The sequence below is a fragment of the Duganella sp. HH101 genome, from assembly GCF_001758795.1.
GTDB lineage: Bacteria > Pseudomonadota > Gammaproteobacteria > Burkholderiales > Burkholderiaceae_D > Rugamonas > Rugamonas rivuli.
In genome coordinates this window covers 1-99,865 of record NZ_LRON01000023.1, presented here as the reverse complement: position 1 = coordinate 99,865, position 99,865 = coordinate 1, and the positions used below count along the sequence as shown (strand labels likewise).

Here is a 99,865-nt window from a genome sequence, read left to right as displayed (position 1 = left end):
GCAGGGGCTGAGGCGACGGCACGACTGCTTCGGCCATGCGCGCGCCTTTCAGCGCCAGGTCCGCCACCTCGATCACGCCGTCGTTGGCGAAGGCCAGCGCCCGCTCCAGGATGTTTTCCAGCTCGCGCACATTGCCGGGGAAGGAGTAGCCGCGCAGCGCATCGAGCACGCCCTCGCCCAAGCGCACCTTGTGTTCGAAAGTGCCCAGCCGTTCCAGGATGGCGCCGGTCAGCACGGCCAGGTCGTCCAGCCGCTCGCGCAGCGGCGGCAGGCTCAATTCGATCACGTTCAGGCGGTAGAACAGGTCCTGCCGGAAGCTGCCCTGCTCCACGCACTGCGCCAGGTTCTTGTGGGTCGCACTGATAATACGCACATCGACCGGCTCTTCGGCGGTGGCGCCGATCTTGCGCACGCGCCGCTCCTGGATCGCCCGCAACAGCTTGACCTGCATCGCCAGCGGCAGGTCCGCCACTTCATCGAGCATCAGCGTACCGCCGTTGGCCGCCTGGAAGAAGCCGTCCCGCTCATCGGCCGCGCCGGTGAAAGCGCCCTTGCGGTAGCCGAAGAACTCCGCCTCCATCAGCGCCTCGGGGATCGCGCCGCAGTTGACCGCGATGAAAGGCTTGCCCGCGCGGGAACTGAGCGCGTGGATCTCGCGCGCCGCCAGCTCCTTGCCGCTGCCCGATTCGCCGTTGATGGCGATCGGCGCCATCGAGCGCGCCAGCCGTTCGATCTGCGCGCGCAGCGCCTGGATCACGGCCGACTCGCCCTTCAAACGGCTGGCCGCCTGCGCGGCGTCGGGCGCCTCGCCGGCCGGCGGCTCGGCGTTCAGCCGCAGCGCCGACTGCACCATCACCCGCAGCTGGTCCAGCGCCACCGGCTTGGAAATGTAGTCGAAAGCGCCGGCCTTGAGCGCGATGACGGCGTTGTCGGCGCTGCCGAACGCCGTCACCACCGCGATCGGCGTGTTCTTGTAGGCGGCGCTGACTTCGCGCACCAGCTCCAGCCCCAGGCCGTCCGGCAGGCGCATATCGGTCAGCACCAGCTGGTATTCGCGCTCCGCTTGCGCCAGCAGGCCGCGCGCCTGCGCCAGCGTGGCGGCGCTGTCGACGTCCAGGCCCATCTTCAGCAGGGTCAGTTCCAGCAGTTCGCGCAGGTCGGCTTCATCGTCGACGACCAGCACGCGAGGGGCGCGTTGGGAACCTCTAGCACTCATCAAGCAGCCTCTCTACTTTTGCGCCGGATGGGCGAAGGTGATTACAAACCGCCCGCTGGAGCGCGGCGTCCCATCGGGGCTGTCCTTGATGTCGAAACGGTATTCGTAGTCCAGCCGCGCCTCGTTATTCAAACACAATTCGCGCGCCAGATACAGTCCCAGCCCCGTTCCTTTGCTGGATGTGGTGTAAAACGGCTCAAACAGGTGGGCCCGCACCTCGGGCGAGATGCCGGGGCCGTCGTCCTGCACGTGCAGCTCCATGCGGCGGGCCTTGTCGCTCAGCAGGTCCATGCGGATCGACTCCGGCCCGCCGCTGGCGTAGCGCACCGCGTTGTTGAGCAGGTTGAGCACCACCTCGCGCAGGTGCAGCGCATCGAAGCGCACCAGCGTGCCGGGCGGCGCCGAGGTGCCGATGATGTCCGGCGGCAGGCCGTGGGTTTCGACGAATTCCGCCTTCAGCTCGGCCAGGAAGACCTCCAGCGCCAGCGGCTCGCTGTGCGGCTGCACCTTGCGCGACAGCTGCAAGATATCCTCGACCATGCGGTTGACCCGCGCCACGTTGTCGCCGACGATCTTCAGCAGCCGCAAGTGGACGGTGCTGTCCAGGTCCTCGCCCAGCAGCGCGGTGGCGTGGCCGATGGCCGACAGCGGATTGCGCACCTCGTGCGCGATGCTGGCGGTGAGCCGCCCCATCGACGCCAGCTTCAGCTGCTGCGCCTGGTTTTCGATGCCGGTCACATCCTGCAAAAAGATCACGCTGCGGTCCGTGCCCAGGCCGTCCGTGTTGACCGCCGCGAAGCGCACCTTCAAGTGCGCGGCCAGGTCGCGGCGCGCGCTCCAGGCGGCCGTCACGTCCGCCAGCGCCGCCTCGGCATAGGGCTTGATGGTGACATAGGCGGTGCTGCGCGTGGCATCGTCGCGCCATTCGGCATAGGCTTGGGCCAGCGGCGCCAGCGCGGCGGCGGTCGACAACCGGAACTTCATCTCGGGACCCATCATGCCCAGCATCTGCTGCGCCGCCGGATTGCCGGCGAAGACCTGGCCATCGGCGTCGATCACCAGGATGCCGTCGCCGACGTTGGCCATCACCAGCCGGTTCACCGCCTGCTGCACGGTGATCTCGACGCCGCGCCGTATCGCCAGCTCTTCCTGGCCGATCAACTTGGCGGCCATGCGGTTGACCACGAACACGGCGGCGAAGAAGGCGCCGCCGTACAAGCCGGCCTGCAAATAAGGCTGTTCGCCCTCCATCATGAACACCTGCCAGGTGCTTTCGGCCAGCATGAACAGCGCCACCAGCGAGGCGCAGAACAGCGACAGCATCAGCGGCGCCAGGATGGCCGAACCGGCCAGCGGGAATAAATAGAGGATGGCCAGGCCGCTGCGCAAGCCGCCGCCGGCCAGGTACAGCAGCGAGATCACGGCCAGGTCGCAGGCGATTTGCGACAGCAGTTGCAGCAGGAAGCGGCGCTGCCAGTACACCGCCGTCAGCGCGAAGACGATCGCCAGGCCGAGATAGACCAGGCAAATCTGCAGGTAGAGATATGGCCCGGAGGCGCGCAGGCCGTGGTTGTCGAAGCTCAGGTAGACCAGCAGCACCAGCGCGATCACCACCCGCGTGGCGTTGAGCGTTTGCAGCGACCGCCAGAAGGTTGCGCGCGATTCGGCCGACAAGGCTTGCAGGCGCGCGATCACGCGCTGGACCCTAGGCCGCCGGCAGCGTGGCGTGGGCCGCGCTGCAATAGTCGCGGCCGCGCGCCTGCACGGTCTCCGATGCCGGATAGAAGATGCCGCAATGGGCGCACTGCAACATGGTTTCGGCGTCGGCCACCGATTTGGCGGCGGCGGCGCGCCCTCCCTCCGGCTGCGGCGGCTGGCGGAACTGCTGCTGGTGACGCTTCTGCGCCTCGCGGATCTTGCTGCGGACGGCGAAGATCACCAGGAAAACCAAGGCCAACCAAAAGATAATACGGCTCATGCCCAACCCTTATGCAAAACCACTTCGAACACAAAACGGCTGCCGACATAGGCCAGCAACAAGGTGGCGAAACCGGCCAGCGTGAAGCTCAGCGCGGTCTTGCCGCGCCAGCCACGGAAGCGGCGGCCCGCCAGCAGCGAGGCGAACAGCACCCACGACATCAGGGTGAACACCGATTTGTGGTCCCATTTGAGCGCCTGGCCGAACAGCTGCTCCGAAAACACGATCCCCGACAGCACCGTCAAACTCAGCAGGACGAAGCCGAAGCCTATCATGCGGAACAGCAGCTTCTCCATCGTCAGCAGCGCCGGCAGCCGGTCCAGCGCGCTGGACATGAAGCTCTTGGCGTCGGTGCCGGCGTGCAGGCGCTTTTCCTGCAAGGCCATCAGCACCGCATGGAAGGCGGCCACCGTCAGCGTGCTGTAGGCCAGCGTGGCGATGGCGATATGCCAGCCGAACAGCGGCGACTTGCCCTCCAGCGGGATCACGTTGCCGGGGAAGCCGGCCTGCAGGGCCGCCGCCAGCGCGGCGTTCGGCATGACCAGGCGGCGCATGCCGTCCAGGCTGAAATTCTGGTTTTCTATCCAGTACGCGGCCACCGACACCCACAGCGCCGACGACAGCATGGCGGCGAAACCGATGCGGATGGTGCCGGCGCCGGTACCGGGAAAACCCGCCACCTCGGACCACAGGCCGGCGCCGTGCAGCACCCAGGCGGCCGCCGTCAGGGCGGAAATCAGCCCGGCGCGGCGCGACGGCAGCGCGGCGCATATAAGATACAGCGCGATGGCTGCGAAGAGTAAAGGAGTCTGCATGTCCCTCAGTTTACACCATCGCTCAGTCGACGGCTGCCATGCGCAGCTCGTCGTTGTGATGGCGTTGCTGTTCTTCCATCACCAGTTGGCCCAGTTCGCGCTTCAGGGCGTTGAACTCGGCGGAGGCCGGATCGCGCAGGCGCGGCAATTCCACCATCAGGTCGCGCTTGACGGTGCCGGGGCGGTAGGTCATGACGACGATGCGGTCGGCCATATAAATCGCCTCTTCGATGCTGTGGGTGACGAAGATGATGGTCTTCTTCAGCTCGGCCCAGATGCGCAGCAGCTCGTCCTGCAGGTTGCGGCGGGTCAGCGCGTCCAGCGCGCCGAAGGGCTCGTCCATCAGCATGATCGGCGAGTCCAGCGCCAGCACGCGGGCGATGGCGACCCGCTGGCGCATGCCGCCGGACAGGTCTTTCGGGAAACGGTTGCGGAAGTCGGTCAGCGACAGCATGGCCAGCAGCTTGTCGACGATGGCGTTGATCTCGGCCTTGGCCACGCCCTTGATCTCCAGGCCGAAGGCGACGTTGTCGGCCACCGTCATCCACGGGAACAGCGCGTATTCCTGGAACACCATGCCGCGCTCGGGGCCGGGCGCCGTCACCTCCCTGCCGTCGGCGACGATGCGGCCGGAGCTCGGCGGCGCGAAGCCGGCGACGGCGTTCAGCAGCGTCGACTTGCCGCAGCCCGAAGGCCCGAGCAGGCAGACGAACTGGCCCTGCGGGATCTCCAGGTCGATATCCTTGAGCGCCACCAGCTGGCGCTCGGCGGTCTGGAACACCTTGCTGACGTTGGAAATGACGATGTGGGTCGCGCTCATCAGTTCTCCAGGCCGCGGTGCCAGCGCAGCAGATGGTTGTTCAGTTTATTGACGGCGGTGTCGATGATCAGGCCGATCAGGCCGATGGTGATCATGCCGGCCATGATCTTGTCCGACCAGAAGTACTCGCGCGCCTCCAGGATGCGGAAGCCCAGGCCGTTGTTCACCGCGATCATCTCGGACACGATCACCACGATGAAGGCGGTGCCGATGCCGATCCGCACGCCCGACAGGATGTAGGGCACGGCGGCCGGCAGTATCACCCGCAGGAACATGGTGCTGCCGCTGGCGCCGAGGTTGCGCGCGGCGCGCAGGTAGATGCTGTCGACCTGGCGCACGCCGGCGATGGTGTTCATCAGCACCGGGAAGAAGGCGCCCAGCACGATCAGGAAGATGGCCGGCGGATTGCCCAGGCCGAACCACAGGATGGACAGCGGGATGTAGGCGATGGGCGGAATCGGCCGCAGCAGCTGCATCAGCGGATTGAGCCAGGCGTAGACCAGCGGGCTGGCGCCCATCACCAGGCCCAGCGGCAGCGCCAGCGCGGCGCCGATGGCGAAGCCGACCACCACGCGGTACAGGCTGCCGAGGGCGTCGACGATCAGCTCGCCCGACACGGCCCACAGCAGCCAGCTGCCCTGCTCCGGGCTGTACGGCTGGATCGGCAGCAGATAGGCGATCCAGCGTTCCAGCACCGCCAGCGGCGACGGCAGCATCTGCGGATTGACCCAGCCCTTCATCGACACCATCTGCCAGACGCCGATCACCAGCGCCGGCACGATCAGGCCGACGCCAACCTCCTTCAGCTTGAACTTGACCATTTACTTGACGCCCAGGCTTTTCTTGGCGGCGTCCAGCAGATCGGTCTTGACCCATTCCTTGGCGGCCGGCGGCTTGCTCATGCGGCCGACGCCGGTCTTGAACATGACGTCGGTGGTGATCTGGATGTGCTCGGGCGTGATGTCGTAGGAATACGGCGAATTGCCGATGGCGTCATCGAAATCGTCCTTGGTGATCTGGCCCTTGAAGACGGTCTCGCGCACATATTTCTCGGCCACGGCCGGTTGTTCGATGAAGGTCTTGGTGGCTTCGACGAAGCAGCGCATGAACTTCTCGGCCAGCGGACGCTTCTCCTTGTAGAACTTCTCGGTCATCACCATGGTGCGGATCGGTTCGCCGATCGGGGTGTCGTAGGGCTTGAGGATCTCGTTGCCGTAGCCCTTGTTGATCGATTGCGACGATTGCGGCTCGGAGTTCATCATGGCGTCGATGTTCTTGCCCAGCAGCGCCTGGTTCAAATCGGCGTAGGCCAGGTAGATCAGTTGCACGTCCTTGCCCGGCTGGTCGGAGGCGCTCAGGCCGGCCTGCTGCAGTTCGGCCAGCAGCAGCACTTCCTGGATGCCGCCGCGCGTGACGCCGACTTTCCTGCCCTTCAAATCCTTGACGCTTTTCATCTTCAGTTCGGCGCGGCCGACCAGGCGCGCGCCGCCCTTGGCGAAACCGGCGACGACGAAAATCGGCGCGCCGCTGGCGCGGCCGGAGATCGCCGCCTCCGACGCGGTGGTGCCGACGTCGAGCTCGCCGGCGATGATGCCCTGCATGACGTCCAGCCCTTTGGCGAACACCCGCTCCTCGACCTTGATGCCGCACTTGGGCGCGATCTCCTTGATGTAGGAAACGGCGCCATAGTGGGCGAACTTCAGATTGCCCAGGCGGACCACCTCCTGCGCCTGCGTGGCGCCGGCGGCCAGCATGGCGGCGATGGTCAAGGTCTTGGCGATAGCGTTCAGTTTCATCCGTCTCTCCTGTCGAGTGTGGTACCACTTTTTTCAGTGCAGATCATACCAAGCCGGCGGGCACTTGCCTATCGCTCAATCAAGGGCGTGCGCGCAGCCGGGCCTGCCGTTCGACGCTCGGCGGATGGCTGGAGAAATACGGCGGCAGCTTGCCGCCGTCCAGCTTGTCGAGTTTGGCGAACACCGCCGCCAGGTGGTCGAGCGCGATGCCGTTGTGGCGCAGCATGGCCGCCGCGTAATCGTCGGCTTCCTGCTCGGCGTCGCGCGAGTACTTCATGTCCAGCGCCAGCGCCGGCAGCGTGCTCAGCACGGCGGAGATGTCGCCGAACACCAGCGAGGTGGTGGCCGTCACGGCCGAACTCTGGATGATGCGGCGCGTCATATGGCGCCGCTGCAAATGGCCCAACTCGTGCGCGAGCACGCCCATCACGGCTTCGTCGTCCTGCAGCAGCGCGACCATCTGGTCCGTCATGACGATGTCGCCGGACGGCAGCGCGAAGGCGTTCGGGCCGACGCGGCTGCTGCGGAACACCAGTTGCCAGGCCGGCGCCGGGCCGTCCGACGGTGGCGGCGCCAGCGTGGCAAAGCGGCGCCGCAATTGTTCCTGGCGGGCCGGCGCCAGCGTCGACGGCGCGAACATCTGGTGGTCCAGCGCGGCCAGCACGCCCTGCCCCAGCTGGCGTTCGGCCGACAGCGGCAGCGCGTCGGCGATCCAGCCGGCGGCGGCCGGCAGAAAGTACAGATAGCCCAGCGCCAGCAGCGCCACCGTGGCCAGCGCCGCCGCCAGCACGCCGCGCCAGCTGTGCTGCAACAGCACCACCGGACTGTCGCGGTGGCCGGTTTGCCGCAGCAACTGCTCGAAGCCGGCCAGGTCGTCGATTTCCAGAAAGGCGCCGTCGGCGAACGTCACCTTGCGCGCCGCGTGGCGGCTGCGCTCGGAGACGCGCAGCTCGGCCAGCGGCGCCTCGCGTTCGGCCTCGCCTGCGAGGCGGGCGAGGCCGCCGGCCACCGTCAGCGTGACGCGGTGCAGGCGCGACGTCTGGCCGTCGAAATAGCGCGCGGCCACCGGCGGCGCGGGCTGCTGCGCGGGGCTGTGCGCGTCACTCATAGCGACAGGTCGTAGTCCATGAACTCGGCCATGCCTTCGCCGGTCGCGCCCACTTCGCCGTCCTGCACGGAGGTGATGTCGTCCAGGCTGCCATCGACCAGCAGCGACATCGACTCCAGGCGGTAGCGCATGGCCCGCACGCGCGCGAACGGCAGGAACAGGCCCAGCGTGCAGATCACGGCCAGGTAGTTGGTGAAGGTGATGAAGGCAAGACGGCCCCAGCGCATGTCGGAATGGAAGCGATGCTGCTCCAGGCTGGTGTGGTTCCAGATCAGCTTTTGCAGCATGTTCATGAACAGCGGATAGACCACGAAGGCCCAGCCGTAGAAGGCGATCAGGAACAGGCCGCTTTCGCCGGCCGCCTGGGCGCTGCTGGCCGGTTCCGGCGCGCTGCGGATCAGCAGCTGGAACAGCGCCGCCACGCCGGCGCCGCCGATCAGCAGCAAGCCGCCATACAGTTTATAAAAATCGGCGACGCCGCCGTCGAAGGAGAAGCGCGCCTTGCCATAGCGGCTTTCGTTGTGCTGCCAGGCCTTGGCGCGCTGGTGGATGAAAGGCGTGGCCAGGCCGAAGGTGACGACGTTCAGCAGCGGGCGCACCATGTAGTTGGTGTAGGCGTCGTGCACATCGCCGACGAAACGGAAGCGGATGCCGCGATAGCTGGTGTTATGCAGGCGGAACTGCAAGCTCTTCCAGATGAACCACGGCGAGGCCGCGCCCATGGCCAGCGCCACCACCACCGCCGCCAGCGGCGCCCACGCGGCCGCGGCGATGTAGATGCCGAAGATCACGGCGGCGACGATGCGGCCCTTGAGGATGGCGACCGGGTTGCCGTGGTACTCGAAGCTGCTGCCGGCCAGCTCGGTGCTGGAATAGAAGTACTGGTTGCGGCGCACCTTGGCCCAGGCCGAATAAATCCCCAGCGTGACGATGGTCAGCAGCAGGTTGACGATCCAGATGCGGAAGTACTCGCCGCCGGTGGCGTGAAACCGCACGCGTTGTTCTTGTTCCATGCGCTGCTCCCGATATTAGCAAAGCATCAACGATGCCAATATAAAACAACGTTGTCAACGAGAAACTGATTGTTGGCCATGGCCGGTGACAATGCGCGCATTTTTCCGAGGCATTGAAATGGGATAATAGGTTGGCAATATTATATAAATAATCATCCCGACTTTCGAAAGCCGCGCATGAATTCTGCCTTCCGCACCTCCGCCCATGGCGCCGCCGTCGCGCTGGCTTTGACGCTGACAGCCTGCGGCGGTGGATCCTCCTCGTCGCCGACCGCCGCCGCCTATCCACCACCCAATCCCGCCACGCCAAGCACGCCGGTGACGCCGGGCGCGACCACGCTGACGCTGAGCGCCCCTCCGGCCCAGGTCGCCGCCGGCGTGGCGGTCGCGCTGAGCGCGACGCTCAACGGCGCCGGCACCGTCAGCTGGACGCTGGCGCCAGGCAGCGCTGGCAGCCTGTCCGCCGCCAGCGGCAACAGCGTCGACTACCTGCCGCCGGCGCGCATCAATGCCGCCAGCCAGGTGACGATCACCGCCACTTCCGGCAGCCTGAGCCAGAGTCTGACGCTGAGCCTGGTCCCCGATCCCGCGCTGCCCGGCTTGACGCTCACCGCCGGCACCATCGGCGGCCACTTCATGCTCGACGGCCAGGGCACCGACGCCCGCTTCGACCTGATCGTCGACATGGCGGTCGACCGCGACGGCAATACCTATGTGGCCGACAGCCGCCCCGGCGCGCCCAGCGCGGTGCGCCTGCTGGCCAGGGACGGCAGCGTCAGCACGCTGACGGCGGCGGTCAACGGCCACGCCGACGGCGACCGCAGCCGCGCGCGGGTGGAAAGCGTCAGCGCGCTGGCGGCCTGCGGCAACGGCAAGCTGTACCTGCTCGACCGCGGCGCCCAGGCCAGCTATCTGCGCACGCTGGCCAAGGATGGCGGCATCGCCACCGTCGCCACGCTGCCGACGGCCTATGCCGCCGCGCGCCGCATCTTCTGCGACGACAGCGGCACAGTCTATGTGGCGGCCACCGCCGCGCTGGGCAAGCTGGGCACGGACGGCAGCCTGCAGGACATGGCGGGCCTGACGCTGCCGGCGCCGTCGACGTCGACGGCGTATATGGTGGACCGTCATGCCAACATCTATTACTACGCCACCGATCCCTTTGCCCCGCTGGCGCGCAGCGCCATCTTCCGGCGCACGCCGGCCGGCGTCGTCAGCACGGTGATCGCCATCAATGGCAGGGCCGATGCCGACGGCCCGATCGCCGCCGCCGGCGTCACCGATCCCGCCAGCCTGGTGCTCGATGCCGACGACAATCTGCTGCTGATCGATAGCGACCAACTCGACGGCGGCAACGGCTACCGCGTGCGCAAGATCAGCGGCGGCGCCATCAGCACCCTCTATCACGGCGCCCTGGGCAACTCCCCGTCCCAGAGCAACAAGCTGCCCGGCCAGTTGCGGGTGGCGGCAGACGGCAGCCCGCTGCTGTCCTACCAGAGCGTCGTCAACCGCCTCAGCGGCGGCCAGGCGGTGGCGCTGGCCGGCCTGAACGACGATACCGAGACCCGCCGCATCGACGGCCAGGGCGGCGCGGCGCGCTACTACCTGCCGGGCGGCCTGGCCGCCGACAGCGCCGGCAATGTGTACTCGGTCGACGGCGCGGACGATACGCAACCGTCGTTCTATATGTACCAGCGCATCGTCGTCCGCAAGACCACGCCGTCCGGCGCGGTCAGCACGCTGGCGATCGGCGACAATCCCTTCCCCGCCCGCGCCGGCGGACTGGCGCTGGCGCGCGACGGTACCTTGTATGTCACGCTGCTGGGCCGCAACCTGACGCCGACGGCGCAGGGTGCGGTCTACCGCGTGGCGGACGGCAAGCTGGAGCTGGTGGCCGGCGCCATCGACGATAGCCGCCGGGTTCCGCCGGTCAGCGTCGACGGTGTCGGCGCGGCGGCGCGTTTCGCCTGGCCGCAGCTGAACGGTTTCGACGCCGACGGCAATCTGTATGTGACCGACCGCGACGCGGCCGGCGCGGCGGCGGCCTACCGCACCATCTCGCCGCAGGGCAGGGTCGTCACCATCGAGGGCATCCCGCGCAGCGTGCTGGCGGCGCCGGACGGCTATGTCTACCGCGCCGATCCGGCGCAGGGCGTGATCTGGCGCACGGCGGCCGACGGCAGCCGCAGCGTGGCGGCCGGCGTGGCCGGCCTGCCGGCTCAGGGCACGGTGCTGGGCGCGCTGCCGGCGCGGCTGGACCGTCCGACCAGCATCGTGCCGACCGGCCCGCACAGTTTTGCGGTCACGGCCGGCGGCGCGCTGCTGCGCCTGGTGCTGCCGTAACGCCGCCGCAGGCACCGCGCCGGCGCCTCAGTCCTTGAGGTATTTGTCGTAGATGGCGCGGTAGCGGCCGGTTTTATGCAGATGCGCCAGGCCGGCGTTGAAGTCGTCGCGGATGGCGGCGCTGCGGAACACCGGGCGGTAGTCGCCGCCGTCGGCGCGGATGAAGCTGTGTTCGTCCACCGGCGGCATCTCGAAACCCGGCTGGCGCTTGCGCTGCAGGCGGGTGTAGTACTGGAAGATGCTGCGGTCGCTCAGCGCGATGTCGTAGCGGCCCAGCGCCAGCAGCAGCGGCTGCGCCTCCTGGTGGTTGCTCTCGACATAGCCGGGGCCGCGCGTCAGCGGCTGCAGCCACACCGGGTAGCGCGCCGCCGCGCCGACGAAAGCGATCACCGTATGGCCCTGCAAGTCCTCGGGCCGGCGGATCGCCAGCTTGCTGCGCTTGAGCGTGTAGAACACATTGTCGTAGATGACGGGCGGGGTGCCGTAGTGGCCGCCGTGCGGCGTCATGTCGACACCGACGTCCATCATGATGGCGTCCACCGCGCGCGCCTTGAAGCTGACCGGGATGCGGCCCATCGGCAGATAGCGCGCCTGCAGCACATGGCCGCGGTAGGCCAGCGCCTCGCGCACCAGGTCGACCTCGATGCCGGCGTCCTCCCCCGCTAATATAAAGGGCGGCAGATTGTCGCCGAAGGCCATGGCGACGTTGGCCGCCCCGGCCGGGCCGGCCAGCGCCCACGTGGCCGCCAGGAAGATGCGCACTCTGTTCATGCCCGAAATGATAACAGGCTCTCCGCGCCGGCGGCCTGCCCGATGGGGTAAAATGACGGCCACTGTTCATTCCGGGTTCATCATGCTAGACAATCTTACCCAACGCCTTGCCAAGGTCGTTAAAACCATGCGCGGCGAGGCCCGCCTGACCGAAGCCAACACCGCCGAAATGCTGCGCGAAGTGCGCCTGGCGCTGCTGGAGGCCGACGTCGCCCTGCCCGCCGTGCGCGAATTCATCGCCAAGGTCAAGGAAAAGGCCCTGGGCGAAGAAGTGATTTCCTCGCTGACGCCGGGCCAGGCCCTGGTCGGCGTGGTGCAGCGCGAGCTGGCCGCCCTCATGGGCGCCGACCTCGGCCCAGAAGCGACGCAGCTGAGCTTTGCCCAGCAGCCGCCCGCCATCATCCTGATGGCCGGTCTGCAGGGTGTGGGTAAAACCACCACCGTCGGCAAGCTGGCCAAGTACCTGAAGGAAGAAAAGAAGAAGAAAGTGCTGACCGTGTCGGCTGACGTCTACCGTCCCGCCGCGATCGCCCAGCTGCAATCGGTGACGGCCCAGGTCGGCGCCGACTTCTTCCCGTCCACCGCGCAGGACAAGCCGGTCGACATCGCGCTGGCCGCGCTGGACTGGGCCAGGAAGCACTATCACGACGTGCTGATCATCGACACCGCCGGCCGCCTCGGTATCGACGAAGAGATGATGAAGGAGATCGCCGCCGTGCACGCGGCGGTCAAGCCGATCGAAACCCTGTTCGTGGTCGACGCCATGCTGGGCCAGGATGCGATCAACACCGCCAAGGCCTTCAACGACGCGCTGCCGCTGACCGGCATCGTGCTGACCAAGCTGGACGGCGATTCGCGCGGCGGCGCCGCGCTGTCGGTGCGCCACATCACCGGCAAGCCGATCAAGTTTGCCGGCGTGTCGGAAAAGCTGGACGGCCTGGAAGCGTTCGATCCGCAGCGCATGGCCAATCGCGTGCTGGGCATGGGCGACATCATGGCGCTGGTGGAAGAAGCGCGCAAAGGCGTCGACAGCAAGGCTGCGGCCGAGCTGGCGGCCAAGGTCAAGTCGGGCGGCAAATTCGATATGAACGACTTCAAGGCCCAGCTGGGCCAGATGAAGAAGATGGGCGGCATGGCCAGCCTGGTGGACAAGCTGCCGGCGCAGTTCCAGCAAGCGGCCGGCGGCGCCAACATGGACCAGGCCGACAAGCAGGTGCGGCGCATGGTCGGCATCATCGACTCGATGACGCCGCAGGAACGCGCCAAGCCGGAGCTGATCAAGGCCACCCGCAAGCGCCGCATCGCGGCCGGGGCCGGCGTGCAGGTGCAGGAAGTGAACCGCATGCTGACCCAGTTCGAGCAGATGCAGACCATGATGAAAAAGCTGTCCGGCGGCGGCATGATGAAGATGATGCGCTCGATGAAGGGCATGATGCCGGGCATGCGCTAAGCGGGGGAAAAGCCCGCCGGACACGGGGAAAGCGCGCCTTGACGGTGCGTAGCCCCGGGAAAGCCCGTGTTTACGTGGTGTTTCCGGGAAAAAACGCGAAAAACACTTGCATACTCGGTAAATCACCACCAATATTAGCCGGTGCGATCAATTGCGCAATTTTCCATGTGTTCGTTAAGGAGGCTCGAAGATGGCAACAGCCAAAAAAACCCCAGCAGCAGCACCAGCTAAGAAAGCCGCCGCGAAACCGGCAGCCGCAAAAAAGGCAGCACCCGTAAAAGCAGCAGCCAAGCCAGCAGTGAAAAAAGCAGCCGCACCGGCCGCACCGCGCAAACCGAACGCCGCCTTCATGAAAGCGATGACGCCATCGGCCACCCTGGCCGCCGTAGTTGGCGCGACCCCGCTGCCTCGCACCGAAGTCACCAAAAAAGTCTGGGATTACATCAAGAAGCTCGACCTGCAAGATCCGGCCAACCGCCGCATGATCAATGCCGACGACAAGCTGAAAGCTGTATTCGGCGGCAAAGCCCAAGTATCCATGTTCGAAATGACCAAGCTCATTTCCGACCACCTGAAATAAGCGCAGCGGCCAGTACAGCCGCGCCGGGATGCCGTCCTCGCTCACGCGACGACGGCATTTTTTATGTGGGGTCAAGTCTGACATTCGGACACGGCCTCTGCCGTATCAGCGTATACGGCAGAGGCCGTGTCCAAATGTCAGACTTGACCCCCACTTTTTTTACTGCACCTTCCAGTTGTTCCACGCCGACAGCACGGCGTTCGGATACTCCGGCTTGCCGCGGCTGCCGTTGTAGCGGCCCAGCGCGAGATACAGGTTGCCGGCCTCCATGTCGATGTACATGCGCAGGATGGCGCAGCCGTAGCGCAGATTGGTCTGCATATTGAACAGCGCACTGCGGTTGCGGTCGCCGATCACATTGGTCCAGAACGGCATCACCTGCATATAGCCGCGCGCGCCCACGATCGACACCGCGTACTTGCGGTACGCCGATTCGACCTGGATCAACCCCAGCACCATGCCCGGCTCCAGGCCGGCGCGGCGCGCTTCATACCAGACGGTGGCGAGGAACTCGTTGCGGGTCTGCTCGTCGGGCAGCTTGCGCTTCAGGCGCGACGAGACCTGCGCCAGCCATCCCTGGTAGCGCAAACGTTCGGCGTCGGTGCGGAATGTCGGCTGCGGCGGGGTCGCATCCTTGATGGCGTTGGCCAGCGCCAGCCGAACCGCATCGGCCAGCGCTTCTTCCTTCTGGTTGCCGGCATGGGCCGCGCCGGTGGCGCCGGCCAGCGCCAGCACCACCGCACACCCGGCCAGCATGCGCTTCACGATCACGCCGCCATTTTGCCTTTGATGAAGCTGACGATGTCGGCCACCGGCACGGCGGTCGCTTCGGTGTCGCGGCGGCCCTGGTATTCCAGGTTGCCTTCCTTCAGGCCGCGGTCGCCGATCACCACGCGGTGCGGCACGCCGATCAGCTCCCAGTCGGCGAACATGCCGCCCGGACGCAGGCCGCGGTCGTCGAGGATGACGTCGATGCCGGCCGCCTGCGCGTCGGCATACAGCTGCTCGGTCGCTTGCTTGACCGCCTCGCTGCGGTCCATGCCCATCGGGCACAGCACCAGCTCGAACGGCGCCAGCGCGGTCGGCCAGATGATGCCCTTGTCGTCGAAGTTCTGCTCGATCGCCGCGCCCAGGATGCGGGTCACGCCGATGCCGTAGCAGCCCATCTGCAATGGCGCGGGCTTGCCGTTCTCGTCGAGGAAGGTGGCCTTCATCGATTCCGAGTACGCGGTGCCCAGCTGGAACACATGGCCCACTTCGATGCCGCGCTCGATCGCCAGCACGCCCTTGCCGTCCGGCGAGGCGTCGCCCGCCACCACGTTGCGCAGGTCGGCCACGATGGCCGGCTCGGCCATGTCGCGGCCCCAGTTGGCGCCGGTGTAGTGGAAGCCGGCGTCGTTGGCGCCGCAGACGAAGTCCGCCATGTTGGCGACCGTGCGGTCAGCCACCACGGTGACCGGGGCCTTGGTGCCGACCGGGCCCAGGTAGCCAGGCACGCAGCCGTACACTTCCAGGATCTCGGCTTCGGTCGAGAAGCGGTGCGCGGCCAGGCCGGCGACCTTGCCGACCTTGACTTCGTTGAGCTCATGGTCGCCGCGCAGCAGCAACATGAAATACTGTTTAGCCACTTTGCCGTCGGTCTCGGTTTCCACCGTCAGCGCGATGGTTTTCACGGTCTGCGACAGGTCCAGCTTGAGCAGCTCGGCCACCGCTTCGCACTTGGTGGCGTTCGGGGTCGAGGTCTTGGTCAGCGCCTGCGCGGCGGCCGGACGGCTTGCCGCCAGCGGCAATGCCTCGGCCGCTTCCATATTGGCGGCGTAGTCCGAGGTGTCGCAATACACGATGGCGTCTTCGCCGGTGCTGGCGATGACGTGGAATTCATGCGAACCGGTGCCGCCGATGGCGCCGTTGTCGGCCGCCACGGCGCGGAACTTCAGGCCGAAGCGCGTGAAGATGGCGACATAGGCGTCAAACATGATTTTGTACGAGGCCTGCATGCCGGCCAGGTCGCGGTCGAAGGAGTAAGCGTCCTTCATGGTGAACTCGCGGCCGCGCATCAGGCCGAAACGCGGACGGCGTTCGTCGCGGAACTTGGTCTGAATGTGGTAAAAATTCAACGGAAGCTGCCGGTAGGATTTAATTTCCGAGCGCACCACATCGGTGATCACTTCTTCCGAAGTCGGCTGGATCGCGAAATCGCGGCCATGGCGGTCCTTCACGCGCATCAGCTCCGCGCCCATCTTGTCCCAGCGTCCGGTCTCCTGCCAGAGCTCGGCCGGCTGCACCAAAGGCATCAGCAGCTCAATGGCGGCGGCCTTGTTCATCTCTTCGCGGACGATGGCCTCGACTTTGCGGATGACGCGCAGACCCATCGGCATATAGGTATAAATGCCCGAACCGAGGCGTTTGATCATGCCGGCGCGCATCATCAACTGATGGCTGACGATCTCGGCGTCGGAAGGCGCTTCTTTAAGCGTGGAAATAAAAAATCGTGAGGCGCGCATACGGTGAATTCTTTTTAAAAAGAGAGAGTTATAATCAACCTAATTTTAAAGGATTAGCTGGCTGATGCGTCCATACTTTATACAAATGCGTTCAATTGATGCCTCTCCGGCCGTTTTCGTACCCCGAAAACCCAGCCGGAGCGCGGTTTTGTGGGCAAAAATATAAGCAGGGAGCTAGGTCGCAGAAAGTTTGAGGTGCAACATGCTCGATCGTGAAGGGTTTCGGCCCAACGTCGGCATCATCCTGCTAAACGCCCAGAACGAGGTGTGGTGGGGCAAGCGGGTGCGCGAGCACTCTTGGCAATTTCCGCAAGGCGGCATCAAATACGGAGAAACGCCGGAACAGGCGATGTATCGGGAGCTGGAAGAAGAGATCGGATTACGGGCAGAGCACGTCAAAATCGTCGGCCGCACGCGCGATTGGCTGCGCTACGAGGTGCCCGACCACTTCATCAAGCGCGAAATTCGCGGCCATTACCGTGGCCAGAAGCAGATTTGGTTCCTGCTGCGGATGTGTGCGCGCGACAACGACGTCAACCTGCGCCTGACCGACCATCCGGAATTCGACGCCTGGCGCTGGCATGACTACTGGGTGCCGCTGGATGTGGTGATCGAGTTCAAGCGCGAGGTGTATCAGCGCGCCTTGCAGGAGCTGTCGCGCTTCCTGACCTGGCCGGCCAACGGCCACGACCGCCGGCATCACGGTTCGCGCTATCTGCGCCAGCCGCATCCGCCGCGGCCGAATCCGGAACCGCCGGGCGCGGCCTGCGGCACGGAAGCGCCTGCGGCCCCGGCCGCAGCCGAGGCGCCGCCCGAGCCGCAAAAGAAAAGCGGGTGAGAAACAGCCTCCATCAGCCTGAACGCGCTCAAGAGCGCGCCCGGTGCCGATGGGGGCTTTTTTTTGCCCGCAGCCGTAGCGGTATAATGGCGCCATGTTCAATCCATCTTCCGACGACGTGCGCCGCTTCTTTTGCGAGACCTTCCGCAAGCAGCGCGACCATGAAATCCTGACTCCGCTTGAAGCCATGGCGGCCGACTGGGTGCGCCACCATCCCGAATACCACGACGTGCTCAGCGATGTCGACAGCGCGCTGGCGCGCGACTACTCGGTCGACGGCGCCCAGGCCAATCCCTTCCTGCACCTGTCGATGCACCTGTCGATCGACGAGCAGATCTCGATCGACCAGCCGCGCGGCATCCGCGACGCCGCCACCGCGCTCACGCTCAAGCTCGACGACGCCCACGCGGCGCAGCATGAAATCATGGAATGCCTGGGCGAGATGATCTGGACCGCCCAGCGCAACGGCACGCCGCCGGACGGCGACGCCTATATCGAAGCGATCAAGCGCCGCCTGTAGACGGCGAAAATTAAAAAAGCCACGCGATGCGTGGCTTCTGATTCACTACACCGCGGCTTAGCGGTGCACCGCCAGCGTGCCTGGCAGGCTGTGCAGGTAGGCCGCCAGATCCTTGATGTCCTGGTTGCTCAGCGGCTTGACCTGGCCGGTCATGATCGCGTTGTTGCGGCCGTTGGCGCCGTCGCCGCGCTTGTAGGCGGTCAAGGCGTGCTCCAGGTAATCCTTGTGCTGGCCCGCCAGCTTCGGATAGCTCGGGTCGATCGGGGTGTTGAAATCCTTGCCGTGGCAGGCGAAGCAGCTGTACTTGTCGGCCAGCGCCTTGCCGGCGTCGACATTGCCACCAGCCAGGGCGGCGCTCGATACGGCGGTGAAGCACAACGCGGTCATCAGTTTTTTCATGGAGTCGGTCCTCATTTCGCGGCGGTGGCGGTGACGGTCTGCTGCGCGTAGAACGCGGCGACATCGGCGATATCCTGGTCCGACAGGCTGCCGGCGATGCCCTTCATCGACGGATGCTTGCGATCGCCTTTTTGATACGCCTTCAGCGCACTCTCGATGTACTTGGCAGACTGCCCGCCGATCATCGGCACCTGGAACACTTCCGGGAAGGTGGCTTTATAGCCGGGGATCCCGTGACAACCGATACACATTTCAATCTTGGCTTTGGCGTTCTGGGCATTGCCCACGACGTCCGCCGCCGGGGCGATTTGCGCGATGCCTGCGAGCACGAGGAGTGCGGTGATTTTTTTCATGGCGTTTGCTAGGTAAGTAATCGGATACTACCGCGGATGCAAAACTTGACTTTTGCACTATCAGCCTGCGATTCTAACTCAAGAATATAGCCAAGGCTACACACAATCATTGCCAGAACAACACACTGTCCAGCCCGCCGACCCGAGCACCTCCTCTAGCGTTCTCCCCTATACTGGCGCTTATCCCCATCTTTTCGAGATCGCACCCTATGCACGCCACACCCCGCTTCGAAGGCTCCGACCAGTATGTCGCGACCCATGACCTGAAACTGGCCGTGAATGCGGCTTTGACGCTGCAACGGCCGCTGCTGATCAAGGGCGAGCCGGGCACCGGCAAGACCATGCTGGCCGAGGAAGTGGCCGCCGCGCTCAATATGCCGCTGATGCAGTGGCACATCAAGTCCACCACCAAGGCGCAACAAGGCTTGTACGAATACGATGCAGTGTCGCGTTTGCGCGACTCCCAGCTCGGCGACGAGCGCGTGCGCGACATCCACAACTACATCGTCAAGGGCGTGCTGTGGCAAGCCTTCACCGCGCCGGAGCCGGTGGTGCTGCTGATCGACGAGATCGACAAGGCCGACATCGAGTTCCCCAACGACCTGCTGCGCGAGCTCGACCGCATGGAATTCTATGTCTACGAGACGCGCGAGATGGTGCAGGCCAGGCACCGCCCGCTGGTCATTATCACCTCCAACAACGAGAAGGAGCTGCCGGACGCCTTCCTGCGCCGCTGCTTCTTCCACTACATTAAATTCCCCGACCGCGACACGATGGAACAGATCGTCGCCGTCCACTACCCGAACCTGAAGAAGGAATTGCTGGCGCAGGCGCTGCACACCTTCTACGAGGTGCGCGACGTGCCGGGCCTGAAGAAGAAACCGTCGACCTCGGAATTCCTCGACTGGCTCAAGCTGCTGATGGCCGAGGACTTGCCGCCGGAAGCGCTGCGCAGCAAGGACGCCAAGGCCGTCGTGCCGCCGCTGCACGGCGCGCTGCTCAAGAACGAGCAGGACGTGCACCTGTTCGAGCGCCTGGTGATGATGTCGAGGACCAACCGCTGATGAACCAGCTCGCCCACCCCGCCGCCACTATCGCCCCGGTCACGCTGGAACTGCACGGCGTCCGCCTCGAACCGCTGGGCCCGCAGCACGCCGACGGCTTGCGCGCGGCCGCCGGCGACGGCGAGCTGTGGACGCTGCGCGTGACCTCGGTGCCCGAGCCGGAGCAGGTCGACGCCTACATCGCCACCGCGCTGGAAATGCGCCCCGGCCGGCTGGCCTTCGCCGTGGTCGACGCCGCCAGCGGCGCGGTGCTCGGCACCACCAGCTACCACGACATCGTCCCCACCATCGCCCGGCTGGAGATCGGTTATACCTGGTATGGCAAGCGCCACCAGCGCAGCCACGTCAACACCACCTGCAAGCTGCTGCTGATGACCCACGCCTTCGAGACGCTGGGCGCGGCGCTGCTCGGCCTGCGCACCGACAATTTCAACTTCGCCTCGCAGGCCGCCATCGAGCGCCTGGGCGCGAAGAAGGATGGCGTGCTGCGCCACCACGCACTGCGCCGCGACGGCACCGTGCGCGACACCGTCATGTACAGCATCGCCGCCGGCGAATGGCCGGAGATCAAGGCGCAGCTGCGCTACAAGCTGGCCCTGCACGGGACGCGCTGACATGCTGATCGATTTCTTCTTTACCCTCAAGGACGCCAAGATCCCGGTGACGATCAAGGAGTTCCTGACCCTGCTCGAAGCCATGCAGCGCCAGGTCGGCGCGGCGTCGATGGACGACTTCTATTACCTGTCGCGCCTGACGCTGGTCAAGGACGAGGCCCACTACGACAAGTTCGACCGCGCCTTCGCCCAGTACTTCAAGGGCATCAACGCCGCCTTCGAGGGCAATAGCGCGATCCCGCTGGACTGGCTGGTCAAGCGCATGCAGCGCGAGCTGAGCGACGAGCAGCGCGCCCAGCTGGAAAAATTCGGCTACGACAAGCTGATGGACCGGCTGGCCGAGCTGCTCAAGGAGCAGAAGGAGCGCCACGAAGGCGGCAGCAAGTGGATAGGCACGGGCGGCACCTCGCCGTTCGGCAACGGCGGCACCAATCCCGAGGGCGTGCGCATCGGCGGCAAGGGCGGCAACCGCACCGCGGTCAAGGTGTGGGAGGCGCGCGCCTACAAGGATTACGACGGCGAACGCGAGATCGGCACCCGCAACATCAAGGTGGCGCTGCGCCGCCTGCGCAAGTTCGCGCGCCAGGGCGCCGAGGAGGAATTGGCGCTGGACGCCACCATCCGCGCCACCGCCAACAACGCCGGCTACCTCGACATCAAGATGCAGCCCGAGCGCAAAAACAACATCAAGGTGCTGATGCTGTTCGACGTCGGCGGCACCATGGACGACCATATCGATCGCACCGAGGAGCTGTTCTCGGCGGCCAAGACCGAGTTCAAGAACATGGAGTTCTTCTACTTCCACAACTGCGTGTACGACTATATGTGGAAGAACAACCGCCGCCGCCACTCGGAGCGCTTCCCGACCTGGGACATCCTGCGCAAGTACCCGCCGGACACCAAGCTGATCTTCGTCGGCGACGCCACCATGAGCCCCTACGAGGTGCTGCAGCCGGGCGGCTCGGTCGAGTACAACAACGAGGAAGCCGGCAGCGCGTGGCTGGCGCGCTTCACCAGCGCCTTCCCCAAGTTCGCCTGGCTCAACCCCGAGCCGGAGGGCGTGTGGCAGTACCGGCAGTCGATTTCCATCATCCGCCAGTTGATGAACCACCGCATGTTCCCGCTGACCATGGACGGCCTGGAGCGGGCCATGCGCACGCTCAGCAAATAAAAAACCGGCGGACACAAGTGTTGCCGGAGTAAAACATTGTAAAGATTGTCCATATACAATTTTAAACAAATATTAACTTGTCATCGTATCGTACGACGTATAGCCTGTCTTTTCTTTATCCTGTCGGCCCCGAACCCGCCCACAAAAGAGACCGCACGTACTCATGCCACGCACAAGAAAACTCCAACTCCGCCTGCGCCGCCTGCTGCGCAACGCCAGCGCCCGGCTGATGCTGGCCGGCCTGCTGACGCTCGAAGCGCTGATCTTCCTGCTCGATATCGACACCGGTTCCGGCATTTCCTTCGCCCCCTTCCTGGTGGCGCCGACCGCGCTGGCGGCCTGGTTCCTCGGCCGGCGCGCGGCGCTGCTGTTCGTCGTGCTGTCGAGCGTGGCGCGGGTGGTCGACTACACGCTGATGCGCGCGCGCCACGAAAACCCCTATCTGCTGGCGTATGACCTGCTGCAAAGCGCGGCGCTGTACGGCCTGGTCGCGCTGCTGGTGTTGTATTTGCGCAGCCAGGTCGATGCGCTGCGCCGCCATGCGGCCAAGATCCGCGACACCGCGCGCCGCGAGCGCCACCGGCGCATGCTCGATTCGGCGATCCGGCGCGCGGTGCCCGAGGACGTCGACGCCATCATCCGCCTGACCACCTCGGGCGGCGAGAGCGGCGGCTTCGACCAGTCCGTCACCGACAACGTGCGGCAGGCTACGCTGACCGCCACCTTCACCGCCGGCATCGTCGATGGCGCGGCGCTGCGCGACCTGTGGACCGGTGGCGTAGGCAGGGTGCCGATCGAGTTCTGGGTCTGCGAGATCGACGCCAGGGTGGTCAGCTACATGATGATACTGGGGATCGATGAGCAGAAAGGCATGCAGCGCGAGTTGCATGCGATGGTGGTCGAGGACACCTATCGCGGCCATGGCGTAGGCAGCCAGATGGTCGATTTCTTTTGCACGCACTACAAGCACCGGCGCCTGCTGTCGGCCTGCCGCGACGGCTCGGCGATGATGCAGATGCTGAGCCGGCGCGGCTTCGCGCTGATCGCCCGCAGCGACCAGGGCTACCAGATCCTGGCGCGCGACTGATACCCCGGATTAAGGCAGCTGCAGCCGGTAGCCGACCGCCGTTTCGGTCAGCAGGTAGCGCGGCTGGGTGGGGTCGGCCTCCAGCTTGTGGCGCAGGTGGCCCATGTAGATGCGCAGGTAATGGCCGTTCTCCGATTGCGACGGCCCCCACACGGCGCGCAGCAGCTGCGGGTTGCTCATCACGCGGCCGGCGTTGGCCGCCAATACGGCCAGCAGCCGGTACTCGGTCGGCGTCAGGTGCACATGCTCGCCGGCGCGCGTGACGCGGCGGTTCTGCAAATCGACGGCGACATCGCCGAACCGGATCACCCCCGCGCTGTCGGCGGCCGGCTGGCGCTGGCGCCGCAAGGTGGCGCGTACCCGCGCCAGCAGCTCGCCCACGCCGAACGGCTTGGTCAGGTAGTCGTCGGCGCCGGCGTCCAGCGCGCGTATCTTGTCGGCCTCGTTGACGCGCGCCGACAGCACGATCACCGGCACGCTGGACCACTTGCGCAGATCGGTCATGAAGTCGACGCCGTCGCCGTCCGGCAGGCCGAGGTCGAGCACCACCAGGTCCGGCTTGCGGGTGCCGGCGTCGATCAGGCCGCGCTGCAAGGTGGCCGCCTCGTGCACCTGCCAGCCCTCCTCCTCCAGCGCGCTGCGCACGAAGCGGCGGATCTGCGGTTCGTCTTCCACCAGCAGGGCGGTGGGCGCGCTGGCGGCGCTGTCGGTCGTGGTCATAAGCTTCCTTCGATTTCCGGTTCGGGCATGGCCGGCGGGCTGCCCAGCGGCAGCGTGATGACGAAGGCGGCGCCGCCCAGCGGCGACGCCGCCGCGTGGATGCGGCCGCCGTGCGCCTCGACGATGGCGCGGCAGATCGCCAGCCCCAGTCCCACGCCCGGCTTGGCCGATTCGCGCTCGCCGCGGGTGAATTTTTCAAACACGGCTTCCTCGCGCCCGTGCGGCAGGCCCGGACCGTCATCATAGACGATGACGTCGATCCAGGCGCCGCGCAGTTCGGCGGCGATCTCGATGCGCGAGCCGGGCGGCGTGTACTTGGCGGCGTTTTCCAGCAGGTTGCACAGCACCCGCTCGATCAGCACGGCGTCGTAGCTGAGCAGGGGCAGCCCGGCCGGCAGCCGGGTGCGCACCACGTGTCCTTGCAGCTGCGAGCCGCTGGCGCGCAGCGCGCTGCCGACCACCTCTTCCAGCGCCTGCCATTGCAGGTTGAATTTGACTTCGCCGCTCTGGATGCGCGCCATGTCGAGCAGGTTGGACACCAGGGCGCTCATGCGCAGCGCCTCGTCGTGCAGCAGCGCCGCCGTCTCCAGCTGGGCCGGCGCCAGCGGCGGCTTGGAGCCGGCCAGCGTTTCCGACAGCCCGACCAGCGAGGTCAATGGCGTGCGCAAGTCGTGCGACAGCGCCGCCAGCAGCGAGTTGCGCAGCCGTTCCGATTCCATGTTGACCAGCGCGTTCTGCGCCACCTCGATGTAGTGCACCCGCTCCAGCGCGATGGCGGCCAGCGCGGCGAAGGTGTCGAGCTGCTGGCGCTGTTCCGGGATCAGTATCCAGCGCCGGTGCTGCGGCTCGATCGCCAGCACGCCGCGCGTGCGCATCGGCGCCACCAGCGGCAGGTAGAAGATGCGGCTGGCCGGCAGCGTGCCGGTGCCCAGGCCGGCGCTCTCGGCGCGGTCGAACGCCCATTGGGCGATGCCGGTGTCGAGCACCGACAGGTGGGCGCGGCTAGCGATGTCGGCGGCGCTGAGCGGCGGCAGTTGCAAACGGCCGTCGTCGTCCGGCAGCAGCAGCGTGGCGCGGGCGCGGAAGGCTTGCTGGATGCAGCGCTGGGTGGTGTCGAAAATCTGCCCGGTCTGCAGGGCGCCCGACAGTTCGCGCGCGAACTCGTACAGCGCGCGCGAGCGCTTCTCGCGGTGCGAAGCCACGCGCGCCTGGAAGCGCAGGTCGGACGTCAGGTGGCCGGTGATCAGGCCCACCGCCAGCATGACCACGAAGGTGATCAGGTACTGGAAATCCGACACGGCGAAGGTGAAGCGCGGCGGCACGAAGAAGAAATCGAAGCAGGCCACGCTGACGCAGGTGGCCGCCACCGACGGCCCGCGCCCGAAACGCACGGCCACCAGCACCACCACCAGCAGGAACAGCATGGCGATGTTGGCCAGGTCCAGCCAGGCCAGCAAGGGCGTGGCCAGCAGCGCGGTGGCGACGCTGGCCACGCCGGCCGTCGCGTAGCCGATCACGCGCCGGCGCAGCACTGCCGCGCCCTGCTCGTCGTCAGGGCCGCCGGATGCGGCGCCGTTCGTGGCGCCATTCAAGCCGCCATATGCGCCGCCGTCCCTGCGGCCGTCGGCGTCGCCCGGGCGCGCGGCGGCGGGCGCCTCCCTGCTGGGCACACCGATTTCCACCAGGTCGATGTCGGGCGCGTAGCGCGCCAGCCGCTTGATGTGGGGCTGGCGCCACGGCCAGGTCGGATGGGCGCGGCCCAGCACGATCTTGGACAGGTTGTGGCTGCGCGCGTAGTCCGCCGCCGTCAGCGCGATGTCGTGGCCGGGCAGCACGGCGGTGGCCGCGCCCAGGTCTTCGGCCAGCTTCAATGTCTTGAGGATTTGCTCGCGCTGGGCGGCCGGCAGCCTTTGCAGCGCCGGCGTCTCGATGTAGATCGCGTGCCAGCCGGTGCCCAGCTGGCTGGCCAGCCGCGCCGTGCTGCGCACCGTATGCTCGCCGCCGGCGCGCGGGCCGACGCAGGCCAGCAGCGCGGCGCCGGTCTTCCAGATGTCGGCTATCGACTGCTCGACGCGGTAGGCGCGCACGTCGTCCTCGATGCGGTCGGCGGTGCGGCGCAGCGCCAGCTCGCGCAGCGCGATCAGGTTCCCCTTGCGGAAAAAATTCTTCGAGGCGCGCTCGGCCTGCTGTTCCTGGTACACCTTGCCGCTGCGCAGGCGGGCCAGCAGCTCGTCGGCCGGCACGTCGACCAGCACCACTTCGTCGGCCTGGTCGAACACGGTGTCCGGCACGGTCTCGCCGACGCGGATGCCGGTGATGCCGCCGACCACGTCGTTCAGGCTTTCCAGGTGCTGCACGTTGACGGTGGTGAGCACGTCGATGCCGGCGTCGAGCAGTTCCTCGACATCCTGCCAGCGCTTGGGGTGGCGCGAGCCGGGCGCGTTGGAATGCGCCAGCTCGTCCACCAGGATCAGCGGCGGCCGATGCTCCAGCGCGCCGTCAAGGTCGAACTCGGCGAGGCGCTTGCCGCGGTGCTCGACCGCCCGGGGCGGCAGCACCTCCAGTCCCGCCAGCATGGCCGCGGTCTCGCTGCGGCCGTGGGTTTCGACCACGCCGACCAGCACCGGCTGGCCGTCCGCCTGCAGCTTGCGGGCGGCGGCCAGCATGGCGTAGGTCTTGCCGACGCCGGCCGAGGCGCCGAAGTAGATGCGCAGCTTGCCGCGCGCGGCGCGGCGCTCCTGCGCCTGCACCTGCGCCAGCAGCGCATCCGGATCGGGACGGTCGGGACGCAGGCTATCGTTGGGGAACATGGACATGCGGCGATTCTACTGCTTCGGCGCCGGGCGTGCCTGGTCCAGCGCCAGATTGAGCGCCAGCACGTTGACGCGCGGTTCGCCGAAGAAGCCGAAGTACTGCTTCAGCTGCTGGCCGTCGACCAGCGCCAGCACCTGCTCGGCCGGCATGTGGCGGGCGGCGGCGATGCGGCCGGCCTGGTAGCGCGCGGCGGCCACGCTGATCTCGGGATCGAGGCCGCTGCCGGACGCCGTCACCAGGTCGACCGGCACCGGCGCGGTGTTGGCCGGGTCGGCCGCCCTGAGCGCGTCGATGCGGGCCTTGACGGCGTCGGCCAGCGCCGGATTGTTCGGGCCCAGGTTGGAGCCGCTGGAACCGGCGCCGTTGTTGGGCATCGGCCCGGTCGCCGACGGCCGGCCCCAGAAGTACTGCGGCGACGAGAAGGCCTGGCCGATCAGCGACGAGCCGACCGCCTTGCCGCCGGCTTCGACGATGCTGCCGGCGGCCTGCGCCGGGAAGACGGCGGCGCCGATGCCGCTGACGGCCAGCGGATAGACCACGCCGCAGACCAGCGTCAGGGCGGCGAACAGCACGAGGGCGGGACGCAGGGGGGAGATGGATGAGGTCATGATGCTTCCTTCTTAAACCAGGTTGAGCGCCGACAGCAGCAGGTCGATCGCCTTGATGCCGATGAACGGCAGGATGATGCCGCCGATGCCGTACACCAGCAGGTTGCGGCGCAGCAGAGCGGTGGCGCCGATGGCGCGGTACTGCACGCCCTTCAACGCCAGCGGAATCAGCGCGATGATGATCAGCGCGTTGAAGATCACCGCCGACATGATGGCCGACGACGGGCTGGCCAGGTGCATGATGTCCAGCGCCTTCAGCTGCGGGTAGGTGCCGACGAAGGCCGCCGGGATGATGGCGAAGTACTTGGCGATGTCGTTCGAGATCGAGAACGTGGTCAGCGAGCCGCGCGTCATCAGCATCTGCTTGCCGATTTCGACGATCTCCAGCAGCTTGGTCGGATTCGAATCCAGGTCGACCATATTGCCGGCCTCCTTGGCGGCCTGGGTGCCGGAGTTCATCGCCACGGCGACATCGGCCTGGGCCAGCGCCGGGGCGTCGTTGGTGCCGTCGCCGGTCATGGCCACCAGCCGGCCTTCGGACTGGTAGCTGCGGATCAGTTTGAGCTTGTCCTCCGGCGTGGCTTCGGCCAGGAAGTCGTCCACGCCCGCTTCGGCGGCGATGGCGGCGGCGGTCAGCTTGTTATCGCCGGTGATCATCACGGTCTTGATGCCCATGCGGCGCAACTCGGCGAAGCGCTCCTTGATGCCGCCCTTGACGATGTCCTTCAGCTCCACCACGCCCATCACCCGGCCGGCGTCGACCACCACCAGCGGCGTGCTGCCGCGGCGCGACACGTCGTCGACCGCGCGCGCCACTTCGGCAGGATAGGGCTGGCCCAGGGCCTCGACGTACTGGCGCACGGTGTCGGCCGCGCCCTTGCGTACCGCACGTACCAAACCCGGCTCGCCGATGTCGACGCCGCTCATGCGGGTCTGCGCGGTGAACGGCACGAACACCGCCTGCAGCGAGGCCATCTCGCGCTCGCGGATATTGAACTTCTGCTTGGCCAGCACCACGATGCTGCGGCCTTCCGGCGTTTCGTCGGCCAGCGAGGCCAGTTGCGCCACGTCGGCCAGCTGCTGTTCGCTGACGCCGGGGGCGGCGAAGAAGGCCGAGGCCTGGCGGTTGCCCAGCGTGATGGTGCCGGTTTTATCGAGCAGCAGCACGTCGACGTCGCCGGCGGCTTCCACCGCGCGGCCGGAAGTGGCGATCACATTGGCCTGCATCATGCGGCTCATGCCGGCCACGCCGATGGCCGACAGCAGGCCGCCGATGGTGGTCGGGATCAGGCACACCAGCAGCGCGATCAGCACCGTGATGGTGATCGGCGTGCTGGTGATGCCCGCAGCGCCGGCCGCCGCCACCGAGAACAGCGAGAACGGCAGCAAGGTCACGGTGACGATCAGGAACACGATGGTCAGCGCCACCAGCAGGATGGTCAGCGCGATCTCGTTGGGGGTCTTCTGGCGCTTGGCGCCCTCCACCATCGAGATCATGCGGTCGAGGAAGGTCTCGCCCGGATTGGCCGTCACCTTGACCACCAGCCAGTCCGACAGCACACGCGTGCCGCCGGTGACGGACGAGAAATCGCCGCCGGACTCGCGTATCACCGGCGCAGATTCGCCGGTGATGGCGCTTTCGTCGACCGAGGCCACGCCTTCGATCACCTCGCCGTCGATGGGGATCACGTCACCCGCCTCCACAAGGATGTAGTTACCCTTGCGCAGATCGAGCGCCGGCTGCGGCAGCCAGGTGGTGCCGTGTTTGGGGCTGGCCAGCTTCTTGGCGATGACGCTTTGCTTCAGGCTGCGCAGCGACGCCGCTTGCGCCTTGCTGCGGCCCTCGGCCATCGCCTCGGCGAAATTGGCGAACAACACCGTGAACCACAGCCAGACGGCGGTGGCCAGGATGAAGCCCGGCCGCGCCTCGCCGGCGCCGAACAACGACTGCACGTACAGCCCCGTGGTGATGATGCTGCCGACGTAGACCACGAACATCACCGGGCTGCGCAACTGCGTGCGCGGGCTCAGTTTGCGGAACGAATCGGCGATGGCCGGCATCAGCAGCTCGTTGTCGAACATGGCGAGCTTTTTGGCGGGCGGATTGGTAAACAAGGTCATCTCTTTTTGCGTAGCTTGTGACATGGTGATTCCTTATTGGGCAAACAGCTGCAGGTGTTCGACCACGGGGCCGAGCGCCAGCGCCGGAACATAATTGAGCACACCGACCAGGGCGACCACGCCGACCAGCAGGCCGATGAACATCGGGCCGTGGGTGGGCATGGTGCCGGCATTGGCCTCCAGCCGCTGCTTGCCGGCCAGCGAACCGGCGATCGCCAGGATGGGCACGATCATGGCGAAGCGGCCGAACCACATGGCGATCGCCAGCATGCTGTTGTAGAACGGCGTATTGGCGGACAGGCCGGCGAACGCGCTGCCGTTGTTGTTGGCGGCCGAGCTGAAGGCGTACAGGATTTCCGAGAAACCGTGCGCGCCGGGATTGGCGATGCCCGCCTTGCCGGCCTCGCACATGACGGCGATGGCGGTACCGGCCAGCACCAGCGTCGGCGTGACCAGGATGGCGATGGAGGTCATCTTCATTTCATAGGCCTGGATCTTCTTGCCCAGGTATTCCGGCGTGCGGCCTATCATCAGGCCGGCGATGAACACCGCCATGATGGCGAAGATCAGCATGCCGTACAGGCCGGAGCCGACGCCGCCGAAGATCACTTCGCCGAACTGGATCAGCAGCATCGGGATCATGCCGCCCAGCGGCATGAAGGAATCGTGCATGGCGTTGACCGCGCCGCAGGAGGCGGCGGTGGTGACGGCGGCGAACAGCGTCGAGGCGCTGATGCCGAAACGGGTCTCCTTGCCTTCCATATTGCCGCCCGATTGCAGCGCGCTCATGGCCTGGTCGACGTGCAGCGCCTGCAGCGCCGGGTGGGCCTGCTGCTCGGCGCTCATCACGGCGACGGTGCAGGCCACGAACAGCAGCGTCATCGCGCCCAGCACCGCCCAGCCCTGGCGGCGGTCGCCGACCATGCGGCCGAAGGCGAAGCACAGGCCGGCCGGAATCACGAAGATCGCCAGCATCTCCAGGAAGTTGGACAGCGCGGTCGGGTTCTCGTAAGGGTGGGCCGAGTTGGCGTTGAAGAAGCCGCCGCCGTTCGTGCCCAGCATCTTGATCGCCTCCTGCGACGCCACCGGACCCATGGCGATGGTCTGCGTGGTGGCGGTCAGCGTTTCGGTCAGCGGCTCGCCCTTGGCGTCCTTCAGCGGCTGGCCGTCGGCGCCCATCTTCGGCTGCGTGTAGGTCACGGCGTCGAGCAGCTGCACGTCCTTGTAGGCGGAGAAGTTCTGGATCACGCCCTGGCCGGTCAGCGCCACGGCCAGCACCAGCGACAGCGGCAGCAGCACGTACAGCGTCGAACGGGTGACGTCGGCCCAGAAATTGCCGATCGATTTGACGGAGCGCGACGAGAAGCCGCGTATCAGCGCGTAGGCGACGGCGATGCCGGTGGCGGCCGAGAAGAAGTTCTGGCAGGTCAGCACCAGCATCTGGGTCAGGTAGCTCATGGTCTGCTCGCCGCTGTAACCCTGCCAGTTGGTGTTGGCGACGAAGCTGACGGCGGTGTTGAAGGCCGAGTCGGGACTGACGTTGGCCATCGCCTGCGGGTTAAGCGGCAGGAAGGCCTGCACGCGTTGCAGGCCGTAGGTCGCCAGCGCGCCCAGGCCGTTAAACAGCAGCAGCGCGACAGCGTAGGCCTTCCACGACTGGCCTTGCGGAGCGCCGTCCTTGCCGGCGATGCCGGCGGCGCGGTACAGCAGGGTTTCGAGCTTGCCGAGCCAGCCCAGATACGGTACGGCGCCGCCGTTGCCGACACGCGCGAGCAGCGCGCCCAGCGGCCAGGCCAGCGCCAGCAGCGCGGCCAGGAAGGCCAGCAGCAGTATGGTCGATTGCATGGTCATCACAGATCCTCCGCTTTCAACAGGGCCGCCACCAGATACACCAGCAGGCCGGCCGACGCCACGGCGCCGATCAGGTAGAAGAGGTTCATGGCTGGCCTCCCAGCTTGTCGCAACCGATGGCGAACGCCACGCTCACGGCAAAAAAGACCACCAATGCACCGATAAATACTATGTCCATCACACCCCTCACAGGTCTTGTTTTGATACTGAGAAGGTTAGCGACCGGGGTCTAAAGATGGTGTAAAGACTTGGGCAAGGGGTGTAAACAAAGCGTAAAAATGGCTGGCATTTATGCTTTGTTTACAGGGAGGGGGCGACTATTTAGAACATTTTTACGGGGGCAGGCATACGCTGGTTCTGTCTCAACTACACAAAGAAACCATATGATCGTCGCACTTACAGGCATGGACGGCAACGGCGCCGTCTCCGATCTGGCCGAAGACCTGGCGATGCTGCGCGTGGCGGCAGGCAGCCGCGTGCTGCTGGTCAGCCCCAACCCCGGCGCCTACGATCCCCAGCTCTACGATGACCTGGTGATCGACGCATCCCGCCGCGACGCCGATGCCGGCGGCGCCTCCGACGACGACCCACTGGCGCGGGCCGCCGTCATCGTCGCGCTGGTGCGCCCGGCGGAAATCGAACAAGGCCATTACGCAGCCTTCCTGGCCCGCCTCCGACAAGCGCAGGAAGCCAATCCCTGCGCCCGCGTTCTGGTGACGGTGGCCCACGGCAGCGAGCCGCTGACGCCCCACCAAACGGGATGCCTGCTGGTGTTCGTCGCGCAAATCCCCGGCGCGCGCCTGGCCGATACACTGGAACTCGACCAGCGCGGCACCTACCACTCCCACCACAGCGAACTGGAACAGGGCAGCCGCAAGACAGCCTACGTGCTGTGCGCCCCGGAAGTACGCCATCTCTACAGCGAAGTATTCCGCGGCCGCGCCGTCAGGGCGTACAGCTAAAAAAAGGGGGCGCGCGCCAGGCGCCGCCCCCTTCCTTCACCGGCTCAAACCCGATCAGAACACTTTACTGATGGTCAGCTGCAGCGCGGTCTTGCCGAGGAACTTGCCATTGGCCGGCGACGCGTAAGCCGCCTTGCCTGCATTGGTGCCGATGACGGCCAACGCGCCCGTCACCACGCCGAAGTCCCTGGTCGCGCCGATCTTCCAGTCGCTGTAGCTGGACGCGCCGTTATGCTTGACGTTCTGATGGCCCGCATGCAGGTTGACCGTGAAGCCCTCGCCCGCCTCGATGTTGGCGCCAATGTCCACATAGCCGCTGTTCTTGCTGTCGACAAAACCAAACAGATTGGTCACGGCGTGCGAATACTTGATATAAGCCGGACCATAACCCAGCTGCCCATACACCTCGGTGGTATTGGCGTTGGCGAAGCCGCCGACATGCGCCAGGCCGTTCGAAGGATACACATACGTCAGCACGCCCACGTCGTAGGCCATGTCGGCCGTGACCTGCCCGCGCTTGCCGGCATAGATATCCACCTCGACATCGCCGCTGCCGCCGGCATCCTTGGTCCACTTGATGGTCGACAGCCAGGTGCCCGCATACAGGCCGGTCGGATTGTTCACATAATCGAAGCCGCCCTGCAGCGCCGGTTTCAAGCGCGTTTGCGAAATGCCGCGATAGCGGTAATCGCTGACCAGCGCCGCATTGAAGCTGGTTTCGTGCTCCGGCTTGGCGGCCGGCGCGGCATCCTCGGCACAAGCCTGCGTGCCCGTGAAAGCAGCGACGATAGCTGCGGCGAGTATTATTTTTTTCATGTTACGGTCTTTCTTACAGTGGTTAAGTCAAATCAAGCGGTAAAAACTTCGCGGTACAAGGCGTCCATGTCGGCCGGCGCCTGTCCGTGGACGACGGTGTTGGCCAGCGTGGCCGACATCACCCGCGACACATAGGCGCGCACGGCGGCGCGCTCCTCGGCGGTGGGTTCATCGGTGGACTGCGCGTCGCCGCCGACCAGCACAAACAGCACGCGCAAGCCGGGATTGAACATGCGCGCCGCATTCAGGCGGGCGATCAGCTGGTACTGGGTCGACAGATCGACCTGCAGGGGCGTCACCGGCACCACCACCAGCCGGGCGGCGATCAGCGCGGCGCGGCTCTCGGCTGTATCGCGGCCCTCGGTGTCGATGACGATATCGTTGTAGCGGTAGCGCAGCTGCTCCAGATCCTCCACCAGCGAGCGGCCGGTAATGGCGCGCGTCGCCACGCGGGGCCACACGCCGGCGGCGGCCAGCTCGCTGCACCAGTTGCTGGCGGCGGCCTTGGGATCGGTATCGACCAGCATCACCTTGCGTCCCGCCCGCGCCCGCAGCAGCGCCAGGTTATTGGCGACGATGGTCTTGCCGGCACCGCCGCTCTGGTTGGCGATGGCGACGATCATGCCGCCCCCCGCAGCGCGGTGAAGGCATTGGTATCGACGGTGAGCTGTATCAGGCAGGCGCTCATGCAGGCGCGCGGGCGCGGCGGACGGGCCCTGTGCTGGCTCTGGGCGGACCTGGTGTGGAAGAATGCGTGCATATCGAACCCCTGTAGTGATCGTTGCGATACAAAACAGCTTATCGACGGCGCCGTAAAAGCGGTCTAAAAAGGCAGGCCCGGTCTGTAAACATCGTGTATAAATTGGCCCGCGCCGTTTTTTTGCCGCGATTACGCCCGGTTGAGGATAGAATACGCAAACGTCCGCATAAAACTGTACATAAACCCAGTATCGAAATTACAAGCTTGATCACGTATGGCCACTAAAAAACCAGTTTCCGACTACAGCGAATCATCCATCCGCGTCCTCAAGGGCCTGGAGCCCGTCAAGCAGCGCCCTGGCATGTACACCCGCACCGAGAATCCGCTGCACATCATCCAGGAGGTGATCGACAATGCCTCGGACGAGGCGTTGGGCGGACATTGCAAAAACATTATCGTCACGCAGAACGCCGACGGCAGCATCACCGTCGAAGACGACGGCCGCGGCATCCCGGTCGGCCTGCACCCTGAAGAAGGCGTGCCGACGGTGGAAATCGTCTTCACCCGCCTGCACGCCGGCGGCAAGTTCGACAAGGGTTCGGGCGGCGCCTACGCCTTCTCCGGCGGCTTGCACGGCGTCGGCGTGTCCGTCACCAACGCGCTGTCCAAGCGCCTGGAGATCACCGTCTGGCGCAAGGAGCCCGACGGCACCGGCCTGCACAAGCTGGCCTTCGAGCACGGCGACGTGGTCGAGCCGCTGTCCTCCGTGGTCGCCCCGCGCGACGGCAAGAAGTCCGGCACCCGCGTCACCGCCTGGCCGGACGCCAAATATTTCGACTCCCCCGCCATCTCGCAGACCGAGTTGCAGCGCCTGTTGCGCTCCAAGGCCGTGCTGCTGCCGGGCGTCACCGTCACGCTGGCCAACGCCAAGACCGGCGAATCGCAAACCTGGCAGTACAACGACGGCCTGCGCGGCTATTTGACCGAAGCGCTGGCGCAATCGACCGACGGCGAGACCCTGATCCCGCTGTTCGAAGGCGCGCAGTTCGCCGGCCCGGACGCCGAAGGCTTCGCCGAGGGCGAAGGCGCGGCCTGGGTGGTGGCATGGACCGAACAGGGCGCCATCGTGCGCGAGTCCTACGTCAACCTGATCCCAACGCCCAACGGCGGCACCCACGAATCGGGCCTGCGCGACGGCCTGTATGGCGCGGTGAAGAACTTCGTCGAGATGCACTCGCTGCTGCCGAAAGGCGTCAAGCTGCTGCCGGAAGACGTGTTCGCGCGCGCCTCGTTCGTGCTGTCGGCCAAGGTGCTGGACCCGCAGTTCCAGGGCCAGATCAAGGAACGCCTCAATTCTCGCGACGCCGTGCGCCTGGTCTCGACCTATTCGAAGCCGGCGCTGGAGCTGTGGCTGAACCACCACGTCGACTACGGCAAGAAGCTGGCGGAGCTGGTCATCAAACAGGCGCAATCGCGTCTGCGTTCGCTGCAAAAGGTCGAGAAGAAGAAATCGTCCGGCGTCGCCGTTTTGCCGGGCAAGCTGACCGACTGCGAATCGACCGACGTCACCCGCACCGAATTGTTCCTGGTCGAGGGCGACTCGGCGGGCGGTTCGGCCAAGATGGGCCGCGACAAGGAATTCCAGGCCATCCTGCCGCTGCGCGGCAAGGTGCTCAACTCCTGGGAGACCGACCGTGACCGCCTGTTCGCCAACAACGAGATCCACGACATCTCGGTGGCGATCGGCGTCGACCCGCACAACGCCGACACCATGCCGGACCTCTCCGGTCTGCGTTACGGCAAAATCTGCATCCTCTCCGATGCGGACGTCGACGGCTCGCACATCCAGGTCTTGTTATTGACGCTGTTCTTCAAGCACTTCCCTGGCCTGATCGCCAACGGGAACATCTGCATCGCCCGTCCGCCGCTGTACCGCGTGGACGCGCCGGCGCGCGGCAAGAAGCCGATCCAGAAGCTGTACGCGCTCGACGCCGGCGAACTGGTGGCGATCGAGGACAAGCTGCGCAAGGACGGCCTGAAGGAAGGCGCCTGGTCGATCTCGCGCTTCAAGGGCCTGGGCGAGATGAACGCCGAACAGCTGTGGGAAACCACCATGAACCCCGACACCCGCCGGCTGCTGCCGGTATCGCTGGGCGCCTACGCGCACGGCGAATCGTCGGCGCGCTTCAATATGCTGATGGGCAAAGGCGAAGCGGCCGCCCGCCGCGCCTGGATCGAAGAACACGGCAACGAAGCCGAAGCAGATATCTAATTACTGACCGACTATGACTCATCAAGCAAATCTCTTTGACGAACCGGCGCCGGAAACGGCAGCGGTGGCTCAACCTTCAGCACCTGCGCCCGCGCAAGCGGCCGGCGACGTGGCCGGTGACGTGGCCGCACGCGGCGGCGAAACCGGCAATCCGCTGGACAGCGGCGTTGGTGGCGACAACGGCGGCGGCGACAGCGGCAATGACGGCAACGGCGGCAATGGTGGTGGCAACGGCGGCAACGACGGCCCCCTCGGCGGCGGCGATGACGGCGACGGCGGCGATACGCTGACCCTGTCCACCTTCGCCGAACGCGCCTACCTCGACTACGCGATCTCGGTGGTCAAGGGCCGCGCGCTGCCGGACGTGTGCGACGGCCAGAAGCCGGTACAACGCCGCATCCTGTACGCGATGAACGAAATGGGCCTGAACAGCACCGCCAAGCCGCGCAAGTCCGCGACCGTGGTCGGCGACGTGCTGGGCAAGCTGCACCCGCACGGCGACCAATCGGTGTACGACGCCATGGTCCGCATGGCGCAGGACTTCTCGCTGCGCTACCCGCTGGTCGACGGCCAGGGTAACTTCGGCTCGCGCGACGGCGACGGCGCCGCTGCAATGCGATACACCGAAGCCCGATTAACGCCTATCGCCAAAGTGCTGCTGGACGAGATCAACCTCGGCACCGTGGAATTCCAGGCCAACTACGACGGCTCGACCGAGGAACCGTGCCTGCTGCCAGCGCGCCTGCCTATGGTGCTGCTGAACGGCGCCTCCGGTATCGCGGTCGGCCTGGCGACGGAAATCCCGTCGCACAACCTGGGCGAAGTGGCGCAAGCCGCCGTCGCCATGATCCGCAATCCGAAGATCAGCCACAGCGAATTGATGGCGATGATCCCCGGCCCGGACTTCCCGGGCGGCGGCCAGATCATCACCCCGCCGTCGCAGATCAGCGATATGTACGCGACCGGCCGTGGCAGCATGAAAGTGCGCGCGCGCTGGAAGATCGAAGAGCTGGCGCGCGGCCAGTGGCAGGCGGTCGTCACCGAACTGCCGCCGGGCACCTCCTCGCAGAAGGTGCTCGAAGAGATCGAAGAGCTGACCAATCCGAAGATCAAGATGGGCAAGAAGGCGCTGTCGCCGGAACAGCTGGCGCTCAAGTCGCTGATCCTCAATTCGCTCGACACCATCCGCGACGAATCGGGCCGCGCCGCGCCGGTGCGCCTGGTGTTCGAACCGAAATCGAAGAACCAGGACCAGACCGAATTCATGCTGCTGCTGCTGGCGCATACCTCGCTCGAATCGTCGGCTTCGATCAACCTGGTGATGATAGGCGGCGATGGCCGTCCGCGCCAGAAGGGCCTGACCGACATCCTGCAGGAGTGGATCGAATTCCGCTTCGCCACCGTCACCCGCCGCACGCAGTACAAGCTGGGCAAGGTCGACGCGCGCATCCATATCCTGGAAGGCCGCGAGACCATCCTGCTGAACATAGATGAAGTGATCCACATCATCCGCAACTCGGACGAACCGAAAGCGGCGCTGATGGAGCGCTTCCGCCTGTCGGAAATCCAGGCCGAAGACATCCTGGAAATCCGCCTGCGCCAACTGGCCCGCCTGGAAGCGATCAAGATCCAGCAGGAACTGGCCGAGCTGCGCAAGGAAAAAGGCCTGCTGCAAGACCTGCTCGACAACCCATCGTCGATGAAGCGCGCCATCATCAAGGAAATCGACGCCGACGCCAAGACCTATGGCGACGCCCGCCGTACCCTGATCGAAGAAGCGCAGAAAGCCGTGGTCGAACAGAAGGTGGTGGACGAACCTGTCACCGTCATCATTTCGGAAAAAGGCTGGATACGCGCCCGCACCGGCATCGGCCACGACGCCGCGCAGTTCACCTTCAAGGCCGGCGACACGCTGTACGGCGCTTTCGAATGCCGCACGGTGGACAACCTGCTGGCCTTCGGCAGCAACGGCAAGGTGTATTCGGTGCCGGTGGCTGCGCTGCCTAACGCACGCGGCGACGGCGTGCCGATCACCACGCTGATCGACCTGGCTTCGGGCGCCCGCATCCTCAATTACTTCGCCGGCACGGGCACGACGCAGCTGATGCTGGCCACCAGCGCAGGTTTCGGCTTCGTCGCCAAGGCTGGCGACATGGTCAGCCGCATCAAGGGCGGCAAGGCCTTCGTCACGCTGGAGGAAGGCGACGTACCGCTGCCGCCGGCCGTGGTGCCGGAAAGCGCCAGCGCGGTAGCCGTGCTGTCGTCGGGCGCGCGGGTGCTGGTGTTCGGCATGGACGAGATGAAGGTGCTGACCAACGGCGGCCGCGGCGTGATCCTGATGGAGCTGGCCGACAAGGAGACGCTGGTATCGGCCAAGCCGATCAGCCAGAAAGGCGTGATCGTCTCCGGCATCGGCCGTGGCGGCAAGCCGCAGGAAGAACGCCTGTCGGCATCGGCTCTGGCGGTCCACTTCGGCAAGCGCGCCCGCAAGGGCAAGGAACTGGCGACCAAGATCAAGCCAAATGCGCTGACGCCTATCGTCTAAACCACGCAGGCGCAAAAAAGCCGCCGGCGCCGAACGCGATCTTGATCGCGTTCAGGCCGGCGGCTTTTTTTATGCGCTGCTAATTAGTTCTTGGCGGCGGCGGCTTTGACGTCGGCTGCCGATTTGGCTTTGACGGCATCGGTCTTGTTGGCGGCGATGGCTTTGTCGGCGGTCGCGTCAACGGTTTCCTTGATCGCCTTGGCATCGGCCTTCACGGCTTTTTTGCCGGCTTTTTCTTCAGCCTTGGCGACAGCCTTGTCGCCCTTGGCTTCCGCCTTGGCTTTGTCTTCAGGATCGGCCTTGGCTACTTTTTCGTTGGCTTTGGCTTTTTCCACTTCGACGTGGGCAGCGGCTTCGTCATGGGTCTTGTTGGCTTTGGCGACAGCCTTGTCGGCTTTCTTGTCGGCTTTGACGTCGGCCTTCATTTCCTTCTGCTGCGCCTTGGCCACGTCCTTGTTGGCTTCATTTTCAGCCTTGACGACGGCTGGGGTCTGAACCGGAGCGGTTTGTGCGTAAGCGGCGGTTGCAAACAGGCCGGCGATCAGGGTAGCGATAATCTTGTTCATGGTGTTTCCTCTCAAAGTTTTATTTGGATGCGTTCTTGTTCTTGCCACGTATTCAGAATAGGCCTATGAGCGGAAGCACTCTGTACGGTAGCGTACTTAAACGAAATTACTTGCCAGTCCCCGGGCGCGAGTACAAATCGATGATGGCGCCGATGGCGTCCGCGCAGACGGCGCAGAACTTCTCGCTACGGTCGAACATGATGCACTGCATCTGCGGGCGGTAGTAGCCGCTGGCCTCGTAGTTGGCGCCCTCGAACGCGCCCACCGTGTGAAAGTGCGGATCCTTGGAGAACAGCGCGGCGGTCGAATCGAGATCCTTGCGGAACAAGGCGCTCATCTCCGATTCCGGCCGGTTGGCGGCACGCAGCGCGGCGCGCTCCTTCTGGTAGGCACGCGACGCTGTTTCATAGGTGTCCTTCTGCCACGGCGTCGGCAGCGGCGTGCCGGCCTTGACGAACTTCTTCCATTTCAGGTTGGCCGGATCGCGCAGCGCCGTCGCATTCGGCTCCCACGGCTCCTGGCGCGTGCCGTTCGACTGGTACGCCACCGGCGAGGTGTAGTACTCGTCGGCCAGGCCGGCGAAGTGGTGGCCGAATTCGTGCACGAACAGATAATTGGCCCAATCGTTGTTGGCCGCCGCGGTGCTGAACTGGCCGAAGATGCCGCCGCCGCCGTAGGTCTCGTTGTTCACCAGGATCTCGATGAACTCATATGGCGCGTACTGCGCCAGCTCGCGCAGCGCGCGGTTGTCGGTGGTGAGCACGTAACGCTCGCTGCCGAAGATGTCGTAGCGCGTGCCCAGCGGCGATGCGTGATGCACGCCGGTCGAAGGACGCGACACGCCCGATTCCTCGGTCGGCAGCGCCAGCGCCCAGACGTTGAAGTCCTTGGCGCGCTCCTTGAACGGCGAAGTGTCGAACAGATGGTCGGCCAGCTTGCGCGCGGTCGCTTCGAACTTGGCCATGTCGGCCTTGGTGTAGCCGTCGCCCAGGATCAGCAGGTCGACCTTGTCCGGCGACGGGCCGTTGACGCGGATGGCGATCGGCTTGGGCGCGGCGGCCATCGATGCCGGCGGCGTCTGTTTGCGCACCACGTCCATCGCGTCGGTATCGATGTCGGCGGTCCACGCCACCGAGAAGGCGTTGCGGTCGTCGCGCTTCAGGATGCGCACGCGCACCGGGCGGTCCGGCTTGGGAAAGCGCACCGACTCCTGGAAGCCGCGATTGGCGCGCGTCGCCTCGTCGGTGCTGCGCCACTCGGCGAAGATGGTGGAGAAGCCGCGCGAGTACAGCAGCTCGCCGGTCTTGGCGTCCACCACCTCGACCAGGTTATTGCCGCGATTGGTATTGTCGATGGTGGCGCGCATATCGCCCGGCCACGGCAGCGGCTCGATCACCACGCGCTCCATCGCGTAGCTTTCATTGAGCGCGTTGCCGCTGTGGAGGTAGTCGAGACGGACGGTGGCGGGTTGCGCGGCCAGCGCCGGCAGCGCGGCGACGGCCGTGAAGGCGGCCAATGCAAAGGATAAAAGGCGGCTCATGGTCATCCTGTGGTCAAGTTACGAAGACCGCCATTGTAATCCCGGCAGGACAGGGTGATGGAGATGGGCTGCGCACCCGCCGCACTGAAACCTCCCACTTTTTCCGCTGGATTTTACCTGTTCATCCTGTTTTTACAGCGACAGCCAAAATCAGTCGAAAGCATCAGGATTTTAGTACCCCAAGGGCTTGGGTATTCCAAATCGCAACTTAGTCTAATTCAGTCCAATTGGAGCTGAATGCGGCTAATTCAGTCTACTATTCGCAAGCGCAATCTAAAACAGTCCATGAATCCGAGCGCGAAATCTATTTTGGTCCCGTTTTAAAGGCGAAAAGTCTAAAGCGAACCATAGTCCGTTTCCTGGGTCTAACTTTTAGACTCATTTCAAAGGACTCAATCATGGCGTTCGAAGCGAAGAAACCCATATATTTGCCTGTCACGGACTTCCTGAACTTGGAATTCCATTTGATGGATACCCGTCCAGGCGTCAAACCTGATGCCTTTGTGACGGAACTGGTCCACCGCTGGTTGGCGATTGAAATGGAACGGCTCGCACTGCGCAAGAACGGCCAGGCGACGCGTGGTTTTCAATGGAAGAATGTCTTCCTCCCCGATGGAACCAGTTTACGGACCAGCTATCAACACACATTTGAATTCGCCAAGGTGGTCGGCGATCGCATCCTGTCCGACGATGGAGAGTCCGTGACTCCCTCGCTGCTCGCCAATCGGCACGCGAAAGGACGCAATGCCTGGCGCTTTATCTGGCTACGCTTTCCTGGCGACGACTACTGGGTCCGTGCCGACGGTTGCAGGACGCGCTTTACCGAACAACAGCGAAGGCGCGCAATCAAAGAAGTTGATGCATCTGGATTAGTCTAAACCGTCTTGACGGAGAGTCTAATTCGGTCCCGAGCTTGCTTTGCAGAGTCGATTTCAGTCTAACGAATTGGGCATCCAGTCGATTTCAGTCTAAAGAATTCGCCGCCCCGTCGATTCTAGACGTCATTAGACTGAATTGGCGCGGTTTCGACCGAATTAGACTCTGTGGCTAAAAGGAGTGCCCAACTCCCCGGGCGGCGAACCTAGTTTTTCTGCGTCAGCGACTGGCCGATATCGAGCGGCCGGATATCGAGCCGCATGTTCAGTATCGAATAGCTTTGCGGCGCGGCCGACGCGTAGCCCACACTGTCGCGCGTCTTGGAAAAAGTGAACTGGAAGCCCAGCTCCGGCAGCGCCGTGTTGCGGCCACTGGTGGCGATGCCGATCGCCTCGCTGCGGCGGTTGTTCATCAAATTCTCCATCAGCTCCACCACCGCGTTCTTGCCCAGGATGTCGGCCGAAAACACCGGATCGCGCAGCACCGCCGCATGCGCCTTCAACTTGCCGGACGCCTTGGCCTCCGACGGCGTGAAGGTATGCGTGCCCAGGTCGTACTTGTCGCCCCGGTCCAGATAGCTGATCACCGCATTGGAGACATTGAAGCCGCCGCTGGCCGGATCGGTAGTCGCTCGCGACAAGTCGATCAGCAGCGCCCCCTTGTGGCCGACGATCTCCACCCTGCGCCGGCTATCGACCACCATCGCAGTGTTCTCATCGATGCCCAGCCCGAACTTGTAGCCCTTCTTGAGCATGGCCGGTATCATGCGCGCAAAACGGCCGCGCACCAGCAGGTGCTGGTCGACGAACACGTCGTCGCCGATGAAGCCCAGCCCCGGGGCGATCTCCCTGCCCTCGGTGACGCCGCCGCGCAGGGTGGCGAACACGGTGTTGGGCGCATAGAACATGGTGCTGCTCATGATGGCCGCGCCGGCGCTGCTGCCCGCCACCACGCCGCCGTTACGGTACAAATCCCACACCGCGTCCAACACCGCGCTGCGGCTGCCATCCTCGCGCACCAGCGCCTGCGTGATGCGCGCCTGGTCGCCGCCGACGAAGAACACGCCGCCGGCGCCGCGCACCGCCGCCGCCAGTTCGGGATCGTCGGCCACCTTGCGGAAATCGCTGTCGGCCAGCTTGACGGCCAGCGGCACCAGGAAGGCGTCCGCGCCGTACTGTTTGAGATAGCCGACGATGGCCTCCCCCACCGGCGCCGGATCGGCGGCAGCCGACGGCAGCACCGCCACCCGCGCCCCCGGCCCGCCCGCCAGCAGCACGATGCGCTGCCAGACATCGGCGTTGTCGGCCCGCAGATTGCCACCGATAATGACCAGCGAGCCCTTTGGCGCGGGCGCGGGCGAGGCGCCCGGCGCCGCCAGCGCCCCGCCCAGCGGCACCGCCAGCATCAGCGCCGCCTGCAGGCAGTGCTTCAAGATTGACATCCGCATAATCGCTCCCGCAATGAAAAATGGGATGGCGCCCGAGGCACCATCCCATCCAATATACCCGATTTCGCGCCGCCGCTAGCGGTAGCGGTACAACGGCTGCTGCAGTTGTATCGGGCGGATATCCATGCGCAGCTTGAGCACCGAATAGGCCTCCACCTCGGTCGAGCTGTAGCCGACGCTGTTGATGGTTTTACTGAAGCGGAACTCGAAGCCCAGGTCCGGATAGGCGTCGCGCGGATTGCCGAAGGCGATGCCGATGGCTTCCTGCTGCGCGTTGTCGATCAGGTTGACCATCAAATCCAGCACCGCGTTGTTCCCCAGGATGTCGTTGGTGAACACCGGCTCGCGGGTGTCGGGCTGGTTGGGATCGAGCTTGTTGTCCGCCTTGTCCGCCGACGGCGTGAACTCGCGCGTCACCAGATTGAACTTGTCGCCCCGGTCCAGATAGCTGATGGTGGCGTTGCTGATGTTGAAGCCCTTGATGCCGCGGTCGGTGATCGCCGCCGACAGGTCCAGCAACAGCGCGCCGCTGTAACCGATGATCTCCACATCGCGCTTGGCGTTGACCACCATGGCGCTGTTCTCGTCGATGCCCAGGCCGATCTGGTAGCCCTTCTTCAGCATCACCGGGATCATGCGCGCAAAGCGGCCGCGCACCAGCAGGTGCTGGTCGACGAACACGTCGTCGCCGATGAAGCCCAGGCCCGGGGCGATCTCGTGGCCGTCGTTGACGCCTTGCTTGAGCATGTCCAGCGTCGGCTTGGCGTCGTAGAACATGGTGGTGCTCATGATGGCCGCGCCGGCGCTGCTGCCCGCCACGACGCCGCCGTCGCGGTACACGTCCCACACCGCATCCAGCGCCGCCGTGTGCTTGCCGTCCGGGCGCACCAGCGCCTTGGTGATGCGGGCCTGGTCGCCGCCAGTGAAGTAGATGCCGGTGGCCGAATGGATGGCCGCCACCACCTCCGGATCCTCGGCCGCCTTGCGGTAGTCGCTATTGGGCAGCGTCACGCCCAGCGGAATGAAGAAGGCCTGCGCGCCATACTGATTGAGCTTGTTGACCGTGTTCTGGGCCGATTTCTCGGGATTGATCGAGGCCGAGCCGAACACGCCGATGCGCGCGCCCTTGCCGCCGGCCAGTGTCACGATGCGCTGCCAGACTTCGGCGTTGTCGGCGCGCAGACCGCCGCCGATGATGACCAGGTTGCCCGCCGGCGGCGCCAGCACGGGCTTGGGCGGCGGCACCGCCTTGGCCGGCTTGCTGGACTTGACCAGCACCTGCGGCGTCTTGCCGGCCGGCGTGGAAACCGCCACCTGCGCCGCACACACGCCGCCGCCGACGAATACCAGCAGCCATAGCATGACGAGACGCCGCAGCGTAAAACCTGTTAATTTCATGTTGCCCTTCCGATGAAAACCGGCGCCAGGGCTCTCGCCCGGCGCCGTCGATAATGCAGATGATACCAATCTATTACTGAATACGGCTTAAAGCATCATTACGTTACATTACTTGAAGGCGTAATTGGCGCTGGCGTAGAAACGGCGGCCGCGCGGATCGGTGTAGGTCGGATCATAGCCGGAGATGAAGAACGCGGCCTGGTTCGAGTACGGCGGTGCGGTGTTGAACAGGTTCTGCAGCCCGGCGCGCAGCTTGAACGCCTTGCTGACCTGCCAGGCGCCCGACAGGTCCCACAGCGAATACGCCTTCACGCGGTTGGCCGCCACCACCGTGCCGTCGTCGGTGTTGATCGCCGAGTTCTGGTCTTCATAGCCGGTCGAATAGGTGTTCGACAGGCTGGCCGAGTACGGGCCACGGTCCCAGTCGAAGGTGACGGTGTGGCGCCAGCGCGGCACCACGCCGTCGGTGACGAAGCGTCCCAGGTTGCTGACATAGGGATCGCCCACCGCGTTCTGGATCTTCGAATCGAGCACATAGGTGCCCGACAGGTGGCCGCCGAAGTTGCCAGCCCAGGTCTTGACGCCCTTGAAGTCCAGCGTCAGGTCCAGGCCCGTGGCCTGCTGGGCGCCGCGGTTTTCCTTGTGCAGCTCGATGTAGTCGATCAAGCCGTTGGCCTTGCGGTGCACCAGGTTGCCGTACTTGGCCAGGTTGCCCAGCACGATGTCGTCGCCGATCTCGGCGATCAGGTCCGTGCGCTTGATGTTCCAGTAGTCCAGCGTCATCGAGGCCTGCTTGGTCGGCTCGATCACCATGCCCACCGAGTATTGGCGGCTATGCTCTGGCTTCAGGTTGGCGTTCGAATAGCGGTGGGTTTCCCAGTTGTCGGCACAGTCGGCGTAGTTGTTGTCCACCGTCGCGCAGTAGGCCGGATCGGGCAGCGTGGCGGTACTGTTGACCACCGTCGGTCGGTACATGTCCGACATCGACGGCGCGCGGAAGCCGCGGCCGGCCGAGGCGCGGAACAGCATGGTCTTGGCCGGCATGTAGGTGACGCCCACTTTCGGGCTGGCGGCGCCGCCGATCACCTGGTAGTGATCGTAGCGCGCCGACAGCTGCGCCTCCCACTCCTTGGTGAACGGCAGCAGCAGCTCGCCGTACACCGCCTGCACGGTGCGCTTGTCGCTGGTCGGGCGGCCGCCGTCGGGCGCGGAATCGTTGTTGATGTTATCGCTCAGCAGCAGCGCCGACGGCGTGAAGTCGGTGCGCTCGTGGCGCACCTCGCCGCCCACCGCCAGCGCGGCCTCGCCGCCGGCCAGCGTGCCGACCGCGTGCGATACCTTGAAGTCGATCGAATCCATCACGCCGCGCGCATGGCGCACGTCGTCGTTGACCTGGATCGAATCGAGCAGCGCGCGGCCGGCCGCGTCGGACGGGCCGAAGGGATTGATCACGCCGTCGTAGATGCCCTGCACCAGCTTGTCATACAGCAGATAGCCGTGGGTGTCCTTGTCCTTGATGGTGTTGACGCTGTGGTTCAAGGCGACGTCGTAATCGAAGCCGTTGACGCTGCCGGTCAGGCCCACGACGAAGCGCTGGCTTTCGCTGGTCAATTCGCTGGTGCGGCGGCCGGCGTCGTTGAGGCGGATGCGCAGCTCGACATCGCCGACCACGTCGTCGTCGGCGCTGGCCTCATCGGAGGTCAGGTCGTACTTGGCCAGCGCCGGAATGCGCTTGTAGTTGACCGGCGCGGCCACGCGCGCCGACGACGCCACGTAGGTGGTCTTGGAGCGGCTCAGCGCCACCTCGGCGAACAGCTGGTTGTTGGCGTTCAGCTGCAGCACCCCGCGGCTGAGCAGGTTGACCTTGTCCGACTTCGGATACAGCTCGGTGTCGCCCATGTAGTTGTAGGTGCAGGCATCGACACCGCCGATACCGGCCGGCAGGTACAGATTTGCCGGCGCCGAGCAGCCCGGAATTGACGGGTTGATGGTGCGGTTGGTGATCGGCTTGCCGTTGATGGTGAAGCCCTGCTCCTGCAGGTAGTCGCGCTGGGCGCCGGTCAGGCGGATATTGGCCGGCGACGTATAGCCCGACAGCAGGTGCGGCAGGCGCTCGGGGATCTGCAGGTTGCCGATGAACTTGCGCTGCGAGGTGCTCAGCGCGTCGGTGCGCTGCACGTCCACCACCGCGAACACGTTGTAGCCATCCTTGGCGACGTCGCCGGTGCCTGCGGTGAGGGTGGCGGTGCGCTTGCCGGCGCCGCCCTCCTTGGTCTTGCTGCCGTAGGCGTTCAGCTCCACGCCCTGGAAGTCCTTGCGCGTGATGAAGTTGATCACGCCGCCGATGGCGTCGGTGCCGTACAGCGCCGAGGCGCCGTCCAGCAGCACCTCGACGCGCTGGATGGCGGCGGCCGGGATGTTGTTCAAGTCGACGCCGGTGTCGTCGCCGGGCGAGGCGAAGTTGGCCATGCGGCGGCCGTTGAGCAGCACCAGCGTGGACGAGGTGCCGATGCCGCGCAGGTTGGCGCTGTTGAAGCCGCGCTGATCATGGCCGTCGGTGATGCTGGCGCCGTCGGTCAGGCCGCCGACGTTGGCCGACACGCGCGCCATCAGCTCCGAGGCGGTGGTGACGCCGGCCTTCTCGATCTCTTCGCGGGTGATGACCTGTACCGGCAATGCGGTTTCCGATTCGATGCGGCGGATCGCCGAGCCGGTGATCTCCACCTTGGGAATCGGCGCGGCGCTGGTGGTGGCCGGCGCGTCCTGCGCCACTGCCGGCTGGATCAGCGCCAGCAAACCCGTCACCGCGCCCGCGCTCAAGGCCAGTCGCACCGACTGTGTCATCGTCGTTACCCGCATGCTGTGTACTACACCCATAATTTTCTCTCTGGCGGTTATGTAAACAATTCTAAATAATTCTATTAAACTAACTGTACGCACATCGCCGCCAAAACTCAAGAAACCGGCCCCCCTTTCGCCGCCCAGCGATTTACTTTGTGAAAATAGTGCTACATACTCAATCTTTGTCGAAAAAGTCCGCCCCGCCATGCAAGTACACAAACATCCCCTCTCCGGCCCGCACAGCAACGCCGCCTTCGAACTGACCAGCCTCCACTTCGGCGCCCCGGGCGCCGGCAAGAAGGTCTACATCCAGGCCTCGCTGCACGCCGACGAAGTGCCCGGCATGCTGGTGGCGCAGTATCTGCGCAAGACGCTGACGGCGCTGGAAGCGGCCGGCCGCATCGCCGGCGAAGTGATACTGGTGCCGGCCGCGAACCCGATCGGCCTGGCGCAGGCCATCCACGGCGCCGCCTTCGGCCGCTTCGACCTCACCACCGGCATCAACTTCAACCGCTCGTACAAGCACGTGGCGGACGACCTGAAAAAATCGCTGGCCGGCCTGCTGGGGCAGGATGCCGACGCCAACGTGCGCCTGATCCGCGAACACGCGCGCGCCTCGATCGCCGCCTGGCAGCCGTCCACCGACGCCGACACGCTGAAGAAAACCTTGATGACGCTGGCGGTCGACGCCGACATCGTGCTCGATCTGCACTGCGACAACGAGGCCGTGCTGCACATCTACGCCGGCACGCCGCTGGCCGAAGGCATCGCGCCGCTGTCGGCCATCATGGGCGCACACGCGCTGCTGCTGGCCTACCAGGCCGGCGGCGAACCGTTCGACGAAGCCTGCAGCCGCCTGTGGTGGGACCTGGACCAGCACTTCGAAGGCCGCTATCCGATCCCCGCCGCCTGCCTGTCGACCACCATCGAGCTGCGCGGCGAAATGGAAGTGAGCTACGCGCTGGCCGAGCGCGACGCCGCGGGCCTGATCCAGTTCCTGACGCTGAACGGCGTGCTGCAGGCGGAAGACGCCGCGGCCGCGGCGGCGGCCGCCGTGCTGCCCGCGCCGCTGTGCGCGGCCACGCCGCTGGAAGGCGTCGAGCCGCTGTACGCGCCGCACGCCGGCATCCTGGTCTACACCCGCGAGCTGGGCGCGCACGTGGCGCCGGGCGACGCCGTGGCCGACCTGATCGATCCGGTCAGCGGCGAGACCACGACGATACGCGCCGGCGTGGCCGGCGTGTTCTTCGCCCGCAGCGCGCACCGCCACGTCATCCGTGGCATGAACGTCGGCAAAGTCGCCGGCGCCCAGGCCTACCGCGCCGGCGATCTGCTGAGCCAATGACATCGACTCCCATGACCACTAAAAAATTCAAGCTGCCGCACACCTTCGTCCTGCTGTTCATCATCCTGGCATTGATCGCGGCGGCCACCTGGCTGGTCCCCGGCGGCAAATACGACACCCATCTGGTCAACGGCAAGCAGCTGATCGATCCGTCCAGCTTCCACTACATCGCCAGCGCGCCGCAGGGCGTGACGGCGCTGATGAAGGCGCCGATCAAGGGCTTCGTCGACGCCGCGCTGATCATCGGCTTCGTGCTGATCGTCGGCGGCGCCTTCTCCGTGCTGCAGAAGACCGAAGCGGTGGACGCGATGATCAAGTCGCTGGCGCGCGCGCACGAGAGCTCGGTGTTCATCCAGAAGGCGCTGATACCGGTGTTCGTCACCATGTTCTCGATCGGCGGCGCCACCTTCGGCATGAATGAGGAAGCCATACCGTTTATATTGATTTTCGTGCCGCTGGCGCTGGCCCTGGGCTACGACACCGTCACCGGCGTATCGATCCCCTTCCTGGGTTCGCAGGTTGGTTTTTCGGCCGCGTTCCTGAACCCCTTCAACGTCGGCATCGCCCAGGGCATCGCCGGCGTTCCGGTGTTTTCCGGCTGGGCCTACCGGCTGATCGTGTGGTTCATCGCCACCGCCATCACCATCGCGTTCCTGATGTGGTACGCCGCGCGCGTGAAGAAGACGCCGGAGCTGAGCCCGACCTACGCGCTGGACCTGGAAAAGCGCCGCGAGCAGCCGCACGGCCTGGGCGAGTTCCACGGCATGACGAACAACCACAAGCTGGTGCTGGCGATCTTCGTCGGTTCGCTGGCGATCATGGTGGGCGGCGTGGTCGGCTACGACTGGTACATCGACGAAATCGCCGCGTTGTTCCTGACCATGGGCATCGTCATCGGCCTGGTGGGCAAGCTCGATTCGACGCAGATCGTCGAAGCCTTCATCCAGGGCGCGCGCGACCTGGTGGGCACGGCGCTGGTGATCGCGCTGGCGCGCGGCACCATGATCCTGGCGCGCGACGCCCACATCATCGACACCATGCTGCACGCGCTGATGCCGTTGGTGCAGTCGTCGAGCCCCGTGTTCGCGGCGTGGAAGATGTTCGGCATCCAGACCGTGATCAACTTTTTCATCCACTCCGGCAGCGGCCAGGCGGCGCTGACCATGCCGATCATGGCGCCGCTGGCGGACCTGGTGGGCGTGACGCGCCAGACCGCGATCCTGGCCTTCCAGTTCGGCGAGTTCACCACGCCGATGATCCCAACGTCGGGCATCACCGTCGGCGTGCTCGCGCTGGCGCGCATCCCGTGGATCACCTGGGCCAAGTGGATGGTGCCGCTGCAGCTGATCTACGCGGTGCTGGCGCTGGCCCTGCTGGTGCCGCCCTGCCTGATGAACTGGCAATAAAACATTGGGGTCAAGTCTGACATTTGGACACGAACTCGACTGTAGCCCGCATTACAGTTGAGCCTGTGTCCAAATGTCAGACTTGACCCCAGCCTGCAAATGTCAGACTTGACCCCAGCCTGTGACCCCAGCCTGGACACCAGCCTAGTTGCTGTAGATGTTGGGGAAGTAGCGCTCCATCAGCGTCGCCGGCCGCGACGGCGGCGTGAAGCCGAATTTCTCGTACAGGCCGTGGGCGTCGCCGGTCGCCAGCGTGAAGCGGCGCAGGCCTTGCAAATCCGGGTGGCCCAGCACCGCCTCCATCAGCTGCTTGCTGAAGCCCCGGCCGCGAAACTCCGGCAGCACGAACACGTCGAGCAGGTTGGCGAAGGTGGCGCAGTCCGTCACCACGCGCGCAAAACCGATCTGCCGCCCCTCCAGATACGCGCCGAAACACAGCGAATGCTCGATCGCCCGCTCCAGCACCGCCAGCGGCATGCCGATCGCCCATGTCGACTGCTCGCTGATAAATTGATGAATCAGCGGCACGTCCAGATCCGCCTTGTTGGTGCCGATGTGCAGAGTCGTCATGATTTCGATAATCAAAAAGCCAATGTTGACATATTTTTGAGCAGCTTGCGGTTTATAATCGTTGTCGACATCAATCACACGCACAAGCCTTCCCCACTATGACTGCACAACTTTCCAAAAAAAGCGAAGCCTGGTCGGCCCGTTTTAACGAACCCGTCTCGGACCTGGTCAAACGCTACACCGCCTCCGTCTTCTTCGACAAGCGCCTGGCCAAGGCCGACATCCAGGGCTCGCTGGCCCACGCCGAAATGCTGGCCGCGCAGGGCATCATCAGCGCCGCCGACCGCGCCGAGATCGAACGCGGCATGGCGCAGATCTCGTCCGAGATCGAAGCCGGCCAGTTCGAATGGCTGCTGGACCTGGAAGACGTGCACCTGAATATCGAAAAACGCCTGACCGAACTGGTGGGCGACGCCGGCAAGCGCCTGCACACCGGCCGCTCCCGCAACGACCAGGTGGCCACCGACATCCGCCTCTACGTGCGCGCCGCCATCGACGACGTGGTCGAGCTGCTGGGCGCCCTGCGCGGCGCCCTGACCGACCTGGCCGAGAAGAACGCCGACACCATCATGCCCGGCTTCACCCACATGCAGGTGGCGCAGCCGATCACCTTCGGCCACCACATGCTGGCCTACGTCGAAATGTTCGGCCGCGACGCCGAGCGCATGGCCGACTGCCGCAAGCGCGTCAACCGCCTGCCGCTGGGCGCCGCCGCGCTGGCCGGCACCACCTTCCCGATCGACCGCGAACGCGTCGCCAGGACGCTGGACTTCGACGACGTTTGCCACAACTCGCTGGACGCCGTGTCCGACCGCGACTTCGCCATCGAGTTCACCGCCGCCGCCTCGCTGATCATGACCCACGTCTCGCGCATGTCGGAAGAACTGGTGATCTGGATGAGCCCACGCGTGGGCTTCATCGACATCGCCGACCGCTTCTGCACCGGCTCGTCGATCATGCCGCAAAAGAAAAACCCGGACGTGCCGGAACTGGCGCGCGGCAAGACCGGCCGCGTGTACGGCCACCTGATGGGCCTGCTGACCCTGATGAAAGGCCAGCCGCTGGCCTACAACAAGGACAACCAGGAAGACAAGGAACCGCTGTTCGACACCGTCGACACCGTGGTCGACACGCTGCGCATCTTCGCCGACATGGCCGGCGGCATCAGCGTCAAGCCGGAAGCGATGCGCGCCGCCGCGCTGCAGGGCTACGCCACCGCCACCGACCTGGCCGACTACCTGGTCAAGAAAGGCCTGCCGTTCCGCGACGCCCACGAAGCCGTGGCCCACGCCGTGCGCGCCTGCGACGACCTGAAGATCGACCTGGCCGAGATGTCGCTGGACCAGCTGCGCGCCTACTCGACGCTGATCGAGCAGGACGTGTTCGCCGTGCTGACGCTGGAAGGCTCGGTCGCCGCGCGCGACCACGTCGGCGGCACCGCGCCCAACCAGGTGCGCAAGGCCATCGCCCGCGTGCGCGGGCAACTCGCCAAGTAAGCATGGCGCGCCCCACGCTCACCTATCGCAAACCGCAGCTGGGGCGCGATTACTGGGTCATGGACAACATCCTGCCGAACGCGGAGGAAGTGGCCAAACGCTGCTTCGCCCGCGAGGACTGGGAGCTCGGCGCGCCGCACCGCCCGGAACCATGGCCCGGCATGCGCAGCAAGGGCGCGCTGCTGCCGGACGAACTGGCGCAGGTGGAAGCCTGGGTCAAGAAAGTCACCGGCGCGAAGAAGCTGTGGCAGGAAGCCACGCCGACGGGCAGCACGCTCAATCACAACTACGTGCAGCTGGTGGGCGGCATCGAGTCCGGCCCGCGTCCGCATACCGATTCGCTCAAGCTGTGCCGCTACGCGGCGGTGATCTACCTGTCGCCCGAGCCGCTGCCGGAAGCCGGCACCTCGTTCTACCGCCTGCGCTATCCGGACGGCACGCTGGGCGGCAACTACTGCAGCCCGCCGCACGCCAACCTGCGCGAGGCGCTGGGCGTCACCAGCCTGCCGCCCCAGGCCTGGCACGAAGAACACCACGTCGACAACCGCTTCAACCGCATGCTGCTGTACCGCGCCAACATGGTGCACTCGGCCAGCGGCTACTTCGGCTGCGACCGTGACGACAAGCGCATGACCGCCGTCTTCTTCTGGATGGCCTGAGCCCTTACTGCGTCACGATCTTCGAAAGAACCGTGAACGCCGCGCCGGTCTGGTTCTGCTCCAGCAGGATGGTCAGCTCGGTGTAGGTGCAGATCATGTTGACCAGGTTGATCTTGTCCCACGCCAGCTGCTTGAGGATTGCATGATAGATGCCGGGCGTGCGGCTGGTGTCCGGATTCAGGTGCAGCGTCACCGCGTTCAGGTTGTCCTGCCGCGCCAGCAGCCGCTCGTTGGCGAACACCTCCTCCACCATCCCCGTCAGCACCCGGCTGCAGATCACCATCACCTCATTGACGCCGCGCGTGACGGTGACGAAGGCGCCGCGCATCGGCTCGGCCTTGGACAGCAGCTGGCGGTGGCATTCGTTGATGCTGTCCGAATAGCGGTAGGTGTACTCGGTCAGTTCGGTGCGCGTGGTCAGCTCGCCGGTCTTCTGCGCCAGCGCCATCTCGTGGCGGCTCGCCTCCGGCAGGCGCTCGGCCACGCGGCGCAGCGCCATCACCACCGCCGCCTGCCCGACCGGCTTCCACATATCGCTTTCAAGCTGCGGCTGCAGCTGGCGCGCCAGTTCCGACAGGTTGATCAGATTGCGCCGCAACCCTTCGGTGAGAAAGGACGACTCCATGACGATGCGTTCTACTTTGGTAGCAATCGACAGCATACAAGCTCCCCTGTCCGCGCGCCGGCGGACAAAAACAAAACAGATAGCAGGCGCTGGGCCGGACTGCACACCGTGGTCGGCGGCGGCGCGGCGACGCAATCCCCGGCCGTCGTCCCGGATGGGGTGCGGCGGCAGACAGGACGCGGCAAGCGATGTTAAATGGAGGCTAGGCTAAAGCGGGGGCGGCGCCGTGGTGTGAGCGGCGCGCAGTGCGCGGGCGGAACTGACGTTGTGCGTTGGGTATGCGGTCATTTTCTTCTTCCTGTGGTTCCCGTTGCGCTTGTTACCAAGGGTCGTGCCCTGCGCTTTTTATATGCCAGTCACGAACGTTATTTGTGCTGGCGTCAACTAGTTTAATTCGCAATATTAGAACTCTGCAACCACGATTTGCTGAATTTTTGGGCATAGTGTTGTGAAGCCACCGAAAATAGAGCTCAGCATCTACTTCGTTGTTGATATAAGACAAACCCCGTCTATCGTGCGCGTTGTAGCCGCGCGCATCTGGTATGCACGGCGGTTTTTGCTCCCCTTCCGCATCGTTCGGTGCCTCGTGGAATTGTCTAATTTCGGACATTTTTTTATTCTGTGACTAATTTTCCAAGTTTTTTGACTTCGTGATCTCGACAGGAATAGTGTCGCCCCTACTCGCCGTTTTGCCTCAAAAAAAACGCTGTCCGGCCACCGCCGGCACGGCGCTGGGAACGCCGGGTTGGCCACTATCCCGGCCAAGGCTGCACCAAGCGAAAACACACACAGACCCCATGGAGAAGAGATGACTTTACGTAAGACCCTACTTGCTGCTTCCATCGTCGCCGCACTGCCGATGATGGCGTCCAACGCAGCCCAAGCGGCGGCACAGCTCATGTCCGCACCGGTGGCCCAGGCCTCTCCACAAGAGAGCGCCGGGCTGGTGGCCAAACTCGCCGCACTGGACAACCAGCGCGGCCTGAGCGCAGACCACAGCTTCCGCATCGCCAGCCAGCACCCTGGCGTGGTCGGCGAGAAGATCACCCGCGCCAACCACACGTTCAAAGGCTTGCGCGTGTTCGGTTCGGAATCGGTGGTCGTCACCAACGACGCCGGCGACATCATCAGCGAATCGGTGTCGGACCGCCGCGCCAAGCTCGATGCCGGCGCCGCCGCATCGGGCGGCGGCCGCTCCGCCACCGTCGCCCCGGCCGACTGGACCCCTACGCTGAGCACCACCGACGCCATCGCGCAGGTGGTCAAGACCGTGGCGCCGAACGGCACCCACCGCTGGGAACCGAAAGCCGAGCTGCTGATCTATCCGGTGATGAAATCGGTGCGCGTGGCCTCGGCCCTGAAGAAGTCCGAATCGGCGCTCAACGCCCTGGACCTGGAGGAAGTGGTCGACCACTACGAGCTGGCCTACTTCGTGCAAACCCGCATGGCCGACAATGGCAAGCTGGTCTACTTCGACACCATGGTCAACGCCAAGACCGGCGCCGTGATCGCCCAGTGGAAAGCGCTGCAGACCGTGGTCGGCACCGGCAACAGCCAGTACAACGGCGCCGTGCCTATCCAGACCTCGCAGTCGGGCAGCACCTACAAAATGCTGGACTCCACGCGCGGCACCGGCGGCACCTACGGCGGCATGGCGATCACCAACGCCAACCACAGCTCGGCCAACAACCCGAACGCCGGCAGCATCTACACCAACAGCACCAACACCTGGGGCGACGGCAAGCAGTACATCAACGGCGGCAGCACCACCAACGCCAACGGCCAGACCGCCGCGGTGAACGCGCTGTGGGGCTTGATGAACACCTACGACGCGCTGAAAAACGTGTTGGGCTGGCAGTCGCTGGACGGTAACAACACCGCCACCTACATCGCCGCCCACGTCGACACCCAGTACGACAACGCCTTCTTCGAACCTGGCTGCAAGTGCATGTACATCGGCGACGGCTCCAGCTTCTACAGCCTCGGTTCGATCGACGTGATCGGCCACGAGATGTCGCACGGCGTCACCGACGCCACCTCCAACCTGACCTACTCCGGCGAATCGGGCGGCTTGAACGAATCGAACTCGGACATCGGCGGCGAGATGGTCGAAGCCTACGCCCGCAACGGCGGCACCGGCAACGTGATCCCGGCATCGGGCAACGACTGGATGATGGGCAAGGAGATCAGCAAATCCGGCCAGCCGCTGCGCTGGATGTACAAGCCTAGCAAGGACGGCGGCAGCCCGGACGCCTGGAGCAGCACGATCAAGAACCTCGACGTGCACTACTCCAGCGGCCCTAACAACCGCATGTTCTACTTCCTGTCGCAAGGTTCGAACGCCAGCTCGTCGAGCGACTACTACTCGAAATACCTGGTCAAGAGCCCTGCCGCCATGACCGGCATCGGCAACGACAAGGCGTTCCGCATCTGGTTCAAGGCGCTGACCACCAAGTTCACCTCCTCGACCAACTACGCCGACGCCCGCAGCAAGGTGCTGGCCTCGGCGACGGAACTGTATGGCGCAGGCTCGAAAGAAGTCATCGCCGTCACCCGCGCCTACGCTGCGATCAACGTCGGCGCCGACGTCGACGAATCGCCGGCGCCGGGCGGCGTGTCGATCACGACCCAGCCGAACAGCGTGACCGTGGCGGCCGGCGCGACCGCGTCGTTCACCGTCGGCGCCACCGGCGGCACCGCACCGTACAGCTACAAGTGGTACCGTAACGGCGCCGCCATCTCCGGCGCCACCTCGGCCACCTACTCGCTGACGGCGCAAACCGCCGACAACGGCGCGGTGTTCAACGCCGTGGTCAGCGACTCGTCGTCGCCGGTCAAAACCGCTACCTCGGGCAACGCCACGCTGACCGTCGGCTCCACCGGCGGCGGCACCGAGCGCGTCACCAACGGCGGCTTCGAATCGGGCGCCACCGGCTGGAGCGGCACCACCGGCGTGATCGGCAACTACAGCGGCCAGACCGCCTACGAAGGCAGCAAGTTCGCCTGGTTGGGCGGCAATGGCACCACGGCCAGCGAAACCATCACCCAGGCCGTGACCATCCCGTCGACCGCCAGCTCGGCCACGCTGACCTTCGCGCTGCACATCGACACCGCTGAAACCGACCCTACCGTCTACGACAAGCTGGTGGTCACGGTGAAGAACAGCTCCGGTGCGGTGCTGAGCACCCTGGCTACGTACAGCAACGTGAACGCCGCCAGCGGCTATCAGGTGCGTACCTTCAACCTGAGCGCGTACAAAGGCCAGACCGTCACCCTGTCGTTCGCGATGACGGAAGACTCCAGCCTGCAAACCTCGTTCGTGGTGGACAAGGTCAGCCTGATCACCCAGTAAGTGAGGTGACGCAGCCCCGCCTGACCCGACGGGGCTGATTTTTACGGGGGCGGCAGCCCAGTTGCCGCCTCGTTTTTTTTGGCTGATCGAATGTTTAAGGCAGTACGCATGCAATGCAGTTCCATCTCCAAGTGCAGGGCGGGCCGTCCGGCCCGCAAACCATAGCGATCGACGCCGCCAGCGAGGCCGAAGCGATCCGCCAGGCGGCGCGCAACGGCTGGCGCGTGCTGGCCATCGGCAGTACCGAATCCACCGGTGCGGGGGCGGGCGCGCCCACGCGCCTGAGCAAGCAGCCCTTCCCGCTGCTGCAATTCAGCCAGGAGTTGCTGGCCCTGCTCGAGGCGGGCCTGAACCTGAGCGAAGCCACCGCCACCTTGCTGAACAAGGAAACCCGCAGCGGCGCGCGCGCCACGCTGGCCGCCATCCAGCGCTCGCTGCAACAGGGGAAAAGCTTCTCCGACACGCTGGCCGACTTCCCCGCCGTTTTCCCCGACCTGTATGTCGCCACCGTGCACGCGGCCGAGCGCTCGGGCAATCTGCCGGAGGCGCTGGCGCGCTTCGTCGGCTACCAGCTGCAGTTCGACGCCATCCGCAAGAAGCTGGTCTCGGCCGCCATCTATCCCACCATGCTGCTGGTGGTGGGGACGCTGGTCACGCTGTTTTTGATGGGCTATGTGGTGCCCAAGTTCAGCGTGGTGTACGAAAGCTCGGGGCGCGAGATTCCGTGGGCCTCGCAGATGCTGCTGTCGTTCGGCCAGACGCTGGCCGCGCATCCGTGGCTGTGCGCCGGCGCGCTGGGCGCGGCGGTGCTGGGCGTGGTGCTCGGCCTGGGCAACGCCGCCATGCGCCAGCGGCTGGTGCTGGCCATCCTGCGCCTGCCGGTGCTGTCGGCCAAGGCCGCCGAGTTCCGCCTTGCGCGCTTCTACCGTGCGCTGTCGCTGCTGCTGCATGCCGGCATACCGCTGTCGAAGGCGCTGGCGATGACCAACGCCATGCTGCTGCCCGAGCAGCAGGTGCAGCTGGTGCAGACGCGCCGCGCGGTGGAACAGGGCCTGCCGTTTTCCACCGCGCTGGAACAGAACGCGCTGGCCACGCCGGTGGCGCAATCGCTGCTCAAGGTCGGCGAGAACACCGGCCGCCTGGGCGACATGCTGGAGCGCTCGGCCAAGTTCCACGACGAAGAATTCGCCCGCTGGGTGGACTGGGCCTCGCGCCTGCTCGAACCTGTGTTGATGACGCTGATCGGCGTAGTGATCGGCGGCGTTGTCGTATTGATGTACATGCCGATCTTCGAATTGGCGGGGAGCCTGTCATGAACGCACGCGAACCGGCTGTGCTCAGCCCCGGGATGCTGCACGACGCGCGCAGCGCCGCGCTGGCGCAGAACCGTCCGACGATGGCGGTGCTGCAGGAGGCCAGCGGCCTGACGCCGGAAGAGCTGACGCGCCAGCTGGCCAGCCTGTTCTGCTATCCGGCCTGGCCGATGAGCAAACTGCAGGCGGCGCTGCCGGCCTTCGACCTGCTCTCCTACACCGACTGCGCGCAGCGCGACTGCGTGCTGCTGCGCGAGGTCGACGGCGACGGCGCCGGCGCCGGCACGGCGGTGCTGGTCATCGGCAATCCCTTCGCCGAGGATACGCTGCAATGGGCCGGCTACGCGATCGGCTGCGCCTACACGGTGGCGCTGGCGCATCCCGACGACCTGACCGCCTACCTGGTGCAGCAGGAGAGCGTGCAGCAAGCCATGCAGGACATGATGGAGGACGGCAGCCACGGCGAGCTGGCGGACCTGGACCAGACCATCGAGGACATCTCGCTGATACGCATCAGCGAAGACAGCAGCCCTGTGGTCAAGCTGGTCAACTCGACCATCTACGACGCGCTGAAGTTCCAGGCCAGCGACATCCACCTGGAATGCGACGCCGCCAGCCTGGTCATCAAGTACCGCGTGGACGGCGTGCTGGTGCAGGCCGGCACCGTGCAGGGCCTGCAGATGGCGGAGCAGATCATCTCGCGCATCAAGGTGCTGGCGGAGCTGGACATCGCCGAGCGCCGCGTGCCGCAGGACGGCCGCTTCAAGGTGCGCGTCAAGGGCAGCGAGATCGACTTCCGCGTCTCGATCATGCCCAACATCTTCGGCGAGGACGCGGTGCTGCGCCTGCTGGACCGGCGCGCGCTGACCGAGGCCGCAGCCGCGCTGCGCCTGGAAAGCCTGGGCCTGAACGACGACGCCATCGTGCAGATACGCCGGCTGGCCGCCAAGCCGCACGGCATGCTGCTCGTCACCGGCCCCACCGGCTCCGGCAAGACCACCACGCTGTACGCGGCCATCACCGAGATCAACACGGGCCGCGACAAGATCGTCACCATCGAAGACCCTGTGGAGTACCGGCTGCCGCGCGTGCTGCAGATACCCGTCAACGAAAAGAAGGGCCTGACCTTCGCGCGCGGGCTGCGCTCCATCCTGCGCCACGATCCGGACAAGATCATGATCGGCGAGATCCGCGACGACGAGACCGCGCAGATCGCGGTGCAGGCTTCGCTGACGGGCCACCTGGTATTCACCACCGTCCACGCCAACAATGTGTTCGACGTAGTGGGCCGCTTCCTGCACATGGGCGTGGACCCGTACAGCTTTGCGGCGGCGCTGAACGGCATCGTGGCCCAGCGCCTGCTGCGCCTCAACTGCGAGCACTGCGCGGTGGAGATCGCGCCCGATCCGCAAGACCTGGCCGACAGCGGCCTGACCGCCGACGCCGTGCGCGACTGGCGCTTCAAGGCAGGCAGCGGCTGCGGCCACTGCCGGGGCACAGGCTACAAGGGCCGCAAGGCCGTGGCCGAGGTGCTGATGCTGAACGACGCGATGCGCGAAATGATCTGCACCCGCGCGCCGGTGAGCCGCATGAAGGAGGAAGCCGCCACCATGGGCTTCCGGCTGGCGCGCAGCGCCGGGCTGGATCTGGTGCGGCAGGGAGAAACGACTTTACTGGAGCTTAATCGTGTCACTTACTGAACGTCTTGCCGCATTGGCCGCACTGGCGCCGCTGACTCAGCGCCGCCTGCGCGTGCTGCTGTCGCCGCAGCAGCTGCTGTGCGTGGTGCGCCACGGCCAGCGGCTGGTCGAAGGCAGCGCGCAGCAGATCGCCGTTGCCGGCGCGGGCGCGGGCGGCCATTGGCAGGCCAGCATCGATGCGTTGCGCGCGCTGTTGCAGCAGCCGGCCATCACGGCCGCCAGGCTGCCGCTGGACATCAGCCTGTCGGGCCGCTGGAGCCAGCTGGCGCTGGCGCCGTGGAGCGACGCCCTGCTGTCCGAGCCATCGGCCGCCCGCTTCCTGCAAACGCAGCTGGCGGCCCTGTACGGCGACAACGCGCGCGGCTGGAGCGTGGTGGGCGACGACGCGCCCTACGGCCACACGCGCCTCGTCTGCGGCGTCGACAGCACGCTGCTGCAGGCGCTGACGGATGCCGCCGCCGAACGCGGCCATGCGTGCCGCGTGATCGAACCACTGCTGGCCACCGCACTGCGCACGATGGAGACGCAGCGGCAGCACGGGTGGCGGCGGGCGCGCAAGGACGGCAAGGACGCGGATGCGCCTTCCGGCGCGCTGGCGCTGGTCGAGCCGGGCCGCATCACCATGGCGGCGCTGCGCGACAACCGCATCGTCGCAATCCAGTCGCAGCCCGCCAGCGAAGCATGGCGTCTCGAACTGACGCAAGCCTGGCAGCGCTGGACCTTGCGCGCACCGGAACTGGCAGGCATAGCGACGGTCGCCGTGACGGACCTGAGCGCGCCGCCGGCCCTGGCGCCAGCAGCGCACGCCGCGCTGCATCTGGTGCCGGAGGCGCTGCCATCGCGCTTCGTGCTGAACCCCAATCCGTTCGGCGAGCGCGCCACCGTCGCCGGACAGGTAGCGCAGCACCCCATGGCGGCAGCCGCGCCGGAGGTGGCCGCATGACGCGCCTGAACTTCCTGCCGCGCGCCGCGCAGCCCACCGGCTGGCGCCTGGCCGTGCTGGCCATCGGCGTGCTGATGCTGCTGCCGGCTGCAGGCAACTGGATCTCGCAACTGCAAACCGTACGCCGGCTGGAAGCGCGGCTGGACGCCCAGTCGGCCGCCGACCAACCAACGCGCCTGACACGGCCCGCGCTGGCGCCGGCACAACAGCACGAGCAGGACTTGCAGGTAAAGGCCGTCGCCGAAGCCGTCCGCCAGCTCAACCTGCCCGTGGCGCGGCTGATCAAATCCATCGTCGCGCCGGCCGACGTGCGCATCGCCTTGCTGGCCTTGGACCTCAACGGCCAGCCGCCGCAGGAAAGCGCCGAAACCACCGTCCCCTCCGGCGCGCTGAAAATCGCGGCCGAAGCGGAAACCGCGCAAGACATGATCAACTACCTGGCCTTCCTCAACCAGCAGCCGATGTTCCGCTCCGTGTACCTGGTCAAGCACGAGATGACGGCGGGCGCCGGCGAGCGGCCCTACCACTTTCAGCTGGAGGCCCAATGGCGGCAATGAAATCCGGCGCGCTGCCCAAGCTGAAGCTCGCGCCCAACCTCGTCCCCCGGCTGGCGTGGCAAACGCGCCGCCTGTTGCGCCAGACCGGCCCCGGCGCGGTGGCCGGCATCGCCTGCGCGCTGCTGGCCGTGCTGGCGCAATGGCACGCGACGCAGCTCGACCAGCGCCAGGCGACGCTGACGCGCCAGCTCAACGCCGCCGCGCGCGCGGCGGCCCTGCCGCATCCGGTGGCGCCAACCGCCGCCAGCGGCGTGGCGGCCTTCTACGCCTACCTGCCCGCGCACGACATGATTCCCGACCAGCTCAAGGAACTGGTGCGGGTAGCGCAGCAAAGCGGCATCGCGCTGAACAAGGCCGAGTACAAGCCTGAGATGGACGGCAAGGCAGGCTTCCTGCGCTATCGGATCGCGCTGCCCGTCAAATCCGACTATGCGAGCGTGCAGGGCTTCATCATCGGCGCTCTGCAGGCGCTGCCGACGCTGACGCTCGACTCGGTCGCCTTCAAGCGCGACCAGATCGAGTCCGGCGACATCGAAGCCCGCATCCAGTTCGTGCTGCTGGTGCGGCAGGAGACGCGCCGATGAGAAAAATCGTCATCGGCGCCGCCGCCGTCGCCACGCTGATCGCCGCGTGGTTCGCGCCCGACCAGGACGGCGGCGTGGTCGGCCCCGCAGCCGCCACCACGCGCGAAGCCGATCCTGCGCCAGCAACGCCCGCGGCACCGGTGGCCGCTCCCGTCGCCATTGCCGCAACCTCCGTCTCAACGGCCGGCGCAGACGGCATCGACCTGCAAATCCATCCCCGCGTCGCCGACGACGAAATGGGCAACGTCTTCGCCAAACAAAGCTGGGCGCCGGAAGCGCCGAAGAAAGTCATGCAGGAACAGGCGCAGCAAGTGGCGCAACAGGCCAGCGCGCCATCCGGGCCGCCAGCCCTGCCCTTCCAGTTCCTTGGCCGCTTCACGGACGAAGGCAAGACCGCCTACTTCCTGCAAATCGATGGCCAGAACGTCGTCGCCCGTCCCGGCGAAAAGGTCAACGACAGCTACCTGCTCGATAGCGTCAGCGGCAATACGATGAACTTCGTCTACCTGCCGCTCAATCAGAAACAAACCTTAGTCGTAGGGGACACCAATTGAAATCCACCGCACACCGCCTGCACATCCTGGCCGTCACGCTGCTGCTGACCGCCTGCGCCGGCAACCAGACCTTCAAGGAAGGCAATGCCCTGCTGGATGCAGGCCAGGTCGACCTGGGGTTGGCCAAGCTGGAACAGGCATCGCGTGAAGATCCGCACAACGCCGAGTACCGCATCGTACTGCTGAACCGCAAACTCAAACTGGTCAACGCCATGAACAGCCGCGCCGACGCGCTGCGCCTCAAAGGCATGGCCGCCGAAGCCGGCGCGCAGTACGAGCAGGCGCTGGCCATCGATCCGGCCAACCAGGTGGCGCGCCAGGGCCTGGCGGCGCTGGCGCAGGAGCAACGCCACCAGAAGGTCATGGGCGAGGCCGACGCGCTGCTCCAGCGCGGCGGCGAAGCGAACCTGGCGCAGGCGCAGGAGCTGCTGCGCCCACTGCTGGTGGAGCGCCCGAATCAACGCGAACTGCTGCGGCTCAAAACCCAGATCAGCGACGCCCAGACCCGCCTGCGTCCCGCCGCCGGACGCCTGGCGGCGGCCTACCGCAAGCCGGTAACGCTGGAGTTCCGCGACGCGCCCATGCGCGCCGTGTTCGATTTCATCAGCAAGGTATCGGGCCTGAACTTCGTCTTCGACCGCGACGTCGATCCCAACCTGCGCGCCACCATCTCGGTGCGCGACACCAGCATCGAAGAAGCCATTGGCATGCTGTTGAGCGCCAACCAGCTGGAGCAAAGCATCACCGGCGACCGCTCCATCACCATCTACCCGAACAACCCGCAGAAGCAGAAGGACTACCAGCAGCTGCTGGTGCGCAGCTTCTTCCTGGCGAACTCCGACGTGAAGACGGTGGCGTTCTCGCTCAAGACGCTGCTGAAGGCGCGCGACATCGTCACCGATGAACGCATCGGCACCATCATCATGCGCGACACGCCGGAGATGATACGCATGGCTGAACGCATCATCGCCGTGCAGGACGTGGCCGACCCCGAGGTGATGCTGGAGGTGGAGGTGCTGGAAGTGAAGCGCTCGCGCATCCAGGAGCTGGGCGTCAGCTGGCCGGACAGCGTCGGCCTGACCCTGCTGGGCAGCGGCGCGTACGGCACACTGAACGTGGGCGACCTGCGCAAGATCAACGGCGCCAATATCGGCCTGGGTCTAGGCAAAGTCACCATCAACGCCAACAAGAACGACACCGACAGCAATATCCTCGCCAATCCGCGCATCCGCGTGCGCAACAAGGACAAGGCCAAGGTGCTGATCGGAGACCGTGTGCCGGTGATCACCGTCACCACCAACAACGGCGTCAGCTCGGACAGCGTGAACTACGTGGACGTGGGCCTGAAGCTGGACGTGGAGCCCAACGTCTACCTGGACGACGAAGTGGCGATCAAGATCAACCTGGAGGTCAGCAGCGTAGTCAAGGAAATCGAAAGCAAATCCGGCACCAAGGCTTACCAGATCGGCACGCGCAGCGCGGCCACCGTGCTGCGGCTGAAGGACGGAGAGACCCAGGTTCTGGCGGGCCTGATCAGCGACGAGGACCGCACCACCGCCAACAAGATACCCGGCGTGGGCGACCTGCCGATGCTGAACCGCCTGTTCGGCAACCAGAAGGACGATTCGACCCGCAGCGAGATCGTGCTGTCGATCACGCCGCGCGTGCTGCGTTCGATCCGCAGGCCGGAACTGTCGGCGGCGGAGTTCAACTCCGGCACCGAGACCGACATCGGCGGCCGCAGCCAGATCGGCACGACGCTGGCGGCGGTGCCCGACACGGCGGCCGACATGGCGCCCACGCCACGCGACACCGCGCCGGCCCTGGCGCCCGCGGCGCCGGCGATGGATGGCAGCTCGGGGATGACCGGCGGCTCGGGCATGACCGGCGGCGGCACGCCGTCCGCGCCACCTGCCAAGCCTGAACCGATCAACCCACAGCCTTACACGCCACCGAAGAAAGGCCAGTAACCATGCTGCGCAAGGCCCAAGGCGGCTTCACCTTCATCGAGTTGATGATCACGCTATCCATCCTCGCCACGCTGGCGATGGTGGCGGCGCCGATGGCGCAGGTGGCGCTGCAGCGCGAAAAAGAGCACCAGCTGCGCACCGCGCTGATCGAAATCCGCGAAGCCATCGACGCCTACAAGCGCGCCGCCGACAACGGTCACATCAAACTGTCGATGGGCGATTCCGGTTATCCGAAAAAACTGGAAGACCTCGTCGCCGGCGTGCCGGACCAGCGCAGCGCGCGCAAGCAGAATATGTACTTCCTGCGCCGCATTCCACGCGACCCGTTCGCGCCAAACGATGGTGGCGGCAGCAGCAACGGCTTCGCCAGCAGCGCCGCCGGCGGTGGCTGGGCCGTGCGCTCCTATGCCTCGCCGCCGGACAATCCATCCGAGGGCGAAGACGTATTCGATGTCAGCTCCCGCTCCGGAATACTGGGGTTGAACGGCATCCCCCTCAAACAATGGTGACGCCATGAAGCACAACAAGGGATTCACGCTGGTCGAACTGCTGGTGGTGCTGGCGATTATCTCGCTGCTGCTCACCATCGCTCTGCCGCGCTATTTCAGCTCGGTCGACAAATCGAAGGAAGTCGCGCTGCGGGAGAACCTGCAAGTGCTCCGCAGCGGCATCGACAAATACTACGCCGACAAGGGCGAGTACCCGGCGGCGCTGGCGGACCTGGTGGCACAGCGCTACTTCCGCAAGGTGCCACTGGACCCGGTGACGGAATCGGCGACCACCTGGCAGCTGCTGCCCTCCGCCGACGCCGAGAAGCCCGGCGTGGCCGACATCCGCAGCGGCGCCAAAGGAAAGACCCGCGATGGCATCCCGTTCGAACAGCTCTAGGCGGCAGCGCGGCTTCGCCTACCTGTGGACGCTGATGCTGGTGGCCTTCATGGGCGTCGGCCTGACCATCGCCGCCGGCTTGTACGCCACCGCCGTGCGGCGCGACAAGGAGCGCGAGCTGCTGTTCATCGGCCACGAGTTCCGCCAGGCGCTGGAAAGCTACACCAAGGCCAATGGCGCCGGCCAGTATCCGCTGACGCTGGACGAACTGCTGAGAGACCCGCGCTTCCCCGCCGCCAAGCGCCATCTGCGCCGCCTGTACAACGACCCCGTCACCGGCAAGCCGGATTGGGTGCTGGTGCGGCAGCAGGGCCGCATTGTCGGCATCCGCTCGGCCTCCACGCAGCGCCCCGTCAAACAGGACCGCTTCGACGACGACGACGCCGGCCTGGCAAAGAAGACCCGCTACGCCGACTGGGTGTTCACCTACCCGTACGACCTGTTCACGGTGCAGCTGACCGCCGAAGCGAAACGCTGACTTGTTGCTAACTTGTTGATATAAGACAGAACCTCCCGCCCTTCCCCGCTCTAGCGTGATTCATCCGCCACGCGGAATCGGCGACATCATTCGATGCCAGCTGGAATGATCGAAATTGGGAGGACGAAATGATCCTGCGTACACGCCTGCTAACCGCCACCACCGCCGTCGCCGCAGCGACATCGATGATGGCCGCCACCGCGACGCTCGCGGCAGAAAAACTGATGGCCCCACCGGTCAATACGCTCTCGCCGCAACAGAGCTCCGGGCTGGTGGCCACGCTGACGGCGATGGATGCCGCGCGCGGCCTGGCGCCGGACCTGAGCTTCCGCCTCAGCAGCCTGCATCCGGGCGTGGTGGGACAGAAGATCTTCCGCGCCCAGCATACCTACAAGGGTTTGCGCGTATTCGGTTCGGAGTCGGTTATCGTCACCAACGCCGCCGGCAGCATCGTCAGCGTCTCGGCATCCGAGCGGCGCAACAAGCTGGGGACCGGCCTTGCGCCCTCCGCCGTCTCCGACCTGGTGCCGACGCTGAGCGCCGGCGACGCAATCACCGTGGCGGTCAATTCCATCGCGCCGCGCGGCACGCACCGCTGGGAGCCCAGCGCGGAACTGCTGCTCTATCCCATCGTGAAAACGGAGCGGGTGGCGTCGGCCACCGGCAAGCCGGAATCCGAACTCAATGCGCTGGACCTGCAGGAGGTGGTGGAGCGCTACGAGCTGGCCTACTACGTCAAGCTGCGCCTGGCGCTGGACGGCAAGCCGCTCTACTACGACACCGTCGTCAACGCCAAGAACGGCAATATCATCGCGCAGTGGCAAGCGCTGAAGACGGTGGTCGGCACCGGCAACAGCCAATACAACGGCGTGGTGCCGATCAATACCTCGCAGTCCGGCGGCGTCTATCAGATGCTGGACGACTCGCGCGGCATCGGCGGCAAGTACGGCGGCATGGCGATCACCAACGCCAACCACAGCTCGGCCAACAATCCCGACCCGGGCAACATCTACACCAACAGCACCAACACCTGGGGCGACGGCCAGCAATACATCAACGGCGGCAGCACCACCAACGCCAACGGCCAGACCGCCGCGGTCAATGCGCTATGGGGCTTGATGAACACCTACGACACCAACAAGAACGCGCTGGGCTGGCATTCGCTGGACGGGAACAACACCGCCACCTACATCGCGGCCCACGTCGACACCCAGTACGACAACGCCTTCTACGACGACAGCTGCAAGTGCATGTACATCGGCGACGGCGACAGCTTCTACAGCCTGGGCTCCATCGACGTGATCGGCCACGAGATGTCGCACGGCGTCACAGCGTCGACGGCGGACCTGGTCTACTCCGGAGAATCCGGCGGCTTGAACGAATCGAACTCCGACATCGGCGGCGAGATGGTGGAAGCCTATGCGCGCGCGGGCGGCACCGGCAGCACGATCCCGGCCGGCGGCAACGACTGGATGATGGGTAAGGAGATCAGCAAGTCCGGCCAGCCGCTGCGCTGGCTGTACAAGCCGAGCAAGGACGGCCGCAGTCCCGATGCCTGGAGCAGTTCCATCAAATACCTGGACGTGCACTATTCCAGCGGGCCGAATAACCGCATGTTCTACTTCCTGTCGCAGGGTTCCAGCAGCGATCCGGGCTCCGACTACTACAGCAAATACCTAGTGAGGAATCCCGCCGCGATGACGGGCATAGGCAGCGACAAGGCTTACCGCATCTGGTTCAAATCGCTGACCACCAAGTTCACCTCGTCGACCAACTACGCCGATGCGCGCTCCAAGGTGCTGGCGTCGGCGCAGGAGCTGTATGGCGCCGGTTCGAAAGAAGTCATCGCCGTCACGCGCGCGTATGCGGCGATCAACGTCGGCGCGGATGTCGATGAATCCACCACCGATGGCGGCGATGTGACGATCACCACGCAACCGGCCAACGTCACCGTCGCGCCGGGTGTCACCGCATCGTTCAGCGTCGGCGCCAGCGGCGGCACGCAGCCCTACAGCTACAAGTGGTTCCGCGACGGATCGGAAATCGCCGGTGCCAACGCGCCAGCCTACTCGTTGACGGCGCAGGCCTCCGACAACGGCGCGACGTTCAATGCCGTCGTCAGCGACGCATCGTCGCCGGCGAAGAGCGCCACCTCGGCCAAGGCGATGCTGACCGTCAGAAGCGGCGGCGGCACCGACCTTGTCACCAACGGCGGCTTTGAGAATGGCGCCACCGGCTGGCGCGGCACCACCGGCGTGATCGGCGACTTCGAAGGCCAGTCCCCTTACGAGGGCACGCGCTACGCCTGGTTGGGCGGCAATGGGCGGTACGCGATCGAGACCTTGACCCAGTCCGTGACCATCCCTGCGGGCGCCTCGTCGGCAACGCTGACCTATGCGCTGCATATCGACACCGACGAAGTCAAGCCCTTCCCCTACGACAAACTGACGGTATCAGTGAGAAGCAGCACCGGCTCGGTGCTGCGCACACTGGCGACGTACACCAACCTGGACGCCGCCGACGGCTACCAGATCCGCACCTTCGACCTGTCGGCCTACAAGGGACGGACGGTGACGCTGTCGTTCATCATGCGGGAGGACCGCAGCAAGCAGACCTCCTTCACGCTCGACAATGTCAGCCTGATCGCGCAGTAGACGGTGGCGGTCAGCGCAGGCTGACGAACACCGGGTTCGAATAGAACCACAGGCTGCGGTAGTTGCGGTCGTTGATGTCGTTGAAGCGCGCCGTGTTGTCGGCGGTGCCGGTGCGCTGGTCGGCCAGCGGTTCGCCGTCCTGGGTCAGGCCGGCGACATCGGTGCCCAGGTTGGTGCCGCGCAGGCGGTAGTACTGGTTCTTGCTGGCGGTGGTTTCGTAGCTGATGCTGAAGTAGCCGTCCGCATCGACCTTCCAGTCCGCGCTGGTGAAGCGCTTCACCACGCGCGTGCTGGCGTTGGTGGCGACGCTGTAGGCGGCGCTGCCCGGCGTGGCCCTGGCGGCGACGTCGCCGACGATCAGGTCGACGTGGTCGACCACCGGCTTGACGTTGGCGGCGGTGCCGCTGTCCACCGGCTTCTCGTAGTTGTTCCTGGCCGGCGATTTGAAGCGGATCGTGATCGTCACCTTGTCGCCGCTGACGACCTTCAGTTCCCCGCCCATCTCCTTGCGGTCATCCTTGCTGGCCAGGTTGAAGTCCAGCGCGTTGATCAGATCCCCGTAGACCGAGAACATCTTCCCGGAGCGCAGACCTTGCAGCAGATCCTTCGCAGCGGGCTTGCCCTGTGCGCCGTTGAAGACATAGTTCTTCGCGTACTCGCCAGGGAAGTAGCCGCTGCTGCTGTTGCCGACGATTTTGAAGTGGGTATCCGAATCGGTCAGGTTCCAGATGCGGCGGCCTTCGCCGAGCAGCGCGTCCCACACGCCGCCGACCTTGGCGACGACGTAGTCGACGCCGCCGTAGGCGCGCAGCGGCGCGTTCTCCGGCGTGTACTCGGCCGTGTAGCCGCCGCGATCCGGTTCCATCTGGTTGCCGACCATGCCTTCAATGGCGAACACGATGTTCGGTGCGATGTCGTTGAAGCGGCGGAAGTCGTCCACGCTGTAGCTGCCCTTGTTGCGCGACGGGTGGTTGACCACGGCGTAACTGGTGTCCGGGTAGTTGTCCTTCAGCCAGCTGATCGCCTTCAGCGCGTCGTCGGCCGTGGCGTTGTAGCGGGTGGTTCCGTACTTGGCCTTCCATGCGGCGACGTCGGCGGCGTCGAACAGCGCCGGGTCGCGGGTGGTGAACAGGTACTCGAACTCCTTCATGCCCTTGGTGCTGGAGGCCAGCTTGTCGCTGCCCTCGAACAGGCCAATGCCGATATGGTCGTGGGTCGGCATATCCCATTCGAAGCCGGAGAAAATCAGTTTGTCGGCGTAGGTGCCGGCCGCCTGCAAGGCCTGCACGCGCGGGATCTCATAGCGCTCCACGCCGGTCGACAGCGGAATCGCCGCCGGCAGCGCCGCGCCCTTCTCATCGCGCGACGACAGGCGCAGGTGGTTGCTGACGGCCATCCAGTCCAGGCCATAGGTGGTGAAGGCCTTGGTCAGCACCTTGTCCAGCGTCTGCGTGACGTCCGTGTCCGGCGACTGGGTGGTGTGGGTGTGCAGGTCGCCGGCGATCCAGCGGCCGCTCGGCACAGGCGGCACGACGACGGCTGCGGGCTGGTCGCCGCCGCAGGCGACAGCGGTCAGCATGATGGCAATGGCGGTTGGGATCAGCAATTGGCGAGGGCGGAAAATAGGGGCAAGCGGCATGATAAACGAGTCCTGAAAGTGGATGCGGAATTCGGCACACTAGCATTGGCGTATTACCTGTCTGTGACTTGGCTGCGCGGTCAAAACTGTTATGATCGTCGGCTAGCGCAGACACCAGATCCGCGCGGCCACGCAAATCAATCCAGGGATATAAAAATGACTATTGGCGGAAAAACCATAGAAGAGGCATTGGCCTCCTTGTCCAACATGACCGCAGGCGCGGTCCCTATCGGCAAGGACGAACATCTCCAGCGCGTCGCGCGCGCGCAGGCCTACATGCGCGACCAGGGCATCGCCGCCATCTACGTCAACGCCGGTTCCAACATGACCTACTTCACCGGCACCAAGTGGCACGCCAGCGAACGCATGGTCGGCGCCATCCTGCCGGCCAGCGGCGCGGTGGAGTACATCGCCCCTGCTTTCGAAGAGAGCACGCTGAAGGACTTCATGGTGGTCGAGGGCAGCGTCAGTACCTGGCATGAGCACGAAAGCCCGTACCAGCTGTTCATCGATACGCTCAAGCGCATGGGCATCGCGCCTGCGGCGGCGGGTGGCGCGGCGCCGCGCATCGGCATCTGCGAAAGCGCGGCCTTCTTCATCTACGACGGCATCCGTCCGCTGGCCGATGGCTATGCGCTGGAGAACGCGCGCCAGGTCACGGCGCACTGCCGCACCCGCAAGTCCGCCAACGAAATCGCGCTGATGCAGCGCGCCAAGGACATGACGCTGGCCGTGCACGTGGCTACCGCCAGCATGCTGCGCGAAGGGATCACCACGGTCGAAGTGGAAGAGTTCATCAACCGCGCGCACCGCAAGGTCGGCGCGTCGGGTTCGTACTTCGTGATCGTGCTGTTCGGCGAGGCGACCGCCTATCCGCATGGTGTGAGCTATGTGCAAACGTTGCAAGCTGGCGACACCGTGCTGATCGATACAGGCTGCAAACTGCACAACTACATTTCCGACATCACGCGCACCTATGTGTACGGCGAAATCAGCGAGCGTCAGCGCTCGGTGTGGAACAGCGAGAAGGCGGCGCAGCTGGCGGCCTTCAATGCGGCGCAACTGGGCGTGCCGTGCGAGCAGGTGGACATGGCCGCGCGCCGTTCGCTGGAAGCGGACGGTTTCGGCCCAGGCTACAAGCTGCCAGGCCTGCCGCACCGCACCGGCCACGGCATCGGCCTGGACATCCACGAGTGGCCGTACCTGGTCGGCGGCGACAAGACGCCGCTGGACGTGGGCATGTGCTTCTCGAACGAGCCGATGATCTGCATCCCCGGCGAATTCGGCGTGCGCCACGAGGACCATTTCTACATGACGGAGAACGGCCCGAAATGGTTCACCGAACCGGCGCACAGCATCGACGACCCGTTCGGCTTGCGCAAGTAAGTAAGCGTTATGCCTGCACGCGCTTGAGCCGCCGGTAGAAGTACAGCGGCGCGGTGACGTGCAGGATGCCGTCGACGGAGCGGATCACGATGCGGTTGGAGTCCCAGCGCAGCCAGCGTGGTCCCTTGTGGTTAAAGATGCGCCCTTCGTCGGTTTCACCGGAAGGGATGAAGCCGAACTGCTGCACGCGGCCCATGAAGGCTGTCTCGCCCGCCGCGTTCACGGTGCCGCGCACCGGAAGGCACGTCAGCAGCGACGGCAGTTGCCCAATGACGCTGCCGATGAGTATATCCCGCACCATCTCGTTCGGCATCCATCGGTTCAACAGCAGGCCGGCCGCCAGGCATCCGGCCAATATGCAGCCCCATACAGTCCAGTCACGCGTGCTCAGTAAGGGATTGAAGCCAATCGACTGCTTGTGAAACGTCTGCGCCATGTTTGCTGCCTGTCGTGAGGAAGTAGTCCGCATTTTGCGCCGACGTGCCGGGAAAATCCAGTCCCCGGCGCCATTGTGCGTCAGGCGAACTCCATCACTTCCTGCAGCGGCTTGCGCGCCTTCTGCGGCCAGTTGCCGGCGGCGGCATATCCGATCGACAGCAGCATGACCGGAACGTCGGCCGCGCCCAGCTTGAATTCGCGTTTCACCCCGGCGACGCTGAATCCGCTCATGGCGCTGCTGGCCAAGCCCATGCCCTCGGCGGCCAGCATCATCGTCATCGCCGCCAGCGATCCGGAACGTAGCGCTTCGTCCCGCTGCAACTGCGGATTGCCGGGATGCGTGTGCCGCGCCATGCCCACCCACACATCGGCAACCGTTTGCGGCATGATCCCGGCGTCCACCGACGGCTGCAATGCCTGCGGCAGGCCTACGTGCGCTTCCAGGGTGCCGACGACGATGAAGGTGACGGGTGCATCCGCCACCTTCTGCTGGCCGAAGGCGACCTCCTTCAGGCGCTCCTTCGCTTGCGGCGTGCGCACCGCAATGAATTTCCAGTTCTGGAAGTTGTAGGCCGATGGCGCCAGCGTTGCCAGGCGCACCAACTCAGAAATGTCGGCATCGCTCAGCGCACGGCTGGTGTCGAAGCGGTTGACGGAAACGCGCGATTCGATCAGGTGTTTGATGTTCATGTGATTCTCTCTGCGATAGGTTGAAAAGCGCGTATCAGCGGGACTGCGCGGAAGCCCGTTGCACCGCCAGGATGCTGGCCAGTACCGTGACCAGGCCAGCCAGCGACAGGCCGCTCATCGCCTGTCCCAGCAGGGCCCAACCCAGCACCACCGCGACCAATGGGCTCAACAGGCCCAATGACGACACCGCCACCGGCGACAAGCGGGCGATCCCTCGGAACCACAAGGCATAGGCCAGCAGCGCGCCGGCCAGGGACAGGTAGGCATAGCCCAGCACCTGCACCGCGCCGAGCGCGGGCAGCGGCGGGTCGACCAGCACGGCCAGTGGCGCAAGCATCAAGCCACCAAGCAACAGCTGCCAGCCAGTCAACGCCAGCACCGGCAGCTCGCTGCGCCAGCGGCGCGTCAGATAAGTGCCGGCCGCCATGCAGGCCGCGCCGGCCAGCGCCGCAGCGATGCCGGCCGCGTCCCAGGCCGCACCGGGCGAGAGCAGCAGCACCGCCATCCCCAGCACGCCCAGCACGCCGGCGCCCACTGCCAGCCGCGCCGGCGGGCGCCGATCCAGCAGCCACGCCAGGCCCATGACCAGCAACGGCTGGATCGCGCCGACCACCGCCGCCAAGCCGCCCGGCAGGCGATAGGCCGCGATGAACAACAGCGCCTGGAAAAAGCCGATATTCAGCGCCGACAGCACCGCCAGCCGGCCCCACTCGGCGCGCGGCGGCAGGCGTCCCACGAACATCAGCAGCAGTAAACCGGCCGGCAGGGTGCGCAGCAGCGCGGCGATGAAGGGCCGGTCGGGCGGCAGCAGCTGGGTGGTGACGATGTAGGTCGATCCCCAGATGGCCGGCGCCAGCGCGGTGGTCAGCGTGGTGATCAGGGATGATGTCGCAGTTTTCTCGCTCATGGCATTTGTCTCGACTTCAAGATAAAATGGAAGTCTGATCAAAAACAATCTTGATGTCAAGATAAATTGGAGTGTGCGATGCCGAATGAAAGACCGATGGACGCCGTGGACGCCATCGTGGCGCAGTGGCGCCGCGAGCGCCCCGAGCTGGACGTGGCGCCGATGGCGACGATAGGACGGCTGAAGCGCTGCGCCGCGCTGCTGCAGCGCAGGCTGGACGCGACGTTTGCCGAATTTGGAATGGGTGCGTGGGAATTCGATGTGCTGGCGACGCTCAGGCGTTCCGGTACGCCCTACTGCCTGGCGCCGACCGCGCTGTTCTCGGCGATGATGATCACCTCCGGCACCATGACGCACCGGCTGCAGCGGCTGGAAGCGAGCGCGCTGGTCGAGCGCGTGCCCAACCCGACGGATGCCCGCAGCCTGCTGGTACGGCTAACCCCGGCCGGGCTGGAACTGATCGACCGCGCGGTGGCCGCGCACGTCGACAACGAACACAAGATCCTGTCGCCCCTGAGCCCGGCGGAACTGGCGCTGCTGGACACGGGGCTGATCAAACTGCTGGCGGTGCTGGAACCGGCGGAGTAAAGGCCGCCGGCCGCCGCGTTCAAGCGCGCTTCATCACCAGCGTCAGGATGTCGTAGCTGGCCACCAGTTCGTCGTTCTGGTTGGTCACTTGCACATCCCACGCGACCACGCCCTGGCCGACGCCCTTGTCGTCGGTGCGGTTGCGGTCCACTTTGCGCTTGCAGGTCAGGCGCGCGCGGATGGTGTCGCCGATGGCGACCGGCGTGATGAAGCGCAGGTTGTCCAGGCCGTAGTTGGCCAGCACCGGACCAGGCGCCGGCGACACGAACAGGCCCGCCGCCGCCGACAGCACGAAGTAGCCGTGCGCGATGCGCTTGCCGAACTGCGTGTCCCTGGCGGCGATGTCGTCGAAGTGCATGTAGAAGTAGTCGCCGGAGACGCCGCCGAAGTTGACGATGTCCGCTTCGGTCACGGTACGGCGATGCGTCAGCAGCGAGTCGCCCATCTTCAGGTCTTCGAAGTAGCGGCGGAACGGATGGACTTCGCTCTCCTGCACCTTGGCGCCGCGCACATACTCGCCGGTGACGGCGGCCAGCATCGTCGGCGAGCCTTGCACCGCCGCGCGTTGCAGGAAGTGGCGCACCGCGCGGATGCCGCCCAGTTCCTCGCCGCCGCCTGCGCGGCCAGGGCCGCCGTGCTTCAGCTGCGGCAGCGGCGAACCGTGGCCGGTGGAGTCGACCGATGCTTCGCGTTCCAGGATCAGCACGCGGCCATGCGAGGCGGCCGCCATCGGCACCGCGTAGGCGGCGGTGGCAGGATCCTTCGTCACCAGCGTGGAGACCAGCGAGCCCTTGCCGCGCGCGGCCAGTGCCAGCGCTTCGTCGATGCCGTTGTAGCTGATGATGGTGCTGACCGGGCCGAAGGCTTCGATGTCGTGCACGGCGTCGTTGCGCATGCCGTCGCGGCACAGCAGCAGCGTCGGCGAGAAGAAGGAGCCGTTGGCGACGCCGTCGCCGACCAGTTTGAAGCCGTCGCGCTCACTGAACAGCACCTCGTTGCCGCGCGCGAGCAGCTCGACGCGCTCCGCCACATCGCGCTGCTGGTCCTTGGAGGCCAGCGCGCCCATGCGCACGCCCTCCACCGACGGATCGCCGACGCTGACCTTGGCCAGGCGCTCGCGCAGGCGGGTGCCAACGGCGTCCACCATATTTTCGGGCACGATGATGCGGCGGATGGCGGTACATTTCTGGCCGGCCTTGCCGGTCATCTCGCGCGCCACTTCCTTGACGAACAGGTCGAATTCGACATCGTCCGGCGTGACGTCCGGCGCCAGGATGGCGCAGTTGAGCGAATCCGCCTCGGCGGTGAACGGCACCGAGTTGGCGATCAGGTTGCGGTTGGTGCGCAGCTTGGCGGCGGTGTCGGCGGAACCGGTGAAGGTGACGACATCGGCGCCGCCCAGGCGGTCCAGCAGGTCGCCGGTGCTGCCAATGACCAGTTGCAGCGCACCTTCCGGCAGCAGGCCGGAATCGTGCATCATGCGCACCACGGCTTCGGTCAGGTAGCTGGTGGCGGATGCCGGCTTGCCGATGCACGGCATGGCGGCCAGGAAGCTGGGAGCGAATTTCTCCAGCAGGCCCCAGATCGGGAAGTTGAAGGCGTTGATGTGCACCGCCAGGCCGCCGCGCGGCACCAGGATGTGGGTGCCGGAGAAGCCGCCGTTCTTACCCAGCGCCATGGCCGGGCCTTCGTGCAGCACGTTCGACGACGGCAGCTCGCGGCTGCCCATGCTGGCGTAGGCGAACAGCGTGCCGGTGCCGCCTTCGATGTCGACCCAGCTGTCGGCGCGGGTGGCGCCGGTCAGGTGCGAGATCGCGTACAGCTCTTCCTTGCGGCTGGCCAGGTACAGCGCCAGCGCCTTCAGGCGCGCGGCGCGCTGCTGGAAGTCCAGCTTCATCAGCGCCGGCACGCCGGTCTTGCGGGCGTAGGTGACGGCTTCGTCGAAGTCCAGCTTCTCGGCGTGGGTGTGGTAGATCACCGAGTTGTTCAAGGCGCTGTGCAGCGGCGCCGCAGCTTCGGCGCCTATCCATCGGCCGCCGATCCAGCTTTGCAGGGTTGATGCCATCTTTATCTCCGTTCGATTCGTTATGCTTGGGCGTTTTTATGCAGGTGCAGCGGCAGCGAGCTTTCCCACTCGACGCGCTTGCGGTCCGGTTCCACTGCGGTCAGCGCTTCCACTTCGCGCATGGTGTTCATGGAGCGCACCGCCAGTTCCTGGTACTGGCCGGTGCCCTCGGTCTTCCATTTGATCTCGTCGTCGCGCAGTTCGCGCACCACCTTGGCCGGCGTGCCGACCACCAGGCTGCGCGGCGGCACTTCCATGCCGGCGCGGACGAAGCTCATGGCGGCGACGATGCTGTCGGCGCCGATGACGGCGTTGTCCATCACCACGCTGTTCATGCCGACCAGCGCGTTGCGGCCGATGCGGCAGCCGTGCAGCACGGCGCCGTGGCCGATATGGCCGTCGCGTTCGACCACCGTGTCGGCGCCGGGGAAGCCGTGCATGACGCAGGTGTCCTGCAGGTTGGCGCCCTCCTCCAGGATCAGGCGGCCGAAGTCGCCGCGCAGCGCGGCCAGCGGGCCGACATAGCAGCGCGGGCCGACGATGACGTCGCCGATCAGCACCGCGCTGGGATGCACGTAGGCGGTCGGATGGACCACCGGGGTGACGCCGTTGATTTCGTAGACCTTGACCATGACGGCGCCCGCTTACACGCGTTCGATGACGAGGGCGATGCCCTGGCCGACGCCGATGCACATGGTGCACAGCGCGTAGCGGCCGCCGGTGCGTTCCAGCTGATTCAGCGCCGCCAGCACCAGCCGCGCGCCGGACGCACCCAGAGGATGGCCGATGGCGATGGCGCCACCGTTCGGATTGACATGCGGCGCATCGTCGGCCAGGCCGAGATCGCGCGTGACAGCCAGGCCCTGCGCCGCAAAGGCTTCGTTCAATTCGATGACGTCCATCTGCTCGATGGTCAGGCCAACCTGCGCCAGCACCTTCTTCGACGCCGGCGATGGACCGAAGCCCATGATGCGCGGCGCCAGGCCGGCGGTCGCCATGCCCAGCACGCGGGCGCGCTTGCGCAGGCCGTACTGCTCGGCGGCGGCGGCCGACGCCAGCAGGATCGCACACGCGCCGTCGTTGACGCCCGATGCGTTACCGGCAGTGACGCTGCCATCCGGCTTGACCACGCCTTTCAGCTTCGCCAGCATCTCGACCGTCGTATCCGGACGCGGATGCTCGTCGGTGTCGACGACCTTCGGATCGCCTTTTTTCTGCGCCAGCGTGACCGGCACGATTTCATCCTTGAACACGCCGGCCGCATGGGCTGCGGCCCAGCGCTGCTGGCTGCGTACCGCGAACGCATCCTGGTCGGCGCGGCTGATGCCGAATTCCTGGGCGACGTTTTCGGCCGTCTCCGGCATGCTGTCGATGCCGTACTTGGCCTTCATCAGCGGGTTGACGAAGCGCCAGCCGATGGTGGTGTCCTCGATCTTGGCCGCGCGCGAGAACGCGCTGTCGGCCTTGCCCATGACGAAGGGAGCGCGGGTCATGCTTTCGACGCCGCCGGCGATCACCAGCTGCGCTTCGCCGGCCTTGATGGAGCGCGCGGCGATGCCGACCGCGTCCAGGCTGGAGCCGCACAGGCGGTTGATGGTGTTGGCGGGGACATCGACCGGCAGGCCGGCCAGCAGCGCCGCCATGCGGCCGACGTTGCGGTTGTCTTCACCGGCGCCGTTGGCGCAGCCGTAGTAGACGTCATCGACCTTGGCCCAGTCCACGCCGGGATTGCGGGCGATCAGCGCGGCGATGGGCAGCGCGGCCAGGTCGTCGGCGCGCACGCCGCCGAGGGCGCCGCCGTAGCGGCCGAAGGGGGTGCGGATGGCGTCACAGATGAAAGCGTCGTTCACGAAATCTCCTTAAGTTTTAGGGCGCTGGTCCACCACACGGCGGGCCTTGCCCGTCAATGTGCGTTCGATGCCGTTGGGGGCCAGCAGGCGCACCTTGGTGGTAACGCCGACATAGGTTTTGATATGGTGTTCCAGTTCGCGCGCCAGCGCCTCCGTTTCGCTGGCCGGCGTCTCGGGCCGCAGCTCGGCCAGCACGTCCAGCTTGTCGAGATGGCCGTCGCGCGAGATGACCAGCTGGTATTGCGGCGCCAGCTTCGGCATCTTGCAAATCAGTTCTTCGATCTGGGTCGGGAAGACGTTCACGCCGCGGATGATCAGCATGTCGTCCGAGCGGCCGGTGATCTTGCCGATGCGGCGCATGGAGCGCGACGTGGCGGGCAGCAGCCGCGTGAGGTCGCGCGTGCGGTAGCGGATGATGGGCAGCGCTTCCTTGCTCAGCGAGGTGAATACCAGCTCGCCCTCTTCGCCGTCCGGCAGCACTTCGCCGGTGTCGGGATCGATGATCTCGGGGTAGAAATGGTCCTCCCAGATGACCGGGCCGTCCTTGCTCTCGATGCACTCGCTGGCGACGCCCGGCCCCATCACTTCGGACAGGCCGTAGATGTCGACCGCGTCGATGCCGGCGCGCTGTTCGATCTCCTTGCGCATGGCGTCTGTCCACGGTTCGGCGCCGAAGATGCCAACCTTGAGCGAGCTGGCGGCAGGGTCCAGGCCCTGGCGCTGGAACTCCTCGATGATGTTCAGCATGTACGACGGCGTGACCATGATGATGGACGGCTTGAAGTCCTGGATCAGCTGCACCTGCTTCTCGGTCTGGCCGCCGGACATCGGGATCACCGTGCAGCCCAAACGCTCGGCGCCATAGTGCGCACCCAGGCCGCCGGTGAACAGGCCGTAGCCGTAGGAGATGTGGACCATGTCGCCACGGCGTCCGCCTGCTGCGCGGATCGAGCGCGCCACCACGTTAGCCCAGGTGTCGATATCGTTCTGCGTGTAGCCGACCACGGTCGGCTTGCCGGTGGTGCCGCTGGAGGCGTGCACGCGCACCACGCGGTCCTGCGGCACGGCGAACATGCCGAAGGGGTAGTTGTCGCGCAGTTCCTTCTTGCCGGTGAAGGGGAACTTGGCCAGGTCGGCCAGCGTGCGCAGGTCGTCGGGATGGACACCGGCGGCATCGAAGGCGGCACGGTAGTGCGGCACGTTGTCGTAGGCGTGCTTGAGCGACCATTTCATGCGCTGCAGTTGCAGTGCTTGCAGTTCGTCCTTGCTGGCGCGTTCGATCGGTTCCAGATCGGTCGGCTCCGGAATGCGTTGGACCATCGGTGTCTCCTCTTTACCCTGCTTGCGGCGCTACGATATGGCCGCTGACGCGGTGCGACTTGCCTCGAAACAGGGCGACCACCCGGCCGTCCTGGTTGCTGACCTTGACGTCGTAGACGCCGCTCTTGCCGGCCAGCGCCTGTTCCTGCGCAACGGCGGTCAGCACGTCGTGCAGGCTGCCGGGCGCGAGATAGTCGATGGTGCAGCCCGCGCCCACGGTGGTCATATTGTGGCTGTTGCAGGCGAAGGCGAAAGCGCTGTCGGCCAGCGCGAAGATGAAGCCGCCGTGGCAGCTGCCATGGCCGTTCAGCATGTCGGCGCGCACCGGCATCGACATGCTGGCGTAGCCGGGCGCGATGGCGTCGATCTTGATGCCCAGGCCTTGCGAGGCAGGGTCGTTCGCGTACATGGCCGCGCCGACGGCCTGCGCCAGCGCCAACGCGTCAACCTTACTCATGGAAGCGCCCTCCCGCTGCCAGCTTGCGGCGCAGCAGCGGCGACACGCGATAGCGGTCCTCGCCATAACCGGCGGCCAGGTTGGACAGCACGGCGACGATCTGGCCGATGCCGACCGCGTCGGCCCACGCCAGCGGTCCACGCGGATAGTTGACGCCCTTCTGCATGGCGAGGTCCGCACCGGCCGCGCTGCAAACGCCCTGGTTGACGGCATCCGCCGCCTCGTTGGCCAGCATGGCGACAGTACGCATGACGGCCATGCCAGGCACGTCGTCCAGCCGCGTGACGGTGAAGCCGGCCGACTGGAACAGGCCGACCACGGAGTTGTAGGCCTCTGCCGAGCATTGGTCCGAGCGGCTCACGGCAATCCGTTTGGCGGTGGCGTAGTCCAGCGCCAGGTCGAACAGCACCGTGTCTGGATGATGGCTGTCCAGCGCACGCTGGGTGGCGCTGCGGCCGTCGGTCAGGTAGACGGCCGCGCCGTTGCAGTGGAAGGCCGGCGCGTCGTCGTTGCCGGGGGCATGGCTGCGGGCTTCCGGTGTTTTGCGGTGCGAGACGTTGATGCCGGACGCGCGCAGGCGTGCCGCCAACGCATCGCTGACGGCGCCGCCGATGGCGTGCGACGGCCCGACCGCAGCACCCGGTTCAATGGTGTAGCTGACGAACTCCGGCGCCGGCCGCGCGGCTTCGGCTTGCGGCTGCGGTGCGGCGGATGCTGCATCGTCGTAGCGATAGAAACCACGGCCCGATTTACGGCCGAGGAAACCGGCGTTGACCATCTCCTGTTGCAGCACCGACGGCGTGAAGCGCGGATCATTGAAGTACGCACCAAATACCGATTGCGTGACCGAGAAATTGACATCGTGGCCGATCAGGTCCATCAACTCGAATGGTCCCATGCGGAAGCCGCCGCAATCGCGCATGACGGCGTCGATGGTGGCGGCGTCGGCGGCCTGCTCGTTCAGCAGGCGCCAGCCTTCAGCGTAGAACGGCCGCGCCACGCGGTTGACGATGAAGCCCGGCGTGGACTTGGCGTGCACCGGCTGCTTGCCCCAAGCGGCGGCGGTGTCGTACACGGTCTGCGCAACGGCGGCATCGGTGGCCAGGCCGCTGATCACTTCCACCAGCGCCATCAAGGGCACCGGATTGAAGAAGTGCATGCCGACCAGCCGCGCCGGCACGCGCAGCTTGGCGGCGATGGCGGTGACGGAGATCGACGAGGTATTCGTGGCGAGGATGCAGTCGTCGGCGACGATGGCTTCCAGGTCGGCGAACAGGTCGCGCTTGACGTCGAGTTTTTCGACGATGGCTTCGACCACCAGCGCCGCATCGGCGACGTCGCGCAGCGTGACGGCCGCCTTCAAGCGGGCGATGGAGGCGGCGCAATCGACGGCGCTCATGCGCTCCTTGGCCACCAGCTTGTTCAGCGCGGCGGCGATGTCGGAGATGGCCTTGGCCACGGCTTCTGGGCGAGAGTCATACAGCTTGACGGTGTAGCCGGCGACGGCCGCCACCTGCGCGATGCCGGCGCCCATGGCGCCGCTGCCGATGACGGCGACCACGCGGTCGGTGTGGAGTGCGGCCATCTTATTTCCCCTTGAACTGGGGTGCGCGTTTTTCCATGAAGGCGGCCACGCCTTCGCGGTAGTCGTCGCTGCGACCCAGTTCACTCATCATTTCGCACTCCAGCGCCAGCTGCTGTTGCAGCGAATTGTGCGGGCTGCAATGCAAGGCTTGCTTGGTGAAGGCCAGGCCCTTGGTCGGCGCGGTGGCGAAGTGGCGGGCCATGGCCTGCGTTTCGGCGGCCAGTTCCTCGTCCGGCACGGCTTTCCAGATCAGGCCCCAGGATTCGGCCTTCTCCGCGCTGAGCTTATCGCCCAGCATGGCCAGGCCCATGGCGCGGGCGCTGCCGACCAGGCGTGGCAGGAAATAGGTGCCGCCGGTGTCGGGGATCAGCCCCAGTTTGCAGAACACTTCGACAAAGGATGCTGATTTGGCGGCCAGCACGATGTCGCAGGCCAGCGCGATGTTGGCGCCCGCGCCGGCGGCCACGCCGTTGACGGCGCAGATCACCGGCATCGGCAAGGCACGCAGCGCCAGCACCAGCGGGGCGTAGTTCTTTTCCACCGAGTCGCCCAGGTCGACCGGACGGGCGCCCGGCTCCACCGCGCGGTCCGACAGATCCTGGCCGGCGCAGAAGCCGCGCCCTGCGCCGGTCAGCACCATCACGCGCACGCTCTTGTCGTGGCTGATCTTGTGCATGGCGTGGCGCACTTCGTCGTGCATGGCCTGGGTGAAGCTGTTGAGTTTATCGGGGCGGTTCAGCGTCAGCGTGGCGACGCCGTCGGTGATGTCGAAGAGGATGTTCTCGTAGTTCATGGCGTCTCCGGTGGGATGTTTTTTATTCGGCCTGGTCGAAGTCGATGACGACCTTGTCGGTGATGGGGAAGCTCTGGCAGCTCAGCACATAGCCGCGTGCGATCTCGTAGTCTTCCAGCGCGTAGTTGACGTCCATGTCGACCTGGCCTTCGAGCAGCTTGCAGCGGCAGGTCGAGCACACGCCGCCCTTGCAGGAGTAGCGCATGTCGATGCCGGCTTTGAGGCCGGCGTCGAGCAGCGATTCCTTGTCTTGGTCCATGGTGAAGCTGGTGGCGTTGCCGTCCATGATGACGGTGACTTCGGTTTCGTGGCGGCCCGCCTGCGGATCGATGGCGCGCGGCTTGTGCTGGTGCTTGGGGATGCTGGCGGCGAACAGCTCGATCTTGATCTGCGCTTTCGCCACGCCGGCTTCCTGCAACGCTTCAGACACGCCAAGCATCATGTCTTCCGGGCCGCAAATGAAGGCGACGTCGATGTCTTCGGGGCGCACCCAGTACTTGAGGAACTGCGCGGCCTTCTCTTTCGTGATGCGGCCGTTGAACAATTCGATGTCCTGCTGCTCGCGGCTCATCACGTAGGCCAGCTTGAGACGCTCCATGTAGGTGTCCTTCAGGTCGGACAGTTCGTCCTTGAAGATCACCGACGACGAGGCGCGGTTGCCATAGAAAAGCGTGAAGCGGCTGTGCGGCTCGGCCGCCAACGTGGTCTTGATGATGGACAGGATGGGCGTAATGCCGCTGCCGGCGGCGAAGGCCAGGTAGTGCTTGCGGTTGGCGGCGTCCAGCGGCACGTTGAAGTGGCCCATCGGCGGCATCACTTCCAGCGTGACGCCAGGCTTGATGGTGTCGTTGGCCCAGCTGGAGAACAGGCCGCCCTGCGTGCGCTTGATGGCCACGCGCAGCGCGCCCTCCTGCACGGCGGAGCAGATCGAATACGAGCGGCGCACGTCTTCGTCGGCGATCTGGGCGCGCAGCGTCAGGTGCTGGCCTTGCTGGAACTTGAAGCTGTCTTGCAGCTCGGGCGGCACGGCGAAAGTGACGGCGATGGTGTCGCGCGTTTCGTTGCGCACTTGCGAGACGGTCAGCGGGTGGAATTTGCTCATGATCTTTTTAGTGGCACTTGAAGTAGTCGAAGGGCTCGCGGCAGTCCAGGCATTTGTACAAGGCCTTGCAGGGAGTGGAGCCGAACTGGCTGGTGATTTCGGTGTGGCGGGAGCCGCAGTTGGGGCATGCCACCGTCAGGCGCGGTTGGGCGCGGCGCGAGATGGCGGCCAGTGCGCCGTCCGCGCCAACGCCGGCCCGCAGGCCGCTGATGTCGATCACCTGCTGCGCCGGCGGGGCGATGCCGTAGCCTTGCAGCTTGGCCTTGCCCTCTTCGCTCATCCAGTCGGTGGTCCAGGCTGGGGACAGCTGGTTTTGCAGGCGTACGTCTTGCAGGCCGTGTGCGTGCAGGGCGTCGGTGATGGCGTCGGCGATGACCTGCATGGCCGGACAGCCGGAATAGGTCGGCGTGATGGTGACGGTGCAGGCGCCATCGGCAGCCAGCTGCACATCGCGCACGATGCCCAGGTCGACGATGGAGATGACCGGGATTTCGGGGTCGGAGACCTCGCCCAGCCAGGCCCAGACCTGGGCGGTGGCGGACATGTTGATGGCGGCGGCTGTCATGGTCGGCTCGCTGTTACCAGGTGGCGCCGGGATAGGCGCGCTGCAGGAACTGCATCTCGGCCAGGATGTAGCCCAGGTGCTCGCTGTGGCGGCCTTGCTTGCCGCCCTTCTGCATCCAGGCGTCGGCCGGCGGCATGGCCAGCGTGGCTTCGGCCAGGATCTCGGCCACATGCGCCAGCCATTGCGCGCGCAGGCCGGCTGCGGCCGGGGCTACGCCTTCGGCCACCATCGCCTCGTCGACCGCGTCGTAGGCGAACACTTCGCCGCTGTACATCCATAATTCGTTCACGGCCGCTTGCGTCTTGGCGTGGCTGACGTCCGTGCCGTCGCCCAGGCGCACGATCAAGTCACCGCTGCGGCGCAGGTGGTAGGTCACTTCCTTCAGCGATTTCTCGGCGATGGCGGCGATGCGGGCATCGCTGCTGCGCGTCAGGCCGACGATCAGGAAGTAGTGCCAGGCGTCGAAGAAGAACTGGCGCACCATGGTGTCGGCGTAGTTGCCGTTCGGTTGCTCCATCAGCAGGCAGTTCTTGAAGTCGTGGGCGTCGCGGTGGTAGGCCAGCTTGTCCTCGTCGCGGCCCGCGCCTTCCAGCTCGCCGGCGTACTCGTACCACAGGCGGGTCTGGCCCAGCAGGTCGAGCGCGACGTTGGTCAGCGCCATGTCCTCTTCCAGCGCCGGGCCTTTGCCGCACAACTGCGACAGCTGCTGGCTCAGGATCAGGGCGTTGTCGCCCAGGCGCAGCAAATAATTTACCTTGTTTTGCACGGTGTGCTCCGCTTACAGGTTCTTGACTTCTTCCGGCATCGGGAAGAAGGTCGGGTGGCGATACACCTTGCTGTTGGCAGGCTCGAACAGCGCGCCCTTGTCGCCAGGGCTGCTGGCGACGATGTCGGCAGCGCGCACCACCCAGATGCTCACGCCTTCATTGCGGCGGGTGTAGACATCGCGCGCGTTGTTGACCGCCATCTCGGCGTCCGGCGCGTGCAGGCTGCCGACGTGTTTGTGCGCCAGCCCGTGCTGGCTGCGGATGAAGACTTCCCACAGTGGCCATTCTTTGCTCATCTTGATCTCCTTATGCTGCCTTGGCGGTGGCGTGTTTGTCGGCGTGCGCGACCAGCGCTTCGCGGAACCAGGCGCCGTCTTCCCATGCCTTGACGCGGGTGCGCAGGCGCTCGCGGTTGCACGGGCCGTTGCCCTTCAATACGTTGTGGAACTCGCTCCAGTCGATGGCGCCGAATTCGTAGTGGCCGGTTTCTGCGTTGAACTTCAGGTCCGGATCGGGCACGGTCAGGCCCAGGTACTCGGCCTGGGGCACGGTCTGGTCGACCATGCGCTGGCGCAGCTCGTCGTTGGAGAACAGTTTGATGCGCCATTGCGCCGACTGCGCGCTGTTGACCGATTCCGCGTCGGACGGGCCGAACATCATCAGCGACGGCCACCACCAGCGGTTGAGCGCATCCTGGGCCATGGCCTTCTGCTCGGGCGTGCCCTTGGCCAGCGCCATCATGATGTCGTAGCCCTGGCGGGCGTGGAAGGATTCTTCCTTGCAGACGCGGATCATGGCGCGCGCGTACGGGCCGTAGGAGCAGCGGCACAGCGGGATCTGGTTGATGATGGCAGAGCCGTCCACCAGCCAGCCGATCGCGCCCATGTCGGCCCACGACAACGTTGGGTAGTTGAAGATGCTGGAGTACTTGGCCTTGCCGCTGTGCAGGGCGGCCAGCAGCTCGTCGCGCGACACGCCCAGCGTTTCTGCGGCGCTGTACAGGTACAGGCCGTGGCCGGCCTCGTCCTGGATCTTGGCCAGCAGGATGGATTTGCGTTTCAGGGTAGGGGCGCGCGTCACCCAGTTGCCCTCGGGCAGCTGGCCGACGATTTCCGAGTGGGCGTGCTGGGAGATCTGCCGTATCAGCGTCTTGCGATAGGCGTCCGGCATCCAGTCCTTGGCCTCGATCTTGACGCCATCATCGATGCGGGCCTGGAAGGCGCGCTCGTCGTCGGCCATGTCGTCCGCCGTGCGGACCGTGCTCAGGCCCGTGTCCACCATTTGTGCATACATCGCTGTCTCCTCATCGCTAGTAGATGGATAATACGATACATATTTTTGTTTGACTACGTTTTTTTTGACTCAGATCATAAATCAGTATCCCATCGGCAAGAGCCGCGAAATAAATGCTGCGCCGATGGTCAGGCAAAGTAAACTCTTGTTTGTGTGTGTATAGAAAGAGAGATTCCTGCTCATGAATTGCAACGACTGGATAGCCGGATTCCTGGCCAGCGACCCGCCCCGTTCGAAGTCGCTGGTGGTGACGATCTTCGGCGACGCCATCGTGCCGCACGGCGGCATGGTGTGGCTGGGCAGCCTGATCGAGCTGCTGGCGCCTTTCGGGGTCAACGACCGGCTGCTGCGCACCGCCGTGTTCCGGCTGGCGCAGGAAGGCTGGCTGGGTGCCCAGCGCGACGGCCGCCGCAGTTCGTATGCGATCACGCCGCCGGCGATGGCGCGCTTCGTGCATGCCTACCGCCGCATCTACGCGCCGCTCAATGTGCACTGGGACGGCAGCTGGACGCTGATACTCAACGGCGACGGCGCGCTCGACGCGGCCGAGCGCAGCGCGGTGCGCAAGGAGTTGCTGTGGGAAGGCTATAGCGTGATCGCGCCCGGCATCATGGGCCATCCGGCGGCCGACGGCCCGGCGCTCGACGAGCTGCTCAAGCGGCTGGGGGTGGCGGGCAAGCTGTTCGTGGTGCAGGGCAAGGCCATGCGCCAGGTAAGCGGGCGGCCGCTGAGCGAGCTGGTGGCCGACGGCTGGGATTTGAGCGGCGTGGCCCAGGGCTATGACCAGTTCATCGCGCAGTTCGAGCCGTTGCTGGCGGCGCTGAAGTCCGCCGCTGCGACCGCTGACGCGGCAGAGGCATTGACGCCGCAGCAAGCCTTCGTGGTGCGCACGCTGCTGATCCACGCTTACCGCCGGGTGCAGCTGCACGATCCGCAATTGCCGGTCGAGCTGCTGCCGACGCCGTGGCCGGGCGCGCTGGCCTACGAACTGGCGCGCACCATCTACCTGGCCGTCTACGCGGCGGCCGAGCAACACATCGACGCCACCCTGCGCCGCGAAGACCCCGCCGCTCCCGCCGCCGAACCCGCTTTCTTCGACCGCTTCGGCGGCCTGACCTAGCGGGCGGCGGGCGTCACTGCGGCGACCAGCGGGAAGGCCGCCGGGTCGCGCAGCGAGGCGATCGACAGGTCGATATCGAGCGCCGGCCAGTACAGGTGATCGGTGCTGGGACGTTGCACATCGTCCAGTTGCGCCCGCGTGGCACCGACGAACCAAGGGAAATCCGCATAGGCGGCATACAGCTTTTCGTTACCCAGATCGACCCAGAAGCCGTGCGCGGCAATGTCGATAATGCGGACCTCGAACGGACGCTCAATGCGTGAAATAGGTGCGCCAGACATTTTGCATCTCCTGTTGGTGCGCGGCGACAAACCGCGCCGCCGTTTGCAACTGCTGCGCCGACAAGCCTGTGTGCCATGCCAGCGCGACCTCCGGCTCCAGCCAGAATTTCGCCGTGCCATCCGGGTGAGACACGTGAACGTACATCCGGGTTTCCTCGCGCGAGAAAAAGAAGTACCGAAAGCCGGCCTGGCGAAACAGCGTGGGGGTCATGGGGATTGTACTCCTGCGGCAGCCCCCTCAACTTAGCAAAGCCGGCATGGCGGGCATTGCGCTGGCGCAGGCTCGAACGGCGGGGTCAAGTCTGACATTTGGACACGCTCTCAGCCGTAGCGGCCGCTACGGCTGAGAGCGTGTCCAAATGTCAGACTTGACCCCGGGGTTGGCGCGAGCCTGTATCATGTCGGCACTGCGCCACAAGTGCACACCAACTTCTTACATAGAATTTACCGGGATTCCGCCATGTCTATCAAAATCAGCCAGCAATTCGACGCCGGCGCCATCGAGGTCTTGCGTGCCGACGATCCGGCCGCCATCGACCTGAACATCCGCAAGGACTCGCACGCCGACATCACCCAATGGTTTTACTTCCGCGTCCAGGGCGCGCAAGGCACGCCGCTGGCGCTGCGCTTCCTCAACGCCGGCACCGCCGCCTACCCGGATGGCTGGAAAGACTACCAGGCCGTCGCCAGCTACGACCGCGACAACTGGTTCCGCGTGCCGACCACCTACGACGGCACGGTGATGACCATCAACCACACGCCGGAATACGACAGCGTCTACTACGCCTATTTCGAGCCGTACTCGTGGGAACGCCACCTGTCGCTGCTGGACAACGCCCAACTGTCGCCGCTGGTCAAGCTGGTCGACCTGGGCAGCACCATCGACGGCCGCGACCTGAATATGCTGGTGATCGGCGATCCTGAAGCGGAGCAGAAGGTCTGGGTCATCGCCCGCCAACACCCGGGCGAGACGATGGCCGAATGGTTTGTCGAAGGCATGGTCGAAGCGCTGCTGGACCCGGCCAATCCTTTCGGCCGCCAGTGCCTGAAGGAAGCCGTGTTCTACGTGGTGCCGAACATGAACCCGGACGGCTCGGTGCGCGGCAACCTGCGCACCAACGCCGCCGGCGCCAACCTGAACCGCGAATGGCTGAACCCGACCATGGAGCGCAGCCCGGAAGTGTTCCTGGTCAAGAACAAGATGCTGGAAGTGGGCTGCGACCTGTGCCTGGACATCCACGGCGACGAAGGCTTGCCATACGTGTTCGTGGCCGGCAGCGAGTCGCTGCCGACCTTCACGCCGGACCAGGAAGAAGCGCAGCAATACTTCATCGACAATTTCCTGATCGCCAGCCCGGACTTCCAGGACGACTACGGCTACGGCGAAACGCCGTACACCGACGAAACCCTGACCATGGGCTCGCCTCACATCACCCACGCCTTCGGCTGCCTGTCGCTGACGCTGGAGATGCCATTCAAGGACAACGCCAACGATCCGGATCCGGATACCGGCTGGAACGGCGCCCGCAGCGCCGAGCTGGGCAAGGCAGTGTTGCAGCCGGTGCTGCAATCGCTGCTGGCACAGCAGTAAGGCCTTAGCCGGGCCCTTCCCTGCGGCGCGACAAGGTCGCCGCCGCAGGGGAAAATACACTGGACCTCACCGGCGCACCCACGCGCCGCTTCTGGAGGTTCAGCATGAATACCCTGACTTGGATACGCCGCACACTATTGATGATTGTGCTGATGTTGTGCGCCTGCAGCACACCCTACCGCCCGCCGCAGCTCCTGGACGCGGGCACCACCTTCCCCGGCCTGATCGACCTGGCCGCCCGCGCCAACGGCAAGACCGCCGACGTGCTGCTGGTGCACGGCATCTGCACGCACGACGCCAGCTGGGCCGGCGCGGTGGTGGGCCAGCTGATGCAATCGCTGGGCGTCGCCGCCGGCCCGGCAGCGCTCAAGGCCGCCGCAGGCCCGCAGGTGCAGATCGTCTCGTCCAGCGCCGACACGCCGGCCGGCCGCCTGCGTTTCGACGCGCTGATCTGGTCGCCGCTGACCACCGAGCTCAAGCGCCAGCTGTGCTATGACCAGACCAACAAGTCGTCCATCTGCGACGGTGCGCCGCCGTTCACGCCGACCCGCGCCAGCCTCAACGCCCGCTTCAAGGATGGCCTGCTCGACGACTGCCTGTCCGATGCGCTGGTCTATCAGGGCGTGGCGCGCGACGACATGCAGCGCCGCATGCGCGACGCCATCCTGCAGGTGCTGGGCGCCGCCGACAGCGCGCCCGGCGTGCCGCTGGTGGTCATTTCCGACAGCATGGGCAGCAAGATCCTGTTCGACACCCTGCTGCGCATGACGGCGGAGGCGCCCGGATCGCGCGCGGCGCTGGCGGCGCAGCAGGCGGTGGACCGCCTGCGCCTGCTGATGATGACGGCCAACCAGATTCCGCTGCTGTCGCTGGCCGACCAGCAGATCGCCACGTCCTTGCTGGCGCCTGCCGCACCGGACAGCCTGCAACTGCTGCTGCAACAGCGCCTGGCGCGCAGGGAGGCGCCGGCAGCCGACCAGCGCCTGACGCTGGTGGCGTTCACCGATCCCAACGACCTGCTGTCGTACACGCTGCAGACGGAAAAATATGCGGGCCAGGGCGTCACCGTCTACAACATCCTGGTCTCCAACGCGCCCACCTACTTCGGCCTGCTGGAGCGCCCCGACTACGCCCACGAGAACTACCTCGCCAACCCCGACGTCGGCCGCCTGATTTCCTGCGGAGTGCCGTCGAGCCCCCTGTGCAAATGAAGGCGCGGAAACAACAACGGCCGCCCGAGGGCGGCCGTTGCGGCAGGCATGGACCGCGCGGCGGGACTTAGCCGCCGGCCACCACCATGTTCTCGATCAGGATGGAGCCGGTCTGCTTGGTGCCGCGCACCAGCACGTCCGCGCCGACGGCGACGATCTGCGCCAGCATGTCCTTCATATTGCCGGCGATGGTGATCTCCTCCACCGGATACTGGATCACGCCATTCTCGACCCAGTAGCCCGACGCGCCGCGCGAGTAGTCGCCGGTCACGTAGTTGGTGCCCTGGCCCATCAGCTCAGTGACCAGCAGGCCGGTGCCCATCTTGCGCAGCATGGCGGCGAAGTCGTCGCCCTTCTTCGTCAGCGACGAGGTCAGCGACAGGTTGTGCGAGCCGCCGGCGTTGCCGGTGGTCTTCATGCCCAGCTTGCGGGCTGAATAGGTCGACAGGAAATAGCCCTGCACCACGCCATCCTTGACCACGTCGCGCTTGACGGTGCGCACGCCTTCCTCGTCGAACGGCGCCGAGCCGACGCCGCCGACCACATGCGGGTCTTCCTTGATCTGTATATGTTTCGGCAGCACCTGCTTGCCCAGCGAATCGAGCAGGAAGCTGGACTTGCGGTACAGCGCGCCACCCGAGGTCGCCTGCACGAAGGCGCCCAGCAGTCCGGCCGCCAGCGGCGCCTCGAACAGCACCGGGCAGGTGCGGGTGTCGATGGTGCGCGCGTTCAGGCGGGCCAGCGCGCGCTCGGCGGCGTAGCGCCCGATCGCTTCCGGCGACGACATCTTCTTGGCGTCGCGCACCGAGGTGTACCAGTCGTCGCGCTGCATCTTCGAGCCCTTGCCGGCGATCATGGCCACCGACAGCGTGTGGCGCGAGTACGGATAGCCGCCGATGAAGCCGCGCGAGTTGGCCGCGACGAAGTGCGACTGCTGCACATGCACGCCGGCGCCTTCGGAGTTGGTCACGCGCGGATCGACCTCAAAGCCGGCCGCCTCGGCGCGCTGGGCCAGCGCCACCGCGTCGGCGGTGCTGATGTCCCACGGGTAAAACAGTTTCAGGTCGCGCGGCGCCAGTTCTAGCTGGTCGGCGTCGGGCGCAATCGTCGTCCGAGGTGAAACGGGCGATGTTGTAGGCCGCCTCCACCGTCGCCTTCAGCGCGGCCGGCGAAAAGTCCGACGTGCTGGCGTTGCCCCGGCGCTGGCCGATGAACACCGTCACCCCCATGCCCTTGTCCTTGTTTTGCTCGATGGTCTCGATCTTGCTCTTGCGTACCGACACCGACAGGCCGCTGCCTTCGCTGATTTCGACGGCGCAATCTGTGCCGCCCTGCTCCTTGGCGAAGGCCAGCACATCGCGTGCGAGCTGCTTCAACTGGTCCTGGGTGTGGGTAAAATGGGTATCGCTCATGGGCTGTAATCTTCGGGTGGCCGCTAAAACAGGTATCATAGCAGTCGTTTACAGTTTACAGGTGCGGCCACGTGCCGAACCGAAAGTTAATATTATGGTAAATCCCAACCGCGGAGCCGTTGGCTTCAGCTCCACCGAATTCGAACAAGAGTACGAGCGCCCGTCTAAAACCGAGCTCAAACGCCAGTCCGACGCCCTGCAAAAAATGGGCGAGACCCTGGTCGAGGCGCCGCGCGACCGCGTCAAGCGCGTGCCGATGCCGGAGGACGTGATGGACGCCATCCTCGCCTGCCAGAGCATCACCAACCACGAGGGCCGCCGCCGCCAGATGCAGTTCGTCGGCAAGAAGATGCGCTCCCTCGACGAGGCCGAAGTGGCCGTGATCCAGAAAACCATCGACAGCTGGAAAGGCGCTTCCAAGTCGGAGACGGCCGCCATGCATGCGCTGGAGCGTCGCCGCGACAAGCTGCTGGTCGACGACAAGGCGCTGACCACGCTGCTGGAAGAAAACCCGGAACTGGACGTGCAGCAGCTGCGCACCCTGATCCGCAACGCCCGCAAGGAACAGGCGGAGAACAAGCCGCCCAAGGCTTACCGCGAGATCTTCCAGATCCTCAAGCAAATCGACGCCAAGAAGAACAAGCCGGCCGCCGACGGCGACGAGCAAGACGACGACAGCGAGTCCGATGACGAGTAACAGCAGCACTGCGGCCGAGCCGGTGCTGGTCATCGGCCTGGTGTCGGTCTCGGACCGCGCCAGCGGCGGCGTCTACCAGGACCTGGGCGTCCCCGCCCTGCAGGACTGGCTGGCGCGCGCCCTGACCACCCCCTATCGCCTTGAAACCCGCCTGATCGCCGACGACCGGGCGCAGATCGAAGCCACCCTGACCGAGCTGGTCGACACCGCCCGCTGCCACCTGGTGCTGACCACCGGCGGCACCGGCCCGGCCCGGCGCGATGTCACGCCGGAGGCGACCATCGCCGTCGGCACCCGCGAAATGCCCGGTTTCGGCGAACAGATGCGCCAGATCAGCCTGCACTTCGTGCCGACCGCCATCCTGTCGCGCCAGACTGCCGTGCTGCGCGAAATCGCCGACCACGCGGCGCTGATCCTGAACCTGCCGGGCCAACCCAAGGCCATCGCCGAGACGCTGGGCGGCCTGAAGGACGCCGACGGCGCCACGCTGGTGGGCGGCATCTTCGCCGCCGTGCCGTATTGCGTCGACCTGATCGGCGGTCCCTACATGGAAACCGATCCGGCCGTGTGCAAGGCCTTCCGCCCCAAATCCGCGCTACGCCCACTACCCTGAGGACGCCCATGAGCACCCTGTTGCAAACCATCGAAAAAGAAACCGGCGCCAACCCGAGCGTGGCCATCATCTGGATGCACGGCCTGGGCGCCGACGCCAACGACTTCGTGCCCATGCTGCACGAGCTGGACCTGCGCGGCCTGCCGGCGATCCGCTTCGTGTTCCCCAACGCCGACACCATGCCCGTCACCATCAACGGCGGCTATGTGATGCGCGCCTGGTACGACATCGTCGCCACCGACCTCGGTCGCCAGGAAGACGAAGCGGGCCTGCGCGCCTCGCAAGCCAAGGTGGAGGCGCTGATCGAGCGCGAGAAAGCGCGCGGCATCCCGGCCGAGCGCATCATCCTGGCAGGCTTCTCGCAGGGCTGCGCGATGACCTTGCAAACCGGCATGCGCCAGCAGGAAAAACTGGCAGGCCTGATGTGCCTGTCCGGCTACGTGCCGATTGCCGACAAGGCAGCCGCCGAGCACACGCCGGCCAGCCTGGCGACGCCGATCTTCATGGTGCACGGCCGCATGGACCCGGTGATCCCGGTGGCCCGCGCCGAACAGTCGCGCGACCTGCTCAAGCAACTGGGCTACAGCGTCGAATGGCACGACTACCCGATGCAGCACTCGCTGTGCCAGGAAGAAGTCGTCCACATCAGCGCCTGGCTGAAAAAAGTGCTGGCCTGATTCTCGCAACACTGCAGGAACTACACGGTTCCTGCAGCGTCTCGCATATCCACCGCCGTTGGCTGGTATCGTCCAAACAAATAGAGCAGCAATACATTGGTATCGACCAGTATGCCGCGCGGGCCATGTTTGCTCGCCAGCGCCAGCAGCACCTGCTCCAGATTCTGCATCACTGCACCTGTCGCATATCCATCTTGACGAACTCACCCGACCCCGCATCGATGAACAGCGTTTTATAGTGGCAAATCCGGCAGCGGCGCGGCCGGCGACGCCGGCACCGCCGTCTGCGCCGCGTTCATCACCATCGCCAGGAAGGTGTAGTAGCCGTTGATGCCCATCAGGTCGACCACCCCGTGCTCGCCGAAGGCCGCCAACGCCGCCGCGTAGATGGCGTCGTCGACCCGCTGCTGCCGGTGCAGCTGCACGCAGAAGTCGTGCACCAGCGCCTCGTCGTCCGCCATGTTCTCGGGCCGGCGCCGCGCCGCCACCGCCGCGATCACGTCGTCCGCAATGCCGTACTGGCGCGCGATCGGCTCGTGGATCGCCCACTCCACCTGCTGGCTCCACTGCCGCGCCGTCACCAGGATCGCCAGCTCCGTCAGCCGCGTGCCGATGGCGCTGCGGTAGCGCAGGTACTCGCCCATCTTCTGCGCGGCCGACATCAGCTCCGGGCTGCGGATCAGCGGCACGAACGGCCCGTACAAGGCGCCGCGCGGGCCGTCGATCACGGCCTGCGCCGCCACCTGCTGGGAGGCACTGAGTTTTTCGAATCCGATTGGAGGAAGCCGGTCGTTCATGGTGATCTCTTCAATGTTGTCGTGCTTCGATGATATCGCAGCTGGTCGGGACCGCGTTTGACGAGTCATCGACCGCCAGGCTTGATGCAGAAATTTAAATGATAATTATTTTATAATTATCAGGTTATCATTGTTGTCCGCATTGCTACGGCCGCCCGCATCGGAGCGATGGCCGGGAACGCCGATGCGGCATTACACTGAAAGATACCCATGACTCGTTTCCCTTTCATCCGCGGTGCGTGCCGGATATTGCCTGTCTGCGCGTTCGCGCTGCCGCTGGCACTGCCCCTGTCGGCGCAGGCTTCGATCATCCTCAGCGCAAAGAGCAACGACACCACCACGGTGACTTATCAAGTGACCTACAGTGGCTCGCCCACCACGCGTCAACTGTTCCTGGACACCGACAGCAATGCCGCCACCGGCTACCCGACAGGCGGCATCGGCGGGGATTTTCAAGTCAACGACAGCGTGCTGTCCCGTTACACCGGACAGCCAAGCAACCCCTGGCTGTGGAGTCAAGTGGGAAAGGTCAGCTATAGCAACCAGGATAATCCGGATGGCACGCACACCGCGACCTGGGTGATTGCGCGCTCGGTGCTGGGGGCGCCTGCCTCGCTGCATATCGTCGCTCGGGTGGTGCATAACCCCACGACAGTGGAGCCAACGGCGGCGGTCACGCATATCATGAACAACAACAACCCCGTGCTGGCGCGCGACCCGCTCAAACAGCCATTTGCCAGCAGCAGTATCTGGAACCGCTCGATAGGCACCGGCGCGCTCTATGTCCCTGCCAATTTGCCGGGCAATCCGGGAACCACAACCAATACGTCGGTGCCGGCGGTAGACAATGAGATGATCGTGCTGCGGCCCAGCGCGCCGCTGCAAGTGGTGCGTTACAGCGACGCAGGATGGGAAGGCCGGGATCGCTGCAGCGCAAGCAGCACCTGGCCCAGCTGGATACCCGACGGCGTGGTGGCCAAGGTGCCGATGCCCGATGACTTTGTCGTTCCCAACAGCGGCGGCAATAACACCGGCAACTTCCTGATGCCGGACAACCGAACCCTGATCCAGGCACAGCCCATGGCGCGCTGTACCGCCGGCGGCTATGCCACCGCCGGCGTCGCCGTGGATCCCGTGGACCTGTATGGACCTGGCATTACGGGCGCCCATGGAGGTTCCGGCCTGTCCTCCTTCGGCGGGTCGATCCGGGTCGGGGAGCTGGTTCCCTTCAGCCTCCAGGGGCCGCGCCATGCGCTAAAGCTGAACCTGGACGCCAAGCAGTTCCTGTTCCGTTGCGGTCTGACCAACGCGACAGAGTGCTATCGCTGGCCGGCCACCAAGGCTGATCGCTATGCCATGGAAAAGTATGGCACGATGGGCCCGGGAAGCAACCGCGCCATGCGCATGGGTGCCTTGCTGGCGATTCCGGCTTCGGTGGATATCGACCAACTGAAGTTGAGCGACCTGGGCCATCAAATTGCCTGGACTCTGCAGAACTATGGCGCCTATATTGTCGACGACACGGGCGGCCCGGGCTATGACTTGTCCGTTCAGAGCGGACCGGACGGTTCAGTGCTGGAACAGGTGCAAAACGACTTCAAAACTCCGTTCAGAGTGACGGCGGATAACAACACCCCGTGGTCGAACGATTTCCAGAAGCTGATGACGCTGCTGCAGGTGGTCGACAACAACAGCAGCGCAGCCGGTCCGGCTGGCGGCGGCGTCCCACTGCAAGCGCCGCTGCCTGAATTGCCAGCGCTGTAAAGCGCACATTAATCGCTCATGGCGAGGCATAGATCAACAGGCCGCGAACCGATCGCGGCTATCGTCTGCTCTTCGTCATCCCTGACCGAAAGGACGCCATGAGCCACATCATCCACCGCAACCTGCGCCGCGCGCCGCCGCTGGCCGTCAGCGCCGCCGGCCTGACCGTGCGCGACAGCCAGGGCCGCAGCTATCTCGATGCCAGCGGCGGCGCCGCCGTCTCCTCGCTGGGTCACGCCCATCCCGACGTGCTGGCCGCCATGCACGCCCAGATCGACCGCAACGCCTACGCCCACACCGCCTTCTTCAGCTGCGACGCCGCCGAGGAACTGGCGACCCGCCTGGCCAACGACGCCCCCGGCGACCTCGATCACGTCTACCTGGTCTCGGGCGGCTCGGAGGCGATGGAGACCGCGCTCAAGCTGGCCCGCCAGTACTGCGTCGAGGCGGGCCAGCCCAAGCGCAGCCTGTTCATCGCGCGGCGCCAGAGCTATCACGGCAACACGCTGGGCGCGCTGGCCATCGGCGGCAACGAATGGCGCCGCCGTCCGTTCGAGCCGCTGCTGATCCAGGTGCCGCGCGTCGCCCCCTGCTACGAATACCGCGACCGCGCAGAAGGCCAGAGCACAGAAGACTACACCGCCGCCCTGCTGGCCGAACTGGAGGCGACCATCCTCCAGCAAGGCCCGGAAAACCTGATCGGCTTCGTCGCCGAAACCGTGGTCGGCGCGACCGCCGGCGCGCTGCCGCCCACGCCCGGCTACTTCCGTGGCGTGCGCCGCTTGTGCGACCAATACGGCCTGCTGCTGATACTCGATGAAGTCATGTGCGGCATGGGCCGCACCGGCACGCTTTACGCGTTCGAACAGGAAGGCGTGCTGCCGGACCTGGTGGTGCTGGGCAAGGGGCTGGGCGCCGGCTATCAGCCGATAGGCGCGGTGCTGGCGCGCGAGCATGTGGTGCAGCGCCTGCGCGAGGGCAGCGGCGCCTTCCAGCACGGCCACACCTACATGGGCCACCCGGTGGCTGCGGCGGCCGCGCTGGCGGTGCAGAAGGTGATACAGAGGGATTGTCTGCTGGGCGCAGTCACGGTGCGCGGCGCCGCCTTCCGCCGCATGCTGCGCGAGGCCTTCGGCAACCATCCGCATGTGGGCGACATACGCGGGCGCGGCATGCTGCTGGCGCTGGAGCTGGTGCGGGATCGCGACAGCAAGCGGCCCTTCGATCCGGCCTGCCAGCTGCACGCGGCGGTCAAGGAACAGGCCATGGCGCGCGGCCTGATGGTGTATCCGATGGGCGGCACCATCGACGGCCGGCGCGGCGACCATATCCTGCTGGCGCCGCCCTTCATCGCTACCGAGGCGGAACTGGCGGAGATCACCAGCCGCCTGGCCGACGCCCTGGCGCGGGCGCTGGCCAGCGTGACCTAGCTACGCCGCGATTACTTCGGCGCAGTCCAGGCGATGACGTCCTGCTGCTGCTCGCCCAGGCCGGCGATGCCCAGCCGCAGGACGTCGCCCTTCTTCAGGAAGCGCTGCGGCTTGCGGCCCTGGCCCACGCCCGGCGGCGTGCCGGTGGCGATCACGTCGCCCGGCTCCAGCGTCATGAACTTCGACAGATAGCTGACGATTTGCGCCACCGAGAAAATCATGGTGTCGGTGCAGCCGGTCTGCATGCGCTTGCCGTTCATCTCCAGGTACAGGTCCAGTTTCTGCACGTCGTAGATGTCTTCCTGCGTCACCAGCCATGGGCCGACCGGGCCGAAGGTGTCGCAACCCTTGCCCTTGTCCCACTGCGGGCCGCGCTCCAGCTGGAACGAGCGCTCCGACACGTCGTTGACCACGCAATAGCCGGCCACGTACTTGAGCGCATCCTCTTCGCTGACGTACTGCGCGCGGGTGCCGATCACCACGCCCAGTTCCACTTCCCAGTCGGTCTTCTTCGAGCCTTGCGGCAGCATGATGGGATCGTCCGGGCCGGACAGGCAGGAAATCGCCTTCATGAAGACGATGGGCTCCTTCGGAATCGGCATGCCCGCTTCGGCCGCGTGGTCCGAGTAATTGAGGCCGATGCCGATGAATTTGCCGACGCGCGCGAGCGGCACGCCGTAGCGCGGATTGCCGCGCACCAGCGGCAGCGAGGCGTGCGGGATTTTTTCCAGCTTGCGCAGCGCCTTCGGCGCCAGCTGCGCCGCGTCGATGTCGGCGATCACGCCGGACAGGTCGCGCAGCTTGCCTTCGTCATCGATCAGGCCTGGTTTTTCTTTGCCGGGACGGCCGTAACGAACGAGTCTCATGGGGGTTCCTTGGTTAAAAGCGGTGGCAATGTTTATGCCGATGCCCGCCATTCTAACCGTAGCGCCCTTGCCTCAGCCATTTGTTGGCGATGATCTTGGTGCCGCTGACCACCGGAGCGCCGCCGTGCAGCGTGCGCTTGTCCGGCTGGTGGTTGATGTCGGTATTGAGGAACCACAGCGCACTGCCCTTCTTCGGATACACCTCCAGCCCCAGGCCGGGGAACACCGTGCCGCCGCCCTGCTCCACATCGCTCAGGTAGAGGATGAAGGTGGCCAGCCGTTGGCCGCCGCGCGCCAGGTGGCTGCGGTGGCCGCTGCTGTCCGGGTCCAGCCAGTCGTAGTGCGGCCGGTACTCCTGCGTGGCGTCGTACTTCTGCAGCTGGAACGGTTCGCTGCACTCGGCCGGCCAGTGCGCCAGCGCCGCCAGGCGCCGTTCGATGCGCTCGGCCACCTCGGCCTCGCCACGCTGGATGAAGGCCATCTCGCTGGTGCGGCCCTCGTGCACCATGCTCGATCCGTCGGCCTCGCCGGTGACGGTGGAGCGCGTGTAGCGCGTGCCGCAATGGGCGATGATGGCGTCGCACTCCTCGTCGCTGAGCACATTCCCCAGCAGGATGATCTGCGGCTGCTTCAGCACGAACAGCACTTCCGCCACGCGGTCGGGCGCCGCCACCAGGTTGCGTTCCAGGTCGATATACGGCATCTGCTGCGGCGCCACGAACACGCTGGCCTGCGGCGCTGCGGCGGCAGCGGCGCCGGCGCGCATCGCCAGCGCCTCGTCGATGGCGGCGCGCGCCACCGCCATGCTGTGCTGGCCGGAACCGGCCATGCTGTTGGCCATGTCGAGCGGGTTGCAGGCGCGGTCCAGGTTATCCATGATCCACTCCTGCCAGGCGGACGGCAGGGAAACGAAGACCGGGTGTGTAGAAGTCATGGCGTAATCGAGGGGCTGGTTGCCGGGCTGCCGGATTGGTGTTCGATTTTACCGGATTGCGCCGCCCGGCCCCAGCGCCCGCGCGCGAATAACAACAGTCCCCGCAGCTGCAGCAGCACCAGCACCGCGAACGCCACCTGATAGGCCTGGGCAGGATACTGCTGCAGCACGTTGGGCCGCCAGCAGCCCACCAGCAGCCCGAAGCCCGCCTGCACCGCGAACGCGCCGAGGAAGATCAGCAGGTTCAAACAGGTGGCGCCGCGCCCCGTCAGCGTGGCCGGCAGGCTTTGCGCGACGATGGCGTACTCGATGCCGGTGATGGTGCCGATCAGCGTGAACAACACCGACAGCAGCTGGTAGCTGGGCCGCCAGTTGAGCACAAAGCCCAGTTGCACCAGCACGAACAGCGCCACCCCGGCCGCCGCCACGCGGATCGGTTCTATGCCGCGCCGCCCGGCCCACTCGGTCAGCATGCCGACCGCGATGGCGCCGAAGATCACCGCCGCCATGCTGAGATACAGCAGGTAAGCCACGCCCTGCTCCGTATAGCCGGCGACGTCGGTCAGCCAGCGGCTGATCCACAAGCCCTGTATGCCGAAGAACACCATGTGCGGCACCAGCACCAGCCGCGCCACTTCGCGGAAGGCCGGATGGCGCATCACCTCGCGCAGCACCGCCAGCGCGGCCGGCGGCGCAGAAGCAGCGGCAGCGGCGGCCGGCCGGATGCTGGCGGGCGGCGCGGCCGGCGCCAGCACGCGTATCAACAGGCCGATGCCGACCGCCGCCGCCGCCAGGCCGACGAACAGGCCGCGCCAGTCCGTGTACTGCAGCGCCAGCCGCACCGGCAAGGTGGCCGACGCCGCGCCCAGCCCGCCGGCCGCGATCAGATAGCCCTGCACCGAAGGCAGCCGCGCCGGCGCGACCCAGGTGGCCAGCGCCTTCACCGCCGACATGAAGCAGCCGCCCAGCCCCAGGCCGATCAGCGCGCGCGCCACCAGCAGCTGGGTGAAATCGTGGCCGCCGGAGAAAGCCAGCGCGCCGACCGCCGCCAGCAGCAGCATAGGCGGCTGCACCCGCGCCGGGCCCCAGCGGTCCAGCGCCATGCCGACCGGCAGCTGCGCCAGCGCGAACGCCAGGAAGAAGGCGCTGGTGAGCAAGCCAAGCTGGCCCGGGGTCAGCGCCAGCGCCGCCATCAGCTGCGGCGCCAGCGTCGCGTTCACGGTGCGCATCAGGCTAGACAGATAATGGCCCAGCGCGAACGGCAGGAACACCAGCAGGAACACCGCGCGGCCGGCCATGGCCGCACCTAGGCCGGAACGCCGGTGGTGCCGGTGGCGCCCGCGCAACCGGCCGCGCCGCCGCCGCGCAGCGCCTCGTCCTGCCGCGCCGGGATCAGCGGGATCACCTTGCGCTGTC

The 99,865-nt window shown here is 65.8% G+C and carries 91 protein-coding genes and 1 pseudogene; 39 read left to right on the top strand and 53 right to left on the bottom strand.

The features are described 5' to 3' along the window. The 9 genes from DUGA2_RS27045 to DUGA2_RS27005 all read right to left on the bottom strand — a co-directional run. Nucleotides 1-1,216: sigma-54 dependent transcriptional regulator (locus DUGA2_RS27045; RefSeq protein WP_070272501.1), on the bottom strand; the 1,216-nt coding region annotated here is incomplete at its 3' end. Nucleotides 1,217-1,228: 12 nt separating this feature from the next. Then, nucleotides 1,229-2,911, bottom strand: a complete 1,683-nt coding sequence (locus DUGA2_RS27040; protein ID WP_070272494.1) for a PAS domain-containing sensor histidine kinase — start codon at nucleotides 2,909-2,911, stop codon at nucleotides 1,229-1,231. A 10-nt stretch (nucleotides 2,912-2,921) separates the two neighbouring features. Further along, nucleotides 2,922-3,194: a PP0621 family protein gene (locus DUGA2_RS27035; protein WP_070272500.1), complete on the bottom strand. Its 273-nt coding sequence runs from the start codon at nucleotides 3,192-3,194 to the stop codon at nucleotides 2,922-2,924. Further along, entirely contained in the window at nucleotides 3,191-4,009 is an 819-nt protein-coding gene (locus tag DUGA2_RS27030) for an inner membrane protein YpjD (protein WP_070272493.1), read from the bottom strand. Before DUGA2_RS27030 ends, DUGA2_RS27035 begins: the two co-directional genes overlap by 4 nt. A 22-nt stretch (nucleotides 4,010-4,031) precedes the next feature. Then, nucleotides 4,032-4,829: an ABC transporter ATP-binding protein gene (locus tag DUGA2_RS27025; protein ID WP_070272492.1), complete on the bottom strand. Its 798-nt coding sequence runs from the start codon at nucleotides 4,827-4,829 to the stop codon at nucleotides 4,032-4,034. Further along, nucleotides 4,829-5,650: an ABC transporter permease gene (locus DUGA2_RS27020; protein ID WP_070272491.1), complete on the bottom strand. Its 822-nt coding sequence runs from the start codon at nucleotides 5,648-5,650 to the stop codon at nucleotides 4,829-4,831. Before DUGA2_RS27020 ends, DUGA2_RS27025 begins: the two co-directional genes overlap by 1 nt. After that, the gene (locus DUGA2_RS27015) at nucleotides 5,651-6,625 is read right to left on the bottom strand and encodes an ABC transporter substrate-binding protein (protein WP_070272490.1); all 975 of its coding nucleotides are present in this window, start codon (nucleotides 6,623-6,625) and stop codon (nucleotides 5,651-5,653) included. It lies immediately after the preceding gene. A 79-nt stretch (nucleotides 6,626-6,704) separates the two neighbouring features. Beyond that, complete coding sequence (locus DUGA2_RS27010) at nucleotides 6,705-7,733, bottom strand: M48 family metallopeptidase (RefSeq protein WP_070272489.1); 1,029 nt, start codon at nucleotides 7,731-7,733, stop codon at nucleotides 6,705-6,707. Then, complete coding sequence (locus tag DUGA2_RS27005) at nucleotides 7,730-8,746, bottom strand: YjgN family protein (protein ID WP_070272488.1); 1,017 nt, start codon at nucleotides 8,744-8,746, stop codon at nucleotides 7,730-7,732. Before DUGA2_RS27005 ends, DUGA2_RS27010 begins: the two co-directional genes overlap by 4 nt. Before the next feature lie 177 nt (nucleotides 8,747-8,923). Between DUGA2_RS27005 and DUGA2_RS27000 the strand changes: the two genes are divergently transcribed. Continuing rightward, entirely contained in the window at nucleotides 8,924-11,089 is a 2,166-nt protein-coding gene (locus tag DUGA2_RS27000) for a hypothetical protein (protein WP_070272487.1), read from the top strand. A 27-nt stretch (nucleotides 11,090-11,116) separates the two neighbouring features. On the opposite strand, the gene DUGA2_RS26995 is transcribed toward DUGA2_RS27000, so the two are convergent. After that, entirely contained in the window at nucleotides 11,117-11,860 is a 744-nt protein-coding gene (locus tag DUGA2_RS26995; RefSeq protein ID WP_070272486.1) for an ABC transporter substrate-binding protein, read from the bottom strand. Between the two features lie 82 nt (nucleotides 11,861-11,942). Here DUGA2_RS26995 and ffh point away from each other — a divergent pair, with 82 nt between their 5' ends. Both ffh and DUGA2_RS32955 read left to right on the top strand, forming a co-directional pair. Further along, nucleotides 11,943-13,310: a signal recognition particle protein gene (ffh, locus tag DUGA2_RS26990; protein WP_070272485.1), complete on the top strand. Its 1,368-nt coding sequence runs from the start codon at nucleotides 11,943-11,945 to the stop codon at nucleotides 13,308-13,310. A gap of 190 nt (nucleotides 13,311-13,500) precedes the next feature. Beyond that, on the top strand, nucleotides 13,501-13,890 hold the full coding sequence (locus DUGA2_RS32955) for an SWIB/MDM2 domain-containing protein (RefSeq protein ID WP_071658983.1): 390 nt from the start codon (nucleotides 13,501-13,503) through the stop codon (nucleotides 13,888-13,890). A gap of 159 nt (nucleotides 13,891-14,049) precedes the next feature. Here the strand turns inward: DUGA2_RS32955 and DUGA2_RS26980 are convergent, their stop codons facing one another. After that, nucleotides 14,050-14,646, bottom strand: a complete 597-nt coding sequence (locus tag DUGA2_RS26980; protein ID WP_070272499.1) for a lytic transglycosylase domain-containing protein — start codon at nucleotides 14,644-14,646, stop codon at nucleotides 14,050-14,052. A gap of 11 nt (nucleotides 14,647-14,657) precedes the next feature. Beyond that, on the bottom strand, nucleotides 14,658-16,394 hold the full coding sequence (locus DUGA2_RS26975; RefSeq protein ID WP_070272484.1) for a proline--tRNA ligase: 1,737 nt from the start codon (nucleotides 16,392-16,394) through the stop codon (nucleotides 14,658-14,660). 202 nt (nucleotides 16,395-16,596) lie between these two features. Here DUGA2_RS26975 and DUGA2_RS26970 point away from each other — a divergent pair, with 202 nt between their 5' ends. Both DUGA2_RS26970 and DUGA2_RS26965 read left to right on the top strand, forming a co-directional pair. After that, entirely contained in the window at nucleotides 16,597-17,232 is a 636-nt protein-coding gene (locus tag DUGA2_RS26970; protein ID WP_070272483.1) for an RNA pyrophosphohydrolase, read from the top strand. A 94-nt stretch (nucleotides 17,233-17,326) separates the two neighbouring features. Continuing rightward, nucleotides 17,327-17,752, top strand: a complete 426-nt coding sequence (locus DUGA2_RS26965; protein WP_070272482.1) for a DUF1841 family protein — start codon at nucleotides 17,327-17,329, stop codon at nucleotides 17,750-17,752. Between the two features lie 57 nt (nucleotides 17,753-17,809). Here DUGA2_RS26965 and DUGA2_RS26960 read toward each other — a convergent pair whose 3' ends face one another. Together DUGA2_RS26960 and DUGA2_RS26955 are read right to left on the bottom strand one after the other, a co-directional pair. Then, on the bottom strand, nucleotides 17,810-18,151 hold the full coding sequence (locus tag DUGA2_RS26960) for a cytochrome c (RefSeq protein ID WP_070272481.1): 342 nt from the start codon (nucleotides 18,149-18,151) through the stop codon (nucleotides 17,810-17,812). A gap of 11 nt (nucleotides 18,152-18,162) precedes the next feature. Continuing rightward, nucleotides 18,163-18,504 (bottom strand): cytochrome c, encoded by a 342-nt coding sequence (locus DUGA2_RS26955; protein ID WP_070272480.1) that lies wholly within the window; start codon nucleotides 18,502-18,504, stop codon nucleotides 18,163-18,165. A 209-nt stretch (nucleotides 18,505-18,713) separates the two neighbouring features. Here DUGA2_RS26955 and DUGA2_RS26950 point away from each other — a divergent pair, with 209 nt between their 5' ends. The 4 genes from DUGA2_RS26950 to DUGA2_RS26935 all read left to right on the top strand — a co-directional run bounded on the left by DUGA2_RS26950 (nucleotide 18,714) and on the right by DUGA2_RS26935 (nucleotide 22,440). Then, nucleotides 18,714-19,568 (top strand): MoxR family ATPase, encoded by an 855-nt coding sequence (locus DUGA2_RS26950; protein ID WP_070272479.1) that lies wholly within the window; start codon nucleotides 18,714-18,716, stop codon nucleotides 19,566-19,568. Continuing rightward, on the top strand, nucleotides 19,568-20,182 hold the full coding sequence (locus DUGA2_RS26945; RefSeq protein WP_070272478.1) for a GNAT family N-acetyltransferase: 615 nt from the start codon (nucleotides 19,568-19,570) through the stop codon (nucleotides 20,180-20,182). Before DUGA2_RS26950 ends, DUGA2_RS26945 begins: the two co-directional genes overlap by 1 nt. A 1-nt stretch (nucleotide 20,183) precedes the next feature. After that, nucleotides 20,184-21,353 (top strand): VWA domain-containing protein, encoded by a 1,170-nt coding sequence (locus tag DUGA2_RS26940; protein ID WP_070272477.1) that lies wholly within the window; start codon nucleotides 20,184-20,186, stop codon nucleotides 21,351-21,353. Nucleotides 21,354-21,516: 163 nt separating this feature from the next. Next, nucleotides 21,517-22,440 carry a GNAT family N-acetyltransferase gene (locus tag DUGA2_RS26935; protein WP_083296491.1) on the top strand — a complete coding sequence of 308 codons (924 nt, stop codon included), beginning with the start codon at nucleotides 21,517-21,519 and terminating at the stop codon, nucleotides 22,438-22,440. A 9-nt stretch (nucleotides 22,441-22,449) separates the two neighbouring features. Here DUGA2_RS26935 and kdpE read toward each other — a convergent pair whose 3' ends face one another. The 6 genes from kdpE to kdpF are packed head-to-tail and all read right to left on the bottom strand — an operon-like array spanning nucleotide 22,450 to nucleotide 30,643. Further along, nucleotides 22,450-23,160: a two-component system response regulator KdpE gene (gene kdpE, locus DUGA2_RS26930; RefSeq protein ID WP_070272475.1), complete on the bottom strand. Its 711-nt coding sequence runs from the start codon at nucleotides 23,158-23,160 to the stop codon at nucleotides 22,450-22,452. Beyond that, nucleotides 23,157-25,970, bottom strand: a complete 2,814-nt coding sequence (locus DUGA2_RS26925) for a DUF4118 domain-containing protein (RefSeq protein WP_070272498.1) — start codon at nucleotides 25,968-25,970, stop codon at nucleotides 23,157-23,159. The genes kdpE and DUGA2_RS26925 overlap by 4 nt, the downstream gene beginning before the upstream one ends. Before the next feature lie 15 nt (nucleotides 25,971-25,985). Continuing rightward, nucleotides 25,986-26,582, bottom strand: a complete 597-nt coding sequence (kdpC, locus tag DUGA2_RS26920) for a potassium-transporting ATPase subunit KdpC (RefSeq protein ID WP_070272474.1) — start codon at nucleotides 26,580-26,582, stop codon at nucleotides 25,986-25,988. Between the two features lie 12 nt (nucleotides 26,583-26,594). Continuing rightward, on the bottom strand, nucleotides 26,595-28,703 hold the full coding sequence (gene kdpB, locus DUGA2_RS26915) for a potassium-transporting ATPase subunit KdpB (protein WP_070272473.1): 2,109 nt from the start codon (nucleotides 28,701-28,703) through the stop codon (nucleotides 26,595-26,597). 33 nt (nucleotides 28,704-28,736) lie between these two features. Next, nucleotides 28,737-30,554, bottom strand: coding sequence for a potassium-transporting ATPase subunit KdpA (gene kdpA / locus DUGA2_RS26910; RefSeq protein ID WP_070272472.1), 1,818 nt, complete (start codon nucleotides 30,552-30,554; stop codon nucleotides 28,737-28,739). Further along, a complete protein-coding gene (kdpF, locus tag DUGA2_RS26905; protein ID WP_070272471.1) occupies nucleotides 30,554-30,643 on the bottom strand; it encodes a K(+)-transporting ATPase subunit F in 90 nt (29 codons plus the stop codon). Before kdpF ends, kdpA begins: the two co-directional genes overlap by 1 nt. A gap of 294 nt (nucleotides 30,644-30,937) precedes the next feature. Here kdpF and DUGA2_RS26900 point away from each other — a divergent pair, with 294 nt between their 5' ends. Next, the gene (locus tag DUGA2_RS26900; protein WP_070272470.1) at nucleotides 30,938-31,516 is read left to right on the top strand and encodes a hypothetical protein; all 579 of its coding nucleotides are present in this window, start codon (nucleotides 30,938-30,940) and stop codon (nucleotides 31,514-31,516) included. Nucleotides 31,517-31,570: 54 nt separating this feature from the next. On the opposite strand, the gene DUGA2_RS26895 is transcribed toward DUGA2_RS26900, so the two are convergent. After that, nucleotides 31,571-32,332: a TorF family putative porin gene (locus DUGA2_RS26895; protein ID WP_070272469.1), complete on the bottom strand. Its 762-nt coding sequence runs from the start codon at nucleotides 32,330-32,332 to the stop codon at nucleotides 31,571-31,573. Nucleotides 32,333-32,364: 32 nt separating this feature from the next. Beyond that, nucleotides 32,365-32,955 carry an AAA family ATPase gene (locus tag DUGA2_RS26890; protein ID WP_070272468.1) on the bottom strand — a complete coding sequence of 197 codons (591 nt, stop codon included), beginning with the start codon at nucleotides 32,953-32,955 and terminating at the stop codon, nucleotides 32,365-32,367. Between the two features lie 351 nt (nucleotides 32,956-33,306). Between DUGA2_RS26890 and DUGA2_RS26885 the strand changes: the two genes are divergently transcribed. Continuing rightward, entirely contained in the window at nucleotides 33,307-35,304 is a 1,998-nt protein-coding gene (locus DUGA2_RS26885) for a DNA topoisomerase IV subunit B (protein WP_070272467.1), read from the top strand. Nucleotides 35,305-35,590: 286 nt separating this feature from the next. Beyond that, nucleotides 35,591-37,849, top strand: a complete 2,259-nt coding sequence (gene parC, locus DUGA2_RS26880) for a DNA topoisomerase IV subunit A (RefSeq protein WP_070272497.1) — start codon at nucleotides 35,591-35,593, stop codon at nucleotides 37,847-37,849. A gap of 83 nt (nucleotides 37,850-37,932) precedes the next feature. Here the strand turns inward: parC and DUGA2_RS26875 are convergent, their stop codons facing one another. Then, nucleotides 37,933-38,415 (bottom strand): hypothetical protein, encoded by a 483-nt coding sequence (locus DUGA2_RS26875; protein ID WP_070272466.1) that lies wholly within the window; start codon nucleotides 38,413-38,415, stop codon nucleotides 37,933-37,935. Nucleotides 38,416-38,521: 106 nt separating this feature from the next. Beyond that, nucleotides 38,522-39,955, bottom strand: a complete 1,434-nt coding sequence (locus DUGA2_RS26870) for an IgA Peptidase M64 (protein WP_070272496.1) — start codon at nucleotides 39,953-39,955, stop codon at nucleotides 38,522-38,524. A 398-nt stretch (nucleotides 39,956-40,353) separates the two neighbouring features. Between DUGA2_RS26870 and DUGA2_RS26865 the strand changes: the two genes are divergently transcribed. Continuing rightward, on the top strand, nucleotides 40,354-40,833 hold the full coding sequence (locus DUGA2_RS26865; RefSeq protein WP_070272465.1) for a hypothetical protein: 480 nt from the start codon (nucleotides 40,354-40,356) through the stop codon (nucleotides 40,831-40,833). A 203-nt stretch (nucleotides 40,834-41,036) separates the two neighbouring features. Here DUGA2_RS26865 and DUGA2_RS26860 read toward each other — a convergent pair whose 3' ends face one another. The 3 genes from DUGA2_RS26860 to DUGA2_RS26850 all read right to left on the bottom strand — a co-directional run bounded on the left by DUGA2_RS26860 (nucleotide 41,037) and on the right by DUGA2_RS26850 (nucleotide 46,553). After that, nucleotides 41,037-42,278, bottom strand: coding sequence for a cyanophycinase (locus tag DUGA2_RS26860; protein WP_070272464.1), 1,242 nt, complete (start codon nucleotides 42,276-42,278; stop codon nucleotides 41,037-41,039). A gap of 75 nt (nucleotides 42,279-42,353) precedes the next feature. Then, nucleotides 42,354-43,676, bottom strand: coding sequence for a cyanophycinase (locus tag DUGA2_RS26855; RefSeq protein WP_070272463.1), 1,323 nt, complete (start codon nucleotides 43,674-43,676; stop codon nucleotides 42,354-42,356). 108 nt (nucleotides 43,677-43,784) lie between these two features. Continuing rightward, complete coding sequence (locus tag DUGA2_RS26850; RefSeq protein WP_083296489.1) at nucleotides 43,785-46,553, bottom strand: TonB-dependent receptor; 2,769 nt, start codon at nucleotides 46,551-46,553, stop codon at nucleotides 43,785-43,787. Nucleotides 46,554-46,722: 169 nt separating this feature from the next. On the opposite strand from DUGA2_RS26850, the gene DUGA2_RS26845 reads away from it, so the two are divergent. Both DUGA2_RS26845 and DUGA2_RS26840 read left to right on the top strand, forming a co-directional pair. Next, nucleotides 46,723-47,862: a succinylglutamate desuccinylase/aspartoacylase family protein gene (locus DUGA2_RS26845; protein WP_070272461.1), complete on the top strand. Its 1,140-nt coding sequence runs from the start codon at nucleotides 46,723-46,725 to the stop codon at nucleotides 47,860-47,862. Nucleotides 47,863-47,873: 11 nt separating this feature from the next. Continuing rightward, nucleotides 47,874-49,268, top strand: a complete 1,395-nt coding sequence (locus DUGA2_RS26840; protein ID WP_229214781.1) for a YfcC family protein — start codon at nucleotides 47,874-47,876, stop codon at nucleotides 49,266-49,268. A 144-nt stretch (nucleotides 49,269-49,412) separates the two neighbouring features. Here the strand turns inward: DUGA2_RS26840 and DUGA2_RS26835 are convergent, their stop codons facing one another. Beyond that, a complete protein-coding gene (locus DUGA2_RS26835) occupies nucleotides 49,413-49,838 on the bottom strand; it encodes a GNAT family N-acetyltransferase (RefSeq protein WP_141753391.1) in 426 nt (141 codons plus the stop codon). Nucleotides 49,839-49,936: 98 nt separating this feature from the next. Here DUGA2_RS26835 and argH point away from each other — a divergent pair, with 98 nt between their 5' ends. Both argH and DUGA2_RS26825 read left to right on the top strand, forming a co-directional pair. Continuing rightward, a complete protein-coding gene (argH, locus tag DUGA2_RS26830) occupies nucleotides 49,937-51,334 on the top strand; it encodes an argininosuccinate lyase (RefSeq protein ID WP_070272459.1) in 1,398 nt (465 codons plus the stop codon). 2 nt (nucleotides 51,335-51,336) lie between these two features. Next, complete coding sequence (locus tag DUGA2_RS26825) at nucleotides 51,337-51,993, top strand: DUF6445 family protein (RefSeq protein WP_070272458.1); 657 nt, start codon at nucleotides 51,337-51,339, stop codon at nucleotides 51,991-51,993. A 4-nt stretch (nucleotides 51,994-51,997) separates the two neighbouring features. Here the strand turns inward: DUGA2_RS26825 and DUGA2_RS26820 are convergent, their stop codons facing one another. Beyond that, nucleotides 51,998-52,654: a hypothetical protein gene (locus DUGA2_RS26820; protein WP_070272457.1), complete on the bottom strand. Its 657-nt coding sequence runs from the start codon at nucleotides 52,652-52,654 to the stop codon at nucleotides 51,998-52,000. A 772-nt stretch (nucleotides 52,655-53,426) separates the two neighbouring features. Between DUGA2_RS26820 and DUGA2_RS26815 the strand changes: the two genes are divergently transcribed. From DUGA2_RS26815 to DUGA2_RS26760, 12 genes are all read left to right on the top strand, one after another. Next, a complete protein-coding gene (locus DUGA2_RS26815) occupies nucleotides 53,427-55,970 on the top strand; it encodes a M4 family metallopeptidase (protein WP_070272456.1) in 2,544 nt (847 codons plus the stop codon). A 113-nt stretch (nucleotides 55,971-56,083) separates the two neighbouring features. Further along, nucleotides 56,084-57,286 (top strand): type II secretion system F family protein, encoded by a 1,203-nt coding sequence (locus DUGA2_RS26810; protein ID WP_070272455.1) that lies wholly within the window; start codon nucleotides 56,084-56,086, stop codon nucleotides 57,284-57,286. Next, on the top strand, nucleotides 57,283-58,983 hold the full coding sequence (locus DUGA2_RS26805) for a GspE/PulE family protein (protein ID WP_070272454.1): 1,701 nt from the start codon (nucleotides 57,283-57,285) through the stop codon (nucleotides 58,981-58,983). Before DUGA2_RS26810 ends, DUGA2_RS26805 begins: the two co-directional genes overlap by 4 nt. Further along, nucleotides 58,970-59,926: a hypothetical protein gene (locus DUGA2_RS26800; RefSeq protein ID WP_070272453.1), complete on the top strand. Its 957-nt coding sequence runs from the start codon at nucleotides 58,970-58,972 to the stop codon at nucleotides 59,924-59,926. The genes DUGA2_RS26805 and DUGA2_RS26800 overlap by 14 nt, the downstream gene beginning before the upstream one ends. Next, nucleotides 59,923-60,483 (top strand): hypothetical protein, encoded by a 561-nt coding sequence (locus tag DUGA2_RS26795; RefSeq protein ID WP_070272452.1) that lies wholly within the window; start codon nucleotides 59,923-59,925, stop codon nucleotides 60,481-60,483. The genes DUGA2_RS26800 and DUGA2_RS26795 overlap by 4 nt, the downstream gene beginning before the upstream one ends. Beyond that, entirely contained in the window at nucleotides 60,471-61,067 is a 597-nt protein-coding gene (locus tag DUGA2_RS26790; protein ID WP_070272451.1) for a hypothetical protein, read from the top strand. Before DUGA2_RS26795 ends, DUGA2_RS26790 begins: the two co-directional genes overlap by 13 nt. Beyond that, nucleotides 61,064-61,621: a hypothetical protein gene (locus DUGA2_RS26785; protein WP_070272450.1), complete on the top strand. Its 558-nt coding sequence runs from the start codon at nucleotides 61,064-61,066 to the stop codon at nucleotides 61,619-61,621. Before DUGA2_RS26790 ends, DUGA2_RS26785 begins: the two co-directional genes overlap by 4 nt. After that, the gene (locus tag DUGA2_RS26780; protein WP_070272449.1) at nucleotides 61,618-63,591 is read left to right on the top strand and encodes a secretin and TonB N-terminal domain-containing protein; all 1,974 of its coding nucleotides are present in this window, start codon (nucleotides 61,618-61,620) and stop codon (nucleotides 63,589-63,591) included. Before DUGA2_RS26785 ends, DUGA2_RS26780 begins: the two co-directional genes overlap by 4 nt. 2 nt (nucleotides 63,592-63,593) lie before the next feature. Then, the gene (locus DUGA2_RS26775; protein WP_070272448.1) at nucleotides 63,594-64,100 is read left to right on the top strand and encodes a type II secretion system protein; all 507 of its coding nucleotides are present in this window, start codon (nucleotides 63,594-63,596) and stop codon (nucleotides 64,098-64,100) included. Nucleotides 64,101-64,104: 4 nt separating this feature from the next. After that, nucleotides 64,105-64,479: a type II secretion system protein gene (locus DUGA2_RS26770; RefSeq protein ID WP_070272447.1), complete on the top strand. Its 375-nt coding sequence runs from the start codon at nucleotides 64,105-64,107 to the stop codon at nucleotides 64,477-64,479. Continuing rightward, the gene (locus DUGA2_RS26765) at nucleotides 64,454-64,957 is read left to right on the top strand and encodes a type II secretion system protein (RefSeq protein ID WP_070272446.1); all 504 of its coding nucleotides are present in this window, start codon (nucleotides 64,454-64,456) and stop codon (nucleotides 64,955-64,957) included. The genes DUGA2_RS26770 and DUGA2_RS26765 overlap by 26 nt, the downstream gene beginning before the upstream one ends. Nucleotides 64,958-65,085: 128 nt before the next feature. Then, complete coding sequence (locus tag DUGA2_RS26760) at nucleotides 65,086-67,611, top strand: M4 family metallopeptidase (protein WP_070272445.1); 2,526 nt, start codon at nucleotides 65,086-65,088, stop codon at nucleotides 67,609-67,611. Nucleotides 67,612-67,621: 10 nt separating this feature from the next. Here DUGA2_RS26760 and DUGA2_RS26755 read toward each other — a convergent pair whose 3' ends face one another. Then, a complete protein-coding gene (locus tag DUGA2_RS26755) occupies nucleotides 67,622-69,250 on the bottom strand; it encodes an S-layer protein (RefSeq protein ID WP_070272444.1) in 1,629 nt (542 codons plus the stop codon). 156 nt (nucleotides 69,251-69,406) lie between these two features. Between DUGA2_RS26755 and DUGA2_RS26750 the strand changes: the two genes are divergently transcribed. Continuing rightward, nucleotides 69,407-70,636 (top strand): Xaa-Pro peptidase family protein, encoded by a 1,230-nt coding sequence (locus DUGA2_RS26750; protein ID WP_070272443.1) that lies wholly within the window; start codon nucleotides 69,407-69,409, stop codon nucleotides 70,634-70,636. Between the two features lie 7 nt (nucleotides 70,637-70,643). On the opposite strand, the gene DUGA2_RS26745 is transcribed toward DUGA2_RS26750, so the two are convergent. The 3 genes from DUGA2_RS26745 to DUGA2_RS26735 form a co-directional block, all read right to left on the bottom strand. Further along, the gene (locus tag DUGA2_RS26745) at nucleotides 70,644-71,072 is read right to left on the bottom strand and encodes a hypothetical protein (protein WP_070272442.1); all 429 of its coding nucleotides are present in this window, start codon (nucleotides 71,070-71,072) and stop codon (nucleotides 70,644-70,646) included. 80 nt (nucleotides 71,073-71,152) lie between these two features. Continuing rightward, complete coding sequence (locus DUGA2_RS26740; RefSeq protein WP_070272441.1) at nucleotides 71,153-71,764, bottom strand: nitroreductase family protein; 612 nt, start codon at nucleotides 71,762-71,764, stop codon at nucleotides 71,153-71,155. A 34-nt stretch (nucleotides 71,765-71,798) separates the two neighbouring features. Further along, entirely contained in the window at nucleotides 71,799-72,671 is an 873-nt protein-coding gene (locus DUGA2_RS26735) for an EamA family transporter (RefSeq protein WP_070272440.1), read from the bottom strand. A gap of 78 nt (nucleotides 72,672-72,749) precedes the next feature. Between DUGA2_RS26735 and DUGA2_RS26730 the strand changes: the two genes are divergently transcribed. Further along, nucleotides 72,750-73,259 carry a MarR family winged helix-turn-helix transcriptional regulator gene (locus tag DUGA2_RS26730; protein ID WP_070272439.1) on the top strand — a complete coding sequence of 170 codons (510 nt, stop codon included), beginning with the start codon at nucleotides 72,750-72,752 and terminating at the stop codon, nucleotides 73,257-73,259. A gap of 19 nt (nucleotides 73,260-73,278) precedes the next feature. Here the strand turns inward: DUGA2_RS26730 and paaZ are convergent, their stop codons facing one another. Genes paaZ through paaA form a run of 12 tightly spaced genes read right to left on the bottom strand, consistent with a single transcriptional unit; the run spans nucleotide 73,279 to nucleotide 85,056 of the window. Then, on the bottom strand, nucleotides 73,279-75,324 hold the full coding sequence (gene paaZ / locus DUGA2_RS26725; RefSeq protein ID WP_070272438.1) for a phenylacetic acid degradation bifunctional protein PaaZ: 2,046 nt from the start codon (nucleotides 75,322-75,324) through the stop codon (nucleotides 73,279-73,281). A 20-nt stretch (nucleotides 75,325-75,344) separates the two neighbouring features. Next, complete coding sequence (paaY, locus tag DUGA2_RS26720) at nucleotides 75,345-75,956, bottom strand: phenylacetic acid degradation protein PaaY (RefSeq protein ID WP_070272437.1); 612 nt, start codon at nucleotides 75,954-75,956, stop codon at nucleotides 75,345-75,347. A gap of 12 nt (nucleotides 75,957-75,968) precedes the next feature. Further along, complete coding sequence (gene pcaF, locus DUGA2_RS26715; protein WP_070272436.1) at nucleotides 75,969-77,174, bottom strand: 3-oxoadipyl-CoA thiolase; 1,206 nt, start codon at nucleotides 77,172-77,174, stop codon at nucleotides 75,969-75,971. Nucleotides 77,175-77,183: 9 nt separating this feature from the next. Beyond that, entirely contained in the window at nucleotides 77,184-78,494 is a 1,311-nt protein-coding gene (gene paaK, locus DUGA2_RS26710) for a phenylacetate--CoA ligase PaaK (protein WP_070272435.1), read from the bottom strand. Between the two features lie 13 nt (nucleotides 78,495-78,507). Further along, nucleotides 78,508-78,951: a hydroxyphenylacetyl-CoA thioesterase PaaI gene (paaI, locus tag DUGA2_RS26705; RefSeq protein ID WP_070272434.1), complete on the bottom strand. Its 444-nt coding sequence runs from the start codon at nucleotides 78,949-78,951 to the stop codon at nucleotides 78,508-78,510. After that, a complete protein-coding gene (gene paaH, locus DUGA2_RS26700) occupies nucleotides 78,944-80,536 on the bottom strand; it encodes a 3-hydroxyacyl-CoA dehydrogenase PaaH (RefSeq protein ID WP_070272433.1) in 1,593 nt (530 codons plus the stop codon). The genes paaI and paaH overlap by 8 nt, the downstream gene beginning before the upstream one ends. 1 nt (nucleotide 80,537) lies before the next feature. Further along, nucleotides 80,538-81,329, bottom strand: coding sequence for a 2-(1,2-epoxy-1,2-dihydrophenyl)acetyl-CoA isomerase PaaG (paaG, locus tag DUGA2_RS26695; protein ID WP_008452281.1), 792 nt, complete (start codon nucleotides 81,327-81,329; stop codon nucleotides 80,538-80,540). Nucleotides 81,330-81,351: 22 nt separating this feature from the next. Further along, nucleotides 81,352-82,431 carry a 1,2-phenylacetyl-CoA epoxidase subunit PaaE gene (gene paaE / locus DUGA2_RS26690; RefSeq protein WP_070272432.1) on the bottom strand — a complete coding sequence of 360 codons (1,080 nt, stop codon included), beginning with the start codon at nucleotides 82,429-82,431 and terminating at the stop codon, nucleotides 81,352-81,354. Nucleotides 82,432-82,438: 7 nt separating this feature from the next. Continuing rightward, on the bottom strand, nucleotides 82,439-82,996 hold the full coding sequence (paaD, locus tag DUGA2_RS26685) for a 1,2-phenylacetyl-CoA epoxidase subunit PaaD (protein WP_070272431.1): 558 nt from the start codon (nucleotides 82,994-82,996) through the stop codon (nucleotides 82,439-82,441). 13 nt (nucleotides 82,997-83,009) lie between these two features. After that, a complete protein-coding gene (paaC, locus tag DUGA2_RS26680; RefSeq protein ID WP_070272430.1) occupies nucleotides 83,010-83,762 on the bottom strand; it encodes a 1,2-phenylacetyl-CoA epoxidase subunit PaaC in 753 nt (250 codons plus the stop codon). 12 nt (nucleotides 83,763-83,774) lie between these two features. Then, nucleotides 83,775-84,059 (bottom strand): 1,2-phenylacetyl-CoA epoxidase subunit PaaB, encoded by a 285-nt coding sequence (gene paaB, locus DUGA2_RS26675; RefSeq protein ID WP_008452288.1) that lies wholly within the window; start codon nucleotides 84,057-84,059, stop codon nucleotides 83,775-83,777. A 10-nt stretch (nucleotides 84,060-84,069) separates the two neighbouring features. After that, nucleotides 84,070-85,056, bottom strand: a complete 987-nt coding sequence (gene paaA, locus DUGA2_RS26670) for a 1,2-phenylacetyl-CoA epoxidase subunit PaaA (RefSeq protein ID WP_070272429.1) — start codon at nucleotides 85,054-85,056, stop codon at nucleotides 84,070-84,072. 181 nt (nucleotides 85,057-85,237) lie between these two features. Here paaA and paaX point away from each other — a divergent pair, with 181 nt between their 5' ends. Beyond that, nucleotides 85,238-86,176 (top strand): phenylacetic acid degradation operon negative regulatory protein PaaX, encoded by a 939-nt coding sequence (paaX, locus tag DUGA2_RS26665; protein ID WP_070272428.1) that lies wholly within the window; start codon nucleotides 85,238-85,240, stop codon nucleotides 86,174-86,176. Here the strand turns inward: paaX and DUGA2_RS26660 are convergent. Together DUGA2_RS26660 and DUGA2_RS26655 are read right to left on the bottom strand one after the other, a co-directional pair. Beyond that, nucleotides 86,173-86,457: a DUF2442 domain-containing protein gene (locus tag DUGA2_RS26660; RefSeq protein WP_070272427.1), complete on the bottom strand. Its 285-nt coding sequence runs from the start codon at nucleotides 86,455-86,457 to the stop codon at nucleotides 86,173-86,175. The two genes, paaX and DUGA2_RS26660, sit on opposite strands and share 4 nt — an antisense overlap. Beyond that, nucleotides 86,429-86,668 carry a DUF4160 domain-containing protein gene (locus tag DUGA2_RS26655; RefSeq protein ID WP_070272426.1) on the bottom strand — a complete coding sequence of 80 codons (240 nt, stop codon included), beginning with the start codon at nucleotides 86,666-86,668 and terminating at the stop codon, nucleotides 86,429-86,431. The genes DUGA2_RS26660 and DUGA2_RS26655 overlap by 29 nt, the downstream gene beginning before the upstream one ends. Nucleotides 86,669-86,917: 249 nt before the next feature. Between DUGA2_RS26655 and DUGA2_RS26650 the strand changes: the two genes are divergently transcribed. Then, nucleotides 86,918-88,048, top strand: coding sequence for a M14-type cytosolic carboxypeptidase (locus DUGA2_RS26650; protein WP_070272425.1), 1,131 nt, complete (start codon nucleotides 86,918-86,920; stop codon nucleotides 88,046-88,048). Between the two features lie 104 nt (nucleotides 88,049-88,152). Beyond that, entirely contained in the window at nucleotides 88,153-89,259 is a 1,107-nt protein-coding gene (locus DUGA2_RS26645) for a hypothetical protein (protein WP_141753390.1), read from the top strand. Between the two features lie 67 nt (nucleotides 89,260-89,326). On the opposite strand, the pseudogene pmbA reads toward DUGA2_RS26645, so the two are convergent. Next, nucleotides 89,327-90,671 (bottom strand): annotated as a pseudogene (gene pmbA / locus DUGA2_RS26640) (metalloprotease PmbA). A gap of 94 nt (nucleotides 90,672-90,765) precedes the next feature. Here pmbA and yjgA point away from each other — a divergent pair. From yjgA to DUGA2_RS26625, 3 genes are read left to right on the top strand one after another with little or no spacing between them, the layout of a single operon-like run. After that, on the top strand, nucleotides 90,766-91,368 hold the full coding sequence (yjgA, locus tag DUGA2_RS26635; protein WP_070272423.1) for a ribosome biogenesis factor YjgA: 603 nt from the start codon (nucleotides 90,766-90,768) through the stop codon (nucleotides 91,366-91,368). After that, nucleotides 91,358-91,981, top strand: a complete 624-nt coding sequence (gene mog, locus DUGA2_RS26630) for a molybdopterin adenylyltransferase (protein ID WP_070272422.1) — start codon at nucleotides 91,358-91,360, stop codon at nucleotides 91,979-91,981. The genes yjgA and mog overlap by 11 nt, the downstream gene beginning before the upstream one ends. Before the next feature lie 8 nt (nucleotides 91,982-91,989). Then, the gene (locus DUGA2_RS26625; RefSeq protein ID WP_008452305.1) at nucleotides 91,990-92,658 is read left to right on the top strand and encodes an alpha/beta hydrolase; all 669 of its coding nucleotides are present in this window, start codon (nucleotides 91,990-91,992) and stop codon (nucleotides 92,656-92,658) included. 20 nt (nucleotides 92,659-92,678) lie between these two features. On the opposite strand, the gene DUGA2_RS34110 is transcribed toward DUGA2_RS26625, so the two are convergent. Together DUGA2_RS34110 and DUGA2_RS26620 are read right to left on the bottom strand one after the other, a co-directional pair. Beyond that, nucleotides 92,679-92,828 (bottom strand): hypothetical protein, encoded by a 150-nt coding sequence (locus DUGA2_RS34110; RefSeq protein ID WP_168167457.1) that lies wholly within the window; start codon nucleotides 92,826-92,828, stop codon nucleotides 92,679-92,681. 63 nt (nucleotides 92,829-92,891) lie between these two features. Beyond that, nucleotides 92,892-93,455: a carboxymuconolactone decarboxylase family protein gene (locus DUGA2_RS26620; RefSeq protein WP_070272421.1), complete on the bottom strand. Its 564-nt coding sequence runs from the start codon at nucleotides 93,453-93,455 to the stop codon at nucleotides 92,892-92,894. 210 nt (nucleotides 93,456-93,665) lie between these two features. Here DUGA2_RS26620 and DUGA2_RS26615 point away from each other — a divergent pair, with 210 nt between their 5' ends. Then, the gene (locus tag DUGA2_RS26615) at nucleotides 93,666-95,219 is read left to right on the top strand and encodes a hypothetical protein (protein WP_141753389.1); all 1,554 of its coding nucleotides are present in this window, start codon (nucleotides 93,666-93,668) and stop codon (nucleotides 95,217-95,219) included. Nucleotides 95,220-95,317: 98 nt separating this feature from the next. After that, the gene (locus tag DUGA2_RS26610) at nucleotides 95,318-96,649 is read left to right on the top strand and encodes an aspartate aminotransferase family protein (RefSeq protein WP_070272419.1); all 1,332 of its coding nucleotides are present in this window, start codon (nucleotides 95,318-95,320) and stop codon (nucleotides 96,647-96,649) included. An 11-nt stretch (nucleotides 96,650-96,660) separates the two neighbouring features. Here DUGA2_RS26610 and DUGA2_RS26605 read toward each other — a convergent pair whose 3' ends face one another. From DUGA2_RS26605 to DUGA2_RS26595, 3 genes are read right to left on the bottom strand one after another with little or no spacing between them, the layout of a single operon-like run. Continuing rightward, complete coding sequence (locus tag DUGA2_RS26605; protein WP_070272418.1) at nucleotides 96,661-97,515, bottom strand: fumarylacetoacetate hydrolase family protein; 855 nt, start codon at nucleotides 97,513-97,515, stop codon at nucleotides 96,661-96,663. A 52-nt stretch (nucleotides 97,516-97,567) separates the two neighbouring features. Beyond that, entirely contained in the window at nucleotides 97,568-98,449 is an 882-nt protein-coding gene (locus DUGA2_RS26600) for a 2OG-Fe(II) oxygenase (RefSeq protein ID WP_070272417.1), read from the bottom strand. Further along, nucleotides 98,446-99,747, bottom strand: a complete 1,302-nt coding sequence (locus DUGA2_RS26595) for an MFS transporter (RefSeq protein ID WP_070272416.1) — start codon at nucleotides 99,745-99,747, stop codon at nucleotides 98,446-98,448. The genes DUGA2_RS26600 and DUGA2_RS26595 overlap by 4 nt, the downstream gene beginning before the upstream one ends. Between the last annotated feature and the right edge of the window lie 118 nt (nucleotides 99,748-99,865).

Coding starts and splice junctions, on each gene's coding strand:
- DUGA2_RS26895 (WP_070272469.1), bottom strand. CDS start 32,332: ATGAAAAAAATAATACTCGCCGCAGCTATCGTCGCTGCTTTCACGGGC.
- paaE (WP_070272432.1), bottom strand. CDS start 82,431: ATGAGCAAATTCCACCCGCTGACCGTCTCGCAAGTGCGCAACGAAACG.
- DUGA2_RS26650 (WP_070272425.1), top strand. CDS start 86,918: ATGTCTATCAAAATCAGCCAGCAATTCGACGCCGGCGCCATCGAGGTC.
- kdpE (WP_070272475.1), bottom strand. CDS start 23,160: ATGACCACGACCGACAGCGCCGCCAGCGCGCCCACCGCCCTGCTGGTG.
- DUGA2_RS26840 (WP_229214781.1), top strand. CDS start 47,874: ATGACCACTAAAAAATTCAAGCTGCCGCACACCTTCGTCCTGCTGTTC.
- ffh (WP_070272485.1), top strand. CDS start 11,943: ATGCTAGACAATCTTACCCAACGCCTTGCCAAGGTCGTTAAAACCATG.
- DUGA2_RS27030 (WP_070272493.1), bottom strand. CDS start 4,009: ATGCAGACTCCTTTACTCTTCGCAGCCATCGCGCTGTATCTTATATGC.
- DUGA2_RS26805 (WP_070272454.1), top strand. CDS start 57,283: ATGAACGCACGCGAACCGGCTGTGCTCAGCCCCGGGATGCTGCACGAC.
- paaY (WP_070272437.1), bottom strand. CDS start 75,956: ATGGTCAAGGTCTACGAAATCAACGGCGTCACCCCGGTGGTCCATCCG.
- DUGA2_RS26615 (WP_141753389.1), top strand. CDS start 93,666: ATGACTCGTTTCCCTTTCATCCGCGGTGCGTGCCGGATATTGCCTGTC.
- DUGA2_RS26740 (WP_070272441.1), bottom strand. CDS start 71,764: ATGAACATCAAACACCTGATCGAATCGCGCGTTTCCGTCAACCGCTTC.
- kdpB (WP_070272473.1), bottom strand. CDS start 28,703: ATGACCTTGTTTACCAATCCGCCCGCCAAAAAGCTCGCCATGTTCGAC.
- DUGA2_RS26820 (WP_070272457.1), bottom strand. CDS start 52,654: ATGCTGTCGATTGCTACCAAAGTAGAACGCATCGTCATGGAGTCGTCC.
- paaA (WP_070272429.1), bottom strand. CDS start 85,056: ATGTATGCACAAATGGTGGACACGGGCCTGAGCACGGTCCGCACGGCG.
- DUGA2_RS26660 (WP_070272427.1), bottom strand. CDS start 86,457: ATGTCTGGCGCACCTATTTCACGCATTGAGCGTCCGTTCGAGGTCCGC.
- DUGA2_RS26735 (WP_070272440.1), bottom strand. CDS start 72,671: ATGAGCGAGAAAACTGCGACATCATCCCTGATCACCACGCTGACCACC.
- DUGA2_RS27035 (WP_070272500.1), bottom strand. CDS start 3,194: ATGAGCCGTATTATCTTTTGGTTGGCCTTGGTTTTCCTGGTGATCTTC.
- DUGA2_RS26745 (WP_070272442.1), bottom strand. CDS start 71,072: ATGGCGCAGACGTTTCACAAGCAGTCGATTGGCTTCAATCCCTTACTG.
- DUGA2_RS26995 (WP_070272486.1), bottom strand. CDS start 11,860: ATGAACAGAGTGCGCATCTTCCTGGCGGCCACGTGGGCGCTGGCCGGC.
- DUGA2_RS26815 (WP_070272456.1), top strand. CDS start 53,427: ATGACTTTACGTAAGACCCTACTTGCTGCTTCCATCGTCGCCGCACTG.
- DUGA2_RS26645 (WP_141753390.1), top strand. CDS start 88,153: ATGAATACCCTGACTTGGATACGCCGCACACTATTGATGATTGTGCTG.
- DUGA2_RS27025 (WP_070272492.1), bottom strand. CDS start 4,829: ATGAGCGCGACCCACATCGTCATTTCCAACGTCAGCAAGGTGTTCCAG.
- paaK (WP_070272435.1), bottom strand. CDS start 78,494: ATGGTCCAACGCATTCCGGAGCCGACCGATCTGGAACCGATCGAACGC.
- DUGA2_RS26890 (WP_070272468.1), bottom strand. CDS start 32,955: ATGATCGTCGCCATCGCCAACCAGAGCGGCGGTGCCGGCAAGACCATC.
- DUGA2_RS26600 (WP_070272417.1), bottom strand. CDS start 98,449: ATGACTTCTACACACCCGGTCTTCGTTTCCCTGCCGTCCGCCTGGCAG.
- DUGA2_RS26965 (WP_070272482.1), top strand. CDS start 17,327: ATGTTCAATCCATCTTCCGACGACGTGCGCCGCTTCTTTTGCGAGACC.
- DUGA2_RS26625 (WP_008452305.1), top strand. CDS start 91,990: ATGAGCACCCTGTTGCAAACCATCGAAAAAGAAACCGGCGCCAACCCG.
- DUGA2_RS26970 (WP_070272483.1), top strand. CDS start 16,597: ATGCTCGATCGTGAAGGGTTTCGGCCCAACGTCGGCATCATCCTGCTA.
- DUGA2_RS26655 (WP_070272426.1), bottom strand. CDS start 86,668: ATGACCCCCACGCTGTTTCGCCAGGCCGGCTTTCGGTACTTCTTTTTC.
- paaD (WP_070272431.1), bottom strand. CDS start 82,996: ATGACAGCCGCCGCCATCAACATGTCCGCCACCGCCCAGGTCTGGGCC.
- DUGA2_RS26835 (WP_141753391.1), bottom strand. CDS start 49,838: ATGACGACTCTGCACATCGGCACCAACAAGGCGGATCTGGACGTGCCG.
- DUGA2_RS26765 (WP_070272446.1), top strand. CDS start 64,454: ATGGCATCCCGTTCGAACAGCTCTAGGCGGCAGCGCGGCTTCGCCTAC.
- DUGA2_RS26980 (WP_070272499.1), bottom strand. CDS start 14,646: ATGCTGGCCGGGTGTGCGGTGGTGCTGGCGCTGGCCGGCGCCACCGGC.
- paaZ (WP_070272438.1), bottom strand. CDS start 75,324: ATGGCATCAACCCTGCAAAGCTGGATCGGCGGCCGATGGATAGGCGCC.
- DUGA2_RS26605 (WP_070272418.1), bottom strand. CDS start 97,515: ATGAGACTCGTTCGTTACGGCCGTCCCGGCAAAGAAAAACCAGGCCTG.
- argH (WP_070272459.1), top strand. CDS start 49,937: ATGACTGCACAACTTTCCAAAAAAAGCGAAGCCTGGTCGGCCCGTTTT.
- DUGA2_RS27005 (WP_070272488.1), bottom strand. CDS start 8,746: ATGGAACAAGAACAACGCGTGCGGTTTCACGCCACCGGCGGCGAGTAC.
- DUGA2_RS26730 (WP_070272439.1), top strand. CDS start 72,750: ATGCCGAATGAAAGACCGATGGACGCCGTGGACGCCATCGTGGCGCAG.
- DUGA2_RS26855 (WP_070272463.1), bottom strand. CDS start 43,676: ATGAAATTAACAGGTTTTACGCTGCGGCGTCTCGTCATGCTATGGCTG.
- DUGA2_RS26755 (WP_070272444.1), bottom strand. CDS start 69,250: ATGCCGCTTGCCCCTATTTTCCGCCCTCGCCAATTGCTGATCCCAACC.
- DUGA2_RS26770 (WP_070272447.1), top strand. CDS start 64,105: ATGAAGCACAACAAGGGATTCACGCTGGTCGAACTGCTGGTGGTGCTG.
- paaG (WP_008452281.1), bottom strand. CDS start 81,329: ATGAACTACGAGAACATCCTCTTCGACATCACCGACGGCGTCGCCACG.
- DUGA2_RS26950 (WP_070272479.1), top strand. CDS start 18,714: ATGCACGCCACACCCCGCTTCGAAGGCTCCGACCAGTATGTCGCGACC.
- DUGA2_RS26750 (WP_070272443.1), top strand. CDS start 69,407: ATGACTATTGGCGGAAAAACCATAGAAGAGGCATTGGCCTCCTTGTCC.
- DUGA2_RS27020 (WP_070272491.1), bottom strand. CDS start 5,650: ATGGTCAAGTTCAAGCTGAAGGAGGTTGGCGTCGGCCTGATCGTGCCG.
- DUGA2_RS26860 (WP_070272464.1), bottom strand. CDS start 42,278: ATGCGGATGTCAATCTTGAAGCACTGCCTGCAGGCGGCGCTGATGCTG.
- DUGA2_RS27010 (WP_070272489.1), bottom strand. CDS start 7,733: ATGAGTGACGCGCACAGCCCCGCGCAGCAGCCCGCGCCGCCGGTGGCC.
- DUGA2_RS26870 (WP_070272496.1), bottom strand. CDS start 39,955: ATGAGCCGCCTTTTATCCTTTGCATTGGCCGCCTTCACGGCCGTCGCC.
- DUGA2_RS26925 (WP_070272498.1), bottom strand. CDS start 25,970: ATGTTCCCCAACGATAGCCTGCGTCCCGACCGTCCCGATCCGGATGCG.
- DUGA2_RS26620 (WP_070272421.1), bottom strand. CDS start 93,455: ATGAACGACCGGCTTCCTCCAATCGGATTCGAAAAACTCAGTGCCTCC.
- DUGA2_RS26810 (WP_070272455.1), top strand. CDS start 56,084: ATGCAGTTCCATCTCCAAGTGCAGGGCGGGCCGTCCGGCCCGCAAACC.
- kdpC (WP_070272474.1), bottom strand. CDS start 26,582: ATGACCTCATCCATCTCCCCCCTGCGTCCCGCCCTCGTGCTGTTCGCC.
- DUGA2_RS26785 (WP_070272450.1), top strand. CDS start 61,064: ATGAGAAAAATCGTCATCGGCGCCGCCGCCGTCGCCACGCTGATCGCC.
- DUGA2_RS26795 (WP_070272452.1), top strand. CDS start 59,923: ATGACGCGCCTGAACTTCCTGCCGCGCGCCGCGCAGCCCACCGGCTGG.
- DUGA2_RS26955 (WP_070272480.1), bottom strand. CDS start 18,504: ATGAAAAAAATCACCGCACTCCTCGTGCTCGCAGGCATCGCGCAAATC.
- DUGA2_RS26790 (WP_070272451.1), top strand. CDS start 60,471: ATGGCGGCAATGAAATCCGGCGCGCTGCCCAAGCTGAAGCTCGCGCCC.
- DUGA2_RS27000 (WP_070272487.1), top strand. CDS start 8,924: ATGAATTCTGCCTTCCGCACCTCCGCCCATGGCGCCGCCGTCGCGCTG.
- DUGA2_RS26885 (WP_070272467.1), top strand. CDS start 33,307: ATGGCCACTAAAAAACCAGTTTCCGACTACAGCGAATCATCCATCCGC.
- DUGA2_RS26610 (WP_070272419.1), top strand. CDS start 95,318: ATGAGCCACATCATCCACCGCAACCTGCGCCGCGCGCCGCCGCTGGCC.
- DUGA2_RS26865 (WP_070272465.1), top strand. CDS start 40,354: ATGGCGTTCGAAGCGAAGAAACCCATATATTTGCCTGTCACGGACTTC.
- DUGA2_RS26845 (WP_070272461.1), top strand. CDS start 46,723: ATGCAAGTACACAAACATCCCCTCTCCGGCCCGCACAGCAACGCCGCC.
- DUGA2_RS32955 (WP_071658983.1), top strand. CDS start 13,501: ATGGCAACAGCCAAAAAAACCCCAGCAGCAGCACCAGCTAAGAAAGCC.
- DUGA2_RS26875 (WP_070272466.1), bottom strand. CDS start 38,415: ATGAACAAGATTATCGCTACCCTGATCGCCGGCCTGTTTGCAACCGCC.
- DUGA2_RS26775 (WP_070272448.1), top strand. CDS start 63,594: ATGCTGCGCAAGGCCCAAGGCGGCTTCACCTTCATCGAGTTGATGATC.
- yjgA (WP_070272423.1), top strand. CDS start 90,766: ATGGTAAATCCCAACCGCGGAGCCGTTGGCTTCAGCTCCACCGAATTC.
- kdpF (WP_070272471.1), bottom strand. CDS start 30,643: ATGAACCTCTTCTACCTGATCGGCGCCGTGGCGTCGGCCGGCCTGCTG.
- paaI (WP_070272434.1), bottom strand. CDS start 78,951: ATGAGTAAGGTTGACGCGTTGGCGCTGGCGCAGGCCGTCGGCGCGGCC.
- DUGA2_RS26900 (WP_070272470.1), top strand. CDS start 30,938: ATGATCGTCGCACTTACAGGCATGGACGGCAACGGCGCCGTCTCCGAT.
- DUGA2_RS26760 (WP_070272445.1), top strand. CDS start 65,086: ATGATCCTGCGTACACGCCTGCTAACCGCCACCACCGCCGTCGCCGCA.
- DUGA2_RS26960 (WP_070272481.1), bottom strand. CDS start 18,151: ATGAAAAAACTGATGACCGCGTTGTGCTTCACCGCCGTATCGAGCGCC.
- DUGA2_RS26945 (WP_070272478.1), top strand. CDS start 19,568: ATGAACCAGCTCGCCCACCCCGCCGCCACTATCGCCCCGGTCACGCTG.
- paaX (WP_070272428.1), top strand. CDS start 85,238: ATGAATTGCAACGACTGGATAGCCGGATTCCTGGCCAGCGACCCGCCC.
- paaB (WP_008452288.1), bottom strand. CDS start 84,059: ATGAGCAAAGAATGGCCACTGTGGGAAGTCTTCATCCGCAGCCAGCAC.
- DUGA2_RS26940 (WP_070272477.1), top strand. CDS start 20,184: ATGCTGATCGATTTCTTCTTTACCCTCAAGGACGCCAAGATCCCGGTG.
- kdpA (WP_070272472.1), bottom strand. CDS start 30,554: ATGACCATGCAATCGACCATACTGCTGCTGGCCTTCCTGGCCGCGCTG.
- DUGA2_RS26975 (WP_070272484.1), bottom strand. CDS start 16,394: ATGCGCGCCTCACGATTTTTTATTTCCACGCTTAAAGAAGCGCCTTCC.
- DUGA2_RS34110 (WP_168167457.1), bottom strand. CDS start 92,828: ATGCAGAATCTGGAGCAGGTGCTGCTGGCGCTGGCGAGCAAACATGGC.
- mog (WP_070272422.1), top strand. CDS start 91,358: ATGACGAGTAACAGCAGCACTGCGGCCGAGCCGGTGCTGGTCATCGGC.
- DUGA2_RS26825 (WP_070272458.1), top strand. CDS start 51,337: ATGGCGCGCCCCACGCTCACCTATCGCAAACCGCAGCTGGGGCGCGAT.
- DUGA2_RS27015 (WP_070272490.1), bottom strand. CDS start 6,625: ATGAAACTGAACGCTATCGCCAAGACCTTGACCATCGCCGCCATGCTG.
- DUGA2_RS26935 (WP_083296491.1), top strand. CDS start 21,517: ATGCCACGCACAAGAAAACTCCAACTCCGCCTGCGCCGCCTGCTGCGC.
- DUGA2_RS26850 (WP_083296489.1), bottom strand. CDS start 46,553: ATGGGTGTAGTACACAGCATGCGGGTAACGACGATGACACAGTCGGTG.
- paaH (WP_070272433.1), bottom strand. CDS start 80,536: ATGGCCGCACTCCACACCGACCGCGTGGTCGCCGTCATCGGCAGCGGC.
- DUGA2_RS26595 (WP_070272416.1), bottom strand. CDS start 99,747: ATGGCCGGCCGCGCGGTGTTCCTGCTGGTGTTCCTGCCGTTCGCGCTG.